Origin of the sequence: Aeromicrobium panaciterrae, from assembly GCF_039537165.1 — a bacterium.
In the GTDB taxonomy this organism is placed as follows: domain Bacteria; phylum Actinomycetota; class Actinomycetes; order Propionibacteriales; family Nocardioidaceae; genus Aeromicrobium; species Aeromicrobium panaciterrae.
The window spans coordinates 3434632-3545217 of sequence record NZ_BAAAZZ010000002.1; the positions used below are offsets into that span (position 1 = coordinate 3434632).

Consider the following 110586-nt stretch of genomic DNA (forward strand, 5'->3'; position numbering starts at 1 on the left):
CCGAGCTCCCGGCCTCGTTGGCCGAGATCTGGTCGAGCTGGCTCTGGAAGTAGTTCTTGAGCCGTGCGCGATATTCGCGCTCGTAGGCGCGGAGGTGCTCGACCTCGCGCTGGATCTCGTAACGCTCACGCTCGATCGTGGCGACAGCCTGCGAACGACGCTCGTTGGTCTCTTCGTCGAGCTTCTGCGCGCGGATGCGGGCATCGGTCTCGAGGCGATCAGCCTTGCCACGAGCCTCGTTGGTGAGACGCTCAGCCTTGGTGCGAGCCTCACCCACGATGCGGTCAGCCTCATCCTTGGCAGCCTCCATGAGCTGGTCGGCGTTGGCCGACGCGATCTCGAGGAGACGGGCGGCCGCAGACGAAGCGTCGCCCATCGACGGCACCGGCGTCGCAGCAGCGACGGGGGCCGGAGCAGGCGCAGGCTCGGGAGCACGCTCGACCGGCGCAGGCGGCGGCGTGTAGTACGTCTCCTGCGGGGCGGGCGCGGGCTCCTGCACGGCCGGAGCCGACTGCGAGATCGCGGGGATGAGACCGGTCGGTTCGCCGGTCGATGCGGCAGCTACCTTGGCGCGAAGTTCCTCGTTCTCGACGGTCAGTCGTTCGAGCTCAGCCTCGACTTCGTCGAGGAACTGGTCAACTTCGCCCATGTCATAGCCTTCGCGAAGACGGACAGGCGTAAAACGCTTGTTACGCACGTCCTCTGGCGTCAACGGCATGAGTTCACCTAAGGGTTCGGGGTAGTCCTGGGGACTCGGAGCCTCAAGGGTACTCCGTCAAAGTTCACTCCTGCCACAAGACTCCCCAACCGTCCCGTCATGCCAAGCCGGATTGGGCGTGTCAGGCATGCCCTCGACGTGTCAGAAGAAGACGGCCGTGACGATCCGCTGCAGGATGAAGATCCCAATCAGCAGGATCATCGGCGACAGGTCGAGCATCACGGCGCCGAGGCGCAGTGGCGGGATCACCCCGCGTACGGCCCGCAACGGCGGGTCGGTGATCGAATAGATGCCCTCGCACAGCACGGCCACCAGGCCGCGCGGGCGCCACTGGCGCGCGAGCATCTGCACCCAGTCGAGCACAAACCGTGCGATGAGCACGACGATCGCGACCCACAGGACGAACAGGATGATGTTGCCGGCTGCGGCCATGGATCAGCTCTGGTTGTAGAAGCCGCCGGCAGCGATGCGCTGCTTGTCCTCGTCCGTCACCACGATGTTTTCGGGCGACAGCAGGAAGACCTTGGCGGTGACGCGGTTGATCGAGCCGTGCGCGGCGAACACCAGGCCGGCCGAGAAGTCGACCAGACGCTTGGCATCGTCCTCGTCGATCTCGGAGAGGTTCATGATCACGGGCACGCCGGAACGGTAGTGCTCGCCGACCGTCCGGGCGTCGTTGTAGGTGCGAGGTGTCACGGTCTCGATGCGCTGCAGGTCCGAGGACTTGGACGGACGGCGCTCGGGGCGACGTTCGGTGTGTCGGTGCTCGTCGATGCTGGCCACGGGCGCGGCGGAGCGTACGACGGCAGGCTGCCGGCTGACCGGCACCGAAGGCTCGATGTCGTCGTCGAATTCGTCGTCGAACTCAGCCTGTTCGACGAGGCCGAGGTATTCGCCGACCTTCCGCATTGCGCCAGCCATGAGAACTCCGTCGCTCCGAGTAGTTGTGACGTATGTGAGATTACCGGGTGGAGGCACGCTCACCGAGCACTGAACGCCCGATTCGCAGGTGTGTCGCGCCAGCCCTCACGGCGTCTTCGAAGTCGCCGCTCATTCCCGCGGAGACAACCGTGGCTTGCGGGTGGTCTCCACGCAGGTCGGCGGAGATGCGTACGAGGTGGTCGAAGTGCGGCGCAGGGTCGACGCCGAGGGGTGCAACCGTCATGACACCAGCCAGCTCGAGGTGATCGGCGGCGGCGACGGCGGCGGCGAGCTCGGGCACGCCAGACGGGGCCACTCCCGATCGTCCGTCGGCGTCACCGAAGTCGACCTGCACGAGGCAGCGCAGCGTACGTCCGGCGGCCTCCGCACCGCGCGAGAGCGAGTTGACCAGCTTGGCCCGGTCGACGCTGTGCACCATGTCGGCGTACTGGGCGACGGCCCCTGCCTTGTTGGTCTGCAGCCCTCCCAGGAAGTGCCAGCGCAGCTGCGCGCCGACTTCGCCGGCCTTGTCACCGGCCTCGGGGTGACGGTTCTCCCCCACGTCCATCACACCGAGCTCGGCGAGGATCTCGACGTCGCTCGCTGGATAGGTCTTGGTGACGACGATCAGGGTGATCTCGGACCGCTCCCGGCCCGCGTCGGCGCAGGCAGCGGCAATCCGGCCCTCGACCTCGGCGAGTCCCGCGGCAATCTCGTCGTACCGGCTCGTGGGGTGGTTCACCGGATCACCGCGATGGCGCCGAATCGTCCGGAGTCCTGACCTTGGCGCCGGTAGGAGAAGAAACGCTCGTCCTCGATCGTGCAGCTGTGATCGCCGAGGTCGTTGACCTGGACGCCGAGCTCCCGGAGCTGTGCGACCACACCGGCGCCGATGTCGAGCGCCGGGGTCCGCCACGACGTCGTCGAGCGGGCTTCCGGTACGGCTGCTGCGACCGCGTCGGCCATCTCCTCGGGAACCTCGTAGCACCGTCCGCACGCACGCGGACCGATCCACGCCTCGATCGACTCGGCGCCCCGGTCGCGTACGGCGCCGATCGCCGCCGGAATGACGCCCTGCACCAGCCCTTCGCGCCCGCAGTGGATGACGCCGGCGACTGCCTCATCGAGGCCCGCCAGCACGATCGGCGTGCAGTCGGCGACGCGTACGAGGACGCCGACGCCGACCTGGTCGGTGAGCAGTGCGTCCACGACCGGGATCTCGCCGGGAGCGACGCCATCGGTCCACGCCACGTCGGCACCGTGCACCTGCGTCATCCGTACGAGTCGGTCGACGCCGAGATGCTCGGCGACCAGCTCGAGGTTGCCCTGGACGAGGTTGGGGTCGTCGCCGTTGGACGTGCCGAGGTTGAGCGAGGCCCAGGGTCCAGCGCTCAGGCCGCCCTCACGGTCGCTGAATGCGAACTCGACCCGGCCGACCGTCTCGCGGTGGAAGAACAACTCAGCGCAGGAAGTCGGGCACGTCGAGGTCGTCGCCGTACTCGGTCGGCATCGGCTCGGGCGGCACCGTGACGTTGCCGGCACCGTCACGCGGCTCGTCGAGGAACGGGTCGGGGTCGAGGAAGCTCTCGGCGGTCGCCGGCTTGGGGATCGTCGCCGCGGGCGGGCGCTCAACCTCCTTGAGCAGCGCGGGCTGGGACGAATCGCGGAGCTTGGGCTCGCCCCCGTCGAAGCCTGCTGCGATGACCGTGACCCTGACCTCGTCACCCAGTGCGTCGTCGATCACCGCGCCGAAGATGATGTTGGCATCGGGGTGCACCGCATCGGCGACCAGGCCGGCCGCCTCGTTGATCTCGAACAGGCCGAGATCGGATCCACCGGCGATCGAGAGCAGCACGCCGCGGGCACCTTCGATGGAGGCCTCGAGCAGTGGGCTCGACACGGCACTCTCGGCGGCGATCGCCGCGCGATGCTCCCCGCGCGCCGATCCGATGCCCATGAGCGCCGAGCCGGCGTCGGACATCACGGACTTCACGTCGGCGAAGTCGAGGTTGATCAGGCCCGGAGTCGTGATGAGGTCGGTGATGCCGGAGACGCCCTGGTGCAGAACCTGGTCGGCCTGGCGGAACGAGTCGAGCAGGCTGACGTTGGGGTCGCTGATCGACAGGAGCCGGTCGTTGGGGATCACGATGAGCGTGTCGACCTCGTCACGCAGCGCCTGGATGCCGGCATCGGCCTGGCTGGAGCGGCTGCGGCCCTCGAACTTGAAGGGGCGCGTCACGACGCCGATCGTCAGGGCACCGAGCGAACGCGCGATGCGGGCGACGACGGGAGCGCCACCCGTACCGGTGCCACCACCTTCGCCGGCTGTCACGAAGACCATGTCGGCGCCCTTGATGGCGGCCTCGATCTCCTCGGCGTGGTCCTCGGCGGCGCGCTTGCCGATCTCGGGGTTGGCTCCGGCGCCGAGGCCCCGGGTGGAGTCACGTCCGACGTCAAGCTTGACGTCGGCGTCGCTCATGAGGAGCGCCTGAGCATCGGTGTTGATGGCGATGAATTCGACACCCTTGAGGCCGATCTCGATCATGCGGTTGACGGCGTTGACGCCGCCTCCGCCGATGCCGACGACCTTGATCACGGCGAGATAGTTCTGGACCGCCATCGTGGTTCCTTCCGGGAGCTCGAAACTCTAACCTTGAGGTGGAGGTTTATAGTTATGTCAACCTGCCTCTTCCCAGAACGGTACGTCGCCCGGGTGTGCTGTTCGACCTCGACACGCCGAAGCCGTCGCACCTCGTACCTCAAGATTCCCAGCAGGTCCACGAAAGCTGTCACCTCTCCCCTGTTGCAACAAGGGAGGGGTGACAGCTTTCTGTCCGGAGCGGCAGATTCAGGGGTCCTCCTGGGAATCTTGAAACCCCAGGAGGACTACTTGCGGGTGGTCGGCTGATCAGGTGCGCTGACGTCGTACTGCTTGGCACTGATCTGCAGCAGCGAGCCCAGCACGGCGATCTTGCGCTGGGCGCTGCCCGCACTCCCCCAGGTGATCTCGCGTCCCTTGGTCAGGTTGAGGACGATCGAGTCCTTGGTCGATGCCGTGACGAGCTGGACGTCCTTGCGGAACGGGGCGTCCTTGATCGCCTTGACGACCGAGGCGACGGCGGCGAGGGTCTGCTGACGCCGACGCGGGTCCGACACGATCACGCTCGCCTCGAGGAGCCCCTTGGGCGGTGAGTCGAACGTGCGATAGGCGATGCCGTACTGGTCGATCCCGCGGATCTGACCACCCAGGCGGGCGTACGCCACCGGGATCCGCTCGGCGATCGTGATCTTGATCGTGTGGGGCAGCGAGCGACTCACTGACACGGCCTGGACACGTTCCATCGAGGCCACCCGCGCCTCGATGGCCACCGTGTCGACTCGTGCGAGGGGCCTGCCGATCGGCACGTCGGCTGCGTCACGGATCTGCGCCTCCGTGAGGGTCGTCTCTCCCTGGACCACGACCTTGCTGACAGCAAGGAGTCCGGAGAACCAGACACCCCACACGATCATGCCGATCAGCAGGACGCTGCCGACCAGGATCAGTGGGCGCCGCCATCGCTGGATCAGCCCGTCGCGCCGGCGCGCGGCGAACCGCGGGTCACTCACGCCGGAGCCTCCGTGGAAAAGGGCACGATACGGAGTCTCCGGCGTGACTGCAGCCCGATGGCGAGCTCGCTTCGCTCGCTCACGATCTGGCTTCCAACGCCTCCATCACGGCGGGGCCAACCGTCGTGATGTCCCCCGCGCCGAGTGTCAACAACATGTCACCGGGCCGGAGGTCGGGCAGGAGCATTTCTGCGAGTCCGGAGACCGGGCCACCAGCCGACGCCACGGGCCCCTCGACGGCGTCGATGATGAGAGCGGGCGTCACAGCAGGGTCAGGATCCTCGCGTGCGAGGTAGATGTCGGCAACGACCACACGGTCTGCAGCCGAGAGCGCCTGTCCCATCTCGGCACCGTACAGCCGGGTGCGGCTCACCAGGTGTGGCTGATAGGCCACGACGAGACGATCGCCGGCGGCGATGGCGCGTGCGGCGGCCAGGTCCGCGGCGATCTCGGTCGGGTGGTGCGCGTACGAGTCGTAGACGCGCACTCCCCCGGCCGCGCCGAGCAGCTGCATGCGGCGAGCAGCGCCGGTGTAGGCGGCGAGGCCGGCGGCCAGCGCCGCGAAGTCGTGTCCCAGCAGGAGCCCGGCGCCGAGTGCGAGCAGCGCATCCTGCGCGTAGTGCGCACCGGGTACGGCGAGGCGGACGGCGCCGAGCTCGACTCCGTCCCGAGTGACCGTGAACATCGAGGACGACGCATCGATGACGAGGTCGCGCGCCTGCAGGTCGGCGTCACCGGCGAACCCGGCCAGCATCACGGTCAGTCCCCGCTCGCCGGCAGCGGCAGTCAGGGCACGAGCTCCTGCGTCGTCGGCGTTGAGCACGATGAACGAGCCGACCCGCGTCACGAACTCGTCGAACGCCTCGGCGTAGGCCTCGATCGTGCCGTAGTTGTCGAGGTGGTCGGCATCGACGTTCGTGATGACCGCGCCCTCCGGCGCATAGACCAGGAACGCGCCGTCGCTCTCGTCGGCCTCGGCGACCAGCAGGTCGCCGGCACCCAGTCGCGCATTGGCGCCAAGACTCGCGACCTCGGCACCGATCGCGAAGGACGGATCGGCCCCGGCCTCGATCAGCGCGCAGGTCAGCATCGCGGTCGTGGTGGTCTTGCCGTGGGTGCCGGCGACGGCGATCGTACGGCGGCCTTCCATCACCGAGCGCAGCCCCGCCGAACGCGGCCACAGCCGGAGGCCGCGGCGCTGGGCCTCGACGACCTCCGGGTTGGACTCGCGGACGGCAGTGGAGGCGATGACGGTGTCGACGCCATCGAGGTGCGCGGCGTCGTGGCCGACATGACACGTGATGCCCTCCGCGCGGAGGGCGCCGAGCACGGCCGACTCCGCCGCGTCACTGCCGCTCACGGCGATGCCCTGCTGCGACATCAGGCGGGCGATCGCCGACAGTCCGGCACCGCCGATGCCGATGAAGAAGACGTGACCCAGCTGGTCGGCCGCGGGGATGTCGGCCGGGATGTCGATTTTCAACGGACGGCCTGACGGATCATCGCGGCAAGTCGCTCGTCAGCGTCACGCGGCACGATGCCCCAGGCTGCCTCCGACATCGCCGTGAGCCGCCCTTCGTGCGAGATCAGCGGGATCACCACGTTGTCGATCCAGGCAGGGGTGAGCGCGCCGTCGTCGATCATCAGGGCACCACCCGCTCGTACGACCGGGTGGGCGTTGTGGGCCTGCTCGCCGTTGCCGTGCGGCAGCGGGACGAATGCCGCGGGGAGGCCGACCGCCGCCACCTCGGTCACCGTGTTGGCGCCGGCACGACACACGATGAGGTCGGCGGCGGCGTAGGCGAGATCCATGCGGTCGATGAACGTCGTCACGACGTACGGTGGGTCGCCTTCGCGCGGGCTGAGGTTGACCTCCTGCGGACGACCGGCCGCGTGGAGCACTTGCACACCGGAGTCGGCGAGGTCGCGCGACGCGGCTGACACCGCCTGGTTGATGCGGCGGGCTCCTTGCGAACCCCCGGTGACCAACAGCGTCGGGCGATCGGCGTCGAGCCCGAAGTGTGCCCGCGCCTCGGCGCGTTTGGCGACGCGGTCGAGCCCCGAGATCTCGCGGCGGATCGGGAGCCCGATGCAGGTGGCGTGCGGCAGGTCGGTGTCGGGGAAGCTCGTCGCGACGTTCTCGGTGAAGCGGGCACCCAGCTTGTTGGCGACACCGGGGATGGCATTGCCCTCGTGCACGACCAGCGGGATGCCGCGACGCTTCGCGACGAAGTAGGCCGGCACGGACACGTAGCCGCCGAAGCCGACGATGACGTCGGGCTTCACCCGGTCGATCACCTCGCCGGTGGCCTTGATCGTCTTGCGCAGCTTCGCCGGGACGAGCACCAGGTCCTTGCCGGGCCTGCGCGGCAGCGGAACGGGCGGAACCAGCTCGAGCTCGTAGCCCGCCTGCGGGATCAGCGTCACCTCGAGGCCGCGGGGGGTGCCGAGGCAGACGATCTCGTCACCCTCATCGCGCAGGACGGCAGCCGTGGCGAGCAGCGGTGACGTGTGGCCGGCCGTCCCACCGCCAGCTAGCAGCACACGCACTTGCTATCTCCTCTGCAGAACTCGGGCCCGTCCGCGGTTGGCACGGCCGGCGGCAAGGGCCCGTTTGGCTCCCGGCTCGGTCTTGGCACAGTTAATCAGAATGCCCATGGCCACCAGGGTCACCAGGAGGCTTGAACCACCGTAGGAGATCAGTGGTAGCGGGATGCCGATGACCGGAAGGAGTCCGAGGACCATGCCGATGTTGATGACGGCCTGGATGACGATCCACATCGTGATGCCTGCAGCGGCGTAGTGCACGAAGGGATCGCGGGTACGAGTCGCGATGCGCATCCCGCCGATCGCCAGGAACACGAACAGCGCGAGCACGACCAGGGTGCCGAGCAGTCCGAGCTCCTCACCGATGACCGCGAGGATGAAGTCGGTATGGGCCTCGGGCAGTGATCCCCACTTCTGCCGGCTGCCGCCGAGGCCGACGCCCCAGAAGCCGCCACGGGCGAGGGCCATCATGCCGTGGATCGCCTGGAATCCCTTGAAGTCGGGGTCGGCTTCGGGATTGGTGAAGTTGAGCAGTCGGGAGACGCGTTCTGGCGAGGTGGCGACGGCAAACACGAGCAGGACGAACAGTCCGGCCAGCATCGCGCCCATCTGCCTGCCCGGCAGGCCGGCGACCCACAGCATGCCGACGATGAGTGCGAACAGCACGAGCGCCGTGCCGAGGTCGTGCTGGAAGACGACCAGCATCGCGACGGCGCCGGCGACCGGCACCATCGGCGTCAGGATGAGCCGCGGTGTGTCGAGCTGCTTGCGGCGGCGCGCATACAGGTCGGCCATCCACAGCACCAGGGCGAGCTTGGCGAACTCCGACGGCTGCAGGCGGAACCCGCCGACCAGCGGAAGCCAGTTGCGGTTGCCGTGGACCTCGATGCCGACACCGGGGATGAACGTCGCCAGGATCAGCAGGATCGAGATGATCAGGAACGGCAGGATCATCTTGCGCAGCACGTGCAGGGGAACATGTGCGGCGACATAGGCGCCGAACAGGCCGATCACCGCGAAGATCAGCTGCCGCTCGACGATGGCGAACGAGTTGCCGTAGTTGAGGCGGGCGAAGATCGAGCTGGCGCTGAGCACCATGATCAGGCCGAGTCCCAGCAGCAGGGCCGAAGAGCCGAGCACCAGCTGGTAGGACGCCAACGGGCGTTCCCATGGCGAGGTACGCCGGGATGTCGTCGTCGTGCTCATGGGAAGTCCATATCTGTCGCGGGGGAAGACGCGTCAGGATCGGTCGCGCAACCTCGTCACCGCAGCAGCGAAGGCATCGCCGCGAGCGCCGTAGTTGCGAAACTGGTCCCAGGACGCGCAACCGGGAGCCAACAGCACCGTGTCACCCTCACGGGCAAGCGATGCGGCGGCCTCGACGACGCGATCCATGAGATCAGTGTCACCGGTTTCGACCTCGACCACGGGGACATCCGGCGCGTGTCGCTCCAGCGCGTCGGCAATGATTCGGCGGTCCTCACCGATCAGCACCACGGCACGGAGCTGGTCCCTCGCCTCGATGACGAGCTCGTCGAAGCTTGCACCCTTGGCCTGTCCACCGGCGATCCAGACACTGTGCTCGAAGCTGCGCAGCGATGCGGAGGCCGCATGGGGGTTGGTCGCCTTGGAGTCGTCGATGTAGCGGACCCCGTCGACCTCCCCCAGGTCGGCGACCCGGTGGGCGTCGGGCACGAACGCACGGAGGCCGTCGCGTACGGCGCGCGGGGCGACCCCGTGGGCCCTGGCGAGCGCGGCGGCCGCGAGTGCGTTGGCGATCGTGTGGGGGGCCGCCGGAACGCCGGATGGTGAGGCGAGATCGGCCAGCGTGCCGATCTCGACGGCGCTCGAGATACGGCCGATCACGAACGCGCGGTCGGCGAGCACGTCGTCGACCAGTCCGAGCATGCCGGGCCCGGGCAGCCCCAGCGTGAACCCGATCGCGCGGCAGCCCTCGACGACCTCGGCCTCCTCGACGAGGCGTTCGGTGGCGGGGTCCTCGACGTTGTAGACGCAGGCCAGCTGGGCGTTGTGATAGATCCGGCCCTTGTCGGCGGTGTACGAGTCGAGGTCGCCGTGCCAGTCGAGGTGGTCGGGCGCCACGTTGAGAACGACGCTGGCCTCGGCGGAGATCGACGAGCTCCAGTGCAGCTGATAGCTGGAGAGCTCGACCGCGAGGACGTCGAACGGCTCGGGATTCATGACGGCCTCGAGCACGGGAGTGCCGACGTTGCCCACCGCGATCGCGTTGAGGCCGTCGGCGCGCAGGATCTCGGCGAGCATCTGCACGGTCGTCGTCTTGCCGTTGGTGCCGGTGACGCACAGCCACGGTGCCGGGTTGTCCCCCCGCAACCGCCACGCGAGCTCGACCTCACCCCACACCGGGATCCCACGGCCGGCGGCGTCGACCAGCACGGGGTTGGACGGCGGCCAGCCCGGCGAGGTCACGACCAGGTCGAAGCCTTCCGCCGTGAGCCCGGTCGAGCCGGCACCCAGTCGTACGTCGGCACCGAGGATGCCGAGGAGCTTGGCCTTCTCCTGCAGCGACTCGTCGTCGGACTCGTCGATGGCAACGACGGTGGCGCCGAGATGGGTCAGCGTGTCAGCGGCGGCGAATCCGCTGACGCCGAAGCCGGTGACGAGCACTCGTACGCCGTCCCACGACGAATCCCGACCCAGTGCGTCGAGGCGCTCACTCATACGCCGCCGCTGACCCATTCGGCGTAGAAGATGCCCAGGCCCGCGGCAACGCACAGGCCACTGATGATCCAGAAACGCACCACGATCGTGATCTCGTTCCAGCCCAGCAGCTCGAAGTGGTGCTGCAGCGGTGCCATGCGGAAGATGCGTTTGCCGCCGGAGAGCTTGAAGTAGCCGACCTGCAGGATCACCGACGCCGTGATCGCGACGAACAGTCCGCCGATGATGACGAGCAACAGCTCGGTACGGGTCATCAGCGCGAAGCCGGCCATCGCGCCGCCCAGCGACAGCGAGCCGGTGTCACCCATGAAGATCTTGGCGGGCGACGCGTTCCACCACAGGAAGCCGAAGCAGGCACCCGTCAGCGCCGCGGCGACCACGGCCAAGTCAAGCGGGTCGCGTACCTCGTAGCACTTGATGCCGGGGTTGTTGGAGCAGTTCTGGTTGCTCTGCCAGATGTTGATGATGACGAACGCGCCGAAGATCATCACGGCCGCACCGGTGGCGAGGCCGTCGAGCCCGTCGGTGAGATTGACCCCGTTGCTCGCGCCGGCGATCATCAGCAGCACCCAGATGATCAGCAGGACGGTCGGAAGCTCCCAGCCGCGCAGGTCGCGGGTGAACGAGATCGCGTGGGTGATGGGGGTACGGCCCGTGTCGTCCTCCCAGCCGATCGCGAGGCTGGCGAAGACCAGGCCGATCACGATCTGGCCGATGAACTTCGCCTTGCTGCGCAGCCCGAGGTTGCGCTGCTTGGAGACCTTGATGAAGTCGTCGATGAAGCCGATGAAGCCCAGCCCGCAGAACAGGAACAGCAGCAGCAGGGCGGAAGCACTGGGCTCGGTGCCGGTCGCGAGCTTGGCGATGAAGTAGCCGACGACCGACGCCACGATGATGACAAGGCCACCCATCGTCGGGGTGCCGCGCTTGGTGTGGTGCGACGTGGGACCGTCATCACGGATGAGCTGTCCGTAGCCCTTGCGAACGAGGACTCTGATCGCGACGCGGGTGCCGAGCAGCGTCAGGAGCAGCGAGACCGCCCCCGCGATCAGGATTGCCTTCATCCGTACGTGATCCTTTCGGCGGCCTGCGCTGGTGCCGTGCTGACGACCCTCAGCGGGCCAGAAGAGCTTGTGCGACGCGCTCGAGACGGGCGCCCCTCGATGCTTTCACAACGACGAGGTCGTCGGCGCGCAGGCTCGCTGACAGGAGGTCAACTGCTGTGTCGACGTCGGCGACGGCTTCACCGACCTGGCCTGCACCTTCGGCGATCGCTGCTGCTCCCGGGCCCACTGCCACCACCCGCGCATACCCGAGCTCGGCCGCGAGTCGCCCGACCTGCAGATGGGCGTCGTACGCGGCGTCCCCGAGCTCGAGCATCTCGCCGAGGACCGCCACCGGCCCGCGACCGAGCCCGGCGACGGCACGGAGAGCGGCGGCCATGGACTCGGGATTGGCGTTGTAGGCGTCGTTGATCACCACGAGACCGTCGGCGCGTACGTGGTGCTCCATGCGCATCGGCGACGTTGCGGTGGCCGACGTGAGACGTACGGCGATCGTCTCCAGGTCGAGCCCCGCCGCCATTGCGGCTGCGGCGGCTGCGGCGGCGTTGATGGCGTGGTGCGCGCCGATCTGCGGCACGTGCACCTCAACCGTGGTTGCGTCGTGGCTGAGGGTGAAGTGCGGTTGACCGAGCTCGTCGAGCGACACGTCGCCCAGCCCGAGCTCCCCCGCGTGACCGAACGTGAAGACACGCGCACGCGTACGTGATGCCATCGCGCTGACCAGCGGATCGTCGGCGTTGAGCACTGCCGTGCCATCGGCGGGCAATGCTTCGACCAGCTCGCCCTTGGCCTCGGCGATCGCCTCGGCCGAGCCGAACTCGCCAATGTGGGCACTGCCGACATTGAGGACCACGCCGATGCTCGGCGAGGCGATGTCGCAGAGCTCGGCGATGTGCCCGATGCCCCGGGCGCCCATCTCGACGACGAGGAAGCGCGTCGCCGCATCGGCGCGGAGCACCGTGAGCGGCACGCCGAGCTCGTTGTTGAACGAGCCGGTGGGGGCAATCGTCGGGCCGGAAGCGCCGAGCACGTGGGCAAGCAGATCCTTGACGCTGGTCTTGCCCTGCGATCCGGTGACACCGACGACGGCGGCCGTCGTTCGCGTGAGGTTGTCGCGAGCCAGGGCCGCCAAGGCGTCCGTGACGTTGTCCACCACGACACACGGGACGTCGAGTGGACGCGATGCAAGGATCGCCGTGGCACCCGCATCGATGGCAGCTGCGGCGAACTCGTGGCCGTCGACGTGCTCGCCGGCCAGAGCGGCGAACAGCGCGCCTGCGGCGGCCTTGCGGGAGTCGATCACGACCGAGTTGACGAGCCGGCTCCCGTCGCCGTGGACGGCACCTCCGGCCACCTCCGCCACGTGGTCGAGGTCGACAGGGATCACGCGCTGCCCTCGATCAGCTCGACGAGCACTTCGCGGTCGTCGAACGGGTGCACCTTGCCCTTGATCTCCTGACCGCGTTCGTGGCCCTTGCCGGCGATCACGACGGTGTCGCCGAGGTGCGCCATCGCCACGGCGTGCGCGATCGCCTCACGGCGGCCCGCCACCTCGATCGCCAGGCCGGGGCCGTCGGCTGCGCCCTGCATGACATCGGCGCGAATCGCTGCGGGCTTCTCACGACGAGGGTTGTCGTCGGTGACGATCACGACATCGGCATGCTCAGCAGCCGCCGCGCCCATCAACGGGCGCTTGCCGTGGTCACGGTCTCCCCCGGCGCCGATCACGATGATGAGCCGCCCGGCGGTGACGGGACGGAGTGCCTCGAGCACCGCGGTCACGGCGTCGGGCTTGTGGGCGTAGTCGACGATCGCCGTGAACGGCTGGCCTGCGTCGACGCGTTCCATACGACCGGGTACGCCCGTGCTCGTCGCGATGCCCGCTGCCAGCTCGGCTGGCTCGTAGCCGGCCTGCGCCAACGCGGCGATCACGGCGAGTGCGTTGGAGACGTTGAAGACCCCCGGCAGCGGCACGGTCAGCGGGATCTCGACGCCGTTGGGGCCGAGCACCTCGAGATCGGTGCCGAGCCGGTTGGGGCGGATGTTGACGGCTCGCCAGTCGGCGGCGTTGCCGTCCGTGGAGAAGGTCGTGACGGGCAGCGGCGTGAGCTCGGCGAGACGCCTGCCGTGCAGGTCGTCGATGTTGATCACGGCGTGCTTGGCGTGCTCGGGGGTGAACAGCGAGGCCTTGGCGAGGAAGTAGTCCTCGAGGTCCTTGTGGAAGTCGAGGTGGTCGCGGCCGAGGTTGAGGAACACGGCGACGTCGAACACGAAGCCGTCGACGCGTCCCTGGACGAGCGCGTGGCTCGACACCTCCATCGCGCAGACCTCGATGGCCTCCTCGCGCATCACCGCGAACAGCGCCTGGAGCTGTGGCGCCTCCGGCGTCGTCAGGCTCGACGGTGCCGGGATCTTGCCGATGCGGGTGCCGATGGTCCCCACGACGGCCGACTTGTGGTCGCCCAGAGCCGCCTCGGCGAGGTAGGTCGTGGTCGTCTTGCCCTGTGTGCCCGTGATGCCGATCGTCGTGAACGCCGATGAGGGATCTCCGTAGATGAAGCTGCTGAGCCTGGCGATCGCGCCACGGGCATCATCGATGATGATCTCGGGCAGCTCGGTCACGATCGCAGCACCCTCGGGATCGGTGAGTACGCCGACGGCTCCGCGGGCCTTGGCAACGCCGGCGAAGGCCGCTCCGTGGGACGATGCACCGGGCAGCGCCGCGTACAGGTCACCCTGGACGACGTGGCCCGAGTGGAGCGCGATACCGGTGACGATGCCCTCGGCTGAGGTCGTCGCGTCGAGCTCGTTGGCGAGCTCGGTGAGCGTCCACTGCGGCGGCTCATCCGGCCGCACCCGCATCTCGTCAGTCACGCCCAGAGCCTATCGGGACTCGGGAAGCGCTCGATGGTGCGCAACCTTCACCAGGTCTGGGGAACCCTGGGGCTCTTGGAGCCCGTCGGCGCGACACCGAAACGCTCCAGCGCCATCGACATGACGTCGTGGAAGACCGGCGCCGCGGTCGAGCCGCCGCCGGCGTTGCTGTAGGGGCGGTCGAGCACGATGTAGGTCAGGAAGCGCGGGTTGTCGGCCGGCGCGAACCCCATGAACGAGACGACGTTCTGGCCGCGTACGTAGCGCCCCGTGACCGGGTCGACGGCCCATGCCGTACCCGTCTTGCCGGCCACCCGGTAGCCCTTGATCGCCGCAGCAGGCGCTGTGCCGTCCTTGGCCGTGACGGCCTCCATCATGCGGGTCACGGTGGCTGCGGCCTTCTTGGAGACGACGCGGTGAGCCGCCGGCGACTCGACGGCCTTCTTCTTGCCGTTGTCGTCGACGTAGCTGCTGACGACCGACGGGTTGCACATCATGCCGTCGTTGGCGATCGCGCCGTCGGCACGCATCATCTGCATGGCGGTCACCGCGATGCCCTGTCCGAACGAGATCGTGGCGTGGTTGGCCTTGGTCCACTTCGACGCCGGCGCGAGGATGCCCTTGGACTCACCGGGCAGGCCGACACCCGACTGCTGGCCGAAGCCGAACTTGGCGAGGTACTTGTGCATCGTCTCGTCGCTCATCTTCTGCGCCGCCACGAGGGTGCCGAGGTTGGAGGACTTGGCGATGACGCCGGCAGCCGTGAGGTGCAGGGTGCCGTGCTTCCAGTAGTCGCCGATCTTGAACTTGTCGATCGTGACGCCCGACGGCACCACGATCGGGGTGTCGGCGGCGATCTTGCCCTGGTCGGCGAGCGCAGCCATCGTGATGGTCTTCATGACGGAGCCGGGCTCGTACACGTTGGACACGGCACGCGACACCGTGTTGAAGTCCTTCATGCCCGTCTGGTCGTCGGCGTTGAACGTCGGCGCCTGCGACATCTGGACGATCTGGCAGGTCTTGACGTCCATCGTGATCGCCAGACCCCAGTCGGCACTCGATGCCTTGACGGCGTCGGCGAGCCGCTGGTCGGCGTACCACTGCAGGTCACGGTCGATCGTCGTCGTGACGTCGCGGCCCGGCACCATCTCGGTCACGGCGCTGTCGGCCATCGGGATGCGCTGGCCCGTCGGCGACACCTCGTACGTGCTTGAGCCGTCGATACCGGTGAGGACGTCGTCGTACTGCTGCTCGATGCCGGCGACACCCTTGCCGGCCGCGTTGGTGTAGCCGAGCAGGTTGGCGGCGAGCTTGCCTCCCGGGTATGTGCGCAGCGACTCCTTCTCGCTGAACACTCCCGTGAATCCCGCGTCGCTGATCGCCTTGAGCGTCTTGGTAGCGGTCCACGCGGGAATGTCACGGACCAGGTAGACGAAGTGCGACTTGGCCGTGCGGAGCTTGTCGATCGTCTCGAAGTAGTCGATCTGGTCGCCGAGCTCCTCGACCAGCAGGCGAGCGATACGAGGCGCGTTGGCCGACGTCATGGTCGGATCGGCGGTGAGCGTCATACCGTCGACGCTGGCCGCCAGTGAGACACCGTTGCGGTCGAGGATCTCTCCGCGAGGTGCGGGCACGGTGCTCTTCTTGGTGCCGGCGGTGACGGCCTGCGCCGCGTACGCACTGGCGTCGAGGCCCTGGATCTGGAACAGCCGCGCGGCGAACAGGCCGAACACGCCGACGACGACCGCCAGGCAGAACCGCAGCCTGCGTCGTGATGCCCTCTCGCGCGCCGTCACGGTGACACCGACCTGATGTTGGAGCCACGGGCCGCGGGCTCGGGCTTGCCGAGGACCTTGCCGTCCGACAGCCGCAGGAATGCCGGGTTGGTGTTTGGCACCATGCCGAACACGAGTGCGCGGCGTGCCACGTTGGCCGGGCTCATCAGCTGATCGACCTCACGGGCCAACGACTGCTGCTGGATCTCGAGGGCTGCGGCCTCACGGTCGAGCTTCGCGGCCTCGAAGGACTGGGACTGCAGGACCGTGCTCATGACGATCAGGCCCACCAGGCCGATCGACAACATGATCATGACGACCACGACGAACGGGGCCTTGCGGGCGCGACTGCGGACGGGCCGGACGAGCTTGAGCCGGCGCGCCGCCGCCTCGCTGCGCGGCGACGGCTGCACCTCGCGACGTACCGGAGCAAAGGCTGGCTGCGCGCTCATGCGGCAACCCTTTCGACGACGCGCAGGCGTACTGACCGTGCGCGCGAGTTGTCCTCGATCTCGGCCTCCGTGGCGACCTCGGCCCCACGCGTGACGAGTTTGAACTTCGCCTCGTGCCCCTCCGGCACGAACGGCAGGTCACGCGGGACATCGGTCGTGGTGACGCGGGCGAACTCGTGCTTGGTGATGCGGTCCTCGAGCGAGTGGTAGGCCAGCACCACGATGCGACCACCGGGTGCGAGCACCTCGAGGGCAGCTGGAAGCGCCCGGCGGTAGACGCCGAGCTCGTCGTTGACCTCGATGCGGAGAGCCTGGAACGTGCGCTTCGCGGGGTTGCCGCCCGTACGCCGCGCCGCCTGCGGAATCGAGTCGCGGACCAGGTCGACCAGCCGCGCGCTGTTGGTGAACGGCTCCTTGGCGCGCTCGGCGACGACAGCGTCGGCGATGCGCTTGGCGAACTTCTCCTCGCCGTAGTAACGCAGGACCTTGGCGAGGTCGACCGCGTCGTACGTGTTGAGCACGTCCGCGGCGCTGAGCTCGTCCTCGGGATTCATGCGCATGTCGAGCGGCGCGTCCTGCGCGTACGCGAACCCGCGCTCGGCGAGGTCGAGCTGCATCGAGGAGACGCCGAGGTCGAACAGGACTCCGCTCACGGTCTCGAAGCCGGCACCGCGCACCACGTCGGCGATCTCGTCATACACCGCATGGGCGTACGTGACACGGTCGCCGAATCCGGCGAGCCGGCTCTTCGCACGTGACAGCGCCTCGGGGTCGCGGTCGATGCCGATGACGTGGAGGTCGGGAAACCTGGTGAGCATGGCTTCGGTGTGACCGCCGAGTCCCAGGGTCGCGTCGACGACGACCGGCCGGTCCCCCGCCACGGAAGGCGCGAGGAGGTCCAGGACGCGGTCGAGCAGGACTGGTACGTGCTTCGCGTCGCTCATTCCGCCGCCTCCGTGGAAGAAGAGGCACGGTACGGAGGCAGCGGAATGACTGCTGCATCGTGATTCGCTCGCTTCGCGTCGCTCATGCGAGCCCCAGCAGCGCAGCAACGAGTCCGGCGATCCCGACGGAGACCACGAGGGAGAAGCCCATCAGCGCGAATCCGTCGGCGACATCGTGCCGGACGCGCCGGGTGCTCGGGTCCATCGCGGCCCCTCCCTTCATTCCGTACTGCCTCATCGGTGTCGTGCTGCCTGCCGCCGTGGGGCCAGATCCTCGACCGGCGGTTCTGACATCGGGGAAGTGAAGTCAGATCCGCTCGGGCGAAGATCTCGCCTCGCGGTGATCGCTAGAAGATTCCGGGCATGACCTCTTCGGACATGTCCGCGAACGGGCCTTCCTGTGAGTTGGAGAATTCGGTCCAGCGTCCGGAGTCCCAGATCTCGATGCGATCCATCGCGCCGACCACCGTGCACTCGCGGTCGAGGCTGGCCCAGGTGCGCAGCACCGGCGGGACCGAGATCCGTCCCTGCTTGTCCGGCACCTCGGATGAGGCGCCGGAGAAGAACATGCGAGTGAAGTTGCGCGCCGCCTGGTTGGTGAACGGGGTGTCCCGTACGCGATCGGTGAACGCGTTGAAGCTCTCCACCGTCCAGCCGTAGATGCAGTTCTCCTGGCCGCGGGTGAGCACGATCCCGTGCTCCAGCCGGGGCCGGAACTTCGCCGGCAGGAACAGCCGGCCCTTCTCGTCGAGGCGCGGCGTGTAGGTGCCGAAGAAGTTGGACACGTCCGGGTTCATCGAGCACCTCCTCTGCCACGGCCTGTTCCTCCATTTCCCCCCACCATACTCCACAATCCACCACTCCCACGCCCATTTGCCTCGATTTCGCGACTTTTTGGGCAGGGACTTCCACCCGCGCAGAAGGGCAGATTTCTGTGTGAGGGCAACAAAAAACCGCCCCCGAAGGGGCGGTCTCAGTGAAAGTGGAGCGAAGTGGGGGCTTTTGCGCCCCGGACTTCGGCTGGTGGGCCTAGAGGTCGTCTCCGTCGCGGCGGCGCTGCCAGCGCTCCTCCATGCGATCGACGAACGTGCCGGACGGCTTGCCCGATGCCTTGCTGGTCGGACGGTCCTCGACCTGACCACCGATGCCGCGCTTCCAGGCATTCAGGAACAGGTAGGACGTGGACAACATCGCGATGAACCCGATGACGCCAAGCCAGGTCTGGGCCGTGACGGCGCCTGCGAAGAGCAGGACCAGGCCGGCGATGAACCCAAGGACGGCACCCACCGCCACACGACGGTTGTGCGCCATGAACTTCGAGCCCCGGAGGGTCGACGCAAAGTCGGGGTCTTCTGCTGCCAGCGACTGCTCGAGCTGATGGAGCAGCCGGGCCTCTTCGTCAGAGAGCGGCACTTTTGCCTCCTGGATCGGATGGTGCTGAATTCAAGTCTAGGCGCGCTATTGACTGCAGACCAGCGGAAACCGCCGTGAAGTCCTGTGAAGTGCGTACGAGACGCTCCAGGGCGAACAGCGCATCCCGCCCTCCTGGCTCCCCGTCGACGATCGCACTGGGCACCAGATCGGCGAAAACGCGCAGCCCGTGTGTCGCGACGGGAGCGAATCCGTGGCTCGTGAGGAGCGCCTGGAGCTCATCGAGCCCGAAGCGGCGTGGGCCCAGCGCACGGATGTCCCACGAGGCAGCCGTTGTCGCGAGCAGGGTCTGGGCGGTGGTGAAGTCGCCGGCGAGAGCGCGCGCCGTGATGGCGGCAAGACGTCCGGCGACGACGACACTCACGTGTCCCCCGGCGCGGAGCACGGTCGCGACCGCAGTCAGCGCCTCGGCCGGATCGTCGACGTGCTCGAGGACCCCGTGGCAGATCACCAGGTCGAACGACTGCGGGTCCACGTGGTCGAGCAGGTCGGCGGTGTCACCCTGCACCCCGCGTACGGCATCAGCGAGGTCGGCATCAGCCGCGCGACGCTGCAGCGAGGCGAGGGCATCCGGGCTGGGATCGACCACGGTCACCCGATGGTTGCGCTGTGCCAGACGTACGGCGTCTCCGCCGGTTCCACCGCCCAGGTCGAGGACGTCGAGCCCCTTGCCTGCGGGGCCCGCGATCTCGGTCGCGTCGACCACCGACTGCCACATCAACTCGGCACGGACCGGACCCATGACGGACACTGTGCCACAGGGTCGGAGCACGAATTCAGATAGCGTCGGGCCATGGACCTGACAGCGTTGGTGTTCTCCAGCGGTTGGGCCAGTGGGGTCAATGCCTACGCGACCGTCGCAGTGCTCGGGGTGATCGCGCGTTTCACCGACACATCGATCGTTCCCCACGCCTTGGGTCGCACCGACGTGCTGGTCATCGCCGTCGCGATGTTCATGGTGGAGTTCGTGGTCGACAAGATCCCGTGGCTCGACTCGATCTGGGACGGCATCTCGACGGTTGTCCGGCCGACCGTCGGCGCGTGGGTCGCCTGGCAGCTCGCGGGCGACTCGTCCGGCGTCGACCAGGCGATGCTCACGGCGCTCGGTGGCGGCACGGCGCTGGCGTCGCACGGCGTGAAGTCGGGCGTACGACTCGCCGTCAACACATCGCCCGAGCCGTTCAGCAACGCGATCGTCAGCACCACGGAGGACGTCGGCGTCATCACGGTCGTCTCCCTCGCGGTCGCCCACCCGTGGTGGGCACTCAGCATCACCGCGTCGTTGCTGGTCGCCGGTGCGGCAACCGTGGTCCTGCTGTGGCGGACGATCAGCCGCGCTCGTCGCCGACGACGCGCGCGGACCCCGTAGTCTGCGCGCATGGCGCAGGTCGTGGTGGTGGGTGGCGGATTCGCCGGGATGTCGGCCGCAGCCCGCCTGGCGAAGCTGCGCCACGACGTCACCCTCATCGAGGCGACCGACCAGCTCGGTGGGCGCATGCGCGGGGTCACCGTCGACGGCGCAACATGGTCCCTCGAGCAGGACACCGTCACGCTGCCTGCGGTGTTCCGCGACCTGTTCCGCAAGTCCGGCCGGCCGCTCGAGAGCGTGCTCGAGCTGACGATGACCGCGGGTCGCCGCCACGTCTTCAAGGACAGGTCGGTGCTCGACCTGCCGCTCGGCAATCGCGGTGACCAGGTCGCCGCGATCACCAAGGCATTCGGCGAGGACGAGTGGTCGCCGTGGATCGACGACCTGGCAGAGATCTGGGACGCGATACGTCGTACCGCTCTCGATCAGACATTCGCCGGCAAGCCGGCCGTCGACAAGGCACTTCGCAAGGTGCTCCGTCCGCGCAGGACGGTCGCGTACGTTGCCGACCGGCTGCCGGACGAACGGCTTGCGAAGCTGCTTCTCGACCCGGTGCGACTCGCGGGCCAGGATCGCCACGCCACTCCCGGCTTCGTCGCGGTCGGGCACTACGTCGAGCGCAGCTTCGGACGCTGGCGCTTCACCGGCGGCCTCCCCGCGCTCGCCGATGCCCTCGAGACGCGACTGACCGAGCGTAAGGTCACCGTGGCGCTCGGCGAGTCGGCGCACGAGCTCACGTACGACGGCGATCGCGTCACGGGCGTCATCACGGATCGCCGCACCGTCGCGGCAGACGTCGTCGTGTGGTGCGCGGCCACCTGGCCCGCTCCCCTGCCCGCGCCCAGGACCATGCCCGTCATTCCGGCCGCACGGACGTTCGTGACCCTGTCAAGCGATGCACCCGAGCTGCCCGACGAGGTGCTGGTGCACGCCAACCCGCCGATCCGGCTGTGGTCGAGCAGCACCGGATCGTGGACGATCGAGCACCGCAGCGGCGAGGACGTGCTCGACGCCCTCGTACGGTTCGGCATCGACCTGCGCGACCACGTGGTGTCGCGGGCCGACCTCAGCCCGACCGAGCTCGTGCGGATGGGTCATTGGGGCTGGGCATGGCAGGGCTGGACGACCGCACTCGACCTGCCCGGGGTCGCACCTTCCGGTGGTCTCTACCTTGCCGGCGCGCACGCCCATCCGGGCGGATCGCTCGAGGCGATCGGCATGGCGACCGCCGCGATCGCCGACGCCGTCGGCCCGGCTGCCCGTTAGACGAGGCCGTCGGCGCGGAGCGCCTCGAAGATCTCGCGGGTCGCGTTGGAGCGGTTGAGCGTGATGAAGTGCAGACCCGGAGCGCCACCAGCCAGCAGGTCGCGGCACAGCTGCGTCGCAAGCTCGATGCCCTTGGCGCGCACGGCGTCCTTGTCGTCCTGGATCGGCTCGATCTGGTCGAGCACCTCCCGCGGCAGCTCGGCGCCGGACAGCTCGGCCATGCGGGCGACCTGCGAGAAGTTGAGGATCGGCATGATGCCCGGGACGATCGGGATGTCGCAGCCCAGGGCGCGCACTCGCTCGACCAGGGCGAAGTAGTCGGAGGCGCGGAAGAACAGCTGGGTGATCGCGTACTCGGCGCCCGCATTGGCCTTGGCGACCAGCACCTCGGCGTCGTGGTCGAGGCTCTTGGCATCGGGGTGCCCCTCGGGGAAGGCTGCGACGCCGATGCAGAATCCTCCCAGCTCGGCCGCAAGCTCGACCAGGTCGATCGCGTGCTCCATGCCGTCGGGGTGCGGCTCCCACGGAGCGCGGGGCCCACCCTTGGGGTCGCCACGGAGCACGAGCACGTCGTCGACCCCTGCAGCGGCGTACTGCTTGAGGACCGACTCGATCTCGCCCTTGGTCTGGGCGACGAGGGTCAGGTGGCCCACGGGACGCATCGAGGTCTGCTCGGCGATGCGCGCCGTGATGCGTACCGTGCGCTCCTGGCTGGTGCCGCCCGCGCCGTACGTGACGGACACGAACGTCGGATCGAGCGGCTCGAGATCGGAGATGGTGCGCCAGAGCACGGCCTCGCCCTCGTCGTCCTTGGGCGGGAAGAACTCGAACGAGGTGCTCGGGTTGGGGCCGCGGAGGACGTCGACGAAGGAGCGGTGATCAGTCGGCATGCCCCAACGGTATCGTCCGAGCTGTGACCTCACGCGCAGATGATCCCGAATTCCGGACACGCGTGGACGTGGCACTTGCCACATTCGTCGACGGCCAGCGGCCGCTCCTCGCCGGCTTGGGGCCCGACCTGGGCGAGCTCGCCGACTCGGCACTCGCCTTCGTCGTGGGGGGCAAGCGCCTGCGGCCGCAGTTCTGCCTTGCCGGCTGGCTGATCGCTGGCGGTGAGCCCACTGATGCCGGCTTCGTCACGGCAGCGGCGTCACTGGAGTGGTTGCAGGCCAGTGCCCTGGTGCATGACGACCTGATGGACGGCTCGGACACGCGACGGGGCCGGCCGAGCATCCACCGCGAGTACGAGGCTCGGCACCGCCACGACGGACGATCCGGTGACGCGGCCGGCTTCGGCCTGTCAACCGCCGTGCTGCTCGGCGACCTGATGCTGTCCTGGTGCGACGAGATGTTCACCGGCGCCGTCCTGGCATCCGCACGGTTGGCGCCCCACATACGGCCTGCTCGCGCGTTCCTCGACCTCTGCAAGTCCGAGGTCGTCGCGGGCCAGTTCCTCGACGTCGTCGGTCAGACCCGCGCATCCCTCACGGTCGACGAGGCGATGAAGGTCGTCCGCTACAAGTCGGCGAAGTACACCGTCGAACGCCCCCTTCACATCGGGGCTGCACTGGCCGGCGCGTCCCCGGAGCTGATCGCCGGACTCAGCGACATCGCGCTTCCTCTGGGTGAGGCGTTCCAGCTGCGCGATGACGTGCTCGGCGTCTTCGGCGACCCGTCCGTGACCGGCAAGCCCGCCGGCGACGACCTGCGCGAGGGCAAGCGCACGGTGCTCGTGGCACGTACGTCCGAGATCACCGACGATGCCGGCCGCACCCTGCTTCGCGACCAGCTCGGAACCGCCGATGGCGTCGACGCCGTACGCAGCCTCATCGAGTCGTCCGGAGCGCTGGCCGCGGTCGAGGCCGACATCGCGCTTCTCGAGGGTCAGGCCGACGCGGCCATCGAGGCCCTGGGGGCACGCGAGATCCTCGGCCCGCTCGCGCTCACAGCAACCCGTCGAACTCGCTGACGCCGAGGTCGTCGCGGACGATCACCGCGAAGGCCGGGGCTTGGCCGACCGCATCGCGCAGCACCTCGAGCACGGCGGCGGCGTGCATCGGATCGACGTCCGCCAGCTCACGGAGGCCGTCCCACACGAGCACGGTCGGCGTCATCGTCAGGTCGCCCAGGACGTCGAACAACGCGTCGAGGTTGCGGCCGAACCACGACGGCAGGTCCCAGGACTCGGCGACCGCGTCATAGAACGCCGGGACCGAGTCGACCTCGGTGGTGTCGAGACCCAGCGCCCGCCACCCCGCGCCGAGGGCCTCGCCGGCCAGGTCGCGGTCCGGGTCACCGCGCCAGCTGAACAGTCCGGGCGACGTGGCTCCCTGAAGGAGCGATGCGTACGACGCCGTCATCGCGACACCAGCGCCGCGACGTCGAGCAGCGTGAACGACTCGTAGTGGTCATCGGTGTAGTAGTACTCGTCGCCCCTGCCATGGATGATGCGCCGGGCTCCCCGGTCGGACTCCCCCGGTGTGGGCACGGTGTATTCACGCCAGTAGCCGCGCTCGTGGTTGGGGAGCCGGTGCTCACGGTTCTGGAACACGACACCATCCTGCCGATACGGGAACGGCCCGTCGCTCTGGATCAGCTCGATCGTGTCGAGCGCCTCGGGCGGCAGGTCGCCCGTGGCCGCTGTCGCCGAGGGATTGCGGGCCGGTGACTCGTCGCCACCGTCGTACTGCTTGAACATGATCACGGCCAGCACGATGATCAGCGCGACAGCGATCAGGCGGCTCTTCATGGCTCCATGGTTGCCTATCCCGCCGCGGACGGAACGTGATGCTGCCCACCAGACACGGGCGGGATGGCCCTCAGCGTGTGGACAACCATCTAGAATCAACCCCTACGGATCCGTCTGGATCCGGAGTCGAGGAGGGCTGGCGTGGTGTTGACGGGCGACGAGGCCCTGATCGGTCGCGTCCTCAATGATCGCTACCTGATCGGCCGGCGCATCGCGCGTGGCGGAATGGCCAGCGTGTTCTGGGCGACCGACCAGCGACTCGACCGACCCGTCGCGATCAAGGTCATGCACCACGGCCTAGGCGACGACCGCCAGTTCACCGAGCGGTTCCACCGCGAGGCCAAGTCGGCGGCCAAGCTCAACCACCCCAACGTCGTGTCGGTCTTCGACCAGGGCGTCGACGGCGAGGTGACCTATCTCGTCATGGAGTACGTTCCCGGGCGCACCCTGCGCGACATCATGCGCGAGGAAGCGCCCATGCCGCCCTACCGCGCGCTCGAGCTTCTCGAGCAGATCCTCATCGCGCTCTCCGCGGCACACGGGGCGCACATCATCCACCGCGACGTGAAGCCCGAAAACGTGCTGATCACGCCGAGCGGCGAGGTCAAGGTGGCCGATTTCGGCCTCGCCCGCGCCGTCAGCGCCGCGACGACCGCCACCGGCGGCACGCTGATCGGTACGGTCTCCTACCTCGCGCCCGAGATCGTCGTCAACGAGGGCGCCGACGCCCGTTCCGACGTCTACGCGTGTGGCGCGATGCTCTACGAGATGCTCACGGGGGTCAAGCCGCACTCGGGAGAGTCACCGATCCAGGTGGCCTACAAGCACGTGCACGAAGACATCGGCAAGCCCTCCGACCTGCAGCACGAGATCCCGCCCTACGTCGATGCGCTCGTCGCCCGGGCCACGGTCCGTGACCGTGACCAGCGCTCCACCGACGCCCGCGTCATGCTGCAGCAGCTCCGCTCGGTCCAGCGATCGCTCAACGCCGGCATGACCGACGACCCCGAGCTGGTCGCCGACCTGCTGCCGGGTGCGCGCATCACCGACGCCGATGGAGAGCCGACCGAGTTCGTCAAGCGCGGTGCCGTCAGCCGCACGGCCGGCGACGACGAGGCGACCCAGGCCGTACGCACTCCGTCCGAGCCGACCGTGCAGTGGGATCGCAAGTCCGACGAGCCGGTCCAGCCGCTGAAGTCCGGCCTGCTGCCTCCGGTCTCGTCCGACGACTACAAGCAGATGCGCATGGAGGAGCCGCGCTCCAACCGCGGCCGCAACCTCCTCGTCCTGGCCATCGTGCTGACCCTGCTCGCGGCCCTGCTCGGCTGGTACATCGGCGTCGGCCGCTACGACAAGACGCCCCAGCTCGTCGGCAGCGCCGAGGCGGCAGCCAAGCAGGCAGCCGAGCGCAACGGCTTTGAGTTCAAGGTCGCCGGCGTGAAGTTCTCCGAGAAGTACGCCAGCGGCGTCGTCATGTCGACCGATCCCGGTCCCGGCAAGAAGATCCTGCCGGGCGCGACGATCACGGCCATCGTGTCGAAGGGGCCTGACCGTGTCAGGCTGCCCGCCAACCTCCAGGGCATGACCCTGGCAGAGGCCACCAGCGCGCTCAGCGCAATCGACCTCAAGGTCGGCAACACGGTGCCGAACTTTGACGAGAAGGTGCCCAAGGATCGGGTCATCGGCGCGGTCGGAGTCGCCGCCTCCGAAGATCTCAGGCGCGGCACCACGATCGACCTGAGCATCAGCAAGGGCAAGAAGCCGATCGATGTCGTCGACTACACCGGCAAGCCCGCTGTTGATGCCGAGAAGGCGCTCGAGAAGGCCGGCTTCAAGGTCAAGACCGTCGGAGTCTTCAGCGACACGGTTGCCAAGGGCATCGTGATGGAGCAGACACCCCACGACGGCACCAAGTTCAAGGGAGACACCATCACGCTCACGGTCTCCAAGGGCGTCGATCTCGTGGTCGTGCCCAACATGGTCGGCAAGCCGCGAGCATTCGCCGGACACGAGCTGCGGGCCCTCGGCTTCAAGGTCCAGGCGTTCGGTGGTAGCAACAAGGTCGTCACCCAGACTCCGTCCGGCGGGACGCTCCCGCGCGGCGCCACGATCACCCTCATCTGCAACTGACGCATGCGACCTCGCCTTGCAGCGGCAGCGCTGCTGTCCGTCACCGCCATGTGGGGGTCGACGTTCTTCCTGATCAAGGACCTGCTGGATCGCGTACCTGCGGCTGACTTCCTCGCCGTGCGGTTCCTGATCGCGTTCGTCGCGCTTCTCCTCATCGCTCCGCGTGCGATCGGCCGACTCCAGCCCGGCATGCTGCGGCGCAGCATCTGTGCCGGTGGCATCTACGGCGTCGCACAGATCATGCAGACGACTGGGCTCGGCCACACCGATGCCAGCATCTCGGGGTTCATCACGGGCCTGTACGTCGTGGCGACCCCGGTCCTGGCGTCCCTGGTGTTCGGCATCCGCGTCAGCCGCACCGTGTGGATCGCCGTGACGATGGCGACGATCGGGCTCGGCATCCTCTCGCTGCGCGGGTTCTCGGTCGGCTACGGCGAGGCGATCACGTTCGTCAGCGCGATCCTCTACGCCGTCCACATCGTGGTGCTGTCTCGCTGGTCGACGTCCAAGGACGCGTTCGCGATGGCGACGATCCAGATGGGCGTCATCTCGGCGATCTGCTTCGTCGCCGCGATCCCCGGCGGCCTCACCCTCCCCGGCACGGCGGGCGACTGGGGCGCGGTCGTCTACATGGCGTTGGCCGCGGGAGCCCTCGCGATGCTGGCGCAGACCTGGGCCCAGAGCCAGCTCGAGGCGGCACGGGCCGCGCTGCTCATGACGATGGAGCCGGTGTTCGCCGCCGCGTTCGCGGTGTTGTTCGGCAGCGAGACGTTGCGGGTACGCGTCGCGATCGGCGGTGCGATCGTGCTGGTCGCGATGATCCTCGCGGAGTCGTCAAGCCGTACGAAACCGCCCGTGCACCAAGTGCTTTAGGCTCCCGACAGCATCTCCGCGACCAGGAACGCCAGCTCGAGGCTCTGGGCCCGGTTGAGGCGCGGATCGCACAGCGTCTCGTAGCGGTGAGCCAAGCCCTCGGCCGACAGCTTGGCGCCGCCGCCCAGGCACTCCGTGACGTCGTCTCCCGTGAGCTCGACGTGCACGCCGCCGGGCCACGTGTCGAGACTGCGGTGCACCTCGAAGAAGCCGCGTACCTCGTCGATGACGTCGTCGAACTCACGCGTCTTGTAGCCGTTGCTCGTCTCGAACGTGTTGCCGTGCATCGGGTCGCACACCCAGGCGACCTCGAGGCCGGCCGCGGTGACCTTCTCGACGAGGTTGGGCAGGCCGTCACGGATCTTGCCGGCACCGAATCGGGTGATGAACGTGATCTTGCCCGGGATGCGCTCGGGGTTGAGCTTCTCGTACAGCGCGATCGCGTCGTCGGCGGTCGACGTCGGGCCGAGCTTCACGCCGATCGGGTTGGCGATCTTGCTGAGCAGCTCGACGTGCGCGCCGTCCAGCTGGCGGGTGCGCTCACCGACCCACACGAAGTGACTCGACACGTCGTACGACAGCGAGGTGCGCGAGTCGATGCGCGTCAGCGAGTGCTCGTACTCGAGGATCAGGGCTTCGTGCGAGGAGAAGAAGTCGACCGTGTGGAACTCGTCGGGGTCGACGCCGATCGCATCCATGAAGGCGAGGGCGCGATCGATCTCGCGGCCGATCTTCTCGTAGCGCTCGCCCACGGGGCTGTTCTTGACGAAGTCGGTGTTCCACGCGTGCATCTGACGCAGGTCGGCGTAGCCGCCGGTGGTGAAGGCGCGCGCGAGGTTCAGCGTCGACGCAGACGCGTGGTAGACGTCGACGAGCCGCTGCGGGTCGTGAGCACGTGATGCGGCGTCGAAGTCGAAGCCGTTGACTGCGTCACCGCGGTAGGCGGGGAGCGTCACTCCGTCACGGGTCTCGGTGTCGGACGAGCGCGGCTTGGCGTACTGGCCGGCGAGGCGCCCCACCTTGACCACGGGAACGCTGGCGGCGTACGTCAGCACGACCGCCATCGACAGCAGGACACGGAGCTTGTTGCGAACGTTCTCGGCGGTGACACCCTCGAACGTCTCGGCGCAGTCGCCACCCTGGAGCAGGAACGCCTCGCCCCGGGCCACCTCGGCCAGCTTGTCGCGGAGTGCATCGCACTCGCCGGCAAACACCAGCGGCGGCATGGTGCGAAGCTTCTGCACGGCAGCATCGCGTGCCGCAACGTCGACGTACGTCGGCTGCTGGGCGGCGCCGAGTGCGCGCAACTCGTCAAGGGTGGGAATGCTCACGGATCAAGGATACGTGGGTCGCGCGGAGTCCTCGCGCAGACGCCGGGAACGTGGGACGAACCGCGTTGGGTGCTGATCTCACCTGGCCTCGCAACGTGGCGGCTGCGCCGCAGGACGCTCACACATCGTTGGCCCGGCTTCACGCTCGCTCGCTGCGCTCGCTCGGTTCAGCCAAACAGGACTTCTGCTTCCTCGTAGAGCTCGGGGCGGACGACCTTGAGGACCTTGGTGCCCTCGGCCAGCGGTACGCGGTGGATGTCGGTGCCACGCAGGGCGACCATCGTGCCGAAGTCACCCTCGTGCACCGCCTGGATCGCGTTGAGCCCGAAGCGCGTTGCGAGCCAGCGGTCGAACGCTGACGGGGTGCCGCCGCGCTGGATGTGGCCGAGGACGACGGCGCGGGCCTCCTTGCCCGTACGCTGCTCGATCTCCGACGCCAGCCGGTCACCGATACCACCCAGCCGTACGTGGCCGAACGCGTCCTTCTCGCCGCTGACGAGCGACATCGCCCCGCCTTCGGCCGGCACGGCACCCTCCGACACCACGATGATCGGCGAGTAGTGCGTCGCGAAACGGCTCTCCACCTGGGCGCACACGGCCTCGATGTCGAACGGGCGCTCGGGGATCAGGATGATGTTGGCGCCACCGGCAAGGCCCGAGTGAAGGGCGATCCAGCCGGCGTGACGGCCCATGACCTCGACCACCAGCACGCGGTGGTGCGATTCGGCGGTCGTGTGCAAGCGGTCGATCGCCTCCATCGCGATGTTGACGGCCGTGTCGAACCCGAACGTGAAGTCGGTGCCCGACAGGTCGTTGTCGATCGTCTTGGGGACGCCGACGACGTTGACACCGAGCTCGGCGAGCTTGGTGGCGACTCCCAGCGTGTCCTCGCCACCGATCGCGATCAGTGCGTCGCAGCCGTGGGAAGCGAGGTTGTCCTTGATGCGCTCCACTCCCCCCTCGACCGCGAACGGGTTGGTGCGAGACGAGCCGAGGATCGTGCCGCCCCGCGGGAGAATGCCCCGCACCTCGGGGATGCCGAGCGTCATGGTGTCGTTCTCCAGCGGACCACGCCAGCCGTCGCGGAACCCGACGAAGTCGTGGCCGTACGTGGACACTCCCTTGCGGACGGCTCCCCGGATGACCGCGTTGAGCCCGGGACAGTCGCCTCCGCCGGTCAGCATGCCGATACGCATTGAATCTCCCTGTTCGTAAGAGTTGGGTTCGATTTATTCGAGGGGCTTGATGTCGTCCCAGACTTCGTCGGCGGCCGCCTTGTCGACGGCCTTGGCGGCGGCGCGCTCGACTTCCTTGTCGCGCTTCTTGGAGTCCTGGGCGTACAGGTCGACGTACTCCTGGTCGGACAGCCGCATGATCTCGTACATGATCTCGTCGGTGATGGCGCGCAGGATGTAGCGATCGTCCTGCATGCCCTCGTAGCGGCTGAAGTCGAGCGGCTTGCCAAAACGGACACCGGGACGCGCGAACTTGCCGAAGACCTTGCCGGGAGGTGCGACGACATCGGTGTTGATCACCGCGAGCGGGATCACCGGCACGCCGGCCTCGAGCGCGAGCCGGGCGACGCCGGTTCGTCCGCGGTAGAGCTTGCCGTCGTGCGAGCGGGTGCCCTCGGGGTAGATGCCGCAGACCTGTCCGTCCTTGAGCAGTCGCAGCTGGGTCTTGATCGCGCCGGCGGCCGCCGATCCGCTCGTACGGTCGATCGGCACCTGGCCGGCACCGGAGAAGAAGGTCTTCTGCAACCAGCCCTTGATGCCCGAGCCCTCGAAGTACTCCGCCTTGGCGACGAACGTCACGCGTCGCGGGATGACCAACGGCATGAACAGCCAGTCGCTGTAGGAAAGGTGGTTGCTGGCCAGGATGGCCGGTCCGTCCTTGGGGACGTTCTCGGTTCCCTCGGCCCACGGCCGGAAGATCAGCTTGAGCAACGGACCGAGCGCAAGGAACTTCAAGAACCAATAGAACACGAGACCAGACACTACTCCGTGTGACATGGCTCTCGCAGGTCACTGGCCGACGACCTTGGGCATGAGGGAGGATTGCGGCATGAGCCCCACTTCGCCTGTCACCGTCGTGCCGGGAGCACAACCGTTTTCCGCCGATGGTGGCCGTATCGGCGTGCTGCTGAGCCACGGATTCACCGGCTCGCCCGCATCGATGATCCCGTGGGGCAAGCACCTCGCCGACGAGGGCTTCTCGGTGCGCGTGCCCCGTCTGCCGGGCCACGGCACGACGTGGAAGGACATGAACCGCACCCGCTGGGAAGACTGGTACGCCGAGCTCGACACCGCGCTCACCGACCTGCAGTCGCACTGCGACAAGGTTGTGGTGGCCGGCCTGTCGATGGGCGGCTGCCTGGCCCTGCGTCTCGCGCAGCAACGTCCCGGCGACGTCGATGCCCTGTCACTCGTCAACCCGGCGATCAACCTCGCCCGGTTCGACGTCAAGCTCGTCCCGGCGCTGCAGTGGCTCGTGCCCGCCATGCCAGGCATCGGCAACGACATCAAGAAGGCCGGCGGTGACGAGGTCGGCTACGACAAGACACCCCTCAAGGCCCTCGCGTCGCAGCTGAAGATGTGGAAGGACGTCCGGGCCAACCTCAACAAGGTCACCCAGCCGCTGATCTTGTTCCGCTCCGACGACGACCACGTCGTCGACATCACCTCCAAGGACCTGATCCTGGCGGGGGTGTCGTCGGACGTGAAGGAGTTCGTCGAGCTCAAGGACAGCTACCACGTCGCGACGCTCGACAACGATGCGCCGAAGATCTTCGAGCGCACCTCTGCCTTCATCGCCGAGCACGTCGGGAAGATCAGTGACTGACAAGGACGACTTCGACAGGATCGTCGAAGGGCTCGACCTCAACCTTGAGTTCCCGGACGAGGTCCCCGAACCCGAGCCCGTCACGCCTGCACCCACGTGGTCCGACGACGCCGAGCCGGTCGACGAAGAGCCGTTCTACCGCAAGGTCGAGCCGACTCCGTTGCGGCCGCGTCGCCGCGGCGTGGCCCTGGCCTGGGTCGCGTTGGCCGGCGCTCCCCTGCTGCTCGTCATCGCGACTGTGATGGGTGAGATCCTCCCCCGGCCGATGCTGGTCGGCGCCGTGCTCATTTTCGTCGCCGCGGCGATCTACCTGGTCTCGCAGCTGCCCGAGCACGGACCCGGGCGCTCGGATTGGCCGGACGACGGCGCCGTGCTGTGAGCCTGGCCATGTCCGCAGCACCGATAAGACCTGCCTCGGGCCCGAGGTGCGCCCGTACGATCCTCGCCTCGGCGCGATAGCCCCGACCCGTCAGGGTCCGGCTGTAGGCCGCCCTCGCCGGGTCGATCAGCAGCGCCCCTGCGTCGCTGACTCCTCCGCCGATCACGAACATCCCGGGATCGAGTGCGGCGGCGAGATTGGCGAGGCCGACCCCGAGCCAGTCACCCACCTCGGCGATCCACTCGGCCGCCTCGGCGTTGCCCTCGTCGGCGTGGCGGCTGACCAGCGATCCTTCGATGCGTTCGACGTCGCCGACCTCGGCCAGCATGGCCTTGCCGAGGTCTGTCCCCTCGGTGGCCGCTGCGCGTGCGCGCCGCGTCAGCACGCGGCCGCTGGCGTACTGCTCCCAGCAACCGTGGTTGCCGCACTCGCACGGCCGCCCGCCTGGCACCACCTGCATGTGGCCGAACTCGCCGGCGATGCCGAACTTGCCGCGATAGGGCTGTCCGTCGATCACGAGAGCGCCGCCGATCCCGGTGCCGAGCGTGATCAGGACCAGGTCCGCCTCCCCCTGGGCGGCACCGAAGCGCCACTCGGCCCAACCGCTGGCGTTGGCGTCGTTGTCGACCATCACGGGAAGGCCGGTACGCCGTGCGACCGAGTCGCGCAGTGGCTCGTTGCGCCAGGCCAGGTGCGGCGCGAACAGCACGGTCGACTGCGTTGCATCGACGAATCCCGCGGCCCCGATGCCGACCGCCGTGATGTGGTGCTCGCGGCGGAACTCCTCGGTGATCTCGGCGATCGCGTCGATCACGGCGGGCGCCTCAGTCGTGGGCGTCTCGCGCTTGACCCGCGAGACGATCCGCCCGTCCTCGTCGACGACGCCTGCTGCGATCTTGGTGCCGCCGATGTCGATGCCGATCGCCAGCTTGTCCGACATCAGATGGTCCATTCCGGGGGGTGCCGGTCAAGCGAGCGCCGCATCCGCGCCCGATCCGGCGCCAAGGCGTGGGGGTCCCCCCACGAGCTCTGCGAGTAGGGGGAGGACTGAGGCGCACCGGGGTGGTGCGACGAAGGACGACAACGCCGCCGGGCGGGATGCGGGGTGGCGCGAGTCAGGCAACGTCCCTCGGAATGGCCCATCTAGACGGGCTCGGTCCTCGCGAGATCTGCGGCGCCGATGATGCCTGCGGCGTTGCCGAGCGCGGCGAGTCTGACCTCTGCCTGTGGACGGTGCGAACGCGCCGGTAGGTGGGTCTCGAATGCGTCGACGGCCGGACCCAGCAACAGGTCGCCCGCTGCGGCGACCCCGCCACCGATCGCGATGACTCGCGGGTCGAGGATCGACGCGAGGATCGCGAGGCCTTCGCCGATCCACCGTCCGAGCTCGGCCAACAGCTCGATCGACAACGCGTCCCCGCCGTGGGCCAGATCGGTCAGGGCAGGGCCGGTGATCCTGGTCGGGTCTCCGTCGGCGAGTGCTGCGAGGGCTTCCGTCCCACGGTCGCCGTTGGCAACCCGCTCGCGGGCCACTCGGACGAGCGCGCTGCCGCTGGCGTACTGCTCGAAGCAGCCATGCTCCCCGCAGCCGCAGGCGATGCCGTCGGGGACGATGCGCATGTGACCGATCTCGGCCGCGACACCGAAGCCGCCGCGATAGAGCTGCCCGTGGTGCACGATGCCACCACCGACACCCGTGCCGATCGTGACCAGCAGGAGGTCATCGGTGTCCTCGCCGGCGCCGAACGAGAACTCCCCCCACGCCGCGGCATTGGCGTCGTTCTCGACGATGACCGGAAGATCGGTCAACGCCGAGACGTGCTCGGCCAGCGGCTCGTCGACCCAGCTGATGTTGGGTGCGAACCGCACGGTCGTACGGTCGGTGCTCGTGAAGCCGGCAGCTCCGATGCCGATGCCGACGATCTTGTCGTCGCCCGCGAGACGCTCCGAGAGGTCGGCGACGATCGCCGGGATCTTGGTCGCGTCGTCGGGTGTCGGCTCGCTCTCTCGCTTGAGCAGCTCCCCTGCCTCGGAGACGAGCCCGGCGGCGATCTTGGTCCCGCCGATGTCCACGCCGATCGCGTGCGTCATGATTCATCGTCCTTCGAGGGAACTGCGGAGTCGACCAGGTCACGCAACGACTTGGCGAACGCGGCAGCGGCCGCGGACACCTGGGCAACGGCGTCCGGGTTGTCACGGACCAGGCCGACGACCTGGCACACGGGGCACCAGGTCGCGGTGCACACGTGGGGCTGGTCGGTCTTGGGTTCGGCGCTCGACGAGCTCAGGGCCCGGAACAGCTTGAACGCCTCCTCCGACACCGATCCGACCGGTTCTGCCTCACGCTCGCTCACAGGGCCTCGACCTGCTTCTTCAGTCCCTTGAGTGCGGTGTCGATGATGACCTTCTCCGCCTTGCGCTTGAGCATGCCGAGCAACGGCACCGAGATGTCGACGGTCAGCTGGTAGGTGACCTTGGTCTGCTCCGGCTGGACCGGCTCGAGGATGTAGGTCCCGTCCATCGAGGTCAGCATGGATCCGGGCTCCGCCAGGCTCCACGAGACGGCCCGGTCGCCATCCCAGGTGTAGGCCAGCTCGTACTCGTCACGAATCGGCGCGGCGTCGAGGACGAAGTGCACGCGTTGGGCGCGTTCGCCGTCCACGCCCGCCACGATCTCGGCCGTCTTCATGCCCGTCGCCCAGTCGGGATAGGCGCCGAAATCGGCGATCACGTCCATGATGTGTCCCGCCGGAGCGTCGATGATGATGTCGCTCGTGGTCCGCGCCATCACCCCTCCTCGTCCGGCTCGTCGTGTGGGTCCCATGCTAGTGGTTGCGGCGGCGGCCACCCCTGCGGGTCAGCGCCCGTGAGAGTAGCCTGCCGTACGTGACTCAGCAGCACACCAGCGATCCCGGCAACCTCTCCCTCGACATCCTCGACCGCCTCCCGGAGCACCAGGACGACATCGCGTTCGCGCGGCAGGTCGACGGCCACTGGCAGGACGTCACGCTCGGGGCATTCCACGGGCAGGTCACCAGTCTGGCCAAGGGCCTCATGGCTGCCGGGGTCAGCGCCGGCGACCGCGTCGTGATCCTGTCCAAGACACGCTACGAGTGGACCGTCGCCGACTACGCCATCTGGTGGATCGGCGCCACGACCGTACCTGTCTACGAGACCTCCTCCATCGCGCAGATCGCCTGGATCCTCGAGGACTCCGGAGCCGTGGCGGCGATCGTCGAGACCGAGACCCATCTCGCCAGTGTCAAGGAAGCGGGGTCCCCGCACCTCGAGCGCACGTGGTGCATCGAGTCCGGGGCGTTGGACGAGATCACGGCCGGCGGCCACGGCATCTCCGACGAGGATCTCGAGGCCCGACGCGCCGCGCTGGCCAGCTCGACGCTTGCCACGCTGATCTACACGTCCGGGACGACCGGCCGCCCCAAGGGATGCATGCTCACGCACGGCAACTTCCGTTCCGAGCTGGAGGCAGCGACGTCGGTCCTGCCCGAGCTGTTCACCGCCAAGGACGCGTCGACGCTGCTCTTCCTTCCCCTGGCCCACGTCTTTGCCCGCATCATCCCGATCGGCTCGATCCGCAACGGTGTCAAGGTCGGCCACACCGCCGACATCAAGGACCTCCCCCGCCACCTGGGCGACTTCCAGCCGACGTTCGTCCTGGCCGTGCCCCGCGTGTTCGAGAAGGTCTTCAACTCGGCCAGCACCAAGGCGTACGCCAACGGTCGCGGCAAGGTCTTCGACCGGGCCGCGACAACGGCGATCGCCTACAGCAAGTCGCTCGACAACGGCGGACCCGGACTCGTGCTGCGCGGCCAGCACAAGCTGTTCGACACACTGGTCTACGGCAAGATCCGCGATGCCCTGGGCGGCAAGGCCCAGTGGGCGATCTCGGGTGGCGCCCCGCTCGGCGACCGGCTCGCGCACTTCTACCGCGGAATCGGCGTGACGGTGCTCGAGGGCTACGGCCTGACCGAGACCACGGCGGCCCTCTGCGTCAACACCCCCGAGGACCAGCGCATCGGCACGGTCGGCCGGCCCGTTCCGGGGACCGAGGTGCGCGTCAGCAGCGACGGCGAGCTGAGCTTCCGCGGGCCCCAGGTGTTCACGGGCTACTGGAACAACGACGATGCGACCGCGGAGGCCCTCGACCCGGAGGGTTGGTTCGCCACCGGAGATCTCGGTGAGGTCGACGACGACGGATTCGTACGCATCACCGGTCGCCGCAAGGAGATCATCGTCACTGCCGGGGGCAAGAACGTTGCACCGGCAGTGCTCGAGGACCGCGTACGCGCCCATCCCTACGTGAGCCAGTGCCTCGTGGTCGGCGACGGCAAGCCGTTCGTCGCCGCGCTGGTCACGATCGACACCGAGTCGTGGACCGGCAGCCTCAAGGATCCCGAGCTCAGGGACGAGGTGCAGAAGGCGATCGACGACGCCAACTCACAGGTCTCGCAGGCCGAGTCGATCCGCAAGTTCAAGATCATGGCCGAGGACTGGACCGAGGAGAACGGCTACTTGACCCCGTCCTTCAAGGTGAAGCGCAACGCCGTCCTTCGCGACTTTCACGACACGGTCGAAGCGCTCTTCGCGAGGTAGTCCTTCCAGTCGGCCGTGAGGCGGCCCACGGTCAACCCGAACGAGTCCGCCAGGGCCTTGTCGAGCGAGGTGCCGCCGATGACCTCGTCGTAGAACGACACGATGTCGGCGTCGCTGTGCGTCTCGGCCAGCATCCGGAAGATCATCCAGGCCGATTCGTACACCTCGCCCAGCCCGTGGCTGGACGACCCGAAGTCGGCCGCGGTCGGGAGTCGGGTCGGACCCTTGCCCGCCTTCACGTCGCGCAGGACCTGGCCGGCGCTGAGCGACAGTGGAGCGTTGTCGTCGTGCAGGGCGACGAAGTCGGCGAAGCCCTCGACGACCCAGGTCTCCGCCTTCGTGCCGACCGCGGACGTGAGCAGGTGAGTCGCCTCATGGCTGAGCACCACCTGGGCGGCGCGCTGGTCCATCGTGGCGAAGACCGCCGGATTGAGCAGGACCACGGTGCCGCTCGCGGTGCCGTGGCTCCCGTCCAGGTTGGTGGTCACTGCGGCGATCTGGCGGACGTCGGCAACCTTGCGGCCCACGAGGCTCGCCATCTGCTCCTGACTATGCGGCGCGATCACGACGACGGGTCGGTCGACTCCGGGCACGACCCGGGCGACGGCGGCGTGGGCCTTGGCGGTCATGGCCTCGACCGGCGTGGCCTCGAGGCCCCCGTCCACGGTGATGACGATCGAGTCGGCCTGCGTGCTGACCTTGACGTCACCCGCCAGCCAGAGCGGCAGCGACCCCGCGTCAGCCGTGACACCGCGTACCGCGAACGTGCCGTCCGCCTGTGGGTCGAGGCGGACCTTCACCGTCGACGTACGCGTCTCACCGGCGAGACCCGACCCGCCTCCGGCGGTCCAGCTGACCTCGACCGACGCCTGGGTGGACCCGTCGGCTCGATCTGGTATGTCTCCGCCCGCGATGTAGCGCAGCCCGACGTCGCGGGCGCCGAGCGCTTCCCGTGCGGACCACGCTTCGCGGGCGAACGTACGGGCCGCATCGCTCGACCCGGCGGCGTCGGCGAACTCCGACTCCGATCCGGCATCGGAGAGCGCCCGGAACTGCTGGGTCAGCAGTGCGCTGGCGTTCTCGGGGATCTCGACAGCCACGTCAGGCGAGGACTGCCACGGTCGCTGCCAGAGCAGAAGTCCCAGACCCAGCAGGGCCAGGACGAGCAGAGATGCGACGTTGGGCGACAGGCGTCGCTGGTCAGCCAACCCGGCCGTACTTGCTGAAGCTTCCGAGTCCGGTGATCTCGACGTTGCGACCCGGTCGCGGCGCGTGGATGACGCGCCCCTTGCCGAGATACATGCCGACGTGCGACATGCTGCTGTAGAACACCAGGTCGCCCGGCTGGAGCTGGCTCGCCGAGATGTGCCGGATGGCGGCGTACTGCGGTCCCACGACACGCGGGATCGAGATGCCGGCGGCAGCCCAGGCCTTCATGACGAGACCGGAGCAGTCCCAGCTTCCGGGACCGGTGCCGCCCCACGAGTAGGGCTCGCCGAGCTGCGCCAGCGCGAAGTTGATCGCCTTCTGGGCACGGCCACTGGCGACCGGTTCGAAGTCGAGGTCGATCGTGCCGTCGAGGGCCATCTGGTCCTCGGGGCTGAGCTGCGCGATCTGCGCCTTGATCTTGTCGTACTTGGCGCGGATCTCCTGACGCGTCTTGTCGGAGGCCTTCTTGTCCTTCTTGAGGTCAGCCAGACGATCCTCGAGCTGGGCGCGGCGGTTCTTGAGCGCCCTGCTCGACTCGCCGAACTGCTCGAGGGCATCGGCACGCGTGCTGTTGAGCGCCTGGACGGCGCCGAGCCCGGCGAGGAACCGGTCGGGATCCCCGCTGCCGAACAGGCTCACGGTCGGGCCGAGCGGCGCGTCCATCTGCTGCTGCGCGATGGCAGAGCCGAGCTCCTCGCGCTGGACGTTGTAGGTGGCGAGGCTGGCGGTGATGTCGTCGCTCAGGTCGTCGATCTCGTTCTGCGTCTGCTTGGTGCGGACACCGATCTGGTTGACCTGCTCGCTCATCGCCTCGAGCTTGTGCAGCGAGGCACGGATGCTCTTGACGGTCGGCGCCGGATCAGCCTGGGCTGACGGGAACGCGAACAGGGCACCGATGACGGCCAGTGATGACACCGCGACAAGACTGCGGCTTCGTACTCGACTACGTGACACTCGCACGCACGAACTCCTACCCTCGACGCCTACCGGGTGAGCTGACGGGTTCGGGCCAAGGTCTTGCCCTACGGTCCGCGCAAGCGCGATCCGATTCACCCCACTTACATGGGTCCCCGGTTCGTCTCAGAGGTCTTCCCCACCGCTGTGACGATTAGGCGATGCGTCCGACGCCGACCTGGAGGGCCGCCGTTCACCGGACGCACAGTGGCCCACTCTAGGTGGAGGGCGGGGTCAGATCAACCTGACAGGCGCTGGCGCGTGTCTGGCGCCAGGCCATGTCTCCCAATTCGATGGTCGGCTCGCGCGGCCCCGCGCCCCCTGATCGACCATCAACTGAGAGACACGGCCTAGACGGCTTGCGTCTCCGGGCCCTGGACGGGGGTGACGAGGCGGAGCGGGGGTACGCAACCCGCGTCGGCGAGCACCTCGAGTGCAGCCATCTCCTGGGCATCGATCTCGATGCCGGCGGGAGGTGCACCGAGAAGGACTGTGACGATGCAGTCGCCGCATGCGCCGGGGCTTCGTACGAGGCACCGGTCGCAGTCGACGACGACGGAGTCGGTGGATGGATGATCATGCATGTCGGCACCTCCTGTGCTGCTGTGGAACCCGCCGGACGACGAGTACGGACATGACGTTAGAGACGGGTTCGGACAAAAACGCCGACATACCGCCGTTGCCGGGCTTTGTCGGACGGGACGCCTAGCGTGTGCCGCGTGGAGGCCGTACAGGGATCGTTCGACGAGCTGGGGCGTCCGCTGTCCTCCACCACGTTCTGCGTCGTCGACCTCGAGACGACCGGCGGATCGGCGGCGGCCGGTTCCAAGATCACCGAGTTCGGCGCGGTCAAGGTGTGCGGCGGAGAGGTGCTCGGCGAGTTCCAGACCCTCGTCAACCCCGACGAGCTGATCCCGGCATTCATCACGGTGCTCACGGGCATCACCAACCAGATGGTGGTCCGCGCACCGCGCATCGCCGAAGTGCTCCCCAGCTTCCTCGAGTTCGCCCACGGAAGCGTCCTCGTCGCGCACAACGCCCCGTTCGACATCGGCTTCCTCAAGCACAACGCCCGCGAGCTGGGCATCCCGTGGCCCGGGTTCGAGGTGCTCGACACCGCCGTGCTGGCCCGTCGCGCTCTGATGCGCGACGAGGTGCCCAACTGCAAGCTCTCGACGCTGGCGGTCAAGTTCCACGCCACGACGACGCCCAACCACCGGGCGCTGTCCGACGCCCGTGCGACGGTCGACGTCCTGCACGGGCTGTTCGAGCGGCTCGGCAACCTCGGCGTCACGACGCTCGAGGAGGTCGCGACCTACACCTCCAAGGTCACCCCGGAGCAGCGCAAGAAGCGCCACCTCGCCGACCACATGCCGGTCGCTCCCGGCGTCTACGTCTTCCGCGACAGCAAGGACGAGGTCCTCTACATCGGCACCTCGCGCAACCTGCGGGCCCGCACCCGTTCCTACTTCACCAAGGCCGAGACCCGCACCCGCATGGGCCAGATGGTGATGCTGGCGCAGCGCATCGAGGGCATCGTCTGCGCCACGCCTCTGGAGGCACAGGTACGCGAGCTGCGGCTCATCGGCCGACACCGGCCGCCGTTCAACAAGCGTTCCAAGTACCCCGACAAACTCACCTGGCTCAAGCTGACCCGCGAGCACTGGCCACGCCTGTCGATCGTCCGCGCCGTGCTCGATGACGACGCCGACTACATCGGTCCCTTCCGTGGCCGTCAGGCCGCCGAGGGCGCCTTGACCGCACTGCACGACTCGTTCAGGATCCGGCAGTGCACGCCCCGGCTCGCCCTGGTCTCGCGCAGCTCGCCGTGTGCTCTCAAGGAAATGGGTCACTGCCTCTCGCCGTGCGACGGCTCGGCAGACGTCGAGGTCTACGCCGCCGAGGTCGATCGCGTACGTCGCGCCATGATCGGTGATCCCGAGGAGCTCGTCACCGCCGTACGCGGGCACATGGTCCACCTGGCCCGCAACGAGCGGTTCGAGGACGCCGCGGTCTGGCGCGACCGGCTGACCTCGTTCCTGCGTGCCGCGGTTCGCACCCAACGACTCCGCGAGCTCACGGGCCAGGCCGAGCTGGTCGCAGCCGCCCCGCATCCGGAGGGGTGGGAGGTCCACGTCATCCGCTACGGACGCCTCGCCGCCGCCGGTGTCCTGCCGCGAGGCATGCACTCCGCCGGCTGGGTCGACGCGCTCCTTGCGACCGCCGAGACCGTCTCGCCGGGGTTCGGGCCCATACCTGCGGCGACGGTCGAGGAGACCGAGTGCCTGCTGCGGTGGCTCGACTCCCCCGGCATCCGCATGGTCCGTGGCACCTGGCACACGTCGCTCGAAGGCGGTGCACGTCACCTGGTGCCGTTCGAGGTCGCCGACTCCCGCTGGCACGACCTCCAGCGACCGGGCTAGACGGTTAGGCTGGCGGCGTGATCACAGCCATCGTCTTCATCCAGGCCGACGTCTCGCACATCTCGCAGGTTGCCGAGCAGATCGCCGCGATCGACGGCGTCAGCGAGGTCTACTCCGTCACCGGTGAGCTCGACCTCATCGCGATGGTCCGCGTACGCGAGGTCGACGACGTTGCCAAGGTCGTGGCCGACCAGCTCAACAAGGTCGAAGGCGTGCTGTCGACGCAGACGCAGATCGCGTTCCAGACGTTCAGCCAGCACGACCTCGAGGCCGCCTTCTCGATCGGCCTCGACACGCCCTAGACGAGCGTCTGGGTCGTCCGGGCCCAGGTGTCGAGCACCCGCGCCGCCGAGCCGGAGTCGATCGACTCGCTCGCCCGGTCGATGCCGGCCTGGAGTCGCGACTGCACGTCGCCGCCTGTCGCCTCGTGCGCGGCAATGCCGGCACCGGCGTTCAGGAGCACCGCCGTACGTACGGAGGACTGCTCACCGCCGAGCACACGCTCGAACACCTTGGCGTTGAACGACGCGTCACCGCCGGTCAGCTCAGAACCCGGCGTGTAGTCGAAGCCGAACGACCGGGGATCGATCGACGCCTCGCTCACCTGTCCCGTCGAGCCGTCGGCGATCCATGCCGTGGTCGTCGTGGTCGTGGTGATCTCGTCGAGACCGTCGTCGCCGCGGAACACAAACGCATCGGCACCGCGGTCGGCGAACACGCCCGCCATCAGCGGCGCCATCCGCGCATCGGCGACACCCACGGCCATCGCGGCGGGACGCGCCGGGTTGGTGAGCGGTCCGAGGAAGTTGAACACCGTGGGGATGCCGAGCTCACGACGCGGCACCGCCGTGAAGCGGAAGGACGAGTGGAACACCGGCGCGAAGCAGAACGTGATGCCGGTGGCCTGCAGGACGTCGACGATCTTGGTTGCGGGTACGTCCAGGCGTACGCCGAGCTCCTCGAGCACGTCGGCGGAGCCACTGGCGCTCGACGCGGCACGGTTGCCGTGCTTGACGACCGGGATGCCCGCGCCCGCGATCACCACAGCCGACATCGTCGAGATGTTGACCGTCTTGGCGCGGTCGCCACCCGTACCGACGATGTCGACGACGCGGCCCTCGACGTTCAACGGCGTCGCGTGGTTGTACATCGACTCCACGAGCCCCTGTACTTCGCTGAGGGTCTCCCCCTTGCTCCGCAGGCCCACCGCGAAGCCGGCGATCTGCGTCGGCGTGGCGTTGCCGGAGAGGATCTCCTCCATCGCCCACGTCGTCGAGGCGGCGTCGAGGTCCTGCCCGGCGACGAGCGACGACAGGACGTCTGGCCACGAGGTCGTGGCTGGCTTGCTCATGACGTCAGCCGGGTTGGAGCACACCTCGCGCAAGGTCGATGACGACCTCGGCGAGGTGGATCGGGTCGAGCGGCTGCGAGACGACAGCCTCGGCGCGTGACCAGGTGGCGAGCCACGCGTCCTGGGGGCGGCCGGTGATGACGAGCACGGGAGGCGCGTTGAAGATCTCGTCCTTCATCTGGCGCGCGATGCCCATGCCACCGGCCGGAGTGGCCTCACCGTCGAGGATCACCAGGTCGGCCCTGGCGTCGTCGAGCTGCTGCCAGACGACCGGCTCGGTCGCGACCTCGGTGTACTCGAAGGCCGGAAGGTCGGGGTGAGGACGCACTCCGAGGGCTGTGATGACGGCGGCGCGGACGTCACGATCATCGCTGTAGACCAGGACACGTAGGGGCTTGTGCTCACTCACGGAACGATCGTACATATGATGTTCGCGTGGCGACTACATCGGTGATTCCAGCTTCACGACTCCACGGCCAGGAAGGCCGCCCGTCCATGGTGACGGTCGGCACGATTGTGTGGCTGTCAAGTGAGCTCATGTTCTTTGCGGGACTGTTCGCGGCCTACTTCACGATCCGCAACATCTCCCCCGAGTTGTGGTCCCAGGAGACCTCCAAGCTCGACCTCCCGTTCGCCAGCATCAACACCACGATCCTGGTGCTCTCGTCGGTGACCTGCCAGTTCGGTGTGTTCGCCGCCGAGCGTGGCAAGCCGGGCCGCGGCGGCAAGCTCTGGCAGATCAGCCAGTGGGGCATGCGTGAGTGGTTCGTCCTCACCTACTTCATGGGCGCGATCTTCATCGCCGGCCAGGCCACGGAGTACGCAACCCTGGTCACCGAGCACACCACGATCTCCAGCTCGCCCTACGGCAGCATGTTCTACCTCGCGACAGGCTTCCACGGACTCCACGTCCTCGGCGGTCTCATCGCCTTCCTCCTCGTGATCGGCCGTACGTTCGTCGCCCGCAAGTTCACGCACGAGCAGGCGATCTCGGCGATCGTCGTGTCCTACTACTGGCACTTCGTCGACATCGTCTGGGTCGGCTTGTTCGCGACGATCTACCTGCTCAAATGAAGGCTTGCCTCACTAACTCGTACGACGCCAACCGTCGGTACGCTGAAGTTGACTCCTAGGAATGAGGTTCTCGGTGCGGAAACTGTCGACCAGACGCCGGCATCCCCTCGCTGGTTTCGTCGTGCTCCTCATGGGGCTCGTCGTCGCGGGCGGCATGTATGCCGCGTTCGCGCCGAAGCCCGCCACAGCTGAGGAGGCGTCCTCTCAACAAGTTGAGGCCGGTCGCAAGCTCTTCCTCATCGGCTGCGCCAGCTGCCACGGCAAGAACGCCGAGGGCATCCAGACCAAGCGCGACGGCAACTACGGCCCGACCCTCGTCGGTGTTGGCGCTGCCGCCGTCGACTTCCAGGTCGGCACCGGCCGGATGCCGATGGCTGCCTCCGGACCCCAGGCCCCGCGCAAGACGCCGGAATACACCGAGGAGGAGACCGCAGAGCTCGCGGCCTTCATCGCCTCACTGGCTCCCGGTCCGGCGATCCCCGAAGACGAATACCTCGACTACAAGAGCGTCACGGCCGACGGACTGCGCGAGGGCGGCGAATTCTTCCGCACCAACTGCACGGCGTGCCACAACTCGGTCGGTGCCGGAGGCGCCCTCCCGAGTGGCCGCTACGCCCCTTCGCTCAAGGGCGTCGACGCCAAGCACATCTACGAGGCCATGACGACCGGCCCCCAGCAGATGCCCGTGTTCGCCGACACGACCATCACGCCTGAGGAGAAGAAGAACGTCATCGCCTACATCAAGAAGCTGCAGACGCAGCCTGAGTACGGCGGACTCGCCGGCGGCGGCCACGGGCCGGTGGTCGATGGTCTGTTCACGTGGGTCATCGGCATCGGCGGCCTCGTCGGTTTCGCCATCTGGATCGGCGCGCACGGCGCTCGGGTGAGGAAGAAGGCATGAGCGACAGCGAGATCGAAGTTTCTGAGCCGATCGAGAACCCCGGCCTCCAGGAGCACCAGGAGCGCCCGCAGGACGTCGATCCTGCAATGGCGCGTCGCACCGAGCGTCAGATCTCGGCCATGTTCGGCGTCGCCACGCTGCTGCTGCTCGGCTTCTGCGTCGCCTACGTCGTGATCGACAAGGACCAGACATTCCTGGGTTGGTCCGCCATGAACTTCACGCTCGGCGCGACGCTCGGCGGCGCGCTGCTGCTCATGGGCGTCGGGATCATCCAGTGGGCCAAGAAGCTCATGGGCGACCACGAGATCGTCGAGCTGCGTCACCCGGTAGCCTCGACTGACGAGGATCGCCAGTTCGCACTCGAGGAGATCAACAAGGGACTCGACGAGTCGGGCATCGGTCGTCGCCCGCTGATCCGCAACAGCCTGCTCGGCGCCGTGGGCGCCCTCGGACTGCCCGCCGTGATCATGCTCGGCGACCTCGGTCCGCTGCCGCACGGACAGCGCAACACCGTGTGGAAGAAGGGCATGCGAGTCGTCAACGACGTCTCCGGCACCCCGATCAAGCCGTCCGACCTCGAAGTCGGTTCGCTGGTCAACGGCGAGCCCGCGATCATGTACGAGACCGACGCCGAGGGCGAGCGCGTCCTGCACGGCAAGGAGCTCCTGCAGGCCAAGTCCAAGGCAGCCGTCATCGTGGTGCGCATGCGCCCCGAGGACATCACCCCGGAGAAGGGTCGCGAGAACTGGGGCGTCGACGGCATCCTCTGCTACTCCAAGATCTGCACCCACGTCGGTTGCCCGATCAGCCTCTACGAGCAGCAGACGCACCACGTGCTCTGCCCGTGCCACCAGTCGACGTTCGACCTCGCCGACAACGGCAAGGTCATCTTCGGCCCGGCGCACCGTGCTCTGCCCCAGTTGCCGCTGGCGGTCGACAGCGAGGGCTACCTCATCGCCGTCAGCGACTTCCCCCACATCGTCGGCCCGAGCTATCCCGAGCTCGCGCGTGATCAGAAGAAGTTGGACAAGAAGTCATGACGACAACTGACGAATACACCAACATCGAAGACACCGGCCTGGGCAAGAAGGCCGGCGGACCCGTCGCCTGGCTCGACGACCGACTCGGCCTGGCCACCTCGCAGAAGAAGATGATCCGCAAGGTCTTCCCCGAGCACTGGTCGTTCATGCTCGGCGAGATCGCCCTGTGGAGCTTCATCGTCCTGCTCCTGACCGGCGTGTTCCTCACGTTCTGGTTCCAGCCCAGCATGAGCGAGGTCGTCTACGACGGCTCCTACGCCCCGCTGAAGGGACTCGAGATGTCGCAGGCCTACGCCTCGACCCTAGACATCTCGTTCGACATCCGCGGCGGCCTGCTGATCCGGCAGATCCACCACTGGGCGGCAGCGCTGTTCGTTGCCGCGATGATCCTGCACATGCTGCGCGTGTTCTTCACCGGCGCCTACCGCAAGCCGCGTGAGATCAACTGGCTCATCGGGGTCGGCCTCCTGTCGATGGGACTCGTCGAGGGCTTCGCGGGCTACTCGCTGCCCGACGATCTGCTGTCCGGCACCGGCCTTCGCTTCGTCGACGGTCTCCTTCGCTCGATCCCGCTGGTCGGCTCCTACCTCGAGTACTTCATGTTCGGCGGCGAGTTCCCCGGCGACGAGATCATCCCCCGCCTCTACATGGCTCACATCCTGCTGATCCCGGCTCTCCTGCTGGGCTTGATCGGCGCCCACATGCTGCTGCTCGTCTACCACAAGCACACGCAGTGGCCTGGCCCCGGACGTACCGAGAAGAACGTCGTCGGTTACCCGATGCTCCCCGTGTATGCCGCCAAGGCCGGCGGATTCTTCTTCGTCGTGTTCGGCTTCACCGCGCTGATGGGCGCCCTGCTCCAGATCAACCCGATCTGGGCGTAAGGCCCCTACAACCCGTCCGAGGTCACCGCCGGTTCGCAGCCTGACTGGTACATGGGCTTCTCCGAGGGCGCGGTCCGTCTGATGCCCGACCTTGAGTTCAACCTGTTCAACTACACGTGGAGCATGAACGTCTTCATCCCCGCAGTCGGTGCGATGACTCTCCTGTTCACGGTGCTCGGCATCTGGCCGTTCGTCGAGCAGTGGATGACGGGCGACAAGAAGGAGCATCACCTGCTCGACCGTCCTCGCAACGCTCCCACGCGCACGGCGCTGGGTGTCGCGGGCATGACAGCCTACGCGGTGCTCTGGATGGCAGGCGGCAACGACATCATCGCCACGCGTCTGCACCTCGACATCTTTGCGATCACATGGACACTCCGATTCGGATTCTTCATCCTGCCGGTCGTTGCGTTCATCGTGACCAAGCGGATCTGCATCGGCCTGCAACGTCAGGACGCCAACAAGATCCTGCACGGCTACGAGACAGGTGTCATCGAGCGCACGCCCGACGGCGCCTACTCCGAGCGCCACGCACCGCTCGACCCCGTTCGACAGTTCGCGCTCACGACGCACGAGCGCCTGCCGGAGCTCACCGCACCGGTTGAGACGGACAAGAACGGTGTGGCCGCTCCTCACAGCCGCAAGGCGAAGGTCCAAGCCTGGGTACGCAAGCGCTACTTCCACGGTGTCCTGGACAAGCCGACCGTCGATGACGTGCAGCACGCCGAGGAGCATCTCGCTCACATCGACGGCCACCCCGTCGAGCTCGGTGACGAGTTCGTGGGTGTGTCCGAGACGGGCGTCCCCCGCGTCCACTGATCCATCCAAGAAGGGGCCGCACCCGGTGGGGGTGCGGCCCCTTTTGGTGCCTGGAGCTGCTGCGCCGGTATGCCCGGGAGTAGGGACGCGACCGGGTGGCCGCCACACCGTCGTGGGGGCCAGCCACGTCGCTCAGACGGCGAAGGCTGAGCCCTGCTGCCACTTGGCCCAGTCGACGTTCCAGTCGGTCCAACCATTGCGGTCCTCGAGGGCACGCGAGCTGTTGACGTACTTCACGACGTCTCCGCGACGCGACTGCTTGAACAGCCAGGCGGCGTTTGCCGTGCTCATGCCGGTGCAGCCGTGGCTGACGTTGGCGTTGCCCTGGGAGCGCACCGACCACGGCGCCGCGTGGAGGAACTCACCGGAGTTGGTCACCCGCATGGCCCATTTGACGTCGCTGATGTTGTAGTAGTCGGGATCCTCGGAGTCGACTCCCGTTGTCGCGGCATCCATGTCGACCTTGGAGAACTTCTCCATGATGACCTTGGTGCCCTCGCGCGACTTGTGGCCGGCGTCGCCGGTGGTCACCGGGATCGTGCGCACGACCTTGTCATCGACCGTGTAGGTCAGCGTGTGCGCCGCGACGTCGACGGTGCTGACGGCCTTGCGGCCGATCGTGAAGTCGATGACCTGGTCCTGCTGTCCGTAGATGCCCTCCGAAGCAGGGAGCGAGTTGAGCCGCAGGACGACCTTGACCTTGGCGCCCGCGGGCCAGAACTCCTCGGGCCTGAAGTGCACCTCGCGGTCGCTGAACCAGCGCCACGAGCCCTCGACGGCCGGAGTCGACTGCACTGACATGTTGCGCTCGAACAGCTCGCGGTTCTTGACGGGTACATCGAACGTGACGATGACCGGCATACCGACACCGACCGTCTCACCCTTCAGCGGTGCCACTGACGGATAGGTCTGCTGCGCCAGCGTCAGCTTCTGTGTCGAGAACGTGCGCGTGATGGTGGCGTCCTTGCCGTCCTCACCCTTGCCGGTGACGCTGAACGCGTAGGCGGTGCCGGGCTCGAGACGTTGTGTCGCGATCCAGTCGCCGCCGGCGACCCGTCCCTTGATCGTGGACTTGCCGTCAGTGCTGGCGAGCGACACCTTCGTGATCTCTCCATCGGAGGCTGAGGCACTCACGATGGTGTCGACGTGGACATCGGCAGCCTTGTCCGCGACGTTGGCCTTCAGCACGACCGGGTCCTTCGGGACCACGACGTCCTTGACACCCGAGCACGCCGACAGCAGCAGCGCGGAGACGCACGCGACAACGGCGACTTTGCGGAATTCCCTCACCCGGCCAGTCTACGGTTACGGGGCGACAGGCTTGGAATCGGTCAGCGCGCTCAGTGAGCGTGGATGCCGCGGTAGTACTCGAAGATCCAGCCACACACCATGACCGCACCGAAGCCGGCACCGATGATGAACAGCCACCAGCCGAACACGATGCCCAACGCGCACACGGCCAAGGCCATGGCGGCGAACAGCGGCCACCAGCTGTAGGGCGGGAAGAAGCCCTGCTCCCCCGCACCTTCGGCGATCTCGCCGTCGCTGCGGTCCTCCGGACGATCGGGGATCTGCTTGGCGACCACCGCGAGGTAGAAGCCCAGCAGGGCGCAGAGCAGGAACGTCATCACGAGGGCTGACGTGCCGGTCGGGTCCTCAGTCAGCACCCAGTAGACGGGGGCGATCAGGGCGAAGAAGATTCCACACCCGAGGATTGTCCAAGTTTCGGCCTTCATGGATCAGTGGCCCTTCTTCTTCGCGTCGGAGATGGCTTGACCCTTGCCGTTCACGTCGGGTGCATCCGCGAGCCCGCTGGACTCACCCGGGTTGTGGGCGAGCTCGAGGGCTGCGATCTCCGGGTGGTGCAGGTCGAAGGCCGGGCTGTCAGAACGGATGCGCGGCAGCGACACGAAGTTGTGGCGCGGCGGCGGCGATGAGGTGGCCCACTCCAGCGAGCGGCCCCAACCCCACGGATCGTCGAGGTTGACCTTGGCGCTCTTGCGCGACTTCCAGACGTTGAAGAAGAACGGCAGGGTCGATGCGCCGAGCAGGAAGGCGCCGATCGAGGAGATCTCGTTGAGCGTGGTGAATCCGTCGGTCGGCGAATAGTCGGCGTAGCGACGCGGCATGCCCTCGACGCCCAGCCAGTGCTGCACCAGGAACGTCATGTGGAAGCCCAGGAACAGCAGCCAGAAGTGGATCTTGCCGAGCTTCTCGTCGAGCATCCGGCCGGTGAGCTTGGGCCACCAGTAGTAGAACCCGGCGAACATCGCGAACACCACGGTTCCGAACACCACGTAGTGGAAGTGAGCCACGACGAAGTAGCTGTCGGAGATCGGGAAGTCGAGCGTCGGCGCGGCCAGGATGATGCCGGTCAGACCACCGAAGAGGAAGGTCACGAGGAAGCCGAGCGCGAAGATCAGCGGGGTGTCGAAGGACAGAGATCCCCCCCACAACGTGCCGATCCAGTTGAAGAACTTCACGCCGGTGGGCACCGCGATCAGGAACGTCATGAAGGAGAAGAACGCCAGGTCGACGGCGCCGGTGACGAACATGTGGTGCGCCCACACCGCCACGGACAGGGCCGCGATCATCAGGGTCGCGCCCACCAGACCGATGTAGCCGAAGATCGGCTTGCGGCTGAAGACCGGCAGGATCTCGGTGATGATGCCGAAGAACGGCAGGGCAATGATGTAGACCTCGGGGTGACCGAAGAACCAGAACAGGTGCTGCCACAGGATCGGGCCACCGTTGGCGGCGTCGAAGACGTGGGCGCCGAGTCGACGATCAGCCTCGAGCGACAGCAGCGCGGCCGCGAAGATCGGGAACGCGATCAGCACGAGCATGCTGGTGACGAGCGTGTTCCAGACGAAGATCGGCATGCGGAACATGGTCATGCCGGGCGCACGCATCGTGAAGATCGTGGTGACGAAGTTGACGGCACCGAGGATCGTGCCGAGGCCGGCCATCCACAGGCCCATGATCCAGAGGTCACCACCGACCCCGGGCGAGTTCACCGCGTCCGACAGCGGCGCGTAGGCGAACCAGCCGAAGCTTGCGGCGCCGCCCGGGGCGATGAAGCCCGAGACGACGATCAGGCCACCGAACAGGTAGAGCCAGTAGCTGAACATGTTGAGGCGCGGGAACGCGACGTCGGGCGCACCGATCTGCAGGGGCATGATCGCATTGCCGAAGCCGAAGAACAGCGGTGTCGCGAACAGCAGCAGCATGATCGTGCCGTGCATCGTGAAGAACTGGTTGTAGACCTCGTCATCGACGAGCTGCGTGCCCGGCTGGGCCAGCTCAGCGCGGATCAGCAGCGCGAGAATGCCGCCGAAGATGAAGAACGCGAACGAGGTGACGAGGTACATGTTGCCGATCACCTTGTGATCGGTCGTGGTCAGCACCATGACGACCTTTTGGCCCAGGGTGCGCTCCCGAACGCCTGCGCGATCGGAGGCGTCGTCGAATGCGGCAGTCGCCGTTGCGTCGGCCATCAGCCCTCTTCTCCGTCTGTGTTCAGGCCGGCGATCGTGTCGGCCTCTTTGGCGCCCGTGGGACGGCCCGTGTCGCCGGCTGCCTCGAGCTCCTTGAGGTGCGCGTCGTAGTCGGCGCGCGAGACCACGTGGACCTTGAAGATCATGCGTGAGTGGTAGAGGCCGCAGAGCTCGGCGCAGCGGCCCGTGAACACGCCCTCGCGGGTCGGTGTCATGTCGAACGAGTTGACGCGTCCGGGGACGACGTCGAGCTTGAAGTAGAACTCCGGCACCCAGAACGAGTGGATGACGTCGGGAGACTTGAGGTTGAACCGCACCGACTCGTCGACCGGGAGCCACAGCTCGGTCGGGTCCTCGGGTGTGCCGACCTCGAAGACGTCCTCGCTGACGGCGGACTCGTCGAGGTAGTTGAAGCCCCACTGCCATTTGCTGCCGATGACCTCGATCGTGTGGTCGGGGTTGTCGACCTTCTCGAGCATCTCGTTCTGCGAGGTGACGGTGTGGAAGAAGAACACCGCGACGATGATGACGGGCGCGAACGTGTAGAGCGCCTCGATCGGGAGGTTGTAGCGGATCTGGACCGGAACCTCGTCGTCGCTGCGCCGACGGTAGCGGACCATCGCGTAGACGATGAGGCCGAACACGAGGACGAAGACCACGAGGACGGCAATCCACCCGCCGAGCCACAGCTCCCACATCGACTGCGACCGGTCACTGCCGGCAACCGGCAGACCAAGGCGCTCGAGATCGTGGTCACCCTTGGGGGAACACGCACTCAACGCCAAGACCGCAAAGGCGAGAATCGCCAGCTTCATACGACCCACGGGGGCGCCTTTCTGAACCATGACTGTCTCCGACATCAAGAACCTTAGCCCAGCGCAAGCGTGCCTGGACGGTGAGGTCAACCTACGTTGGGGGCGCGTGTCGGCCCTGCTCGTCACGCGAGGGTGAGGGCGGCGTCAACCTCGGCCTGCGCCTGCTCGCCGTACGCCGATCCAAGGCGCTTCAGGAAGCCTTCGCGCTCGAGGACGTACTCCTGTGTGCCGGTCGTCTCGACGACGCTGGCAGCGATCGTGCAGCCTATCTGCGCGGAACGTTCGAAGCCGAGACCTGCTGCGATTCCGGCGAGGAACCCCGCCCGGAAGCTGTCGCCGACGCCGGTCGGGTCGACCGCGACGACACCCTCGATGGCCTTGACGTTGATCGGCTCGCCGTCGGCGGGATAGACGGTGACGCCGTCCTTGCCGCGGGTCACGATGCGGGTGCCGACGTGCGCCTGGACGTCGGCCGTCGACCAACCGGTCTTCTGCTCGATGAGCGCAGCCTCGTAGTCGTTGCTGAAGAGATAGGTCGCGCCGTCGATCAGCTGCCGGATGACATCACCGTCAGCCCACGCGAGCTGCTGGGAGACGTCGGCTGCGAAGGCGACGCCGCGGTCGCGACAGGCCTGGGTGTGACGCAGCATTCCCTCGGGGTCGTCGGGTCCGACCAGGACCAGGTCGAAGTCGCTGCCGAGCGAGAACAGGTCGATGTCGCGGGACTCCGACATGGCGCCGGCGTAGAACGTCGCGAACTGCGCGAGATCTGTGTCGGTGGTGCACACGAAGCGCGCCGTGTGGCGTGTGTCGGAGACGAGGACACCGCTGGTGTCGACACCCGCGTCGTCGAGCCAGCCGCGGTACTCGGTCTCGAAGTCACGCCCGACTGCCCCGACGAGGAGCGAGCGGTGGCCGAGCTTGGCGAGGGCGAAGGCGATGTTGGCTCCGCAACCACCTCGGCGTACGTCGAGGTCCGTGACGAGGAACGACAACGAGATCTTGTCGAGCTCCTCCGGCACGAGCGAGTCAGCGAACTTGCCGGGAAAGGTCATGAGGTGATCTGTGGCGATCGAACCTGTGATGGCGAGGTGCACCCGTCAAGGATAGACAACGGCCTCCCGCGATGCGGAAGGCCGTCGTATGAGGTAACTCTCAGTGACTAGTGGAACGAGTCACCGCAGGCGCACGAACCCGTGGCCATGGGATTGTCGATCGTGAAGCCCTGCTTCTCGATCGTGTCGACGAAGTCGATCGTGGCACCGCCGAGGTAGGGCAGGCTCATGCGGTCGACCACGACGTTGACGCCGCCGAACTCGAAGATCTGGTCACCGTCGAGCGAACGCTCGTCGAAGAAGAGCTGGTAGCGCAGGCCCGAGCAACCGCCGGGCTGAACCGCGATGCGCAGGGCGAGGTCGTCGCGACCTTCTTGTGCCAGCAGGCTGCTCACCTTGTCGGCAGCACCCGCGCTGAGGGTGACCCCAGTGTCCGGCGTGGCCTCGACGGTGGACTGCTCAGTCTCGATCGTCATGCGTACTCCCAAGTTCTGGTTTGGACTCGTCACGATGTGCAACCCGTGGCGCGTCGATTCCATTCCATCGTACGCGTTCATTCAATACGGCGTGGCGACCACGTACGGGCGACACGCTCGGCGAGTGCCGCCAGCGAGTTGAAGGGCGCACGCATCGCGTCGTCGATGCCGACCAGGTCGGCCACCGAGTAGGCGCTCTCGACGCCCATCGCCCGCATCTCGCGTGACGCGACGCTGACCTGTCCGGCGAGCACGATGCAGGGACGCGCCGCCGCAGCAGCGACCGTCGCGACCCCGTAGACCGCCTTGCCCGAGCGCGACGAGAAGTCGTACGTGCCCTCACCCGTCACCACCAGGTCGTGCGTCCTGGCCAGTGCCGTGAGACCGACCGCGTCGGTCACGAGGTCGATGCCCGAGACGACTGTGCCCCCGAGCAGCATCAGGGCGAATCCGAGACCGCCCGCCGCACCGGCCCCCTTGGCATCGGCGGGGCGGCGCTCGGCCGGCGTCGTGCCACACGTCGCCACGACCCACTGGTCAAGGATGCCGTCGACGCGGATGATGTCGGGCTCCGACAACCCCTTCTGCGGACCGAACGTCTTGGTCGCGCCGAACATGCCGAGCAGCGTGACGTCGACGTCGGCGGCGATCACGATCTCGACGCCCTTGAGCGCTCTGCGCACGGGCGACAGATCAGCCGATGCGATGCCCTCGAGGCCCGCAGGTCCCGCATCGAGCGGCCGGTCACCCGTGGCGCCGAGGGCGGCGAGCAATCCGGCTCCCCCGTCGTTCGTGGCGCTCCCACCGAGGCCGACGACGACCCGCTGCGCTCCGCGATCGAGGGCTGCGGCGATCAGCTGGCCCACACCGTACGTCGACGCGCGCAACGCGTCGGGCGGCACGGCCAGGTGGAGCCCGCACGCCTGGGCACTCTCGATGTATGCCGTGTCGCCGACGAGCAGCAGCGAGACGGGTACGTCATCGCCGAGCGGACCGCGAACGAGCACGGAGACGAGCTCCCCGGCGAGCGCCTCGTGCAGGACGGCGACGAAGCCGGGGCCACCGTCGGCCACCGGAGCCACCGTCACGGTGTCGTCAGTGGCGTACCGCTTCCATCCCTCGGCGATCGCACGGGCCGCCTCGGGCGCCGAGAGAGTGCCCGCGAACGCGTCGGGTGCGATCAGGACACGCATTGGCGTCAGCTGGCCAGCGCTTGCTCCGCGGCGGCGACCAGCACGCAGGTCGCCAGGCCGTCGATCGCCTGCTCGAGCTCGGGCAGGCCCGGGAACGACGGTGCAATCCGGATGTTGCGGTCGCGAGGGTCGTTGCCGTACGGGAAGGCCGCTCCGGCCGGCGTCATCGCGATGCCGGCATCCTTGGCGAGCTGCACGACGCGAGACGCCAGGCCGTCGACCGTGTCGAGGCTCACGAAGTAGCCGCCCTTGGGATCGGTCCAGGTCGCGACCTCATGACCGCCGAGACGCGCCTCGAGGATCTCCACGACCTTGCTGAACTTGGGCGCAAGGATCACCCGGTGCTGGTCCATGAGGGCGTGCAGTCCGTCGACGTCCTTGATGAAACGCAGGTGGCGCAGCTGGTTGACCTTGTCGGGACCGATCGTGCGCTTGGCGACGTGCGTGAGGTACCACGCGATGTTGGCCTCGGAGCCGCCCATGAACGGGATGCCCGAGCCGGCGAACGTGATCTTGGACGTCGAGGCATAGATCATCGGTCGGTTCGGATGACCTGAGGCGGCGCACAACCCGAGGATGTCGGCCGTCTTGGTCTGCTGCTCAGTCAGGTGGTGCACGGCGTAGGCGTTGTCCCACATGATGCGGAAGTCCGGCGCGGCGGTCTCCATGGCGGCCAGCTCGGCCGCGACCGCCTCGCTGACGACGGATCCGCTCGGGTTGCCATAGGTCGGCACGAGCCACATGCCCTTGACGGCAGGGTCCTTGACGAGCTCGCGTACGGCTTCCATGTCAGGGCCGTCGTCGTTGAGCGGCACCGGGACCATCTCGATGCCGTAGGTCTCACAGATCGAGAAGTGGCGGTCGTAGCCGGGCACGGGACAGATGAACTTGATCGCGTCTTCCTTGGCCCACGGCCTGGGTGAGTCGACCGTGCCGTGCAGCAACGAGAAGACGAGGGTGTCGTGCATCAGGGCGAGGCTCGCGTTGTCGCCGCAGACGACCTGGTCGACCGGAACCTGCATGACCTCGGAGAAGATCTCGCGGAGTCCCTTGGACCCGGCCAGCCCGCCGTAGTTGCGGGTGTCGGTGCCGTCGTCCTTGAAGTCGTCGCCCGGGAGCGAGAGCAGCGCGTTGGACAGGTCGAGCTGCTCAGGGGACGGCTTGCCCCGGGTCAGGTCGAGCTTGAGCTGGGCTTCCTGGAGGTCGGCGTACTTGGCCGACTGCTCGACGAGAAGCTCCTGGATCTGGTCACGGGAAAGGGTCGGGAAAGCCACGTCCCCAACCTATCGCGAGCGGCTGGCGGCTAAAGCCCGGGAGCGCCCCAGATCGCGAGCCAGCGGGACAGGTCGGCCTCGACCGTGACGTCGTTGGCGATCAGACCGCGGACCTGCAGCTCGAGCGCGTTGTCGCGCCGCTCGTCGGTCTCGGGAGCGAAGGGATAGAACGTCCCGCGCTTGTAGAGATAGACGAGCGCCATAGGCTTCTTGGCCGGTGTCGTGAACACCACCGTGGAGCACAGCAGCGCCGATCCGAACCCTGCGTCCGCGAGCGAGGCGTTGGCGGCGTGCAGATCGGTCACGAGCCCCGACACGTCGGAGTCCGTACGTGTGACGGTCAGCCAGCGGAAGCCGAACCGATCGGTCGTGCCCTCGATCGTCGGGCCTCCACCCGTCGCAACCAGCTGCTTGATCTGTGTCTCGGTCTCGGCGAATGCGCCACCCTCGGCAGCCCGGTAGCAGACCCCGCCGACGCCGGTCGCGGTGAAGCCCTCACCCGCCAGCGACAGGGCGGCCTGCGGCACCGCGAACAGTGCGTCGAGGTTGGCCGCCGGAGGCTTGCTGCGCCCGAGGATCGAGTCGAGGATGCCCATCCTCAGCCCTTCTCGGACAGCTCGGCGCCGATCTTGGCGAGGTTGTCGAGTCGTTGCTGCAGCGGCGGGTGCGTCGACATCAGGGCACCGATCGACTCGCGGTTGATGGCCGGTGCGAAGAAGAACGCGCTGATCGCCGAGGCCTCGCGGAGATCACGGTTGGGGATGCGTGCCATCTCACCGGAGATCTTGACGAGTGCGGAGGACAGAGTCGACGGCCTGCCCGTCAGGTAGGCGCCGCTGCGGTCGGCGCTGAGCTCGCGGTAGCGAGACAGCGCCCGGGTGAGCAGGAAGCTGACGAAGTAGACGACCAGGCTGACCGCGAACACCGCGAGGAACGGCACGCCTCCCCCGTTGTTGTCGCGGTTGCGGCCACCTCCGAAGTACATGCCCCAGCGGGTGATGAAGCCCGCCAGCAGCCCGAGAGACGATGCGACCGTCATCACCGACACGTCACGGTTGGCAATGTGTGAGAGCTCGTGCGCCAACACACCTTCGAGCTCATCCGCGTCGAGCCGCTGCATGATCCCAGTGGTGACGCAGACGGCCGAGTGCTTGGGGGTGCGACCCGTGGCGAACGCGTTGGGCATGTCGGTCACCGAGACCGCGACCCTCGGCTTGGGCATGTCGGCGAGCGAGCAGAGCCGGTCGATCATGGCGTGCAGCTCGGGCGCCTGCTCGGGCGTGACTTCCTTGGCGCCCATCGACTTGAGCGCGAGCGTGTCGGAGAAGTACCACTGTCCCCAGGCCATGCCCAGCGTGATGATCAAGCCCAACGCGAAGTTGGTCTGGGTGATGAGCAGCGCGCCGAACGCGACGTAGAGCGCTCCAAGTCCGAGCCCGACGCCACCCATGCGGAACGTCAGCCCACGGTCGCTGCGGAACCGAGTACGCGCCATGGCCGGCTACTTCGACTCGTTGCCGTCAGTCAACGCATCCATCTGACGGCTGACCTCCGGACTGTCGAGCGCCGCGTCGAAACGTCGTGCGGCGGCTTCGTTGGCACTCTCGCCGGGCTTGCTGATGAGGCCCTCGCGTACGAGCTCGTCGACCGCGTCGGCAGAGGCCTCGAGCTCTCGGGTGCGGCGCTCGGCGGCCTCCATGGCCTGGCTGACGTCGCTCGCGGCCGACGTGATGCCCTTGCTCGCGTCGTTCATGCCGGCCTGTGCGCTGGCGGCCGTGTGGCGGGCCGCGAGGGTGTCCTTGCGGGCACGGAAGCTCTCGACGTCCTGCTCCATCTTCATCGCCGAGTCGTGGAGCTTGTCCTCCTCCGCCTTCAGGTCCGCGTGCCGCTGCGACAGCTCGGTCGCGGCCTTCTCGAGCGAGACCTTGCGGGCGAGGATCGCACGAGCCTCGTCGTCGTTGCCCTGGCCGACGGCCTGACGAGCCTGGTCGTCGAGCTGGGAGATCTGCTGGTTGAGCGCGGCAAGCTGCAGCTCGACCCGCTTGCGACTGGTCGCGACGTCGGCGACGGAGCGGCGAACCTGCTGCAGGAGCGTCGTCTGGGTGCGGTAGGTCTCGTCGAGCTTTTCCTTCAGGTCGTCGATGTCCTGGCCGCCCTCACGCCACGCTCTAAACATCCTGGACAACCGCGAACCGATGCTCATGCGCTCCAGCCTACGGGGTAGCGTGTCGCGGGTGGTAGACGAGACTGAGACCGGAAAAGGGCGCGCAACGCCGAGCCGCAAAGAGGCCGAAGCGGCTCGCAAGGCGCGCCTGAAGGCCCCGGTCTCACGCAAGGACCAGGTCAAGCGCGACCGTGCCGCCCGCGAGGAGATCCGGGCCAAGCAGCGCGAGGCGCTCAAGACCGGCGACGAGCGCTACCTGCCGGCACGCGAGCGGGGACCAGTCCGCGGCTTCGCCCGTGACTTCGTCGACCGTCGCCGCAATGTTGGTGAGCTGCTGATCCCGTTCCTCTTCGTCATCCTGGTGTTCCTCTTCGTCGCCGGCGCGACCGGACACCCGGAGTGGACCAACTACGCCACGGCGCTGGTCTACCCCGTCGTGATCCTTGGCGTCGTGATCGACGTGATCATCCTGACGCGCTCGCTGCGCAAGGAGCTCAAGGCACGCTTCAAGCCCGAGGAGACCAAGGGCACCATCGCCTACGCGATCCTGCGCAGCATGCAGCTGCGTCGCATGCGCCTGCCCAAGCCGCAGCTCAAGCACGGCGCACCCATGAAGGCGAAGTACTAGAAGCTCAGCTGTCAGCGTGCAGCGACATCGGGCCGTAGACCTCGTTCTCGCCGTCGAACAGACGCACCTGGTCGACTCCGTCAGCCACCAGGTCTCCGAACGCCTCACCGATCCACGACTCGGCGTCACCACGGCTCTCGAACTCCTCCGACGAGCGGATGACATCTCCTGCAGCGGTCTCCAGCGTCCACGTCCAGCTCATCAGCTCTCCTTGGTCGACGGTTCGACGAATGGCGGCTTGGTCACCGTGAACAGTTCCGACCGCCCCCGCACGTCGATCACGACAGTTGCACCGTCCGCGACCAACGGCTCCAGCAGAGCCAAACCGATGCCCTGGCGCAGCGTCGGCGAGAACGTGCCGGACGTGATCTCGCCGAGCTCGGCGCCCGACTCGTCGGCCACCGTCATCCCGGGACGCGGGATGCCGCGACCCTGCGCCACGAGGCCGCGCAGCGTACGCACCGACTTCTCGTCGCGCTGACGCTGCAGGGCGTCCTTGCCCCAGAACGTGTCCTTGTTCCAGCCGACGGCCCAGCCGGCTCGCGCCATCACGGGGCTGATCTCGGCGGACAGCTCGTGGCCGTGCAGCGGGTAGCCCATCTCGGTGCGCAGGGTGTCGCGGGCACCGAGGCCACAGGCACGGATGCCGTACGCCTCCCCCGCTGCCATGACGGCGTCCCAGACGTCGACGGCGTCATCCGCGGGCACGACCAGCTCGTAGCCACGTTCACCCGTGTAGCCGGTACGGCACACCGTGATGTCCTTGCCGGCGATCTGCGCATCGGCGAACGACATGTATTCGTGGTCGACCGGGAGGTCGAGCGACTGGAGAACCTCATCGCTCAGCGGTCCCTGGATCGCGAGGATCGCGTAGTCGCGGTGCAGGTCGGTGACCTCGATGCCGTCCGGCGCCTCGGCCTGGAGCTTCGCCACGACGGCTGCCGTGTTGGCCGCATTGGGGATGAGGAAGACCTCGAAGTCGCTGCGGAGATAGGCGATGAGGTCGTCGACGGTGCCGCCGTCCTCCTCGCAGCACAGCGTGTATTGCGCCTTGCCGGGCACGATCCGCTCGAGGTCGTTGGTGAAGCAGGCGTTGACGAAGGCCGCCGCACCGGTGCCACGCACGAGCGCCTTGCCGAGGTGGCTGACGTCGAACAGGCCGACGGCCTCGCGTACGGCCTTGTGCTCAGCGAGCACGCCACCGCCGGCGTACTCCAGCGGCATGTCCCAGCCGCCGAACTCCGCGAGCTTGGCGCCGAGGGCGAGGTGGCGGTCGTGCAGGGGCGAGTGCAGCAGATCCATGCCGCAAACCCTAGACGGGCCGCCGTATATACAGTGAGGCACATGCCTACCGTCAGCCTCAGCACGACCAAGCCAGCCACTGCCCGCGCCGACGCACTGATCATCGGGATCCGCAACGACGAGGACCGTGAGGGGTTCTCGTCAGCACTGGAGCTGCTCGGGTTCACCGGCGAGAAGGACCAGGTCGTGGCGTTCCCGTCCGACGGCGCCGTCAAGGCAGACCTTGTGGTCGCCGTCGCGCTGCCGGACGAGCCGGACGCCGAGGACCTCCGCCGCGCCGTGGCCCGCGGCGTACGCGCTGCCAAGAACGCGACCAACATCGCCGTGGCCCTACACCCGACCGGGGTCGACGAGGTCGAGGCGATCGCGGAGGGCATCGCGCTGGGCGCCTACCGCTACGAGGTCTACAAGTCCAAGAAGAAGGGCAAGGGCGCCAAGAAGGCTCCCGAGCTCAAGACCGCCACGATCCTGAGCCCCTTCGCCCGTCAGACGCTCGCGACCAAGGCCGTCGAGCGCGCTGCAACCGTCAGCGAGGCGGTCAACATCACTCGCGACTGGGTCAACACCCCTCCCGGCGACCTCCGCCCGACGGCGTTCGCGGACGCCATCTCGGCGCACGCCGGCACCACGGTCAAGGTCTCCGTCTGGGACGAGAAGCGACTCGCCAAGGAACGCTGTGGCGGCATCCTCGGCGTCGGGCAGGGCTCGGTCAGCCCGCCGCGCCTCGTGTCGCTGACGTACGAACCCGCCAACGCCGTCGCACACCTCGCACTCGTCGGCAAGGGCATCACGTTCGACTCGGGCGGACTCTCGATCAAGTCGGGCACCGGCATGGCGACGATGAAGATCGACATGGCCGGGGCTGCTGCCGTCGCCGCCGCGACCGTCGCGATCGCCAAGCTCGGCCTGCCGATCAAGGTGACGACGTACGCCTGTCTCGCCGAAAACATGCCCAGCGGCTCGGCGACGCGTCCGGGTGACGTCCTGGCCATGCGCAACGGCAGCACGGTCGAGGTGCTCAACACCGACGCCGAGGGACGTCTCGTGCTCGCGGACGGCCTCGCACTCGCCGCCGAGGGCAAGCCCGACCGCATCGTCGACGTCGCCACCCTGACCGGTGCGTGCGTCGTGGCGCTCGGCGAGCGTACGAGTGGCGTGCTGGGCAACGACTACGACTTCGGCGAGCGGGTCCTGGCCTCGGCCAAGGAGGCCGGCGAGTCGATGTGGCCGCTGCCGATCGCCGAGGAGATGAAGGCACTGGTCACCTCGTCCAAGATCGCCGACCTGCGCCAGCACAACCCCAAGCCGTACGGCGGCACGCTGTACGCCGCGGCGTTCCTGCGCGAGTTCGTCAACGACGTCCCGTGGGCACATCTCGACATCGCCGGACCGTCGTTCAACGAAGGTTCTGCATACGACTACACGCCGGCGGGTGGCACCGGCACGGGTGTGCGCACCCTGGTCAAGCTCGCGCTGGAGATGTCGAGCAAGTAGCTCAGAGCACCCGCTCGCGGTGGTCGAAGTTGTGGCCGTGCAGCGGGCAGGGCTGGCGGGGATCACGGGGACACAGGACCCAGACCTCCGTCGCGCGGGCCCGGTACAACCGGTAGGGCGACTCGCCCGTGACGTCGGCGAGGGTCAGCTGGCTCCCGCCGCGCGCCTCGGGCCCCGGATAGACCTCCAGTCCGTGAGCGAGCTCGTCGCCCTCGACGACCTCTGCAACGGCGGATCCGTACAACGCGCGACCGTGGTAGGCCGGGACCCTCGAGTCGAACACCACGAGGCTCACCTCCGGGCGCGCCTCGACGTTGCGTGAGTGCTGCGACGTCTGGCTGGAGGTCCAGTAGAAGTCACGGAGCCCATCGGCCGTGAAGTAGACCGGGCTCGTCCACGGGGTGCCGTCGTCGTTGATCGAACCGATCGTCACGTACGCGATCGAGTCGACGAGTGAGTGCGCGTGCCCCGACAGGTCGTCCATGACCTAGTCGGGGAGCCCCAAGGCTCGTGCGGCGTCCTCGACCTGGTCCCACTTGGCGCGCGCACCGCCGAGCCGGTCGGGATGTGCCTGCTTGCGTGCCTTGCGATAGACGACCATCAGCTCGTCGAACGACGGGTTGGTCGGCAACGGGTCGACGCCGGCGACGGACTCCAGCGTCATGATCGCGGCGAGCTCCTTGGGAGTCTGCTTCACGGGCGCCGGGGTCGAGGAGCGCGGCGGCGTGGCACCCTTGGCCTTGCGGAGGTCGTACTCGCGCTTGCGAGACGGAATGCCGACCAGGTTGGCGTCGTAGACCGGGATGTTGAGCTTCTTGCGGGCGAACTCCGCAGCGGCCTGGGCCGATGCCACGCGGCGCCGGAGCGACTCGCCGTCAGCGGCGACGAGCAGCAAGGTCGTCTGCGTCACCGACGTCTTGGGCTCGATGTAGCCCTCGACGCCCTTGCGCGACTCCGCGAACGCGCGCAGCGCGTCCAGGTCGCCCTTGCTGGCGTTGCGATCGGACACGACGGCGCCGCCGTCAGTCCGTGCCTTGCGCCCGCGGAAGATTCCCATGGCCGCAATTGTGCCCGATGAGTCCTCACCCCGGTGGCACCTTGCTCGGGTCGAGTGACAAGATGAGGATGAACGAGATTTCCCTTGGGAGGACACCGTGGCGGACACCGCCGGCAACAACTTCGACATCGTGATTCTCGGCGGCGGAAGTGGCGGCTATGCGTGCGCACTCCGCGCCGTACAGCTCGGCAAGTCAGTCGCTCTGATCGAGAAGGGCAAGCTGGGCGGCACGTGTCTCCATACGGGATGCATCCCGACCAAGGCGTTGCTTCACGCGGCTGAGATCGCCGATGGCGCCCGCGATGGCTCGCACTACGGGGTGAAGTCGACGTTTGACGGCATCGACATGCCGGCCGTCAACGCCTACAAGGACGGCGTGATCGATCGCCTCTACAAGGGCCTGCAGGGCCTCATCAAGTCCGGCGGCATCACGGTCGTCGAGGGTGACGGCAAGCTCGTCGGGCCCAAGACCGTCGAGGTCAACGGTCAGCAGTACACCGGCACCAACGTCGTGCTCGCCACGGGCTCGGTGTCGCGCACGCTCGGAGTGGAGATCGGTGGCCGCGTCATCACGAGCTCTGAAGCCCTGACGATGACGGAGGTGCCTGAGAAGGTCGTCATCATCGGCGGCAGCGTCATCGGCGTCGAGTTCGCCTCGGTCTGGAAGTCGTTCGGCGCCGACGTCACGATCATCGAAGGGCTGCCGACGCTGATCCCGCTCGAGGACCCGTCGCTGTCCAAGCAGCTCGAGCGGGCATTCCGCAAGCGCAAGATCAACTTCAAGACCGGTGTGAAGTTCACGGGTGTCGTGCAGACCGAAGCGGGGGTCACCGTGAGCCTCGAGGACGGCACCACGATCGAGACCGACTTGGTGCTCGTCGCGGTCGGACGTGGACCCAACTCGGCTGGGATGGGCTATGAAGAGGCCGGGATCACGGTCGACCGTGGCTGGGTCCCCACCAACGAGCGCCTTGCCACCAATGTCGACGGTGTCTTCGCCGTCGGCGACCTCGTACCCGGACTCCAGCTCGCACATCGCGGCTTCGCCCACGGCATCTTCGTCGCCGAGGAGATCGCCGGACTCAAGCCGCAGCCCGTCATCGACTCGGGTATCCCTCGAGTCACCTACTGCGATCCCGAGATCGCCTCCGTTGGCCTCACCGAGCCGCAGGCCCGTGAGAAGTACGGCGATGACAAGGTCGAGATCCAGGACTACAACCTGGGCGGCAACGGCAAGTCACAGATTCTCGGTACGGCGGGCAGCGTCAAGCTCGTCCGCGAGAAGGACGGACCCATCGTGGGCGTCCACATGATCGGCGCCCGATACGGCGAGCAGGTCGGCGAGGCCTCGCTCATGGTCAACTGGGAGGCCTACCCCGAGGACGTCGCGCAGTTCATCCACGCACACCCCACCCAGAACGAAGCACTCGGCGAGGCCGCACTGGCCCTGGCCGGCAAGCCCCTACACTCACACGCCTGACCCGGAGAACCAGAGGACCCCATGGCTACGTCTGTCACCCTTCCTGCCCTTGGTGAAAGTGTCACCGAGGGAACAGTCACGCAATGGTTGAAGCAGGTCGGTGACACCGTCGCCGTCGACGAGCCGCTGCTGGAGATCTCGACCGACAAGGTCGACACCGAGATCCCGTCGCCGGTCGCCGGAGTCCTGCTCGAGATCAAGGCAGCCGAGGACGAAACCGTCGAGGTCGGCGCCGTGCTCGCCATCATCGGTGACGCGGGCGAGTCCGCCGGCGGAGACACCACGCCCGCAGCCGAGGCGCCAGCCGCCGAGCCCGCACCTGCCACTGAGCCCGAGCCGGCACCTGCCGCAGAGCCAGCACCCGCAGCCGAGCCGGCGCCTGTCGCTGAGGAGCGCTCCGCCGCTCCTGTCGACAGCGCACAGGCCCAGCAGGACGCCGCAGAGTCGGCACCCGCTCCGCAGGCCGAAGCCGCTCCGGCATCCTCCGGTGGCGGTACCGCGGTGACGCTCCCCGCACTGGGCGAGAGCGTCACCGAGGGCACTGTGACCCAGTGGCTCAAGCAGGTCGGTGACGACGTCGCCGTCGACGAGCCGCTGCTCGAGATCTCGACCGACAAGGTCGACACCGAGATCCCGTCACCTGTCGCTGGCAAGCTGCTGGAGATCAAGGTCGCCGAGGACGAGACCGTCGAGGTCGGCGCCGAGCTCGCGATCATCGGCTCCGCCGACGCAGCTGCTGCTCCGGCACCTGCCGATCCGGCTCCTGCTCCGACCCCCGCGCCGGATCCCGAGCCCGCCCCGTATCCCGAACCGGTCGAGGCACCCAACGCGCCGACAGTTCCGGAGCCGGCACCCGCGCCCGAGCCGGCACCCGCCCCGACGCCTGAGCCCGCCCAGCCTGAGACGCAGGCCGCACCCGAGGCCGCACCGGCTCCGGCCGCCGCACCCGAGGCCGCACCGGCTCCGGCCGCCGCACCTGCCGCTCCCGCGCCGGCACCCGCCGCCTCGGGTCAGACCGATTCCTACGTCACACCGATCGTGCGCAAGCTCGCCAAACAGCACGGCGTCGACCTTGCCGCGATCACCGGTACGGGCGTGGGCGGACGCATCCGCAAGCAGGACGTCATCGATGCGGCCGAGGCCAAGCCGGCAGCCGCGCCCGCCGCGGGCACGCCCGCTGCGCCTACGCCGTCCGCCGAGCCGTCGCCCCTGCGCGGCAAGACCGAGAAGGTGTCGCGTCTGCGCAAGACCATCGCGACGCGCATGGTCGAGTCCCTCGAGACGTCAGCCCAGTTGACGCAGGTCCATGAGGTCGACGTCACCGAGGTCGCTCGCCTGCGTGCCAAGCACAAGGACGCGTTCCTCGAACGCGAGGGCGTCAAGCTGACCTATCTGCCGTTCTTCGCGAAGGCCGCGATCGAGGCGCTCAAGCTCTACCCCGTGCTCAACGCGGCCCTCAACCTCGAGGAGGGTGTCATTACCTACCCGTCGGGTGAGCACCTTTCGATCGCCGTCGACACCGAGCGCGGCCTGCTCGCGCCCACGATCAAGGACGCCGGCGACCTCTCGATCGCGGGTCTGGCACGCAAGATCGCCGACGTCGCCGATCGGACGCGCAACAACAAGATCCTCCCGGACGAGCTGTCCGGCGGCACGTTCTCGATCACCAACCTCGGCAGCAACGGCGCACTGTTCGACACGCCGATCATCAACCAGCCGCAGGTTGCCATCCTGGGTGTCGGCGCGGTCGTCAAGCGCCCGGTCGTCATCACCGACCCGCAGGTCGGCGAGAGCATCGCGGTCCGCAGCATGGCCTACCTCGCGCTCACGTACGACCACCGACTGGTCGACGGCGCAGATGCCGGACGTTTCCTCACCGCCGTCAAGCAGCGACTGCAGGCCGGAGCGTTCGAGGTCGAGCTCGGATCCTGACTCGGATGCAGGTCGTCATCGGTGGGGCGTCGGGGTTTCTCGGCACCGCACTGACTGACCACCTGCGTTCTGAGGGGCACACTGTCACCCGCCTGGTGCGATCTGGGACCGGTGACGATGCCTCACGGTGGGATCCTGCCGCAGGGGTCATCGACCAGCACGTGATCGACTCCGCGGACGTCGTGGTCAACCTGTCCGGCGCGTCGATCTCACGATGGCCCCGCACGCGCGCCTACAAGCAGGAGCTGCTCGACTCGCGTACGTCTCCGACCGGCACATTGGCTCAGGCCATCGCGAAGTCGCCCACACCACCGGCGCTGCTGTCGGGTTCGGCGATGGGCTTCTACGGCGGGGATCGCGGCGACGAAGTCCTCACCGAGTCGAGCCGCGGCGGTACCGGATTCCTCGCCGACATCGTCCAGGCGTGGGAGGCCGCCGCCGCTCCAGCCGTCGAGACGACCCGCGTGGCGTTCCTCCGTACGTCGCTGGTCCTCGACAAGAGCGGCGGAATCCTCAAGCTGATGCAGGTGCCGTTCAAGCTCGGCGGGGGTGCGAAGCTCGGACCCGGCACGCAATACATGTCGGTCATCTCGTTGCAGGACTGGCTGCGTGCGGTCACCTACATCGCCGCCTCCCCGACCGCCAGCGGACCGTTCAACCTCACGACGCCCAGCTCGCAGACCAACGCCGACCTGACCGACGAGCTCGGCAGGGCGCTGCATCGTCCGACGTTCCTCACGGCGCCGTCGTTCGCGCTCAAGGCCGCCCTCGGCACGAGCATCGCGAGCGACCTGCTCGGTTCGCTGCGGCTCTCCCCCGCCGCCCTGACCCGGGCCGGGTTCACGTTCGAGCACCCCGACCTGCGGTCGACCCTCGAGGCCGGCCTGTGACCGGAGTCCCCGAGCCCTCCATTCCCCGCACCGATCCACGAGCCGGCTTCATCGAATACCTCGACTTCTTCCGAGCCGAGGTACGCCGCACGTGCTCAGGTCTCGGCGAGGCCGAGCTGGCGACGAGCATCGTGCCATCGGGCTGGACCCTGCCGACCATGGTCGAGCATCTCGTGCACATGGAGCGCCGATGGCTCGTCTGGGGATTCGTCGGCGAGGACGTACCCCGTCCACGAGCCGACCGGGCCGCGGACGGCAGCTTCGTCACCGACCGGCCGATCGGCGTTCTGCTCGACGCCCTCGACGAGGGCGGCCGACGCACGCGGTCGATCGTCGAGAACCACGACCTCGCCGACCGGGCGACTGTCGGCGGCATGTTCGCATCGGGTGACTCCCTGCCGACGCTGCTGTCGATCCTGCTGCACGTCAGCCAGGAGTACGCCCGCCACCTCGGGCACATCGACATCGCCCGCGAGCTGATCGACGGGCTCGTCGGCGACGACTAGTCGATCCGCCATCCGTCGCGGGTGCGGATGAGGGTCACGACACGACGGGTCGGCTGATCCGTGGGGAGAGCCCGCGAGGTGCCGTCGTCCCAGACGATGCGCGATGACTCGAGCTGGTCGACGACGTCGAGCCGAACCTGCTCTGCAGACGAGCTCCTGACCGTGCACGACAACAGGACGAGGTCGGCGCCGGTCACCCGTGCACCGCGGCTCGCATAGGCGCTGATGATCGACGCGTCCTGGGTGCGTCCCGAGCTCCCGGGCGCGTAGACCTTGTCGAGCAGTGCCGCGTCACGGTGGGCGAACGCCTCGGCCCGTACGTCGTCCAGCTCACCGAGCACGCCGGCCCAGTGGAGGTCGTTGGAGCCGAGCACGGATGTCACCGCTGCAACCAGCACGGAGATCCAGTCCATCGCGGCACCATGCACCAATCGCGCCGATGACGCCGATCGGCATCCACAGGCGGGACTGGTCAGCGACGTCAATGCCTTGGTGCTGGTGCGCGGGGATACGCTGGACAGGTGAGCAAGCTCCAGATCCTCGACGACTGGTATGGCGACAGGGCGATCGACTACCTCGATGCCTGGGAGATGCAGCGCGAGCTGCACCAACAGCGCGCCGACGACCAGATCGACGACACGGCGATGTTCCTCGAGCACCCCGCCGTCTACACCGCCGGCCGGCGCACCGAGCCACACGAGCGTCCGTTCGACGGCACCCCCGTGATCGACGTCGACCGCGGCGGCAAGATCACGTTCCACGGTCCCGGCCAGCTCGTCGGCTACCCCATCACCAAGCTCCCGTCGCACGTCCTGGTCGTCGACTACGTACGCCGCGTCGAGGAAGCGCTCATCCGTGCCGTCGCCGACCTCGGCGTCGCCACCGGCCGCGTCCAGGGTCGCTCCGGGGTCTGGCTCCCGGCGGGCAACGGCAGGATCGAGCGCAAGATCGCCGCGATCGGCATCCGCGTCTCACGCGGTGTCACGATGCACGGCTTCTCGCTCAACGCCAACGTCGATCTCGGCTACTACGACCGCTTCGTCCCGTGTGGCATCGCCGACGCGGGCGTGACCACGTTGAGCTCCGAGCTGGGCCGCGATGTCACGGTTCCGGAGGCCGCTGCAGCTGTCACACCGCACCTTGTGGAACTGCTGCAGTGGGAGTCGTACGTACCGTCGCCCGACCTCACGGCAGACGCTCCACTGCTGGATCTGTCCATTGGTGCGCAGGCGTAGGCTGATCCTGTGACTATCGCTCCTGAAGGCCGCAAGATGTTGCGGCTCGAAGTCCGCAATGCGGAGACGCCGATCGAGAAGAAGCCTGAGTGGATCAAGACTCGCGCCAAGATGGGTCCTGAATACACCGAGTTGATGAACCTGGTGAAGGGCGAAGGCCTGCACACGGTGTGTCAGGAGGCTGGTTGTCCCAACATCTTTGAGTGCTGGGAGGACCGTGAGGCGACGTTCTTGATCGGTGGTGAGCAGTGCACCCGGCGGTGTGACTTCTGCCAGATCGACACCGGCAAGCCCGACCCGATTGACCGTGATGAGCCTCGCCGGGTCGCCGAGAGCGTGCAGAAGATGCAGCTGCGTTACGCCACGATCACCGGTGTCGCCCGTGATGACGTACCCGACGGGGGTGCGTGGTTGTATGCCGAGACGGTCCGCAAGATCCACGAGCTCAACCCTGGTATCGGTGTGGAGAACTTGATCCCTGACTTCAACGGCATCCCCGAGCTGCTCGAGCAGGTCTTCGATTCTCGTCCTGAGGTGTTGGCGCACAATGTCGAGACGGTGCCGCGTATCTTCAAGCGCATCCGCCCGGCGTTCCGTTACGAGCGTTCGCTGGACGTGATTACCCAGGCCCGTGACTACGGTCTGGTGACCAAGTCCAACCTGATCCTGGGCATGGGTGAGACCCGCGAAGAGGTCTCCCAGGCGCTGGTCGACCTGCACGAGGCTGGCTGCGACCTGATCACGATCACCCAGTACCTGCGCCCGTCCAAGCGTCACCATCCCGTGGAGCGCTGGGTCAAGCCCGAGGAGTTCGTCGAGCTCAAGCACGAGGCTGACGAGATCGGCTTCGCCGGCGTCATGTCCGGTCCCCTCGTACGTTCGTCCTACCGCGCCGGCCGGCTCTACCAGCAGGCCATCGAGTCCGGACGCGGCAACGCCGCGATCCGCACCGCCAACTAGACTGGCCGCCATGTCCAACGCCACACCCGAACCCGCCAAGGGCCGCATCCGCCAGATGCGACAGGCCTACACGATCACCAAGCGCAGCGATCGCAACATCGGCCTGATCCTGCTGCTGACGTTCCTCGTGTTCGGCGGTGCGGCGGGAGCGCTCGGCTACTTCGTGTTCGGCACCGGCACGTTCGGCCTGGTCGTCACGATCCTGTTCGCCGTGCTGATCGGCATCCTCGCCGCGCTGATCGTCTTCGGCCGACGCGCCGAGAAGGCTGCCTACGCGCAGGTCGAGGGGCAGATGGGCGCCGCTGCCGGCGCCCTGCAGATGCTGCGCCGCGGGTGGGACGTCAAGCCGGCTGTCGCGTTCACCAAGAACCAGGACGTCGTTCACCGCGTCGTGGGTCGTCCCGGCATCATCCTGGTCGGTGAGGGCAACCCGTCCCGGGTCAAGAACCTCCTCGCAGCCGAGAAGAAGAAGCACGCCCGCATCGGCGGCGACGAGGTGCCTGTCACCGACATCGTCGTCGGCCGCGGTGAGGGTGAGATCCCGCTGACCAAGCTCATGAAGCACGTCCGGAAGCTGCCCAAGAACATCAAGCCCGCGCAGATGACGGCCCTTCTCTACAAGCTCAAGGCCCTCGACGCGATGCGTCCGGCTGCCCCCATGCCCCGCGGCCCCGTGCCGACCAGCATGAAGGGCTCCCGCAAGGCGATGCGCGGCTAGTCGAGGCCGCCCGCGGCCGAGCACAAACCGCGCGCCAGCGCAGCGTGAGCGTAACGCGGCGAAGCCGCCACACTGCGAGGCGCGGTGAGTCGAGGCCGCCCGCGGCCGAGCACCAACCGCGCGCCAGCGCAGCGTGAGCGTAACGCGGCGAAGCCGCCACACTGCGAGGCGCGGTGAGTCGAGGCCGCCCGCGGCCGAGCACCAACCGCGCGCCAGCGCAGCGTGAGTGTAACGCGGCGAAGCCGCCACACTGCGAGGCGCGGTGAGGACATGGGCACGCTCGAGTCCGTCGTCTCACGCCGCCTCGCTTCGCTCACGGTCGGCCGTGGACGGCCCCCTGGCGGCCGAAGTCCTTCCTCGGTCTATGAGCCGGACCGCGGTGGTACGTCGACGACTGCTGCCAGCGCTGTCGGCCAGCTGGCATCGTCCCAGAAGTCGCTGTGACCCCGCAGACGCGTCACGGGCCCGGTCTGCAGCGCCGCGTCGTACGGCGTCGGGTCGATGATCCGCCAGTCTGCGCCGCTGATGCGACGTCGGGTCAGCGGATCGTACGCGTCGGGCTGACGACCGGCGCCAAGGTCCGGGAAGTGCTGCGATGAAGGCTCAGCACCGTCGGCGGAGTGGTCCCACGAGAGCACCGGTCCCGCCAACGGGTCGGTGGCCCGGTAGAGGTTGATCCACGCGCCGTTGAGCCCGTCGTACAGTCCGGCGATCGACTCGAGGTTGACGAAGCCGGGGAACGCCCGCGGGAAGATCATGCGCAGCTGCGAGCCGAACGTCAGCAACGCCACCCGATCGCGCTCCTCCTGCCGGAGCAGCATCAGCGCTCCGAACGAGATCAGGCTCCCCTGGCTGTGGCCGCACACGACGACCGGGCGGTTGACGTCGGATTCGGCGATCGTGCTGAGGTGCCAGCGAATCCGGTCACGCAGGTCGACGACGGTCCGCTGCGAGTAGGGACGAGGCACGAACGGGTGGACCGCGTGGGGCCAGAACGACACGATGTCCCAGATGATGCTCACGCCGCGGCGTGACGACTGCGTCTTGATGGCTCCGCGAGCCAGGGCGACCATCCCGCCGGCGAGGGCGAGGAGCGTCCACGCACCGAAGATGGTCAGGAAGTCGCCGTTGCCGGTACGCCGTGGCTGGCTGAGGTAGTCGAGGAACCCGGGGGCCTCCTTGCACTGCGTCGGATCGTTGCCGCCGACACAGAAACCGATCTCCCACGCGGTGACCAGCGAGAGGATCACGCCCACCACCACGAACGTCCAGAAGAGAGCCGGCAGCTTGGTCTTGAGCCGACCGATCCAGATGCCTCGCGCGATCTTCGACGTCCAGCCGTCCGGCAGCCTGGTGGTGGCCTCGGGCGGTACCGCATGCATCGCCTCGCTCGCAGCGACGAAGTGCTTGTGACGGATGAAGTAGAACGTGACCGCGAAGATCGCGATGCCGATCATCAGGAAGGCGTTGAGTCCCCAGGCGTACGCGACGCGGTCCAGGATCGGTGTCACGCCGACCCGGGTGCGCAGTGTCTGGCCGCGCTCGGTGATGGTCTCGGCTATGTCGAGGTTGAGCGACGTCGACACGGCGGTGGCGACGGCAGCGGAGAGCCCGACACCGATGAACATCGAGATCGTGGAGACGAGATAGCTCGTCATCCCCCACGCGTACCGGGCGAAGAATCGCGACGGTGCAACGGCGCTGGTGGTCGTGGAACGCGTGGTCACCGCGAGTGCGAGGTTGGCGATCGACATCAGCACCAGCGCGGCCACGCCGAACACCAGGAGCGTGTTGGAGACGCCGTCGAAGGCATCGATGCGACCAACCGGCTTCGGACGCTCCGTCCCGTTCATCCGAATCGCCGCGGCGATGACGACGATCCCCGAGATCACGACGAGGAGGGGCGACAGGACCTTCGTCACGGCGTGCCATCTCTCTCGCAGCCGCGCCATGCGCGACGGCATCGCCACGCTGACGGAGCCCTCGGGATCGCCGAGGAACGTGACGACCACGGCCGCGACGACGAGCAGCGCGAACGCCGCCACTGCGAGGAATGGCCGGTCGTCCCACGCCGACTCGTTGCGCGCGACCGTCGCCATGAGGGCGATGAGCGCGAACGCCGCCACGAGGTGGAGCCCTCGCAGCGTCGAGGCGTCGGCGTCGCCGCGATAGAACGACTTCTTCGACAGCGGGGTTGTGGTGTTCTCGTCCATCTCGGTCGAGTCGGACGGTCCCGTACGACCAAAACCCTTGCCGAGCGCATACATCACGACCATGGCCAGCGCACTCAGGATGACGGCGACCATGAGCACCGTGTCCGGGTCATAGCTGCGCAGCAGACGCGTCCTGGCCGCCCAGCGCCAGCCGAGCAGGTCCATCAGCACGAATCCGGCGGTGAAGGCGAACAGGCAGGTCAGCAGGAGGGCCGCGAGGCGCAGCAGCGCACCGCAGACGCCGTGCCAGAACTTCGACGTACGGCTCACGAACGGCGGCAGCATGAACTGCGCCGCATTGATCAGGCCGAACGGTACGAGGGCCAGCCACAGCCCGGCCCGCCACGATCCCGAAGTGAACTGGCCCCAGTGATAGCCCTCGACGGTGTGACCGTCCTCGGCCTTGAGCTCCTTGCCGTCACCGCCGACCGGCCGGAAGTAGCGGGAGTAGCCGTCACCGGCGACCTGCTTGACGTGCGGATGAGCGAGCAGGGACTCCGGCGGCGTGCCGCTCACGCCGTGAACCCGGAGCTCGACCCATCGACTCCCAGCCATGGAGCGACTCAACCACTCGCGGAGGCGCGGCGTCTAGACGCGGATGACGCGCGACCCCGCGGCGATGTCGTGCAGCCCGCGCTTGTCGTCGTTCATCACGATCGCCGGCAGCACGAGCGACAGGAGCACGGTACGTACGATGGCTCGCGGCACCCCGATTGGCACACCTTGGGGATTTTCGACCCGCAACCCGAGGATCCGTTTGCCGATCGTGAATCCGAGGAGTCCCGTCAGGAGCGCCACCTCGACCACGAAGAACCCGACGATCACCAGGTTCTCACCGGGATTCCTGGGCGGATAGGTGACATTCGTGAGCGCCACGGCACTGAGAGCCGCCACCGCCCAGTCGATGATCAGAGCAGCGATTCGGCGGCCGAGCGAGGGGGTCTCCACCCCGCGAGCCTATCGAGGCGCGAATGCGGGGGTTCTGGGGATCTGTAACATGCCGGAAACAAACCAGTGACGGTCGGGAAACTGCCGGAGCCTAACGTCAGGTTCAGTGCAGCGACGCACTTTCCTGCCATGTAGACAAGCTGACCGCGATGCGGTCGAGGAGGCCCAATGTTCGGCAATGCCGACGAGCTGTTCAAGTTCATCAAGGACGAGGGCGTCGAGTACCTCGATGTCCGATTCACCGACCTGCCCGGCATCCAGCAGCAGGTGACCCTGCCTGCGTCGACGTTCGATGCCGACATGGTCAAGAGCGGCGTCGCGTTCGACGGCTCGTCGATCCGCGGATTCCAGACGATCGACCAGTCCGACATGGTGCTCTACCCGGACATCAGCACGGCGTACGTCGACCCGTTCAAGGCCCGCAAGACCATCGCGATGGACTTCTTCGTCCACGACCCGATCACCGGCGAGGCCTACTCGCGCGATCCCCGCAACATCGCCCGCAAGGCCGAGGCCTACCTGGCCACGACCGGCATCGGCGACACGGCGTACTTCGCGCCCGAGGCGGAGTTCTACGTCTTCGACCGGGTCAACTACGGCACCAGCGCCAACAAGTCGTTCTACGAGATCCAGTCGAGCGAAGCCGCTTGGCAGACCGGCAACTCGATCGACGACAACCGTGGCTACCAGGTCCGCTACAAGGGCGGCTACTTCCCGGTCGCGCCGACCGACAAGACCGCTGACCTCCGCAACGACATGATGACCAACCTGACCAACGCGGGCCTCACGCTCGAGCGTGGCCACCACGAGGTCGGTACGTCGGGCCAGGCTGAGATCAATTACAAGTTCAACACGCTGCTGGCAGCTGCCGACGACGTCATGAAGTTCAAGTACATCGTCCGCAACACGGCCTGGGCCAACGACAAGACCGTGACATTCATGCCGAAGCCGATCTTCGGTGACAACGGCTCGGGCATGCACGTGCACCAGTCGATCTGGAACGACGGCAAGCCGCTGTTCTACGACGAGTCGGGTTACGGCGGTCTGTCGGACCTCGCTCGCCACTACATCGGCGGCATCCTGAAGCACGCCCCGTCGCTGCTGGCGTTCACCAACCCGTCGGTGAACTCCTACCACCGTCTGGTGCCGGGCTTCGAGGCTCCGATCGCGCTCGTCTACTCGGCTCGCAACCGCTCGGCCTGTGTCCGCATCCCCATCACGGGGTCGAACGCCAAGGCCAAGCGCATCGAGTTCCGCTGCCCCGACCCGTCGGCCAACCCGTACCTCGCCTTTTCGGCGCTGCTGCTGGCCGGCCTCGACGGCATCAAGAACAAGATCGAGCCGCCTGCCCCGATCGACAAGAACATCTACGAGCTGCCGCCGGAGGAGTACGACGCCATCGACATGGTGCCGACGTCGCTCAACTCGGTGCTCGACTCCCTCGAGGCAGATCACGAGTTCCTGACCGCTGGTGATGTGTTCACGCCCGACCTGATCGAGACGTGGATCGACTACAAGCGCACCCAGGAGATCCTGCCCGTGCAGCTGCGCCCGCACCCGCACGAGTTCGAGCTCTACTACGACATCTAAGTCGTAAGGACTGGGATTCCAGCGAATTCATCACGAAACCTCGCCTGTAGTCCGCAAATAGTCCGCAAGAACTGGCACTTGGGCCGTGATCACACCATCGATCGCGGCCCTTGTGCTGTCGTCAGCGTCCGGCCACAGGTGCCCGTAGGTGTCGAGAGTCGTCTTCGCCGACTTGTGACGGAGTCGCACCTGGACGACCTTCACGTCAGCACCCGAGCTGATCAGCAACGACGCGCAGTAGTGCCGGCCGTCGTGGAACCGATACTCCGGCGTCAGGCCATGAGACTCAACTACCTTGGCGCGTGCGTTGCGAAAGGCCCGCTCGAGCGTCCGTGGCGACAGCTGGTCCAACCACTCGTTGCGGAACAAGTCCTCGCCGTCGACGACGTGAGCTTGTACGTGAGCCGCCAGCAGCTGCGCAAACGACTGTGGGATCGGCACTGGGGTCTTGGACGCCTCAGTTTTGAGCGGCTCGGCTGGATACGCACTGTCGGCGACACGATCCCGCGCATGAAGTCGACATCGATGACTCGCAGTCCGCATACCTCGGCGGTTCTCAGGCCAGCGAACGCGCCTAACAGGATTGTGGCCCGGAGATGTTCGGGCATCGCGTCGTGGAGCGCCCAAATCTGTTCTGTGGTCGCCACGTAGGGCTTCTGCTCCCCCGCCTTCGGCGAAGTGCGTCGGGAGCATGGGTTCTTGGCAACGAGGTCGTCGTGGATCGCGTCGGTGTATATCGGCGAGAGACGGGCATGGAGCGCGTAAACGTACGAGTCGCTGAGACCTGCGTTCTGCAGATTGACCACCCAGGCGCGGACGTCGGACGACTTCACGGCCGAGAGGCGCCGGGATCCGAATTCCGCCTCGATGTGAGCGATGTGCGTCTTGGCCTGCCGGACCGTCGAAGTTCGATGAACGGCGTAGCCCTCGAGCCAGCGAGTGCACCATTCGCCTACGGTCGTCTTTGCCGCCTTCGGATCCACGTAGGTGCCGGCACCGATGCTTGATGTGATCTCGTCGAGCCACTGACTCGCATCGACCTTCCTGTCGAAATGGCGAGCGTGCTCCCTGCCGGAGTCACCAACGACCAGGCCGCGCAGACCGCAACGCTCAACTCGATCGACAACATCCTTGGAGGAAACAAATGACAATCCGACGTCAACGCATCGCGACCGCCCTCGCCATAGTCGCCGCTCAAGTCCAGCGACACCCGAAACCTGCCAATGACGACGCGGCGATGCTGGTCGGGGAGCTCGTGGCCCGATGTGGTGGGAGCCCCACAACTGCGGCTATCGAAATCGCCCAAGTAGCCGCGTCAACGCTCGTGACTGTCGCCGGCAAGGCAGGCGTTCCGCGGGCTGCGCTCACGGAGGCACTCCGAGCACAGATCGCAACGTTTGAATCAGCCACTCCCGACTAGGGCTTTGACCTGCGAGTGTCGATTATCCAAGAATGCTGAGCACGGTTCCCACGAGGGTTAGCATCAGACCCCGAACTTCCCACCTCATCGCTGCCGTCGCTACCTGACGGCCTTCGAGTTGTTGCTCGATCATCCTTGTTTCTAGGTCGCTGGCTCGTTCCGTCAGTCGCTGCTCCAATTGCAGGACTAGAGACTCTTGTTCGGAACGGTTCTCCTCGACTTGATCGCGGAGGCGGTCGAGGTTCTGAGCCAACTTTTCTGCGCGTACGTCTATGTCGTCGTCAGGCTGAATTGGACTCCACACCGAGCCCCTTGCCGACGCAGTTACAACGATCGAAGCCGCTCCCTCGACGTTGACTGTGACGCTCGTTGAGCGCCGTAGCTTTCGGCGCACCCACCCGCGGGCACTGCTCCACTGACTCATGAGCCTTGGTTCCAGCTCATACAGTGACACCCCGCTGTGCCGCCCGAAGTAGGCCACGAGAGTCACGATTACCCCAATGACGGTGATCACATTGCCGATTTCCTGCATTGCAGAAGTGTCCCCCGCGCTGCTCGCTTGGGCTAGCGGGCCACGCTGTGAGTCGAACCAGACAGATCATGGAAGTAGATGGGCCGCAAGCCAAGCCCGCCTGAGGTTCAAAACCCCCGGTGCACCACCCCTCCCCCCACCCCCAAACCCGTCACCGTCCCGTTCGGGTGATCGCTGTGCGCGCAGGTTTCAGGGTTTTTGCGGGTGGGTCAGCACACGGCTCAAATTGCAAGGAAATTGGACTACTAGCACCTACGAGATGCGTCACAGGAGGCGACCGAAATGCCGTACGCGAACCGCTCGAGTGCGCTCACCAAGGTCGTGCATGCAATGGGTCTGCCGACGTGTCACGGCTGTGGATGTGGACTGCCGCCGGCGTCCGGAAACGGTGGCTCAGCTCGCAAATGGTGCGGTCCCGCGTGTAGGACCTTCGCTCGTCGACGTCGGCTCCCGAACATGATGCGGCCCCGACCTGTTGAGGAACTCGAGGCGGAGACGGTTGCCGCCCTGGAGGCACACACGGCTGACCGTGCCAGTTGGTCTCACAACATGCGGGCTATGAGCCTTCTGACCCTGTTGGGTCATCACCGGGGGTGAGTTCGATCGGTGGGACGTACCCGTCTAGTGGCCACTCATAGTCAGCGATCAGGGTGGCTCGGTCGTTGTAGTCGTGGCTTTCGATCTGCGCGAGAACCTCATCTAGCGGTCGGTCGCGGTTGATCATGTCGGGACCGGTTGCGCTGACCGTGTTGCGAGGGGGCCGTGGCATCGGGAGTTCTGGGAGCGAATCGTCGTCGGGGTGAGAGTAGACAAATCGATCAGCGTTGAGCATGACCGTGCTGTTGTGAGTTCTTGCCAACCGTGTGGACGGGGGCAGGTCGAAATCCTGGTCGCCGATAGCCGTCATGAGCAACATGGTCTGCCTGTCGAGCGCCACCGTGATGTATCCGGCATTCGCCAAGCCGACGCCCATAAAGTCGGGGTGGTCATCGGCGGGCATCAACGCGATTGGAGTGTCGTTGATTGCAAGACTGAGCCTTGTGAACTGAACTCGATGCCAACCCCGATCGTGCACAAGTCGGGTTGCAGACTCGATCGTATGACCAAGAGCGGTGACGTGCTCAAGAGCACTGACAGTCCACTTCGCGTTCGAACCGGTCACGTCCGCCCAGATCGTCTCGACTTCGTCGTCGGTTACACGCCGACGAAGGCCCTTCTCCATCGTGTGCCGCAAATAGGCGATCCCGCCCATGCCAACTTGCATCGCGACGATGAGGGACTTGTGCTGCGCCTGAGATCGTCGGTGTGCTGTGCTGCGAAGGTATTGCGCTGCAATCCACGTGGAAATGTCGTGGCGCTCTTGCGCAGTCGGCCACCAGATCAATGACCCGATCGCACGTCGCACGGCTGGCGCAGCCGCGCCCTCAACCGCTGACAACCACCGCTCCCACTCGTCAGAGTGCGAGCCATCATCGAGAAGGACGTTGTAATAGTCGTTGACGACGGATGCGTTGTTGATCGACACGATTGCCCGTCGCCCGGTAGTGACATCAAGCTGGGCGAGTTGATTATTCTCGTTCGCGAATCCTTGAAGGTGAAACCGCGGCACTGTGTGGTGTCGTCGGCTCCGAGGTTGAGGCACGAATTGAACCTACGATGCGCGAACGACATTCCTGCGGATGTCACCATGACACGGTGAGCAACCCATACAGCGATGACGAGTTGATCGAAGCGGCATCGCGAAATCTGCGCTACCTCGACATGCTCGAATCACAGACCGTTGGCGCTGAGCAAGACGACATGCGCGGGTGGGTCGGGGCGGCTCTTTTCTGGCTGATTGCCGCAGACGGACTTCTCGAGCAAACCCGGGAGATGCCCTTCGGAGACTCGAACTATTCGACTCTTCGAAACGCCAGCGCCGGTGGCCAGACACTCGAGGCACTTCGAGGAGTGCGAAACGAAGTCGCACACGGAGTCGCTCTCGCCCTGAGCAATCAGGGCCTCGTTTACCCGTTGTTCGAAGATGGTGTGATGGATTTCGGTGGCGGATGGGTGCAGCTGGACGTGATTCTTGAGTCCCATGTTCGTCGGGAACGAAGCATGACCCAGCGGAAACAGGATCTCTATTCACAGTTCGTCGCGGGACAACCGCCGTGGACCCCAATATCCGCCGCGACGCTTTGGCTGCGAGAACTCCTCCAACAGCCTGGAGCTGTGCCAGGATCGCGAGATGGAGTCTGACGGCGAGCTCGACGAGCCGCGGAGACTCATACGGCCGAAGCTTCCGCCCAGACAAGACCTCTCAGACGATGTTGTCCTGACGCAATACGGCACCCAATTGCCTGACGGGAAGACGGAGTTTCGGGGTGGTCCGCGAGCAAGCGAACACGGGCTATCACTCTTGGTTGGACGAGTAGACGCCGACGCCGCGACGCTGTGCGTCCGGCAACATCTGGCTGAGCCGTACGACATCGTTCGCCACACACGCGTCGGCCTTCTCCGGGACGCGGGGTTTATCGTGAGCCACGCCCCTGTGGAGTGGTTCATCAACCACGCTCTTGTACACGTCCCCGGCCCTGACCCCAAGTGGGACAATCAGTCGAAGAACGCGTTCAAGCGGACGTTCGTCGATTTCGCAGAGGAGGACTCACATGGTCGTAGTTGACGATCGCCTTGGCCTCTCTTGGTGGAATGGGCGACCCACCGTGATGATCGAAGTGATTGACGGACGTCCGCGTTTGGCTTGGCTGATCGTTGGGCATAACGAGCCCTTCGACGTCTGGCTGTTCTCGTACCTGACTTGGGACGAAGCCGACGCCCTGACCGCGATGCGACCGGCCGGCTTGGATCTCGATGCGTGGCTCGGAGAGCGCGAGGGCGAGTTTGAGGGTTGGTACTCGCTGTATGCCGGGGGCGGTCTACTTGCACAGATGACAGTGCGGTATCCGAATAGGCGAGGTCTTGCGCGAGAGGCGATGCGGGTCATGCACGAGGCGGTTGTCGCTCTGTTGGATGACAAGCCCGAGCTGCGGCCTATTGCTGACGACCTTGCGTATAGGCTCGCTGCCTAGTCGGGCGGGGGCACTCTTCCGGTGCTAGGAATTGCGGGCGCGACTGCGAGCGGTCTGCCCAGAGATTCCAGCGCGTGGTGCTTCGCCGGCGACTGCGTATCGACCGATGATCGCCTCCACGTCTTCCGGCCGGTAGCGAATCGTGTGAGTTGAGAGCTTGACGCACGGCCACTCGTCGGCCTTGGTGCGGCGTTTCACCTGGTCCTCACTGATGGCGAGGATCTCAGCGACCTGCAGTGCTGTCATGAGCGGTGATGTCATGTGCCAATCCTCTACAGAAAGCCGAGCGCCCCGCGCACTCTTCGGGGGAAGTGCCGCGGGGCGCTCGCGCTTGACGACGACGCTAACCCGAGACGGCCCGTGACGTCGAGATGATGTGCTGTCCGATCGTGGCAGTGACCACCCGTACCCATCCGGGTGACGGCATAGCGAGGCCACGCTCCACACGCGAGAGATAGGAGACGCTCACGCCGGCGGAGGTCGCAACCTCATCCAGCGTCATCCCGCCGCCTGTCCGCAGCGTGTGCAATGCGACACCCACCGCTGTCGACATCATGCCTCTGCTTCCGCGTTGATCCGGTAGAGCTCGTCCGCCAGCTTGATTAGGGCTTCGCCGTACTCGCGGGCGTGCACAGCGGTGAACGTCTGCCCGCCGAGGTGCGCGTCACTGAGGTAGATATGGATCGGCTCGCCTGGACACTCGGATATCTGACCGTATCCGTGTGGTGTGTCGACCAGCGGGCGCGAGAAGTGCATAACCTCGCCGAGCTGGTCGACACAGTCGCCGGCACACCATGGCGGGCATTCGGTGGTCATCGTGGCGTTCATGCCTGCACCGCCGAGGCGATGTGGTCCAGTTCGTTCCCTGCGGCGACAAGTGCCGACGCCAGCGAGCGAGCCTCAGCCGACGTCATCTCGCCCTGGTTGGGGTCTTCGGGAACGTAGATCACCGGTTCATCTGCAATCGGCTGACCGTCCGAGACTGTCATTTGCTCGATCAGGATCTTGCCCAAGGGCGAGTTCCTGATCGCTCTGCGGTGCACGACGTCGCCGCAGCGATTGGCGCCGCGGTCAGTTGCATGGTCGGTCTCACACCAAGACGGGCAAGCGATTTCGATACTCTGATTCATGATTGATCTTCCTTTTCTGTAGATCGATCCACGCCTCCGGGGACTCCACTCCCGCGGGGGCACCTTGCTTTGATGGGTTGGAAGAGTCGCACGATTCATCGGCGACACAAAGAGAAGTGACTTCGTAAAGTGGCGTGGCGGGCCTCGGTTTAGTCCGCAAATAGTCCGCAAGAGGTCCGCAAACAGCCATCCGCAACCAACGCCACAGATGGCTAACACATTGGAATTGCAGTCTTTTTCAACGTGGTCGACGGTAGCTATCGCTCGGTCGAAAGTTCGAGCTCTACTACGACATCTGACCGGTGGAGCAGGGAGGGCGTGCCGCAAGCGGAAGGTGAGCCTCCGCCCCGCAGCCACACCTGCTGACGTACCGATCACGCTGACGTGACCAGGACGCCCCTGACCCCGACGGGTCAGGGGCGTCATACGTACGATGGCGAGGATCCCATGCCTCCCTCAGACGAACGTCCCCGCAAGCTTCTGCTCGTCGTCGACGCCCCTTCGCTTCTGCACCGAAACCACCACGCCCGCGCGCATACCAGGATCACGGATCGAGCGGGACGTCCTGCCTGGGCGCTCCACGGCATGCTGCTCCAGATCCTCGAGGCGATCGACGGATTCGCGCCCGACGCCGTGATCTTCGGACTCGACGATCGGACCGCGTCGATACGCGCAGACGTCTACCCCGCCTACAAGGCAGGCCGCGCCGAGAAGGACGCAACGCTCGTCGAGCAGCTCAATCGCGCCGGCGCGCTGCTTGATGCCCTCGGCCTCGCCACGCTGACTCCCCCGGGCCTCGAAGCAGACGACGTCAGCGCCTCGGGAGCCGCCTGGGCGCGCGACAACGGCTGGGACTGCGTCATCATCACATCCGACCGGGACGCGTTCGCGCACATCAGCGACCACACCCACGTGCTCCGACTGATCAATGGCGGCATCAGCGCCTCCCCTCTGCTCACCCCGGCGCGGCTCGTCGCGATGTACGGCGTCGCTGCCGAGCACTACCTGGATTTCGCTGCCCTGCGTGGAGATGCGAGTGACAATCTGCCAGGGGTTGCCGGTATCGGAGAGAAGACCGCGGCGGCTCTCCTGACGCAGGTCGGGCCCATGCAGACCGTCTGGGCAGACATCGACCAAAATGGCGGCAACGCCGTCGTCGCCACGATGGACTCCTGGGCCGCTGAGACGGGAGCGCGACGATTGGGGGCCACCGTCGTACGTCGACTCACCGCGCCTGACGCCCGCGAGCGCTACCACTTCAACGTCCGCATCATGTCGGGACGGGCCGACCTCGACCTCGGCATCACCCCCGATGTGCCTGGCACGCCGGGGCTGCTGCCGCTGGATACCCACCGTGTCCACACTGTCGTGGGCTATCTGGGCGTCGAGTCGACGACCTCGCTCGCGATCCGAGTGCTCAGCACCGATCCGGCGTCCGCGGCGCTGCACTGACGCCAGCAATCCACGCTGACCTCGCTCATGCTGCGCATCACGGCGGCTACATGACGCGGCGGACCTCCTGAGGCCAGCCGCATCCCACGGAAACCTTGGCGGCCCAGTACTTCGCAGTCTCCTCGTCCGGGACGTCGACCACCGCGAATCCACCGAGGAGCTCCTTGGTCTCGACGAACGGGCCGTCGGTGACGAGCACGTCACCGCTGGTGGGATCGGCGGAGAACACGGGGCCGTCCAGGTCGAGGCCACCCGCGAAGACGTACACGCCGGCCTCCTTCATCTCCTCGACCACCGCGGTCGACGGGGCGACACGACTCTGGAACCACTCCTCGGTGTGGTCGCCCACCCATTGCTGGTTGAAATAGATCAGGTACTGGGCCATGACTCCTCCTGTGCCCCGGCACGGTGCCGGTACTCACCATCTCCACGAACGGTGCCTGCCCTTTTCGACAGCGCACCCGGAAATTCTCGCTCAGCAGGCGGTGCCGCGGTCGACTGACAACACGGCGCCCGTGACGGACGCGGCAGCGTCGGATGCGAGGTAGGCGATTGCGTCGCTGACGTCGCTGGGCGGCATGAACCCGTAGCGGGCGCCGGCCGTTTCCATGAGCAGCTCCCAGTCCAGGACCGTGTCAGCGTGCTCGGCGGCTGCGTTGGTCGGCAGGTCCGTCTGGATCCCTCCCGGGCAGACCGTGTTGACGCGGATGCCGTCAGCAGCGAGCTCGAGCGCGAGCGACTTCATCAGCATGATCACCCCGGACTTCGAGGCGCAGTAGGCCGCTTGGTACGGCTGCGCGCGCAGGCCGGCGATCGACGCGACCGTGACGATGTTGCCCTTGCTCTCGCGCAGGTGCGGCAACGCCGCGTGGCTCACCAGCATCGGTCCGGTCAGATTCACGCCGAGATGACGCTGCCAGGTGCCGATGTCGAGATCCTCGAACCGGCGGAACTGGTCGATGCCGGCGACGTTCACGACGATGTCGATCCCATCGAGGCGCTCGGCGGCTGACGCGACTGCAGCGCGTACGGATGTCTCGTCGCTGACGTCGCAGGCCAGGACGTCACCCGCGGCGTTGAGGTCGACACCCACCACGGCGGCGCCTTCCCCTGCCAACAGCTCCACCGTCGCGGCGCCCACTCCCCCGGCCGCGCCGGTCACCACCGCCCGCTTGCCCTCAAAACGTCCACCCACGGCAACTCCTCCACTCGACACGGTCGAGGCAACGTAGCAGCCGGACGGACGCATGCATGCCCTGAACGCGGGTATGTCTTGGGGAGACCGACCCACGAAGGGGGCACCCCAGAGCCCGAGCTTGACGACGACACCATCGAAGTGCCCATGGACTGACCAGGCGGACCGTCAGCGACCGACGGCCTTCTCGAGCTCGGCCTTGCTCATCTTCGACCGACCCTCGATGCCTCGGTCCCTGGCCTCGTTGTAGAGCTGGTCACGCGTGCGTCCACCCGATCCACGGTGCGACCGTAGTCCGCCTCGGCGGCCTGATGAGATGTCGTCCGTCGAGGTCTTGCTGGACTCCTTGGCCTCGCCCGCTCGGGCACGCTCCTTGTTGACGGTTCGCGCCGCGATCTCCTCGGCCGTGTCCTCGGACCTGCCTCTGCCCTCAAGGCCTTCCTTGATGTGCTCGTACTGACGTTCGCGCGTGTCACTCCAGGCTCTTGGCATCGTGTGCTCCTCTCTCGAATGCCCATCACGTACCCGAAGGCGTCGAGCGTACGCATGAGTGCACCGTCATCGGGTACCCCACCGTCATGAGACTTGCTGCAGGACTGATTGTCGGCCTCGTGGCCGGTGCCGTGATGTACGCCGTGACCGAGCAGTTGCTCTGGCTTCCCGCCGGGGCGTTCATGGGGGTGTTCATCGGGGAGCTGCGCGTACGGCGACGCGAGCGATGAGAAACACGCTGCCGAATTGCCTGAACGCGAAACACCTTGAAATGTGACGCGTATTCTTGATGCATCCGCAAGTCCAACTCCCCTCGAGGTCTCGCGCATGGCAGCACACAAGCAACAGAGCCCGGGTTCGCGCGCCCTCGGCGTCTGGGACGAGGAGCTCGATCCGGAGAGCCCCGAGTTCCTTGACGAGTGTCTGGCCCTGATCAAGAAGTCCACCGCACGTCAGGCGTCCGCCGCAGTCGAGGCCGGGCGAACCCCAGCCGAGACCGCCGACGCGCGCCGTGAGGCAGATGACGCCCGGCGCGTCGTGGGCCAGCTCGAGGCGCACATCAGCGAGCTGCGCACCGCCCTCGCCGACGCGCAGGCCCAGATACGCGACAGCGCGGCGACGCTGCGTGACCAGGAGTCGCTCCAGCAGACGATCGCTGGGGTGATGACCGAACGCGACGCCGACCTGGCCGAGCTGCGCGAAGCCCGACGCCGCGAGGCACAGGCACACACCGAGCTGCTGACCGTACGGACCGAGCTCACCAACATCAAGGCCCACTACAACGACACGACGGCTGCACTCGCCGCCGCATCTGACCGGGCCACGCAGGCGCGAGCCGAGTTCGATCGTGCCCGCGAGGTGATCTCCCAGCACGACGAGGAGGTCAGCGAGCTCCGGCAGGTCATCGGTCGTCAGGAACGCGAGATCGAGCAGCTGCAGCAGCAGCTGCGCCAGTCCGATGACGCGCGAACGGCGGATGCCCACCTGCGCGACGTCATCGAGCGTCAGGAACGTGAGATCGCCGAGCTGCAGCTGCTGTTGCTGCAGTCCGAGGAGGCGCGGGCGGCCGATGCCGCGTCGTTCGTCCAGTCTCTCGACGCGCTCAAGTCCTGATCTGAGACAGAATTGCAACCTTTCGGGCCCCCGAAAGCCGCGTCGTCCCGCAAGACTTGTCACATGCCCGATGCCACCGTGCTCACCGAGCGATGGGTTGCTGCGTGGGCACACGTACGCGGGATCGAGGTGACCGAGCTCGACGGCTGGCCGCTGGTGCACACTCGGTCACGGACCCGCGAGAGCGAGCTGATCTGCACCGATCCCGGGCCCGAGGCCTTCAGCGCCTTGATGCGCCACGTCGCGGATGACCCGCGGGCGATGCTGACGGTCATCGCGGAGGACGTGAAGCCGTACGCCGTCCTGGAGCTGCCGCCAGGTGTACGCGTCGACCGCGACGACGAGACGCTGATGACGACGACACTCACCGCGACATCGGTCGCTCACGACACGGAGTTCGCCGCCCGGTGGGACATCACCGGCAGCAGCGTGACGCTGCGCCTCGAGACCTCCGACCACGTGGCCGCCGAGGGCACCGTCGGCGTGCTCGACGAGACTGCGGTGTTCGACGCGATCGAGACGTCACCGGCGTTCCAGCGTCGTGGTCTCGGCTCCTGCGTCATGGCGATGCTGACCTCGTACGCACTGGATCGCGGCGCGACCGACGGCGTCCTGGCGGCGACAGCCCAAGGTCGCGCGCTCTATGAGGCGCTCGGCTGGGATGTCGCCCTCGAGATGCGCTCGCTGATGGGCGCCTGATCAGACCACTGCGCTCCGGCGGCACACCTCGTCCCACGGAGTCGGCTCCATGCCGAAGTGCGCGCGAGCCGCGGAGTCGTCGAGGAGATAGGGCGCGGTCCACTGGTACGACAGCTGACGCAGCTCGCGCAGCATCGGAACAGCGAGCCCGGCCGCCGCGAGCAGAGCCTTCGGGATCGAGCTGACCTGGACCGGCGGCTTGCCGACACTCGCCAGCACGTCGTTGAGCGCCTGCTCCTGGGTGCGCGGCGGGTTGCTGGGCACGTGCCACGTACGTCCGTGAGCGGTCTCGTCAGCGGCGGCCGCCACCAGCAGGCGCGCCGTGTCGAGGACGTCGGTGAAGGTGTGCGGCACGTCCTTGCGGCCGATGACCCACGCACGCTTGCCCCTCAGCGCGCCCGGCACCTGGCGGGTGACGTGGCCGTTGTCGCCCACGCCGGTGCCGACGTAGTCCGAGCCACGCACCTCGACCGTCCTGATGCGGCCCTCGTCATGCAATGCCTTGGCGTCAGCCCACACCTTCGCGCGGAGGATGCCCTTGTGATCGGTGGCAGCGTCAGGCATGCCCTCGTGCATCGGCTCGCCCACCGGGCCGTACGGGTAGAGGTTGCCGGTGATGGCGTAGACCGCGCCCGATCGCTCGGCCGCCGTGAGGAACGCTGCCGCGAGAGGAGGCCAGAACTTCTCCCACGTCGTGTAGTCAGCGGGGTTGGCGCAGTTGTAGATCACCGTGACACCCTCGGCGGCAGTGCTCAGAGCCTCTGCGTCGGAGGCATCGAGGGCGATGTGCTCAACGCCTGGGATGCCGGTGTCGGTGCCGGATCGCGTCGCGACGACGACCTCCGAACCCTCGGCGGCGAGCAGCTGCGCGACATTGCGGCCCACGGGTCCGGCGCCGACGACCAGATGACGATCAGTCATGGGTGATTCCCTTCGAATATGGAGAGCACCGCTCTCGGTTTCAGCATCGCACGATCTGGACGACATTTCAAGAGCAGTGCTCTTGTTTGTTGCGCATGCTCTCCCTCTAGGTCAGGATGAGGCCATGGAGCAGAAGGCCAAGACCGCCCGACAGCGAGCTCGCGAGGAGATCACCGAGGAGATCCTGGCCGCCGCCCGCGCCCGGCTCACCAGCCACGGACCAGGCGAGCTGTCACTGCGCGCCGTCGCCCGCGACGTCGGCATGGTCTCGTCCGCGGTCTACCGCTACTTCTCCAGCCGCGATGATCTCCTCACCGCCCTGCTGATCGAGGGCTACGACGCACTCGGCGAAGCGGTCGAACTGGCCGATCGCTCCGTCGAGGATCGGACGGACATCCATCAGCGCTGGCTTGCCGCCTGTCGCGCGATCCGTACGTGGTCGATCGAGCATCCCGGTGACTATGCACTCCTGTACGGCTCCCCCGTGCCGGGCTACGCGGCACCACAGGACACCGTCGGACCTGCCACACGCGTCGTCATCGTGCTGATCTCGATCGCGGGCGATGCGCACAGGGCCGGTGCCGCGAGCCCCCTCCCTCCGTCCGCGGCCCCCGCTGAGGCCGGGTCGACCGTCGCCGCGGCGATGGAGTTCGTCGAGGCGCACGACGATCTCAAGGGTCCGCTCGACCCGGAGATCGCGGTGCGGACCCTGATGGCCTGGACGACGATCTTCGGCACGGTCTCGTTCGAGCTGTTCGGCCATCTCGTCGGATCGGTGAGCGACTACGACGCATACTTCGACCAGGTCGCCACTCGGCTCGGCAGCGACCTGGGGATCATCTAGGCGCGGTGGGACGGCGGGACGCGTCGCGCACGGCGGCTGATCGCCGTACCGGCCATCAGGCTCAGGCCACCGGCGATGGCCAGCAGCGGTGTCAGGCGCGATGCACCGGTGTCGGGGAGCGTCTCCTCATCGCCGGGATCGACTCCCCCGCCGTTGGTGTCGTCTGCGGCATCGTCTGCCTGAGTGTCTGTTCCGAGGTCTGCATCGTCCGCGGGCTGATCGGTGTCGACATCGCTCTCGGTATCCGTCCCGAAGTCCGCCACATCGGCCGGCTGATCGGTGTCGACATCACTCTCGGTATCCGTCCCGAAGTCCGCCACATCGGCCGGCTGATCGATGTCGACATCGTCCGCGGGGTCGTCGCAGGGCGGGAGGGTGCCGTTGAAGGGGTAGGCGTGCAGCTCCTCACCGCCACCGCCCCCACCATGCACCAGGTTGCCGGCCAGCAGCACCCGGCCGTTGGTGCCCGGAGTCGTGATGGTCGTCGTGCTCGCGATCGGTCCGACCAGGATCGAGCCCGGCACCTGCGCCGTACCTCGGATCCCAGCCGTGGAAGCGTTGGGGAAGTTCCAGACCAGACGGGAGTACTCGGGAGTCACCGAGAACGTGACGAGCGCCGAGTTGAGGTAGATGGTGGGCTCGGTGCCGACCATGTTGATCACGGTTGTCGCACCGGCGGGGACGTCGACCAGGTCGATCGCGACGGTCTCACCGCTCGTACCGAGATCGGCTGGCACTGAGAACACCTGGAGCATCGACGTGCCGTCGCCGGTGAATGTCGCAGTACCGAACTGCACGTTGACCGTGCCAGTCGTCTCGTAGGTCTCCGCGCAGTCGGAGAGATCGGTGATCGTGCCGCGCAGCGATGCGTAGGGATCGGTGACCGTCGGCCCACCGTCGATCAGCTGCCCGTCGGGCACCAGGTCGAGGCGGTCACCCTGCGAGATCGTCGTGGTGCCGCCGTACGAGAGGTTGCCCCACCGTGTCTCATTGCTGTCGGTGCCACCCAGATGGACCGTGTTCAACGGGGAAGCGGTCACCGTGATGTCGCCGCCGATCACGGCATGATCCACGCCGGTCGGCGGGGTGATGCGCGACCCGGACCCCACGATGCCGATGTTGTAGGAGCCGACGCTTGACTTGTTGACGTTGAGGTCGCCCAGGACGACGAGCTTGCCCTCGGACTCGGCTGCGTTCTGCACGACGTTCATCGAACCGCCGACAAACACGTTGATCGCCGCGTCCGTACCGATGAAGTCACCGTTGCCGGGGGCCGGGTAGGGCTCGCCTGGACAGTCGCCCGGCAGGCAGTCGCCGATCGGATCAGGGAACGCCGAGGCCGACATCGACCAGGCCGCCGCGACGAGCAGGGTGAATCCGGCCACAAAGAGTCCCCGACGCATGCGCCAATCGTTGCCTACCGGCCGAGCGTGAGCAATGCCTCACCCTCGGAGTGCGGGCTAAACGTGGTCCAGCGGGTTCAATGGATGAGCACATCGAACTGAGGACCCGCATGCCCCGCATCTCCCGCAAGACCTTCGTCGCAGCACCCGCCGAGACCGTGTGGAAGCTCGCCGGCGACTTCGCCGAGTGGCACCCCAAGCTGCGCATCTACGCCGACGGCCCCGAGGCGTCGCCCGAGCTCGTGGTGACCGTCGTGTCACGCGACGACGCAGAGATGACGCTGTCCTACCACATGCCTGATCCGCCGTTCCCGATCGCCAACCACCGCGCCACGATCCTCGTCGAGGCTGACGGCGACACCACGTCGTACGTCACGTGGGAAGCCGACTTCACGGCTGACCCCGCGATCCTGCAGCAGCTCGAGGACGACCTCGGCGACGATGTGTTCAAGCAGGCGCTCGACCGCCTCGCGACCGCCGCACAAGACGCGCACGGCAAGGCTCAGCTCAGCGCCTGACCAGCTCGACGGCCACGGGCGGTGGATTGGCAACTCAATAGGCGCTCATTCGGTTGAGTCCGCACCGTTGAGGGGCGAGCGCGCCCATTAGGTTGAATATCCACCGCTCCCAGGGTGGTCAGCTGCGCCAGTCGCGGAAGCCCACGACGATCAGGCGCATCTGACGTCGTGCGCCTTCCTTGATCTTCTCCTCCAGATCAGGACGGCCGTCAGGCATCTCCACGACCTCCTCGGCGTTCGACACCATGTTGCGGACGAACAGCCGCGACACCATCTGCACGTCGTCGGACGACCAGTTCTCGATGTTGGGCAGGCGAGCCAGCACGACCGCCAGCTCGCTGACGAACAGGTCGAGCTCGTGGCGGATCGCCGTGCGTACGACGTCCGGACCGCCGACGCGTTCACGGGCGACGAAGCCGAAGTGCGCCTTGCTCTCCTTGACCGCCTCGACCAGCACGTCTGCCGCAGCATCGATGATGTTGTCGAACACCTCGGGATCGCGCTGCGCGTCACGGATCATCCGGCGCAGCGTCGAGAACGACTGCTCCACCAGGGCGAGACCGAGCTGGTCCATCGACTCGAAGTGGCGATAGAACGCCGTCGGCACGATGCCGGCCTGCCGGGCCACCTGACGCAGGCTGATCTGCGCAAATCCCTGCGTCTGGCTGAGCTCCAGCGCCGCGGCGAGGATCGCCTCCCGGGTGCGTTCCTTCTGTGCCTGGCGAGTCTCCACGGGCACAGCATCTGACATGGCCACAGCCTAATCCTGCCCCTTTCAGTGAACACCTGTGCGCTTAGTGCCTCAGGTCACGCGATTCACGCTTGCGCATGGCACTCCGACCGTGCAGTATTTGAGTGTACGCACGTTCACTCAATTTGAGGAGGGTCACGAGATGGGCATCATCCGCAAGGCTCTCGCCTCACGGCCCGTCGCATCGCTGACCTCCCCCTACACGATCGATCACTACCTCGACCAGATCCACCCCATGCTTGCAGCGGAAAACGTACGCGCCAGGGTCGTCGAGGTCATCCACGAGACCGGCGACGCCAGCACCGTGGTGCTGCGCCCCAACGGCGCCTGGAACGGCTTCGTTCCCGGACAGCACGTGCAGTTCGGTGTCGAGGTCGATGGCAAGCGACGCGTACGCGTGTTCTCGGTGTCGAGCTCGAGCGCCAGCAGGAGTCGTGCCGCCAACAACAAGACGTTCAGCGTCTCGGTCAAGGCACACCCTGACGGCTATGTGTCGCAGTTCCTGCACAACGACCTGAAGCCGGGCACCATCGTGTTCCTCTCGCAGGCCGAGGGCGAGTTCGTCCTTCCCCGTGAGACCCCCGACGACGTGCTCCTGATGAGCGGCGGCTCGGGCATCACCCCGGTGATGTCGATGATCCGTACGCTCCGCGACTCCGGTCACGCAGGCCGCGTCACGTTCCTGCACTACGCCCGTTCGCTCGACGACGAGATGTTCAGCGACGAGCTCGACGAGATCGCCGCTTCGCTCCCCCAGGCGCAGGTCGTCCGCATCTACACCCGCAAGCCTGCCAAGGACGCCGAGCTCAAGGGTCGCTTCACGATCGACCACCTCAAGCACCTCGGCATCGATCCCTCCGAGACGCTGACGTACGTCTGCGGTCCCGCCGGGCTCATCGCCAGCGTCCGCGACACCTACGAGGAGCTCGGCGCGTCCGCGCAGCTCCGCATGGAGTACTTCAAGGTGCCCAGCGTCGACCTCGACGCGCCTGACGCCACCGGCACGCTGACCTTCGACAACGCGTCGATCGAGGCCGACAACTCCGGTGCCACGATCCTCGAGCAGGCCGAGGCCGCTGGACTCAAGCCGGAGTTCGGCTGCCGTATGGGCGTCTGCAACACCTGCGTCGTCAAGAAGAACCACGGCGCCGTGCGCCACGTCATCAGCAACGAGATCAGTGCCAGCACTGACGAGACCATCAAGATCTGTGTTCACGTCCCCGTCGGCGACGTCAACGTCGCCCTTTAGGAGATCACCGTGTCAAAGACCAAGAACGCTCCCATCAAGCCGCACAGCGCGCGCAACCACAACGCCGCTCCCCTGTCGCTGATCGACCCCACGAGCGACAAGAAGGCCACGATCGGCCTCGACTACATGACTTACGAGCAGCTCGAGGAGTTCGGCGAGGAGCTCAACGCCGTACGCCAGCGCGTGCTCGACGACCTCGGTCAGAAGGACGCCGACTACATCCGTCGCGTCATCAAGGTGCAGCGCGCGTCGGAGGTTCTGGGCCGTATCGGCATCTTCATGCCGTTCTTCCCGCCCGCGTTCATCGCCGGCATCCTGTTCCTCGGCCTGGCCAAGATCCTCGACAACATGGAGATCGGCCACAACATCATGCACGGCCAGTACGACTGGATGAACGACCCCATGATCGACGCCAGCCGCTTCGAGTGGGACAACATCGCCCCGTCGCAGGACTGGAAGCACGGCCACAACTACATCCACCACACCTACACCAACATCCACGGCATGGACCGCGACATCGGCTACAACATGTTCCGGATCGACGAGGACCAGCCGTGGTACGCCAGCCACCGCTTCAACCTGCCGCTCGCGTTCATCCTGATGCTCGTCTTCGAGTGGGGAATCATGTACCACGGTGTCGAGCTCGACCAATACCTCCAGGGCAAGATCTCCAAGGAGGACTTCCAGGGTCGCCGCAAGCGCGCCATGAAGAAGATCCGCAAGCAGGTCTTCAAGGACTACATCGCCTGGCCCGTCCTGGGTATCGCCCTCGTACCGTTCACCGGCTGGTGGGCGCCCGTCGCGATCCTCGTGGCCAACCTGGTCGCCAACGTGATCCGCAACGTCTGGTCGTTCATCATCATCTTCTGCGGTCACTTCCCGGCCGAGGTGCAGACGTTCGCCGAGGAGGACGCCCAGAACGAGACCCGCGGCCAGTGGTACCTCCGCCAGCTGCTCGGCTCGGCCAACATCACCGGCAGCAAGCCGTTCCACATCATGACCGGCAACCTCAGCCATCAGATCGAGCATCACCTGTTTCCCGACATCCCGGCTCGCCGCTACCCCGAGGTGGCCAAGGACGTGCACCTGCTGGTCGAGAAGTACGGCCTGCAGTACAACACCGGCCGGCTGTCCAAGCAGATGTTCTCGGTCATCCGCCAGCTTGCCAAGCTCGGCAAGAAGCCGAGCGATCCCTACAAGATCGGCAACAGCCCCGAGTCGAAGGCCCTTCGCCGCGCCAAGCGCGAAGAAGCCGCCCGTCGCGCCGAGCAGCTGAGTGCGCCACAATTGACCTCGTAGTCGTCCACCGACCGAGAGGCCTCCCATGGCGTTGAGCAGGCGCGAGATCGCCAAGGACGTGCTGCAACAGTCCGTCGAGGCCGCCATCGCCACGGGCGGACACGTGGCGGCAATCCTGTTCGAGGGCGCCCGCAAGATCACGACCGAGCTGGGCGCGTTCGGCACGGAGATCTTCGAGATCGCCGAGTCGAGCCGCCGGGCGGGCGAGGACGCCGAGACGACCAATCCGGGCAACGGCTAGCCACGAACCACTGGCATGAGCCACTCGACGCCCCGACGCCGCATTGCCGTCATCGGATCGGGGGTGTCAGGTCTCACCGCTGCGTACGTCCTCCGCAAGGACAACGACGTCACGGTGTTCGAGGCCGATGACCACATCGGCGGGCATGCGCACACGCACACCGTCACCGACATCGACGCCACACATCGCGTCGACAGCGGTTTCATCGTGCACAACGACCGCACCTATCCGCTGCTGCGCCGGCTGTTCGCCGAGCTCGACGTCGAGGTCCACCCGACCGAGATGAGCATGAGCATCCACTGCGACGGCTGTGGCCTCGAGTACGCCGGTGGCCGCGGCGGCAAGGGTGTCTTCGCGCAACGGCGCCGCGTCGCCGATCCGCGCTACCTCGCGATGTTGGTCGGCGTCAAGAAGTTCGGCCGCCTGGCCCAGAAGCTGCTGGAGAGCGAGGAGTGCGCCAGCGACCCGCAGACGTACGGAGACTTCCTGCGCAGGCACGGGTTCTCGGAATACTTCATCTCCCACTACGCGATCCCGGTGGTGTCCTGCGTGTGGTCGTCGGGCCACGACGACGCGCTCGCCTACCCCGCGCGCTACCTGTTCACGTTCCTCAGGCACCACGGCTTCCTGTCGGTCAAGGGTTCGCCGCAGTGGTACACCGTGTCCGGCGGCTCGGGGACGTACATCGACAAGGTCACCGCAGCGGTCGGCGACGTACGCAAGGCGAACGCCATCCGCCAGATCACCCGCAAGCCCGACAGCATCGAGCTGATCGACGCTGCCGGCAACCTGCACCAGGCCGATGCCGTGGTCATTGCGACGCACGCCGACGACGCCCTGGCCCTGCTCACCGATGCGACCGACGACGAGCGCCGAGTGCTCGGGGCTTTCGAGTACTCCCGCAACGAGACCCTCCTGCATCGCGACGCCTCGCAGCTGCCAACCGCGCCGGCCGCGCGTTCTTCGTGGAACTATCGGATGGACGGCTGCGCCCAACGAAGCGACCGGACGGCGGTGACCTACTGGATGAACAAGCTTCAGGGCATCGAGAGCTCCGAGCCGTTCCTCGTCACGCTCAACGCGTCCGAGCGCATCGACTCGTCGAAGGTCGTCGCGCGGATGGACTACACGCACCCGATCTACACCCCTGAGTCCGTGGCCGCCCAAGGTGAGCTGAAGGACCTCTTCACCGACCGCACGGTGTTCGCCGGTGCCTACCACGGCTGGGGATTCCACGAGGACGGCTGCCGTTCGGGCGTGGATGCAGCTCACGCGTTGGGCACTGCATGGTGACGCCTGCACTGCCTGCGCTGCCGGCCCTCGTCGAGGGGACGGTCGGGCACACACGTCGTGGACCGATCCGCCATCGCTTCACCAACCGCGTGTATCAATGGCTCGTCGATGTCGACCAGCTGCCGCGCATGAATCGCATGCTGCGACCGTTCTCGTCGTTCAAGGCTGCCGACCACATCGGCGATCCCAACGACACGATCCGCGCCAACATCGAGCGGTTCTGCAAGGCGAACGACGTCGACATCAGCGGCCATCGCGTGCTGATGCTCGCCAATGCCCGCGTACTGGGTCACACGTTCGACCCGCTCAGCGTGTTCTGGGCGATCGCCCCCGACGGGTCACTGCGGTGCATCGTCGCCGAGGTGCACAACACGTACGGCGAGCGCCACGCCTACCTCCTGGAGACCGATGACGCCGGCAAGGCGACGGTCGACAAGGAGTTCTACGTGTCGCCGTTCTTCACCGTCGACGGTCGCTACGACCTGCAATTCGCCCTCACACCGGAGACCGTCTCGTCGACCGTGATCCTGCGCCAGGGCGGCGATGCGGTGTTCAGCGCAACGTTCCGCGGCACGCCTCGGCCCGCGACGTCTCGCCGCCTCACAAAGCTTCTCGTCAAAATGCCGCTGATGACCCATCGCACCAGCCTGCTGATCCGAATACACGGTGTATGGCTCTGGATCCGCCGACTGCCGGTCGTCACGCGTCCGGCTCACACTCCGCAGGAAGGCACGCAATGACTGACTTCGCCACAGCCCGCTGGCCCGGCATCGCGCACACCCCTCGTACTCCCGCCAAGGCACGTATCGCCAAGGCAATCCTCAAGCCCACGATCAATCGCGTCCCCGTACGGCTGACGATGGCCAACGGCACCCGCTGGGGTGCCGGCGACGACAGCTCACCGGAGATGCGGGTCGTACGCCCTCGCGCGTTCTTCGCCCGACTAGGCGCCGACACCAAGATCGGCTTCGGCGAGGCCTACATGGCCGGAGACTGGACCACGGGCGAAGGCACCGACCTTGCCGACCTGCTGACACCGTTCGCCGAGCGTATGGCCACGATCGTGCCCGTGCCGCTGCAGAAGTTCAGGGTCTTCGTCGACAAGAAGCTCCCCCGTCACCAGCGCAACTCCGTCGACGGTTCACGCAAGAACATCGAAGCGCACTACGACCTCTCCAACGAGCTGTTCATGCAGTTCCTCGACCCGTCGATGAACTATTCATCGGCCTGGTTCGAGGGCGACGAGACGCTCGAGCAGGCGCAGATACGCAAGATCGACGCGATCCTCAATGACGCCGAGGTCGGCCAGGGCACCCGGATGCTGGAGATCGGCAGCGGCTGGGGATCCCTTGCGATCCGTGCCGCTCAGCGTGGCGCCGAGGTCACCACGATCACGATCTCCAAGGAGCAGGCCGCACTCGCCAAGGAGCGCTTCGCCGAGGCCGGTGTCGACGTCGACCTCCAACTGGTCGACTACCGCGAGGTCACCGGCGAGTACGACGCCGTCGTCAGCGTCGAGATGATCGAAGCCGTCGGCGAGGAGTTCTGGCCGACGTACTTCCAGACCATCGACAGGCTGCTCGCCCCCGGCGGCCGCGTCGCGATCCAGGCGATCACGATGGAGCACCACCGCTATCTGGCGACCCGCAACTCGTACGGGTGGATCCAGAAGTACATCTTCCCCGGCGGCCTCCTCCCCTCGCTCGACGCGATCGATGACGTGCTCGCCGACCACACGACGCTTGCCGTCACCAACCAGCGCGCACTGGGCTCGCACTACGCCCGCACCTTGCGCCAGTGGCGCGACAACTTCAACGCCAGCTGGGCCACGATCAACGCCCAGGGCTTCGACGAGACCTTCCGCCGTATGTGGGAGTTCTATCTCGCGTACTGCGAGGCCGGGTTCGGCACCGGCTACATCAACGTGCACCAGATCTCGATGTCGCGCCCGTCGGAGGTCTGAGCCATGGCCAGCATCACGCGACTCCCCATGCCGATCCAGGACGCGTGGGAGTGGCAGTACGAAGGTGCGTGCCGCGAGACCGATCCCGCGACGTTCTTCTCCCCTGACGCCGAGCGCGGACCTCGTCGACGTCGACGCGAAGCCGCCGCCAAGGCGCTCTGCGCGGTGTGCCCGGTACGCCAGGCCTGCCTCGATCACGCCCTCGCCGTGCGTGAGCCGTACGGCGTGTGGGGCGGCCTCAACATCAACGAGCGAGAGATGATCCTCGCCAACCGCCAAGCCGGCTAGCTAGACCTGCTCCGGAAGCTCGTGTTCGATGAGGCGGACCAGATTTGATCTGAATTTGCCCGTTTGAGATCCGCATTCGGGCCGAAAGCGATCAAATCTCGCTCATTCGTAGAAGATGCGCTCCACGATCTTGCGGGCCTGGCGGGTGGTGCGGAGATAGTCGTCGACCATGCGCTCGCTCTGGTCCATCCCGTAGCCGAGCAGGTGGGCCACGCCGGCGCGATCCGCACCCTGCTCGACCATCGACTCGGCAGGCTTGCCGCGCATCAGCACGACGGCGTTGCGGATACGACTGACCAGACGCCATGCCGCTTCGAGCGCACCGGCATCGTGATCGCTGATCAGCTCGGCCTTGGCGGCGGCGTGCAGGCCCGCGAGCGTACGTGTGGTCCGCATCTCCGGGACCGCGTACGCATGCTGCATCTGCAGCAGCTGCACGGTCCACTCGACATCGGCCAGGCCACCGCGGCCAAGCTTGAGATGCGTGTTGGGGTTGGCGCCGCGAGGCAGGCGCTCGGAGTCGATGCGTGCCTTGATGCGCCGGACCTCGCGCACCTCGTCCGGCGTGGCGCCACCGTCGGGCCAGCGCAGCGGGTCGATCAACGCCGTGAAGCGCGCGGACAGCTCCTCGTCACCGATCACGGCACTGGCACGCAGCAGGGCCTGCGCCTCCCACACCGCTGACCACTTCTCGTAGTACGCCTCGTACGCGGCGAACGTACGCACCAGCGGACCGTTCTTGCCCTCGGGACGCAGCTCGGCATCGACCTCGAGTGGCGGATCGTCCGACGGCGCCGCGAGCATCTTGCGGAGACCCACCGCGACCGCAAGGGCCCGGTCGGCAGCCTCGTCGTCGGCGCCGGGCAACGGATCGTGCACGAACATCACGTCGGCATCCGAGCCGTAACCCGCCTCACCTCCGCCAAGTCGGCCCATCAGCACGATCGCCATGCGCGTCTGCAGCGGGCCACGCTCGGCCTCGACCGCCGAGATCGCCACCTTGAGCGCCCCCGACAGTGTGGCGGTGGAGATGTCGGTCAGCGCCTCGCCGACCTCGAGGATGTCGAGGCGACCGAGCACGTCGGCGATGCCGACGCGGGACAGCTCACGACGGCGTACCCGGCGTACGGCACGAATCGCGTCACCGGGATCGGAGTAGCGTTCGGCCGCCAGGTCCATCTCGCCGCGAAGGCGTTCGAGCGATCGCGGCTCGAGCTCGGCATCGTCACCCAGCAGCGCCACCGAGTCGGGAGCACGAAGGATCAGGTCGGTGACATAGCGGCTGGACCCGAGCACCTGGGCCAGCTGCTCGGCGCCCTCGCCTTCGTCGCGGAGCTTGCGGAGGTACCAGTGCGTCTCGCCGAGTCCCTCGGAGATCTTGCGGAACGCCAGCAGGCCGGCCTCCGGATCGGGTGTCTCGGCCAGCCACGCCAGCATCGCCGGGAGGAGCGCCTTCTGGATCGCGGCACGTCGGGACACACCCGAGGTCAGCGCCTCGATGTGCTTCAACGCACCCTTGGGGTCGACGAAGCCGAGCGCAGTCATGCGCTGCTCGGCAGCGAGCGGCGTGAGGCGCAGACCGTCAGTGGGCAACGAGGCGACGGCCTCCAGCAGCGGCTGGTAGAACAGCTTCTCGTGGAGCCGGCGTACGAGGCGGCGATGCGCCTGCCACTCCTTGGTGAGGTTGTCGGCAGGGTTCGTACGGAACCCCATGCTGCGGCCGATGCGTCGCAGGTCCTCGACGTCGTCTGGCACCTGGTGGGTCCGGCGCAGCCTGAACAGCTGGATGCGGTGCTCCAGCGTGCGGAGGAACTCGTACGCCTCCTCCATCGCGGCACCGTCTCGGCGTCCGACATAGCCGCCCTTGGTCAGCGCTCGCAGCGCTTCGAGCGTCGTGGGACTGCGCAACGACGGATCGGCACGACCGTGCACCAGCTGGAGCAGCTGTACGGCAAACTCGACGTCACGCAACCCACCGGGGCCGAGCTTGAGCTCGCGATCACGCTTGGGCGTCGGGATGTTCTCGATGACCCGGCTGCGCATGGCGCGCACGTCGGTCACGAAGTTCTCACGGGTGCTGGCGTGCCAGATCATCGGCGACAGCGCGTCGAGGTAGGACTGCCCCAGCGCCTTGTCGCCGGCAGCGAACCGGGCCTTGAGCAGCGCCTGGAACTCCCACGTCTTGGCCCAGCGTTGGTAGTAGGCGATGTGGCTGTCGAGGGAACGAACGAGCGGCCCGTCCTTGCCCTCGGGCCGGAGGTTGGCGTCGACCTCCCAGATGGTGCCCTCGGCGGTGTGCTCACGGCAGATCTTCATCGTCGCTGCTGCCAGTCGCGTCGCAGCCTCGGCCGCGACGTGGTCGTCGGCCCCCTCGCACGCCTCGTACACGAAGATCACGTCGACGTCGCTGAGATAGTTGAGCTCACGCCCGCCGGTCTTGCCCATGGCCATGATCGCGAACCGGCACAGCTCGTCGTCCGGCTCGTCGATGCGGGCGATCTGCAGCGCTGCACTGAGGGTCGCCACGGCGAGGTCGGCCAGCTCGGCTGATGACTCCTCGAACGTGGTCAGCGCCGTGAGATCGCGGGCAGCCACGTGGAGCAGCTTGCGGTAGTAGTTGACCCGCAGCTCTTCGGGTGTCGTCGCGGTCGACATCTGTGAGCGGCGCAGGTCGAGCGAGATGGGTGTGTGCGACAGCTCGTCCTGGCCGAGATCGGCGATGAACTCCGGGTGCCGGGCGACGAACTCGCCCAATGCCTCGCTGGTGCCGAGCACGACCAGGAGTCGTTGCCGGAGCTCGCGGTCACTGTCGAGCAGCGTCAGCAGCTTGGACGCGCCCATCCGCTCCGCGATCGTGCTGAGCGAGGCGAGTGCCGTATCAGGCCCGGCGACGCCGGCGATCTGATCGATCAGCGCATCAGGTACGTCGCCGAGCCGCTCGAGGTTGGCGACGGCGAGCTCCCCATTGCGGAACCCCTTGCGCGCCAGCGCCTGGGCATCTTCCGCGACTCTGACCACCTCAGCAGGCTACCCGGAGAACTTTTCCACGAAAGTTCGAGATCTGTGTCGATCTCGCCTTCTCCCGTTCGAAGCGTCAATGAGAGGGTCGAGATGCGGCCCCGCAAGCAGAGGAGAACACCATGCGGTACATGCTCATCATGCGCACCCCGGTCGAGTACGACATGCCTGAAGACTTCGACTTCACCGAGGTCATCAACGCCATGGGCGCCTACAACGACTCGCTCATCAAGGCGGGCGTCCTGCTGGGCGGCGACGGGCTCGCTCCGGCCGAGGAGGGATTCGTCGTCGACTTCGACTCCACCCCTCCTGTTGTCACCGACGGACCGTACGCCGAGGCGAAGGAGCTTTTCACGGGCTTCTGGACCATCCAGACCTCCACGAAGGAGGAGGCCGCCGAATGGGCCAAGCGCTGCCCTCTGGGTCCCGGAACCCGCCTGGAGGTGCGCCTGCTGACGGAGGTCGAGGACTTCGACCAGTCCAACGAATACGTCCAGAAGGAGTACGAGCGTCGCGAGCAGCTCGGCACCCACAAGCCGGTGAAGGGCTGATCGATCGACCAGCCAGACGCACCGACCGACGCGGCGGAAGCTGAGGATGACTCCTCGGCCTCCGCTCGTCGTCGTGTCGAGGCGGTGTGGCGTATCGAGTCGGCCCGCATCGTCGCCACGCTCACCCGCGTGGTCGGCGACTTCGGCCTCGCCGAGGACCTCGCGCAGGAGGCCCTGCTCGAAGCGCTTGCGAAATGGCCGAGCGAAGGAGTCCCACCCAACCCCGGAGCCTGGCTGACGACCGTCGCCAAGCGCAGGGCGATCGACGGCTGGCGTCGCAACGAACGACTCGACGATCGCTACGCGGCACTTGCGCACGACCTCGCCGAACGACAACGACTCGAGACTGCGACCGACGAGATTCCGTGGGATCCCGACTCCATCGATGACGACGTCCTTCGGCTGGTGTTCACCGCCTGCCACCCGATTCTCCCGCGCGAGTCACAGATCGCGCTGACGCTGCGTGTCGTCGGCGGTCTGACGACGGAGGAGATTGCCCGCGCGTTCATGGTCCCGGTCAGCACGGTGCAGCAGCGGGTCGTACGGGCCAAGAAGACGATCGCCGCCGCCGACCTACCGTTCGAGGTGCCTGCGCCGGAGGAGTTCGACGCCCGTCTGGGATCGGTGCTGAGCGTTGCCTACCTGATCTTCAACGAGGGGTACGCCGCAACGTCGGGCGAGAGCTGGATGCGTACCGACCTCGCCCACGAGGCGATTCGACTCACCCGCATCCTGAGCGCGCTCGTCCCCGACGAGCCCGAGGTGCACGGGCTGCTGGCGCTGATGGAGCTGCAGGCGTCCCGATTCGCCGCTCGCGTCGACGCCGACGGTGAGCCCATCCTGCTCGCCGACCAGGACCGCAGCCGCTGGGACCAAGGGGCGATCCGGCGAGGTCGTACGGCGTTGGCGCGCGCCGATGAGTCCGACCGCGGGCGCGGCGCGTACGCGCTCCAGGCGGGCATCGCCGAGTGCCACTCCATCGCCGCCTCGACCGACGACACGGACTGGGACAAGATCGTCGCCCTGTACGAAGCGCTCGGCCAACTCGCGCCGTCGCCGTTCGTCGACCTCAACCTTGCGGTTGCCGTGTCGATGGCGCAGGGATGGGACGCCGGCCTGGCACTCGTCGACGCGCTCGCGGCGAAAGGCACCCTGAAGGGCTATGGGCTGCTGCCGGGCGTACGTGGTGAGCTGCTCGCCAGGCTTGGACGCAACGATGAAGCACGAGCGGAATACCTCGCGGCGGCGGAGCTGACCCAGAACGAGCGCGAACGGTCCGTGCTGATCGAGAAGGCTCGCGAGCTCTGATCGATCAGAGCATCGGCATCATGCGGTCGATCTCGAACTGCGTCACCTGGGAGCGATAGTCCTGCCACTCCGCCCGCTTGTTGCGCAGGAAGAAGTCGAAGACGTGCTCGCCGAGTGTCTCGGCGACCAGCTCGCTGGTCTCCATGGTGCGGATCGCCTCGTCGAGGTTGCGCGGCAGCGGGGCGATGCCCATGGCCTTGCGCTCGTTCTCGCTCAACGCCCAGACGTCGTCCTCGGCTTCGGCCGGGAGCTCGTACTTCTCCTCGATGCCCTTGAGCCCGGCAGCCAGCACCAGCGCGAAGGCGAGGTAGGGGTTGCACGCCGAGTCGATCGCACGGTGCTCGATGCGCGCCGAGTTGCCCTTGTGCGGCTTGTACATCGGGATGCGGATCAGCGCCGAGCGGTTGTTGTGGCCCCAGCACACGTAGTTGGGCGCTTCTCCCCCGCCGGCGAGGCGCTTGTAGGAGTTGACCCACTGGTTGGTCACCGCGGTGATCTCGGGGGTGTGGTGCAGGACACCGGCGACGAACGCACGACCGGTCTTGGAGAGCTGGTACTCCGCGCCCGCCTCGAAGAACGCGTTCTCGTCGCCCTCGAACAGCGAGACGTGAGTATGCATGCCGGATCCCGGATGATCCGTGAACGGCTTGGGCATGAACGACGCCCACTTGTCCTGCGTCAGCGCCACCTCACGGACGACCGTGCGGAACGTCATGATGTTGTCGGCCGTCGAGAGCGCGTCGGCATAGCGCAGGTCGATCTCCTGCTGGCCGGGCCCGCCCTCGTGGTGGCTGAACTCGACCGAGATGCCCATGTTCTCGAGCATCGTGATGACCTCGCGGCGGAAGTCCTGGCCGCCACCCTGCGCGGTGTGGTCGAAGTAGCCGCTGTCGTCGACCGGCACGGGCCGGTCGCCGACGTCCGGCTTGCCCTTGAACAGAAAGAACTCGATCTCGGGGTGCGTGTAGAACGTGAAGCCCGCCTCGGCGGCCTTCTGCAGCGTGCGCTTGAGGACGTGCCGTGGATCGGCGTACGACGGCGTGCCGTCGGGCATGAGGATGTCGCAGAACATGCGACCCGTCGCGGGTGTCTCGCCGCGCCACGGGAGGATCTGGAACGTCGACGGGTCAGGGCGGGCCAGCATGTCGGCCTCGTGGACGCGGGCGAAGCCCTCGATCGCGGAGCCGTCGAAGCCGATTCCCTCGGCGAATGCACCCTCCAGCTCTGCCGGGGCGATCGCCACGGACTTCAGCGAACCGAGCACGTCGGTGAACCACAGCCGGACGAACTTGACGTCCCGCTCATCGAGTGCGCGCAGCACGAAGTCTTCCTGTTTTCCCATACGGCCAGTGTGACGACCACGTGTTACGAGCATGTTTCGCGACTGAGGAGCTCTGCGACGAACGGCGCGAAAAGCTCGCGAAGCTGGAGGTCCCCCCACGCGGGCGAGACGCGAGTCGTCCTACTGACCGGAGCGCGTAGGGGGCGAGCGTCCCGCGGCGGAGCCGCCCTACTGCGAAGCTTTGGTGAGCGGACATCCCAGCGCTGGAAGCTCACATCACTCCGCCTCGCTTCGTTCACATTCGGCCGCGGACGGCCTCACTGGCGGACGAACACCGCTCGCCAGGGAGCGAAGCGACCGTGAGGCCGAAGGCCGAGCCGCCGTGAGACGAACGGCTCGAGCGAGCCATTCGTCGTACGCCCCTTCGCTTCGCTCCCGCCCTCGTCCTCGGGCTAGGGGCCGGAGGGCCGATAGGCTCCTTCTGTGCCCCAGATGCGCCTTGCTCTTGCCCAGGTCAACGCCACCGTCGGCGATCTCGCCGGCAATGCCGATCTCGTCGTCGACAGCTGCAAGGCAGCCGTCGACCAAGGGGCTCACCTCGTGGTGTTTCCCGAGATGATGCTGACTGGCTACCCACTCGAGGACCTCGCGATGCGGTTGTCGTTGATCGAGGCGTCGAAGGCCGCCATCGAGGCGCTCGCCGTACGGCTCAAGGACGAGGGCTGCGGCGACCTGGTCGCGATGGTCGGCTACCTCGACCAGGAACCCGACGTCATCGACGCGCCCGGCATACCCAAGAACGCCCCGCTCAACAACGTCGCCGTGATCCACGACGGCGCGATCGTCGCCCGCCAGGCCAAGCATCACCTCTGGAACTACGGCGTCGGCGACGAGATCCGCAACTTCGTCGCCGGCGACACGATCAACATCGTGCAGATCGGTGGCATCGACGTCGCCCTCGCCATCTGCGAAGACCTCTGGCGCGACGGCCCGTCCGCGGCCGCCAAGGCTGCCGACGCGGCGCTGCTCGTCGTGCCGAACGGTTCTCCTTACGAAGCCGACAAGGACGACATCCGCCTCGAGCTCTGCGCTCGCCGGGCCGCCGAGGGCGAGTGTGTCCTGGCGTACGTCAACCTCGTCGGCGGCCAGGACGAGCTGGTCTTCGACGGCGACTCGATCGTGGTCGACGCGAGCGGCACCGTGCTGGGCCGGTCGGGACAGTTCGATCCCGAGCTGCTGGTGGTGGACCTCGACCTCCCCGCCGCAACCCCGACGATGCCGAGCGAGGACGAGAGGTTCGGCGGCCTCGCCATCAAGCGCACCATCATCACGTCGGAGCCGTTCCCCACGTACGAGCCGCTGCCTGTCGTGCAGGCCGAACGGATGAGCCGCAACGAGGAGATCTACACCGCGCTCGTCACCGGGCTCCGCGACTACGTGCACAAGAACGGCTTCCAGTCGGTCCTGTTCGGCATGTCCGGCGGCATCGACTCCACGCTCGTCGCCGCGATCGCGGTCGACGCGCTCGGCCCCGACAACGTCAACGGCATCTCCAACCCCAGCGCGTGGTCGTCGGAGCACTCGAAGTCGGATGCGGCCGACATGGCCGAACGTACGGGGCTCTCGCTCGACACGATCCCGATCGCGCCGATCTTCGACAGCTACCAGGAAGCGCTGCACCTCGACGGCCTCGCGGAGGAGAACCTCCAGGCCCGCATCCGCGCCGTCATCTGGATGGGACTCTCCAACCAGCACGGCCACCTCGTGCTGGCGTGCGGCAACAAGTCGGAGCTGGCGACCGGCTACTCGACGATCTACGGAGATGCCGTCGGTGCCTATGCACCCATCAAGGACGTGCCCAAGACCCTCGTGTGGGAGCTCGCGCGCTGGCGCAACGAGATCGCCGAGGAGCGCGGTGAGACGCCGCCGATCCCGCCCAGCACGATCAGCAAGCCGCCCTCGGCCGAGCTCCGCCCCGGCCAGCTCGACTCCGACTCGCTGCCGCCGTACGACCTGCTCGACGCGGTGCTGGACGCGTACGTGGAGCGCGACCTCGGATCCGCAGCCGTGATCGCCGAGGGCCACGATCCCGAGCTGGTGCACCGCGTCGTGACGCTGGTCGACAGGGCCGAGTACAAGCGTCGCCAGTACCCTCCGGGACCCAAGGTCTCCCGCCGCAACTTCGGCCGCGATCGCCGCGTACCGATCACACATCGCTGGCGCGAGGAGTAACCAGCATCACGTACGCGTACCGTGCTCCGTCTGGCAGTCTGGAGGGGTCCGTGGACTCCGCGAGGAGCTGCGAGAAGGAGAGATCATGACCACCCCTGAAGAGACTGCGCCCTACGGCACCGGACCTGCAGCTGCAGCGCCGTCAGCCCGCAAGCGCATCCGCACCCACCACCTGCACCAGATGAAGGAGCAGGGCGAGAAGTGGACCATGCTGACGGCGTACGACCAATACACCGCGGCGATCTTCGACGATGCCGGGGTCGAGGTGCTGCTCGTCGGCGACTCGGCGTCCAACAACGTCTATGGCAACGAGACCTCGCTGCCGGTCACGGTCGACGAGCTGATCCCGCTCGTACGTGCCGTGTCCCGTGCCGCCAAGCACTCCCTGGTGCTGGCCGACCTCCCGTTCGGCTCCTACCAGGGCTCTCCGGAGCAGGCGTTCCACACCGCCGTGCGGTTCATGAAGGAAGCGGGCGCCCACGCCGTGAAGCTCGAGGGCGGCCTCGCGATGGTGCCGCAGGTCAAGCTGCTCACCGATGCGGGCATCCCGGTGTGCGCGCACATCGGCTTCACCCCGCAGGCCGAGCACAACCTCGGCGGCTACCGCGTGCAGGGTCGTGGCGACGGAGCCGCCCGCATGGTCGAGGAGGCCAAGGCGCTCGAGGCGGCCGGTGCTTTTGCGATCGTCATGGAGATGGTGCCGTCACCCGTCGCCGCCGAGGTGACCAAGGCGCTGCGCATCCCCACCGTCGGCATCGGCGCCGGGATCGACTGCGACGCCCAGGTGCTCGTGTGGCAGGACATGCTCGGCCTCAACTCCGGCAAGACAGCCCGCTTCGTCAAGAAGTACGCCGACCTGCACGGCGTGATGCTCGACGCCACCAAGCAGTACGTCGCCGACGTCAAGGACGGCGCGTTCCCGGCGGCCGAGCACTCCTTCGAGAGCTGACGCTGCTGAGCGGTGACCCGCGCACCTGTCGAGCGACGTGAAGGGTGCGTGGGCCACCGCTCCCCACCGGGAACGCCGGTCTCAGGCGCTCCAGCCCCACCACGCGGCGCCGACGAACGACAGCAGGGCCCAGGCCGCGATGCCGACGACCGGCACGGCCATGGTGAGCCTGGGCTTGACCGTCGCCCACTTCCGGACCAGCAAGACCTGCGGGATCATCAGGGCGAGGGCCAGCAGCACACCCCACCACGGCGCGTAGATGAACGTGGCGATGCTGCACCACAGCACCATCAGCAGCCCGACGATCGCGATCCACGGACCCGATCGGTCGAGCTTGAGACCTCTGCGCCGGCGTCGGCGCCTCACGTGTCGTCGAGGTTGTCGTTCCAGAGCGGGTCTTCGTCCCACGCCTTCGTACGCTCTGCGGCGATCTCCAGGGCCCGTGCCGCCTTCTCGGCGGAGTCGTACGGACCGAGGCGGTCAGCGGGGCGGCAGCCCTCCTGGGGCTCGACCTCACGGTGCACCATGCAGAAGTACCACTTCTCGTCGTCAGCCATGTCTCCATCCTGCCCCACGCGGTGCTGGGACGCCCCCACTAAACTCGCCGGGTGAGTGTGCTGACTGCCGGTCGACTGTCCCCCGAGCGCGCCGTACCCGGCTCGATCGAGCGTCCCGAGTACGTCGGCCAGATCGCGCCGCTCCCCTATCGCGGCTCACACGTACGCGACGCGGCGACGATCGAGGCGATGCGCGTCGCCGGACGCATCGCGGCCCAGGCACTCGATGCCGTCGAGGCGGCCATCGCGCCCGGCGTCACGACCGACGAGCTCGACCGGGTCGGTCACGAGTTCCTCGTCGCCAACCGTGCCTACCCGTCGACGCTCGGCTACCGCGGCTACCCGAAGTCGCTGTGCAGCAGCGTCAACGAGGTCATCTGCCACGGCATCCCCGACGACCGCCCGCTCGAGGACGGCGACATCGTCAACATCGACATCACCGCCTTCATCGGTGGGGTGCACGGCGACACCAACAAGACCTACCTCGTCGGCGACGTCGGGCAGGAGTCACGCCTGCTGGTCGAACGCACCGAGGAAGCTCTCACGCGGGCAATCAAGGCGGTCAAGCCCGGACGCCAGGTCAACGTCATCGGCAGGGTCATCGAGACGTACGCGGCCCGCTTCGGCTACGGCGTCGTGCGCGACTTCACCGGGCACGGTGTGGGTCCGGCATTCCACGACGGCCTGGTGATCCCCCATTACGACGACCCTGCCGCGGACACCGTCATCGTGCCGGGCATGACGTTCACGATCGAGCCGATGCTGACCCTCGGCACCACCGAGTGGGACATGTGGGACGACGGCTGGACCGCGACGACGCAGGACAGGTCGCGCACCGCACAGTTCGAGCACACCCTGCTCGTGACCAACGACGGCGCCGAGATCCTGACTAGGGCTTGAGCGTCCTCACGATGTAGGCGACGACCAGGCCGATCGCCACGCCGAACACGGCGTCGAGCAGGAAGTTCTCCATGAACAGACCGATCGCACCGCCGACCAACAGGCCGAGACCGGCACCAACTGCGTAGCTGAACTTCGCCGGCGGCTCATGATTCTCGTGTTCTTCGCTCATGACCGGCAGCGTAGCCGGATCTGACGGCGTTTCAGGGGATCCAGTTGAACTCGTCCGGGTTGGGTCCGGTGCGCTGGCCGCTGTCGAGTGCCGTGATGACACCCATGTCGGCGTCGGTGAGCTCGAAGTCGAACACCTCGAAGTTCTCCTTGATCCGCTCGGCGGTGACCGACTTCGGGAAGACGATGTCGCCACGCTGCAGCGTCCAGCGCAGCGCGACCTGAGCAGGCGACTTGTCGTACGTCTTGGCGATCCCAGCGATGACCGGGTTGTCGACGACGAGGCCCTGCGCCAGCGGCGACCACGCCTCGGTGGCGATGCCGTTGTCGGCGTTCGCGGCGCGCGCCTCCTCCTGCGTCAGGAAGGGGTGCACCTCGATCTGGTTGACGGCCGGCACGACGGTGCCCTCCTGGACGACGCGTCGCAGGTGGTTGGGCTGGAAGTTGGAGACGCCGATCGCCTTGGCGCGACCGGAGGAGTAGATCTCCTCCAAGGCGCCCCAGGTCTCGACGAAGTCGATGTCGATGCCGGGCAGCGGCCAGTGGATGAGGAAGAGGTCGAGGTAGTCGAAGCCGAGCGTCTCGAGAGAGGTGTCGAAGGCCTTGAGCGCATCGTCGTGCGCGTGGAACCCGTTGTTGAGCTTGCTGGTGATGAACACGTCGCCGCGGTCGAGGCCCGACTCGCGTACGGCTTCACCGACGCCCTGCTCGTTCTTGTACATCTGCGCCGTGTCGATGTGGCGGTAGCCCGTCTCGAACGCCGTCAGCGTCGCCGCCTTGGTGTCCTGGGGTCGCACCTGCCAGACGCCGAAGCCGAGCTGCGGGATCTCGATGCCGTTGTTGAGTGTGATGGTGGGTACGGAGCTCATGGCCGCCACGTTACTGACCCCATTCAACGCTCAGCCGAGGCGTGTGGCTGCGAACACCGTCGGGATGAGCGACACGAGCATCCACACGGGTGACCACAGGCTGCGCTGCAGGATCGTGCGCACGACGCCGTACGTGATGAGCGCGAACACCCCCGACATGATCGTCAGCATGACGGCGTCACCGTGGCGACCCTGGCCGTCGACGATGTGGCCGACCACTGCGAGCCCGATGACTCCGTGGACCGCGACGGCGAAGAACCCGATCGCGGCTACCCGACGTTGGACCTTGCGCAACGCCGCCAGCTCCGTGGCGCGGTCGCGTACCTCGGCTGTCACGAGGCAATTGTGACATTCCTCGCCTAACTTCTGACCGGCGCACTCGTTCATCACTACGGGAGACCAGAACTGAACGAGGGAGCATCAACGTGCATCGAGTGACACTCATGCTGGAGCTGAGCAGCGACGACGCCTACATCTCCGTCGAGCCGGCCCTGAGCGTCCTGCGCGAAGTCACCCTCGAACGCCTCCCCGGTCACCAGCTGAGCGTGACGATCGAGACCGACGACCCCGATCTCGTCGACATCGTGCGAGAGCTCGCATGGGAGTACGACCCGACGGCCGTGCAGCACTCGTTGCAGCTCGCCGACGTCTCCTGACGCCTCGACTCAGATCTGCTGGAGCGTGAACAGGTTGTCGGCAGGGTCCACGATCGCCGCGAAGTGCGCACCCACGCGATACAGCTCCTTGTTGTGGTCCACGCGATAGACGGCCTCGAACTCGGGCACATCGTCGCCGCGGATCCTCAGCGTCATCCGGGCGACGTCATGTGACCCATCGCCGGGGTCGATGACCTCCAGCTCGAGGACCTCCGCGACCGCCGGGCGCCCCACCCTCTGCAGCCGCTCGGTGTCGGCGCGCTGCGCGGACGCCTCGGACCACATCAGGGCTCCGAGAGCCAGCGCAACGAGCGTGATGCCGACCTGGGCGAGCGCGACCTGCCACCACCGCCAGCCGAGCTCGCCGAAGATGACGTACGCCGGCAGGAAGAGGATGAACCCCCAGCACAGGACTGCTGTGAAGCGCGCGTAGAACCGCGAGAAGCGGCCGCCGATCGACGCCTGCCGGGGAGTCATGACCTCGTCCGTGGACATGCCACCAGCGTATCCACGGCGGTCTTTCACGGTGCGAATGAGCCGGCCTGTAAGCCGGATCCTGTCGTGGGCGACCATCCATCTGGGACGTCCATTGCTGAACGCCTCGTGCGACCTACCCGCTGACATTGGACGAGCAGCCCGTCAGCGCAGACCCCGAAGGGTCCTCTTGGTCTTGCTCCCGGTGGGGTTTACCTAGCCGCCCCGGTCACCCGGAGCGCTGGTGAGCTCTTACCTCACCGTTTCACCCTTACCCGTTCCCCGAAGGGCCGTTGGCGGTTTGATTTCTGTGGCACTGTCCCGCACGTCGCCGTGGGTGGCTGTTGGCCACCACCGTCGCTCTGCGGAGTCCGGACTTTCCTCGACACCCTTGCGGGTGCCGCGGCCGCCCGGCCGACTCATTCGCAAGCCACATCCTACCGTCGCGACGCGTGCGCTAGGCTCGTCCTACGAAAGGGAGTAGTCCCCAACGGTTGCATCGACATACTGACCCCACGAAGCTGTGGGATCCGGTGCTTCAGGCCACAGTGTCCTGATTTCAGGGCAAGGATGGCGGACGAGACTTTCGACCAGAACGTGTCGATGACAATGCCTGGTCGAAGGCTTGTCATCCCAGGCTCTTCGTCCAGGCGGACGAAGGGCCTTGTGCATGTATGCGGTACTCCTGAGCGCCGGGTTGGTGTTCCTCGCCGAGCTCGGCGACAAGAGCCAGCTGATGTCGATGACCTTCGCGACCCGCTATCGGTCGCGCACCGTCATCCTCGGCGCCGGCATCGCGTGCGCCCTGACCAACCTGGTGTCGGCGCTGGTGGGCAACGTCATCGGAGACCACCTGCCGGAGCGCGGCGTACGTATCGCTGCCGGCGTGCTGTTCCTCGTGTTCGCCGCCTTGACACTGCGCAACCTCAACGACGACGAGGCGCCCAGGGAGCGTGCCTCGGGCGGTGCCGCGGTGGTCGTGGTGGGGCTGGCCTTCATCCTCGCCGAGCTCGGCGACAAGACGATGCTGGCGACGATGACGCTGTCGACGCAGTACCGCTGGTGGGAGATCTGGATCG

121 protein-coding genes, 1 other RNA gene, 1 pseudogene and 1 riboswitch (1 of these 124 only partly in view) are annotated in these 110586 nt (G+C 67.1%); of the genes and pseudogenes, 47 read left to right on the plus strand and 76 right to left on the minus strand.

Annotated elements, in window-relative coordinates; genetic code table 11:
- The 21 genes from ABD683_RS17790 to ABD683_RS17890 all read right to left on the minus strand — a co-directional run.
- Positions 1-718 (minus strand): DivIVA domain-containing protein (locus ABD683_RS17790; RefSeq protein ID WP_344771410.1); only part of this gene is annotated, 718 nt, incomplete at its 3' end.
- Between the two features lie 141 nt (positions 719-859).
- Entirely contained in the window at positions 860-1150 is a 291-nt protein-coding gene (locus ABD683_RS17795) for a YggT family protein (RefSeq protein WP_344771411.1), read from the minus strand.
- Between the two features lie 3 nt (positions 1151-1153).
- The gene (locus ABD683_RS17800) at positions 1154-1639 is read right to left on the minus strand and encodes a cell division protein SepF (RefSeq protein WP_344771412.1); all 486 of its coding nucleotides are present in this window, start codon (positions 1637-1639) and stop codon (positions 1154-1156) included.
- A gap of 40 nt (positions 1640-1679) precedes the next feature.
- Positions 1680-2381: a YggS family pyridoxal phosphate-dependent enzyme gene (locus ABD683_RS17805; RefSeq protein WP_344771413.1), complete on the minus strand. Its 702-nt coding sequence runs from the start codon at positions 2379-2381 to the stop codon at positions 1680-1682.
- The gene (locus ABD683_RS17810) at positions 2378-3097 is read right to left on the minus strand and encodes a purine nucleoside phosphorylase YfiH/LACC1 family protein (protein WP_344771414.1); all 720 of its coding nucleotides are present in this window, start codon (positions 3095-3097) and stop codon (positions 2378-2380) included. The genes ABD683_RS17805 and ABD683_RS17810 overlap by 4 nt, the downstream gene beginning before the upstream one ends.
- Before the next feature lies 1 nt (position 3098).
- Positions 3099-4259, minus strand: coding sequence for a cell division protein FtsZ (ftsZ, locus tag ABD683_RS17815; RefSeq protein ID WP_344771415.1), 1161 nt, complete (start codon positions 4257-4259; stop codon positions 3099-3101).
- Between the two features lie 266 nt (positions 4260-4525).
- Positions 4526-5245: a cell division protein FtsQ/DivIB gene (locus ABD683_RS17820; RefSeq protein ID WP_344771416.1), complete on the minus strand. Its 720-nt coding sequence runs from the start codon at positions 5243-5245 to the stop codon at positions 4526-4528.
- A gap of 79 nt (positions 5246-5324) precedes the next feature.
- On the minus strand, positions 5325-6728 hold the full coding sequence (gene murC, locus ABD683_RS17825) for a UDP-N-acetylmuramate--L-alanine ligase (protein ID WP_344771417.1): 1404 nt from the start codon (positions 6726-6728) through the stop codon (positions 5325-5327).
- On the minus strand, positions 6725-7795 hold the full coding sequence (gene murG, locus ABD683_RS17830; RefSeq protein WP_344771418.1) for an undecaprenyldiphospho-muramoylpentapeptide beta-N-acetylglucosaminyltransferase: 1071 nt from the start codon (positions 7793-7795) through the stop codon (positions 6725-6727). The genes murC and murG overlap by 4 nt, the downstream gene beginning before the upstream one ends.
- Before the next feature lie 3 nt (positions 7796-7798).
- Positions 7799-8998: a putative lipid II flippase FtsW gene (ftsW, locus tag ABD683_RS17835; protein WP_344771419.1), complete on the minus strand. Its 1200-nt coding sequence runs from the start codon at positions 8996-8998 to the stop codon at positions 7799-7801.
- 33 nt (positions 8999-9031) lie between these two features.
- Positions 9032-10492: a UDP-N-acetylmuramoyl-L-alanine--D-glutamate ligase gene (gene murD / locus ABD683_RS17840; RefSeq protein ID WP_344771420.1), complete on the minus strand. Its 1461-nt coding sequence runs from the start codon at positions 10490-10492 to the stop codon at positions 9032-9034.
- Positions 10489-11556: a phospho-N-acetylmuramoyl-pentapeptide-transferase gene (mraY, locus tag ABD683_RS17845; protein WP_344771421.1), complete on the minus strand. Its 1068-nt coding sequence runs from the start codon at positions 11554-11556 to the stop codon at positions 10489-10491. The genes murD and mraY overlap by 4 nt, the downstream gene beginning before the upstream one ends.
- Positions 11557-11605: 49 nt before the next feature.
- On the minus strand, positions 11606-12943 hold the full coding sequence (locus ABD683_RS17850; RefSeq protein WP_344771422.1) for a UDP-N-acetylmuramoyl-tripeptide--D-alanyl-D-alanine ligase: 1338 nt from the start codon (positions 12941-12943) through the stop codon (positions 11606-11608).
- On the minus strand, positions 12940-14430 hold the full coding sequence (locus ABD683_RS17855) for a UDP-N-acetylmuramoyl-L-alanyl-D-glutamate--2,6-diaminopimelate ligase (protein WP_344771423.1): 1491 nt from the start codon (positions 14428-14430) through the stop codon (positions 12940-12942). Before ABD683_RS17855 ends, ABD683_RS17850 begins: the two co-directional genes overlap by 4 nt.
- Positions 14431-14477: 47 nt before the next feature.
- Entirely contained in the window at positions 14478-16226 is a 1749-nt protein-coding gene (locus tag ABD683_RS17860) for a peptidoglycan D,D-transpeptidase FtsI family protein (RefSeq protein WP_344771424.1), read from the minus strand.
- Complete coding sequence (gene ftsL / locus ABD683_RS17865) at positions 16223-16657, minus strand: cell division protein FtsL (RefSeq protein ID WP_344771425.1); 435 nt, start codon at positions 16655-16657, stop codon at positions 16223-16225. Before ftsL ends, ABD683_RS17860 begins: the two co-directional genes overlap by 4 nt.
- Positions 16654-17601, minus strand: a complete 948-nt coding sequence (rsmH, locus tag ABD683_RS17870) for a 16S rRNA (cytosine(1402)-N(4))-methyltransferase RsmH (RefSeq protein WP_344771426.1) — start codon at positions 17599-17601, stop codon at positions 16654-16656. Before rsmH ends, ftsL begins: the two co-directional genes overlap by 4 nt.
- 82 nt (positions 17602-17683) lie before the next feature.
- Positions 17684-17806: a hypothetical protein gene (locus ABD683_RS17875; RefSeq protein WP_344771427.1), complete on the minus strand. Its 123-nt coding sequence runs from the start codon at positions 17804-17806 to the stop codon at positions 17684-17686.
- A 142-nt stretch (positions 17807-17948) separates the two neighbouring features.
- A complete protein-coding gene (mraZ, locus tag ABD683_RS17880) occupies positions 17949-18398 on the minus strand; it encodes a division/cell wall cluster transcriptional repressor MraZ (RefSeq protein WP_344771429.1) in 450 nt (149 codons plus the stop codon).
- Positions 18399-18630: 232 nt separating this feature from the next.
- Positions 18631-19014 carry a DUF3040 domain-containing protein gene (locus tag ABD683_RS17885; RefSeq protein ID WP_344771430.1) on the minus strand — a complete coding sequence of 128 codons (384 nt, stop codon included), beginning with the start codon at positions 19012-19014 and terminating at the stop codon, positions 18631-18633.
- Positions 19001-19774, minus strand: coding sequence for a class I SAM-dependent methyltransferase (locus ABD683_RS17890; protein WP_344771431.1), 774 nt, complete (start codon positions 19772-19774; stop codon positions 19001-19003). Before ABD683_RS17890 ends, ABD683_RS17885 begins: the two co-directional genes overlap by 14 nt.
- Before the next feature lie 51 nt (positions 19775-19825).
- Here ABD683_RS17890 and ABD683_RS17895 point away from each other — a divergent pair, with 51 nt between their 5' ends.
- Positions 19826-20401: a DUF4126 domain-containing protein gene (locus tag ABD683_RS17895; RefSeq protein WP_344771432.1), complete on the plus strand. Its 576-nt coding sequence runs from the start codon at positions 19826-19828 to the stop codon at positions 20399-20401.
- Positions 20402-20410: 9 nt separating this feature from the next.
- Entirely contained in the window at positions 20411-21667 is a 1257-nt protein-coding gene (locus ABD683_RS17900; RefSeq protein WP_344771433.1) for a phytoene desaturase family protein, read from the plus strand.
- Here ABD683_RS17900 and metF read toward each other — a convergent pair.
- Positions 21664-22557: a methylenetetrahydrofolate reductase [NAD(P)H] gene (gene metF, locus ABD683_RS17905; RefSeq protein WP_344771434.1), complete on the minus strand. Its 894-nt coding sequence runs from the start codon at positions 22555-22557 to the stop codon at positions 21664-21666. The two genes, ABD683_RS17900 and metF, sit on opposite strands and share 4 nt — an antisense overlap.
- A 68-nt stretch (positions 22558-22625) precedes the next feature.
- Here metF and ABD683_RS17910 point away from each other — a divergent pair, with 68 nt between their 5' ends.
- Positions 22626-23636 carry a polyprenyl synthetase family protein gene (locus ABD683_RS17910; protein ID WP_344771435.1) on the plus strand — a complete coding sequence of 337 codons (1011 nt, stop codon included), beginning with the start codon at positions 22626-22628 and terminating at the stop codon, positions 23634-23636.
- Here the strand turns inward: ABD683_RS17910 and ABD683_RS17915 are convergent.
- Together ABD683_RS17915 and ABD683_RS17920 are read right to left on the minus strand one after the other, a co-directional pair.
- Positions 23611-24027 carry a barstar family protein gene (locus ABD683_RS17915; protein ID WP_344771436.1) on the minus strand — a complete coding sequence of 139 codons (417 nt, stop codon included), beginning with the start codon at positions 24025-24027 and terminating at the stop codon, positions 23611-23613. The two genes, ABD683_RS17910 and ABD683_RS17915, sit on opposite strands and share 26 nt — an antisense overlap.
- Positions 24024-24416, minus strand: coding sequence for a guanyl-specific ribonuclease (locus ABD683_RS17920; protein ID WP_344771437.1), 393 nt, complete (start codon positions 24414-24416; stop codon positions 24024-24026). The genes ABD683_RS17915 and ABD683_RS17920 overlap by 4 nt, the downstream gene beginning before the upstream one ends.
- 141 nt (positions 24417-24557) lie before the next feature.
- Here ABD683_RS17920 and pknB point away from each other — a divergent pair, with 141 nt between their 5' ends.
- Positions 24558-26546 carry a Stk1 family PASTA domain-containing Ser/Thr kinase gene (gene pknB, locus ABD683_RS17925; RefSeq protein WP_344771438.1) on the plus strand — a complete coding sequence of 663 codons (1989 nt, stop codon included), beginning with the start codon at positions 24558-24560 and terminating at the stop codon, positions 26544-26546.
- Between the two features lie 3 nt (positions 26547-26549).
- A complete protein-coding gene (locus tag ABD683_RS17930; RefSeq protein ID WP_344771439.1) occupies positions 26550-27419 on the plus strand; it encodes a DMT family transporter in 870 nt (289 codons plus the stop codon).
- Here the strand turns inward: ABD683_RS17930 and ABD683_RS17935 are convergent.
- The 3 genes from ABD683_RS17935 to ABD683_RS17945 all read right to left on the minus strand — a co-directional run bounded on the left by ABD683_RS17935 (position 27416) and on the right by ABD683_RS17945 (position 30735).
- Positions 27416-28750, minus strand: a complete 1335-nt coding sequence (locus ABD683_RS17935) for a class II 3-deoxy-7-phosphoheptulonate synthase (RefSeq protein ID WP_344771440.1) — start codon at positions 28748-28750, stop codon at positions 27416-27418. The two genes, ABD683_RS17930 and ABD683_RS17935, sit on opposite strands and share 4 nt — an antisense overlap.
- A 167-nt stretch (positions 28751-28917) precedes the next feature.
- Positions 28918-29946, minus strand: a complete 1029-nt coding sequence (locus tag ABD683_RS17940) for a 6-phosphofructokinase (protein ID WP_344771441.1) — start codon at positions 29944-29946, stop codon at positions 28918-28920.
- A 33-nt stretch (positions 29947-29979) separates the two neighbouring features.
- Entirely contained in the window at positions 29980-30735 is a 756-nt protein-coding gene (locus ABD683_RS17945; protein ID WP_425548522.1) for a lysophospholipid acyltransferase family protein, read from the minus strand.
- A 79-nt stretch (positions 30736-30814) separates the two neighbouring features.
- On the opposite strand from ABD683_RS17945, the gene ABD683_RS17950 reads away from it, so the two are divergent.
- Positions 30815-31591: an alpha/beta hydrolase gene (locus ABD683_RS17950; protein WP_344771443.1), complete on the plus strand. Its 777-nt coding sequence runs from the start codon at positions 30815-30817 to the stop codon at positions 31589-31591.
- Positions 31584-31970 (plus strand): hypothetical protein, encoded by a 387-nt coding sequence (locus ABD683_RS17955; RefSeq protein WP_344771444.1) that lies wholly within the window; start codon positions 31584-31586, stop codon positions 31968-31970. The genes ABD683_RS17950 and ABD683_RS17955 overlap by 8 nt, the downstream gene beginning before the upstream one ends.
- Here the strand turns inward: ABD683_RS17955 and ABD683_RS17960 are convergent.
- From ABD683_RS17960 to ABD683_RS17975, 4 genes are all read right to left on the minus strand, one after another.
- The gene (locus ABD683_RS17960; RefSeq protein WP_344771445.1) at positions 31876-32910 is read right to left on the minus strand and encodes an ROK family glucokinase; all 1035 of its coding nucleotides are present in this window, start codon (positions 32908-32910) and stop codon (positions 31876-31878) included. The two genes, ABD683_RS17955 and ABD683_RS17960, sit on opposite strands and share 95 nt — an antisense overlap.
- A gap of 203 nt (positions 32911-33113) precedes the next feature.
- Entirely contained in the window at positions 33114-34061 is a 948-nt protein-coding gene (locus ABD683_RS17965) for an ROK family glucokinase (RefSeq protein ID WP_344771446.1), read from the minus strand.
- Positions 34058-34324, minus strand: coding sequence for a hypothetical protein (locus tag ABD683_RS17970; RefSeq protein ID WP_344771447.1), 267 nt, complete (start codon positions 34322-34324; stop codon positions 34058-34060). Before ABD683_RS17970 ends, ABD683_RS17965 begins: the two co-directional genes overlap by 4 nt.
- Positions 34321-34758: an SRPBCC family protein gene (locus ABD683_RS17975; RefSeq protein WP_344771448.1), complete on the minus strand. Its 438-nt coding sequence runs from the start codon at positions 34756-34758 to the stop codon at positions 34321-34323. The genes ABD683_RS17970 and ABD683_RS17975 overlap by 4 nt, the downstream gene beginning before the upstream one ends.
- 98 nt (positions 34759-34856) lie before the next feature.
- On the opposite strand from ABD683_RS17975, the gene ABD683_RS17980 reads away from it, so the two are divergent.
- Positions 34857-36584, plus strand: a complete 1728-nt coding sequence (locus tag ABD683_RS17980; protein ID WP_344771449.1) for an AMP-dependent synthetase/ligase — start codon at positions 34857-34859, stop codon at positions 36582-36584.
- On the opposite strand, the gene ABD683_RS17985 is transcribed toward ABD683_RS17980, so the two are convergent.
- From ABD683_RS17985 to ABD683_RS17995, 3 genes are all read right to left on the minus strand, one after another.
- Positions 36551-37792, minus strand: a complete 1242-nt coding sequence (locus ABD683_RS17985) for a hypothetical protein (RefSeq protein ID WP_344771450.1) — start codon at positions 37790-37792, stop codon at positions 36551-36553. The two genes, ABD683_RS17980 and ABD683_RS17985, sit on opposite strands and share 34 nt — an antisense overlap.
- A complete protein-coding gene (locus ABD683_RS17990; RefSeq protein ID WP_344771451.1) occupies positions 37785-38708 on the minus strand; it encodes a C40 family peptidase in 924 nt (307 codons plus the stop codon). Before ABD683_RS17990 ends, ABD683_RS17985 begins: the two co-directional genes overlap by 8 nt.
- 50 nt (positions 38709-38758) lie before the next feature.
- Positions 38759-38918, minus strand: a riboswitch (cyclic di-AMP (ydaO/yuaA leader).
- A gap of 179 nt (positions 38919-39097) precedes the next feature.
- Complete coding sequence (locus ABD683_RS17995) at positions 39098-39331, minus strand: hypothetical protein (protein ID WP_344771452.1); 234 nt, start codon at positions 39329-39331, stop codon at positions 39098-39100.
- Positions 39332-39466: 135 nt separating this feature from the next.
- Between ABD683_RS17995 and ABD683_RS18000 the strand changes: the two genes are divergently transcribed.
- Both ABD683_RS18000 and ABD683_RS18005 read left to right on the plus strand, forming a co-directional pair.
- A complete protein-coding gene (locus ABD683_RS18000) occupies positions 39467-41170 on the plus strand; it encodes a DEDD exonuclease domain-containing protein (protein ID WP_344771453.1) in 1704 nt (567 codons plus the stop codon).
- A gap of 17 nt (positions 41171-41187) precedes the next feature.
- Positions 41188-41472 carry an Lrp/AsnC family transcriptional regulator gene (locus ABD683_RS18005; RefSeq protein WP_344771454.1) on the plus strand — a complete coding sequence of 95 codons (285 nt, stop codon included), beginning with the start codon at positions 41188-41190 and terminating at the stop codon, positions 41470-41472.
- On the opposite strand, the gene trpD is transcribed toward ABD683_RS18005, so the two are convergent.
- Together trpD and ABD683_RS18015 are read right to left on the minus strand one after the other, a co-directional pair.
- The gene (gene trpD, locus ABD683_RS18010; RefSeq protein WP_344771455.1) at positions 41469-42521 is read right to left on the minus strand and encodes an anthranilate phosphoribosyltransferase; all 1053 of its coding nucleotides are present in this window, start codon (positions 42519-42521) and stop codon (positions 41469-41471) included. The two genes, ABD683_RS18005 and trpD, sit on opposite strands and share 4 nt — an antisense overlap.
- A gap of 4 nt (positions 42522-42525) precedes the next feature.
- On the minus strand, positions 42526-42930 hold the full coding sequence (locus ABD683_RS18015) for a response regulator (RefSeq protein ID WP_344771456.1): 405 nt from the start codon (positions 42928-42930) through the stop codon (positions 42526-42528).
- A gap of 26 nt (positions 42931-42956) precedes the next feature.
- Between ABD683_RS18015 and ctaE the strand changes: the two genes are divergently transcribed.
- The 4 genes and pseudogenes from ctaE (at position 42957) to qcrB (ending at position 47239) form a co-directional block, all read left to right on the plus strand.
- Positions 42957-43595: an aa3-type cytochrome oxidase subunit III gene (ctaE, locus tag ABD683_RS18020; RefSeq protein ID WP_486303578.1), complete on the plus strand. Its 639-nt coding sequence runs from the start codon at positions 42957-42959 to the stop codon at positions 43593-43595.
- A gap of 73 nt (positions 43596-43668) precedes the next feature.
- Complete coding sequence (gene qcrC / locus ABD683_RS18025) at positions 43669-44496, plus strand: cytochrome bc1 complex diheme cytochrome c subunit (protein WP_344771630.1); 828 nt, start codon at positions 43669-43671, stop codon at positions 44494-44496.
- Positions 44493-45536 carry a cytochrome bc1 complex Rieske iron-sulfur subunit gene (gene qcrA / locus ABD683_RS18030; protein ID WP_344771457.1) on the plus strand — a complete coding sequence of 348 codons (1044 nt, stop codon included), beginning with the start codon at positions 44493-44495 and terminating at the stop codon, positions 45534-45536. Before qcrC ends, qcrA begins: the two co-directional genes overlap by 4 nt.
- Positions 45533-47239 (plus strand): annotated as a pseudogene (gene qcrB / locus ABD683_RS18035) (cytochrome bc1 complex cytochrome b subunit). Before qcrA ends, qcrB begins: the two are co-directional and overlap by 4 nt.
- A 132-nt stretch (positions 47240-47371) precedes the next feature.
- On the opposite strand, the gene ABD683_RS18040 reads toward qcrB, so the two are convergent.
- From ABD683_RS18040 to ABD683_RS18090, 11 genes are all read right to left on the minus strand, one after another.
- Positions 47372-48529, minus strand: a complete 1158-nt coding sequence (locus ABD683_RS18040; RefSeq protein ID WP_344771458.1) for a L,D-transpeptidase — start codon at positions 48527-48529, stop codon at positions 47372-47374.
- Positions 48530-48579: 50 nt separating this feature from the next.
- Positions 48580-48975, minus strand: coding sequence for a cytochrome c oxidase subunit 4 (locus tag ABD683_RS18045; protein WP_344771459.1), 396 nt, complete (start codon positions 48973-48975; stop codon positions 48580-48582).
- A 3-nt stretch (positions 48976-48978) separates the two neighbouring features.
- A complete protein-coding gene (ctaD, locus tag ABD683_RS18050; protein ID WP_486303579.1) occupies positions 48979-50736 on the minus strand; it encodes an aa3-type cytochrome oxidase subunit I in 1758 nt (585 codons plus the stop codon).
- Entirely contained in the window at positions 50736-51551 is an 816-nt protein-coding gene (gene ctaC, locus ABD683_RS18055) for an aa3-type cytochrome oxidase subunit II (protein ID WP_344771632.1), read from the minus strand. Before ctaC ends, ctaD begins: the two co-directional genes overlap by 1 nt.
- A gap of 122 nt (positions 51552-51673) precedes the next feature.
- Entirely contained in the window at positions 51674-52648 is a 975-nt protein-coding gene (locus ABD683_RS18060) for a carbohydrate kinase family protein (protein WP_344771460.1), read from the minus strand.
- A gap of 65 nt (positions 52649-52713) precedes the next feature.
- A complete protein-coding gene (locus ABD683_RS18065) occupies positions 52714-53082 on the minus strand; it encodes a HesB/IscA family protein (RefSeq protein WP_344771461.1) in 369 nt (122 codons plus the stop codon).
- A 77-nt stretch (positions 53083-53159) separates the two neighbouring features.
- Positions 53160-54275 carry a glycerate kinase family protein gene (locus ABD683_RS18070; protein WP_344771462.1) on the minus strand — a complete coding sequence of 372 codons (1116 nt, stop codon included), beginning with the start codon at positions 54273-54275 and terminating at the stop codon, positions 53160-53162.
- A gap of 5 nt (positions 54276-54280) precedes the next feature.
- Entirely contained in the window at positions 54281-55549 is a 1269-nt protein-coding gene (locus tag ABD683_RS18075) for an aspartate aminotransferase type Ic (protein WP_344771463.1), read from the minus strand.
- Positions 55550-55578: 29 nt separating this feature from the next.
- The gene (pspAB, locus tag ABD683_RS18080) at positions 55579-56145 is read right to left on the minus strand and encodes a PspA-associated protein PspAB (RefSeq protein WP_344771464.1); all 567 of its coding nucleotides are present in this window, start codon (positions 56143-56145) and stop codon (positions 55579-55581) included.
- A 2-nt stretch (positions 56146-56147) separates the two neighbouring features.
- Positions 56148-57044: a zinc metalloprotease HtpX gene (gene htpX / locus ABD683_RS18085; RefSeq protein WP_344771465.1), complete on the minus strand. Its 897-nt coding sequence runs from the start codon at positions 57042-57044 to the stop codon at positions 56148-56150.
- Between the two features lie 6 nt (positions 57045-57050).
- Positions 57051-57752, minus strand: a complete 702-nt coding sequence (locus tag ABD683_RS18090) for a PspA/IM30 family protein (RefSeq protein ID WP_344771466.1) — start codon at positions 57750-57752, stop codon at positions 57051-57053.
- A gap of 31 nt (positions 57753-57783) precedes the next feature.
- On the opposite strand from ABD683_RS18090, the gene ABD683_RS18095 reads away from it, so the two are divergent.
- Positions 57784-58341 carry a DUF3043 domain-containing protein gene (locus tag ABD683_RS18095; RefSeq protein ID WP_344771467.1) on the plus strand — a complete coding sequence of 186 codons (558 nt, stop codon included), beginning with the start codon at positions 57784-57786 and terminating at the stop codon, positions 58339-58341.
- A gap of 4 nt (positions 58342-58345) precedes the next feature.
- On the opposite strand, the gene ABD683_RS18100 is transcribed toward ABD683_RS18095, so the two are convergent.
- Together ABD683_RS18100 and gcvT are read right to left on the minus strand one after the other, a co-directional pair.
- Positions 58346-58543 (minus strand): hypothetical protein, encoded by a 198-nt coding sequence (locus ABD683_RS18100; protein ID WP_344771468.1) that lies wholly within the window; start codon positions 58541-58543, stop codon positions 58346-58348.
- Positions 58543-59643, minus strand: coding sequence for a glycine cleavage system aminomethyltransferase GcvT (gene gcvT / locus ABD683_RS18105; RefSeq protein WP_344771469.1), 1101 nt, complete (start codon positions 59641-59643; stop codon positions 58543-58545). The genes ABD683_RS18100 and gcvT overlap by 1 nt, the downstream gene beginning before the upstream one ends.
- Positions 59644-59685: 42 nt before the next feature.
- Here gcvT and ABD683_RS18110 point away from each other — a divergent pair, with 42 nt between their 5' ends.
- Entirely contained in the window at positions 59686-61137 is a 1452-nt protein-coding gene (locus ABD683_RS18110) for a leucyl aminopeptidase (RefSeq protein ID WP_344771470.1), read from the plus strand.
- A gap of 1 nt (position 61138) precedes the next feature.
- Here ABD683_RS18110 and ABD683_RS18115 read toward each other — a convergent pair whose 3' ends face one another.
- Together ABD683_RS18115 and ABD683_RS18120 are read right to left on the minus strand one after the other, a co-directional pair.
- Positions 61139-61621, minus strand: coding sequence for a pyridoxamine 5'-phosphate oxidase family protein (locus ABD683_RS18115; RefSeq protein WP_344771471.1), 483 nt, complete (start codon positions 61619-61621; stop codon positions 61139-61141).
- 3 nt (positions 61622-61624) lie between these two features.
- Complete coding sequence (locus ABD683_RS18120; RefSeq protein ID WP_344771472.1) at positions 61625-62194, minus strand: hypothetical protein; 570 nt, start codon at positions 62192-62194, stop codon at positions 61625-61627.
- A gap of 97 nt (positions 62195-62291) precedes the next feature.
- Here ABD683_RS18120 and lpdA point away from each other — a divergent pair, with 97 nt between their 5' ends.
- The 4 genes from lpdA to ABD683_RS18140 are packed head-to-tail and all read left to right on the plus strand — an operon-like array spanning position 62292 to position 67002.
- Positions 62292-63674: a dihydrolipoyl dehydrogenase gene (gene lpdA, locus ABD683_RS18125; RefSeq protein WP_344771473.1), complete on the plus strand. Its 1383-nt coding sequence runs from the start codon at positions 62292-62294 to the stop codon at positions 63672-63674.
- A gap of 21 nt (positions 63675-63695) precedes the next feature.
- Positions 63696-65606 (plus strand): 2-oxoglutarate dehydrogenase, E2 component, dihydrolipoamide succinyltransferase, encoded by a 1911-nt coding sequence (sucB, locus tag ABD683_RS18130; RefSeq protein WP_344771474.1) that lies wholly within the window; start codon positions 63696-63698, stop codon positions 65604-65606.
- Positions 65607-65611: 5 nt separating this feature from the next.
- Positions 65612-66496, plus strand: coding sequence for a TIGR01777 family oxidoreductase (locus ABD683_RS18135; protein ID WP_344771475.1), 885 nt, complete (start codon positions 65612-65614; stop codon positions 66494-66496).
- Positions 66493-67002: a mycothiol transferase gene (locus ABD683_RS18140; protein ID WP_344771476.1), complete on the plus strand. Its 510-nt coding sequence runs from the start codon at positions 66493-66495 to the stop codon at positions 67000-67002. The genes ABD683_RS18135 and ABD683_RS18140 overlap by 4 nt, the downstream gene beginning before the upstream one ends.
- Here ABD683_RS18140 and ABD683_RS18145 read toward each other — a convergent pair.
- Positions 66999-67415 (minus strand): nuclear transport factor 2 family protein, encoded by a 417-nt coding sequence (locus tag ABD683_RS18145; protein ID WP_344771477.1) that lies wholly within the window; start codon positions 67413-67415, stop codon positions 66999-67001. The two genes, ABD683_RS18140 and ABD683_RS18145, sit on opposite strands and share 4 nt — an antisense overlap.
- 108 nt (positions 67416-67523) lie before the next feature.
- Here ABD683_RS18145 and lipB point away from each other — a divergent pair, with 108 nt between their 5' ends.
- Genes lipB through ABD683_RS18160 form a run of 3 tightly spaced genes read left to right on the plus strand, consistent with a single transcriptional unit; the run spans position 67524 to position 69915 of the window.
- Entirely contained in the window at positions 67524-68237 is a 714-nt protein-coding gene (gene lipB, locus ABD683_RS18150) for a lipoyl(octanoyl) transferase LipB (RefSeq protein ID WP_344771478.1), read from the plus strand.
- A 36-nt stretch (positions 68238-68273) separates the two neighbouring features.
- On the plus strand, positions 68274-69197 hold the full coding sequence (gene lipA, locus ABD683_RS18155) for a lipoyl synthase (protein WP_344771633.1): 924 nt from the start codon (positions 68274-68276) through the stop codon (positions 69195-69197).
- Between the two features lie 10 nt (positions 69198-69207).
- On the plus strand, positions 69208-69915 hold the full coding sequence (locus ABD683_RS18160; RefSeq protein ID WP_344771479.1) for a DUF4191 domain-containing protein: 708 nt from the start codon (positions 69208-69210) through the stop codon (positions 69913-69915).
- Between the two features lie 362 nt (positions 69916-70277).
- Here the strand turns inward: ABD683_RS18160 and ABD683_RS18165 are convergent, their stop codons facing one another.
- The gene (locus tag ABD683_RS18165) at positions 70278-72683 is read right to left on the minus strand and encodes a hypothetical protein (RefSeq protein WP_344771480.1); all 2406 of its coding nucleotides are present in this window, start codon (positions 72681-72683) and stop codon (positions 70278-70280) included.
- Positions 72684-72716: 33 nt separating this feature from the next.
- Positions 72717-73076, minus strand: coding sequence for an RDD family protein (locus ABD683_RS18170; protein WP_344771481.1), 360 nt, complete (start codon positions 73074-73076; stop codon positions 72717-72719).
- A gap of 168 nt (positions 73077-73244) precedes the next feature.
- Here ABD683_RS18170 and glnA point away from each other — a divergent pair, with 168 nt between their 5' ends.
- Entirely contained in the window at positions 73245-74666 is a 1422-nt protein-coding gene (glnA, locus tag ABD683_RS18175; protein ID WP_344771482.1) for a type I glutamate--ammonia ligase, read from the plus strand.
- A gap of 30 nt (positions 74667-74696) precedes the next feature.
- Here glnA and ABD683_RS18180 read toward each other — a convergent pair whose 3' ends face one another.
- The 3 genes from ABD683_RS18180 to ABD683_RS18190 all read right to left on the minus strand — a co-directional run bounded on the left by ABD683_RS18180 (position 74697) and on the right by ABD683_RS18190 (position 78260).
- On the minus strand, positions 74697-75614 hold the full coding sequence (locus tag ABD683_RS18180; protein ID WP_344771483.1) for a tyrosine-type recombinase/integrase: 918 nt from the start codon (positions 75612-75614) through the stop codon (positions 74697-74699).
- 494 nt (positions 75615-76108) lie between these two features.
- A complete protein-coding gene (locus ABD683_RS18185) occupies positions 76109-76618 on the minus strand; it encodes a hypothetical protein (protein ID WP_344771484.1) in 510 nt (169 codons plus the stop codon).
- A gap of 556 nt (positions 76619-77174) precedes the next feature.
- A complete protein-coding gene (locus ABD683_RS18190) occupies positions 77175-78260 on the minus strand; it encodes a DUF4238 domain-containing protein (RefSeq protein ID WP_344771485.1) in 1086 nt (361 codons plus the stop codon).
- A 53-nt stretch (positions 78261-78313) separates the two neighbouring features.
- On the opposite strand from ABD683_RS18190, the gene ABD683_RS18195 reads away from it, so the two are divergent.
- From ABD683_RS18195 to ABD683_RS18205, 3 genes are read left to right on the plus strand one after another with little or no spacing between them, the layout of a single operon-like run.
- Entirely contained in the window at positions 78314-78859 is a 546-nt protein-coding gene (locus tag ABD683_RS18195) for a hypothetical protein (protein ID WP_344771486.1), read from the plus strand.
- Entirely contained in the window at positions 78849-79283 is a 435-nt protein-coding gene (locus ABD683_RS18200) for a PDZ domain-containing protein (RefSeq protein ID WP_344771487.1), read from the plus strand. The genes ABD683_RS18195 and ABD683_RS18200 overlap by 11 nt, the downstream gene beginning before the upstream one ends.
- A complete protein-coding gene (locus ABD683_RS18205) occupies positions 79270-79689 on the plus strand; it encodes a hypothetical protein (protein WP_344771488.1) in 420 nt (139 codons plus the stop codon). Before ABD683_RS18200 ends, ABD683_RS18205 begins: the two co-directional genes overlap by 14 nt.
- Before the next feature lie 24 nt (positions 79690-79713).
- Here the strand turns inward: ABD683_RS18205 and ABD683_RS18210 are convergent, their stop codons facing one another.
- The 4 genes from ABD683_RS18210 to ABD683_RS18220 form a co-directional block, all read right to left on the minus strand.
- Positions 79714-79950: a helix-turn-helix transcriptional regulator gene (locus ABD683_RS18210; protein WP_344771489.1), complete on the minus strand. Its 237-nt coding sequence runs from the start codon at positions 79948-79950 to the stop codon at positions 79714-79716.
- A gap of 82 nt (positions 79951-80032) precedes the next feature.
- The gene (locus ABD683_RS18575) at positions 80033-80245 is read right to left on the minus strand and encodes a helix-turn-helix domain-containing protein (protein WP_425548523.1); all 213 of its coding nucleotides are present in this window, start codon (positions 80243-80245) and stop codon (positions 80033-80035) included.
- Positions 80242-80517, minus strand: a complete 276-nt coding sequence (locus ABD683_RS18215) for a hypothetical protein (RefSeq protein WP_344771490.1) — start codon at positions 80515-80517, stop codon at positions 80242-80244. Before ABD683_RS18215 ends, ABD683_RS18575 begins: the two co-directional genes overlap by 4 nt.
- Entirely contained in the window at positions 80514-80819 is a 306-nt protein-coding gene (locus ABD683_RS18220; protein ID WP_344771491.1) for a DUF6907 domain-containing protein, read from the minus strand. Before ABD683_RS18220 ends, ABD683_RS18215 begins: the two co-directional genes overlap by 4 nt.
- A gap of 447 nt (positions 80820-81266) precedes the next feature.
- Between ABD683_RS18220 and ABD683_RS18225 the strand changes: the two genes are divergently transcribed.
- A complete protein-coding gene (locus ABD683_RS18225; protein WP_344771492.1) occupies positions 81267-82271 on the plus strand; it encodes a 5'-3' exonuclease in 1005 nt (334 codons plus the stop codon).
- 46 nt (positions 82272-82317) lie between these two features.
- Here ABD683_RS18225 and ABD683_RS18230 read toward each other — a convergent pair whose 3' ends face one another.
- From ABD683_RS18230 to ABD683_RS18240, 3 genes are all read right to left on the minus strand, one after another.
- Positions 82318-82656, minus strand: coding sequence for a YciI family protein (locus tag ABD683_RS18230; protein ID WP_344771493.1), 339 nt, complete (start codon positions 82654-82656; stop codon positions 82318-82320).
- A gap of 90 nt (positions 82657-82746) precedes the next feature.
- The gene (locus ABD683_RS18235; protein WP_344771494.1) at positions 82747-83466 is read right to left on the minus strand and encodes an SDR family NAD(P)-dependent oxidoreductase; all 720 of its coding nucleotides are present in this window, start codon (positions 83464-83466) and stop codon (positions 82747-82749) included.
- A gap of 168 nt (positions 83467-83634) precedes the next feature.
- Positions 83635-83958 (minus strand): plasmid stabilization protein, encoded by a 324-nt coding sequence (locus ABD683_RS18240; RefSeq protein ID WP_344771495.1) that lies wholly within the window; start codon positions 83956-83958, stop codon positions 83635-83637.
- Positions 83959-84044: 86 nt separating this feature from the next.
- Between ABD683_RS18240 and ABD683_RS18245 the strand changes: the two genes are divergently transcribed.
- From ABD683_RS18245 to ABD683_RS18255, 3 genes are all read left to right on the plus strand, one after another.
- Positions 84045-84188: a hypothetical protein gene (locus ABD683_RS18245; protein ID WP_344771496.1), complete on the plus strand. Its 144-nt coding sequence runs from the start codon at positions 84045-84047 to the stop codon at positions 84186-84188.
- A 97-nt stretch (positions 84189-84285) separates the two neighbouring features.
- Positions 84286-85071, plus strand: a complete 786-nt coding sequence (locus ABD683_RS18250) for a coiled-coil domain-containing protein (protein WP_344771497.1) — start codon at positions 84286-84288, stop codon at positions 85069-85071.
- A 63-nt stretch (positions 85072-85134) separates the two neighbouring features.
- Complete coding sequence (locus ABD683_RS18255) at positions 85135-85770, plus strand: GNAT family N-acetyltransferase (protein ID WP_344771498.1); 636 nt, start codon at positions 85135-85137, stop codon at positions 85768-85770.
- Here the strand turns inward: ABD683_RS18255 and ABD683_RS18260 are convergent, their stop codons facing one another.
- Positions 85771-86691 carry an NAD-dependent epimerase/dehydratase family protein gene (locus tag ABD683_RS18260; RefSeq protein WP_344771499.1) on the minus strand — a complete coding sequence of 307 codons (921 nt, stop codon included), beginning with the start codon at positions 86689-86691 and terminating at the stop codon, positions 85771-85773. It lies immediately after the preceding gene.
- 124 nt (positions 86692-86815) lie between these two features.
- On the opposite strand from ABD683_RS18260, the gene ABD683_RS18265 reads away from it, so the two are divergent.
- Positions 86816-87535 carry a TetR/AcrR family transcriptional regulator gene (locus ABD683_RS18265; RefSeq protein ID WP_344771500.1) on the plus strand — a complete coding sequence of 240 codons (720 nt, stop codon included), beginning with the start codon at positions 86816-86818 and terminating at the stop codon, positions 87533-87535.
- On the opposite strand, the gene ABD683_RS18270 is transcribed toward ABD683_RS18265, so the two are convergent.
- Positions 87532-88938, minus strand: a complete 1407-nt coding sequence (locus tag ABD683_RS18270; RefSeq protein WP_344771501.1) for a choice-of-anchor A family protein — start codon at positions 88936-88938, stop codon at positions 87532-87534. The two genes, ABD683_RS18265 and ABD683_RS18270, sit on opposite strands and share 4 nt — an antisense overlap.
- A 110-nt stretch (positions 88939-89048) precedes the next feature.
- Here ABD683_RS18270 and ABD683_RS18275 point away from each other — a divergent pair, with 110 nt between their 5' ends.
- The gene (locus tag ABD683_RS18275) at positions 89049-89456 is read left to right on the plus strand and encodes an SRPBCC family protein (RefSeq protein WP_344771502.1); all 408 of its coding nucleotides are present in this window, start codon (positions 89049-89051) and stop codon (positions 89454-89456) included.
- A gap of 118 nt (positions 89457-89574) precedes the next feature.
- Here ABD683_RS18275 and ABD683_RS18280 read toward each other — a convergent pair whose 3' ends face one another.
- Positions 89575-90207 (minus strand): TetR family transcriptional regulator, encoded by a 633-nt coding sequence (locus tag ABD683_RS18280; RefSeq protein WP_344771503.1) that lies wholly within the window; start codon positions 90205-90207, stop codon positions 89575-89577.
- A 142-nt stretch (positions 90208-90349) separates the two neighbouring features.
- Between ABD683_RS18280 and ABD683_RS18285 the strand changes: the two genes are divergently transcribed.
- The 7 genes from ABD683_RS18285 to ABD683_RS18315 are packed head-to-tail and all read left to right on the plus strand — an operon-like array spanning position 90350 to position 96540.
- Positions 90350-91456 carry a ferredoxin reductase gene (locus ABD683_RS18285; RefSeq protein WP_344771505.1) on the plus strand — a complete coding sequence of 369 codons (1107 nt, stop codon included), beginning with the start codon at positions 90350-90352 and terminating at the stop codon, positions 91454-91456.
- Positions 91457-91465: 9 nt separating this feature from the next.
- Positions 91466-92755 carry a fatty acid desaturase family protein gene (locus tag ABD683_RS18290; RefSeq protein ID WP_344771506.1) on the plus strand — a complete coding sequence of 430 codons (1290 nt, stop codon included), beginning with the start codon at positions 91466-91468 and terminating at the stop codon, positions 92753-92755.
- 25 nt (positions 92756-92780) lie between these two features.
- Positions 92781-92996, plus strand: coding sequence for a hypothetical protein (locus tag ABD683_RS18295; RefSeq protein WP_344771507.1), 216 nt, complete (start codon positions 92781-92783; stop codon positions 92994-92996).
- A gap of 15 nt (positions 92997-93011) precedes the next feature.
- The gene (locus tag ABD683_RS18300) at positions 93012-94289 is read left to right on the plus strand and encodes an NAD(P)/FAD-dependent oxidoreductase (RefSeq protein WP_344771508.1); all 1278 of its coding nucleotides are present in this window, start codon (positions 93012-93014) and stop codon (positions 94287-94289) included.
- Positions 94283-95029, plus strand: coding sequence for a DUF1365 domain-containing protein (locus ABD683_RS18305; RefSeq protein ID WP_344771509.1), 747 nt, complete (start codon positions 94283-94285; stop codon positions 95027-95029). Before ABD683_RS18300 ends, ABD683_RS18305 begins: the two co-directional genes overlap by 7 nt.
- Positions 95026-96252: a class I SAM-dependent methyltransferase gene (locus ABD683_RS18310; RefSeq protein ID WP_344771510.1), complete on the plus strand. Its 1227-nt coding sequence runs from the start codon at positions 95026-95028 to the stop codon at positions 96250-96252. Before ABD683_RS18305 ends, ABD683_RS18310 begins: the two co-directional genes overlap by 4 nt.
- A 3-nt stretch (positions 96253-96255) precedes the next feature.
- Entirely contained in the window at positions 96256-96540 is a 285-nt protein-coding gene (locus ABD683_RS18315; RefSeq protein ID WP_344771511.1) for a WhiB family transcriptional regulator, read from the plus strand.
- A 102-nt stretch (positions 96541-96642) separates the two neighbouring features.
- On the opposite strand, the gene ABD683_RS18320 is transcribed toward ABD683_RS18315, so the two are convergent.
- Complete coding sequence (locus ABD683_RS18320; protein WP_344771512.1) at positions 96643-99558, minus strand: bifunctional [glutamine synthetase] adenylyltransferase/[glutamine synthetase]-adenylyl-L-tyrosine phosphorylase; 2916 nt, start codon at positions 99556-99558, stop codon at positions 96643-96645.
- Between the two features lie 122 nt (positions 99559-99680).
- Between ABD683_RS18320 and ABD683_RS18325 the strand changes: the two genes are divergently transcribed.
- Entirely contained in the window at positions 99681-100109 is a 429-nt protein-coding gene (locus ABD683_RS18325; RefSeq protein WP_344771513.1) for a YciI family protein, read from the plus strand.
- A gap of 84 nt (positions 100110-100193) precedes the next feature.
- Entirely contained in the window at positions 100194-101417 is a 1224-nt protein-coding gene (locus tag ABD683_RS18330) for an RNA polymerase sigma factor (protein ID WP_344771514.1), read from the plus strand.
- Between the two features lie 4 nt (positions 101418-101421).
- Here the strand turns inward: ABD683_RS18330 and ABD683_RS18335 are convergent, their stop codons facing one another.
- Entirely contained in the window at positions 101422-102759 is a 1338-nt protein-coding gene (locus ABD683_RS18335) for a glutamine synthetase family protein (protein ID WP_344771515.1), read from the minus strand.
- Positions 102760-103191: 432 nt separating this feature from the next.
- Between ABD683_RS18335 and ABD683_RS18340 the strand changes: the two genes are divergently transcribed.
- Both ABD683_RS18340 and panB read left to right on the plus strand, forming a co-directional pair.
- Positions 103192-104931: an NAD+ synthase gene (locus ABD683_RS18340; RefSeq protein WP_344771634.1), complete on the plus strand. Its 1740-nt coding sequence runs from the start codon at positions 103192-103194 to the stop codon at positions 104929-104931.
- Between the two features lie 85 nt (positions 104932-105016).
- A complete protein-coding gene (gene panB, locus ABD683_RS18345; protein ID WP_344771516.1) occupies positions 105017-105880 on the plus strand; it encodes a 3-methyl-2-oxobutanoate hydroxymethyltransferase in 864 nt (287 codons plus the stop codon).
- Between the two features lie 81 nt (positions 105881-105961).
- Here the strand turns inward: panB and ABD683_RS18350 are convergent, their stop codons facing one another.
- Both ABD683_RS18350 and ABD683_RS18355 read right to left on the minus strand, forming a co-directional pair.
- Positions 105962-106246 carry a hypothetical protein gene (locus ABD683_RS18350; protein WP_344771517.1) on the minus strand — a complete coding sequence of 95 codons (285 nt, stop codon included), beginning with the start codon at positions 106244-106246 and terminating at the stop codon, positions 105962-105964.
- On the minus strand, positions 106243-106437 hold the full coding sequence (locus tag ABD683_RS18355) for a hypothetical protein (protein ID WP_344771518.1): 195 nt from the start codon (positions 106435-106437) through the stop codon (positions 106243-106245). Before ABD683_RS18355 ends, ABD683_RS18350 begins: the two co-directional genes overlap by 4 nt.
- Positions 106438-106488: 51 nt before the next feature.
- Here ABD683_RS18355 and map point away from each other — a divergent pair, with 51 nt between their 5' ends.
- Complete coding sequence (gene map / locus ABD683_RS18360) at positions 106489-107337, plus strand: type I methionyl aminopeptidase (RefSeq protein WP_344771519.1); 849 nt, start codon at positions 106489-106491, stop codon at positions 107335-107337.
- Here map and ABD683_RS18365 read toward each other — a convergent pair.
- From ABD683_RS18365 to ABD683_RS18375, 3 genes are read right to left on the minus strand one after another with little or no spacing between them, the layout of a single operon-like run.
- A complete protein-coding gene (locus ABD683_RS18365) occupies positions 107327-107509 on the minus strand; it encodes a hypothetical protein (protein ID WP_344771520.1) in 183 nt (60 codons plus the stop codon). The genes map and ABD683_RS18365 overlap by 11 nt on opposite strands.
- Before the next feature lie 31 nt (positions 107510-107540).
- The gene (locus ABD683_RS18370; protein ID WP_344771521.1) at positions 107541-108377 is read right to left on the minus strand and encodes an aldo/keto reductase; all 837 of its coding nucleotides are present in this window, start codon (positions 108375-108377) and stop codon (positions 107541-107543) included.
- A 30-nt stretch (positions 108378-108407) separates the two neighbouring features.
- Positions 108408-108713: a hypothetical protein gene (locus ABD683_RS18375; protein WP_344771522.1), complete on the minus strand. Its 306-nt coding sequence runs from the start codon at positions 108711-108713 to the stop codon at positions 108408-108410.
- A gap of 98 nt (positions 108714-108811) precedes the next feature.
- Here ABD683_RS18375 and ABD683_RS18380 point away from each other — a divergent pair, with 98 nt between their 5' ends.
- A complete protein-coding gene (locus ABD683_RS18380; RefSeq protein WP_344771523.1) occupies positions 108812-109033 on the plus strand; it encodes a hypothetical protein in 222 nt (73 codons plus the stop codon).
- Between the two features lie 9 nt (positions 109034-109042).
- Here ABD683_RS18380 and ABD683_RS18385 read toward each other — a convergent pair whose 3' ends face one another.
- Together ABD683_RS18385 and rnpB are read right to left on the minus strand one after the other, a co-directional pair.
- Positions 109043-109528 carry a hypothetical protein gene (locus tag ABD683_RS18385; protein WP_344771524.1) on the minus strand — a complete coding sequence of 162 codons (486 nt, stop codon included), beginning with the start codon at positions 109526-109528 and terminating at the stop codon, positions 109043-109045.
- A gap of 34 nt (positions 109529-109562) precedes the next feature.
- Positions 109563-109929, minus strand: an RNA gene (gene rnpB, locus ABD683_RS18390) — RNase P RNA component class A.
- A gap of 248 nt (positions 109930-110177) precedes the next feature.
- Between rnpB and ABD683_RS18395 the strand changes: the two genes are divergently transcribed.
- Positions 110178-110586, plus strand: partial view of a TMEM165/GDT1 family protein gene (locus ABD683_RS18395; protein ID WP_344771525.1) — the 5' portion only. It continues 143 nt past the right edge of the window; the window shows 409 of its 552 coding nt (coding positions 1-409); its start codon is at positions 110178-110180; the stop codon falls past the right edge of the window.

Excerpts from the sequence above, each read along its gene's own strand:
- ABD683_RS17795 (WP_344771411.1), bottom strand. The coding sequence starts at position 1,150 with ATGGCCGCAGCCGGCAACATCATCCTGTTCGTCCTGTGGGTCGCGATC.
- ABD683_RS17800 (WP_344771412.1), bottom strand. The coding sequence starts at position 1,639 with ATGGCTGGCGCAATGCGGAAGGTCGGCGAATACCTCGGCCTCGTCGAA.
- ftsZ (WP_344771415.1), bottom strand. The coding sequence starts at position 4,259 with ATGGCGGTCCAGAACTATCTCGCCGTGATCAAGGTCGTCGGCATCGGC.
- ftsW (WP_344771419.1), bottom strand. The coding sequence starts at position 8,998 with ATGAGCACGACGACGACATCCCGGCGTACCTCGCCATGGGAACGCCCG.
- murD (WP_344771420.1), bottom strand. The coding sequence starts at position 10,492 with ATGAGTGAGCGCCTCGACGCACTGGGTCGGGATTCGTCGTGGGACGGC.
- mraY (WP_344771421.1), bottom strand. The coding sequence starts at position 11,556 with ATGAAGGCAATCCTGATCGCGGGGGCGGTCTCGCTGCTCCTGACGCTG.
- ftsL (WP_344771425.1), bottom strand. The coding sequence starts at position 16,657 with ATGAGCGCGCAGCCAGCCTTTGCTCCGGTACGTCGCGAGGTGCAGCCG.
- rsmH (WP_344771426.1), bottom strand. The coding sequence starts at position 17,601 with ATGAGCGACGCGAAGCACGTACCAGTCCTGCTCGACCGCGTCCTGGAC.
- ABD683_RS17875 (WP_344771427.1), bottom strand. The coding sequence starts at position 17,806 with ATGGACCCGAGCACCCGGCGCGTCCGGCACGATGTCGCCGACGGATTC.
- mraZ (WP_344771429.1), bottom strand. The coding sequence starts at position 18,398 with ATGAACCCGGACGTGTCCAACTTCTTCGGCACCTACACGCCGCGCCTC.
- ABD683_RS17890 (WP_344771431.1), bottom strand. The coding sequence starts at position 19,774 with ATGGGTCCGGTCCGTGCCGAGTTGATGTGGCAGTCGGTGGTCGACGCG.
- ABD683_RS17895 (WP_344771432.1), top strand. The coding sequence starts at position 19,826 with ATGGACCTGACAGCGTTGGTGTTCTCCAGCGGTTGGGCCAGTGGGGTC.
- ABD683_RS17900 (WP_344771433.1), top strand. The coding sequence starts at position 20,411 with ATGGCGCAGGTCGTGGTGGTGGGTGGCGGATTCGCCGGGATGTCGGCC.
- metF (WP_344771434.1), bottom strand. The coding sequence starts at position 22,557 with ATGCCGACTGATCACCGCTCCTTCGTCGACGTCCTCCGCGGCCCCAAC.
- ABD683_RS17915 (WP_344771436.1), bottom strand. The coding sequence starts at position 24,027 with ATGACGGCGTCGTACGCATCGCTCCTTCAGGGAGCCACGTCGCCCGGA.
- ABD683_RS17920 (WP_344771437.1), bottom strand. The coding sequence starts at position 24,416 with ATGAAGAGCCGCCTGATCGCTGTCGCGCTGATCATCGTGCTGGCCGTG.
- ABD683_RS17930 (WP_344771439.1), top strand. The coding sequence starts at position 26,550 with ATGCGACCTCGCCTTGCAGCGGCAGCGCTGCTGTCCGTCACCGCCATG.
- ABD683_RS17940 (WP_344771441.1), bottom strand. The coding sequence starts at position 29,946 with ATGCGTATCGGCATGCTGACCGGCGGAGGCGACTGTCCCGGGCTCAAC.
- ABD683_RS17950 (WP_344771443.1), top strand. The coding sequence starts at position 30,815 with ATGAGCCCCACTTCGCCTGTCACCGTCGTGCCGGGAGCACAACCGTTT.
- ABD683_RS17960 (WP_344771445.1), bottom strand. The coding sequence starts at position 32,910 with ATGTCGGACAAGCTGGCGATCGGCATCGACATCGGCGGCACCAAGATC.
- ABD683_RS17965 (WP_344771446.1), bottom strand. The coding sequence starts at position 34,061 with ATGACGCACGCGATCGGCGTGGACATCGGCGGGACCAAGATCGCCGCC.
- ABD683_RS17975 (WP_344771448.1), bottom strand. The coding sequence starts at position 34,758 with ATGGCGCGGACCACGAGCGACATCATCATCGACGCTCCGGCGGGACAC.
- ABD683_RS17995 (WP_344771452.1), bottom strand. The coding sequence starts at position 39,331 with ATGCATGATCATCCATCCACCGACTCCGTCGTCGTCGACTGCGACCGG.
- trpD (WP_344771455.1), bottom strand. The coding sequence starts at position 42,521 with ATGAGCAAGCCAGCCACGACCTCGTGGCCAGACGTCCTGTCGTCGCTC.
- qcrA (WP_344771457.1), top strand. The coding sequence starts at position 44,493 with ATGAGCGACAGCGAGATCGAAGTTTCTGAGCCGATCGAGAACCCCGGC.
- ABD683_RS18045 (WP_344771459.1), bottom strand. The coding sequence starts at position 48,975 with ATGAAGGCCGAAACTTGGACAATCCTCGGGTGTGGAATCTTCTTCGCC.
- ctaD (WP_486303579.1), bottom strand. The coding sequence starts at position 50,736 with ATGGCCGACGCAACGGCGACTGCCGCATTCGACGACGCCTCCGATCGC.
- ctaC (WP_344771632.1), bottom strand. The coding sequence starts at position 51,551 with ATGAAGCTGGCGATTCTCGCCTTTGCGGTCTTGGCGTTGAGTGCGTGT.
- ABD683_RS18065 (WP_344771461.1), bottom strand. The coding sequence starts at position 53,082 with ATGACGATCGAGACTGAGCAGTCCACCGTCGAGGCCACGCCGGACACT.
- ABD683_RS18070 (WP_344771462.1), bottom strand. The coding sequence starts at position 54,275 with ATGCGTGTCCTGATCGCACCCGACGCGTTCGCGGGCACTCTCTCGGCG.
- pspAB (WP_344771464.1), bottom strand. The coding sequence starts at position 56,145 with ATGGGCATCCTCGACTCGATCCTCGGGCGCAGCAAGCCTCCGGCGGCC.
- htpX (WP_344771465.1), bottom strand. The coding sequence starts at position 57,044 with ATGGCGCGTACTCGGTTCCGCAGCGACCGTGGGCTGACGTTCCGCATG.
- ABD683_RS18090 (WP_344771466.1), bottom strand. The coding sequence starts at position 57,752 with ATGAGCATCGGTTCGCGGTTGTCCAGGATGTTTAGAGCGTGGCGTGAG.
- ABD683_RS18100 (WP_344771468.1), bottom strand. The coding sequence starts at position 58,543 with ATGAGCTGGACGTGGACGCTGGAGACCGCTGCAGGAGATGTCATCCGC.
- gcvT (WP_344771469.1), bottom strand. The coding sequence starts at position 59,643 with ATGGATCTGCTGCACTCGCCCCTGCACGACCGCCACCTCGCCCTCGGC.
- ABD683_RS18110 (WP_344771470.1), top strand. The coding sequence starts at position 59,686 with ATGCCTACCGTCAGCCTCAGCACGACCAAGCCAGCCACTGCCCGCGCC.
- ABD683_RS18115 (WP_344771471.1), bottom strand. The coding sequence starts at position 61,621 with ATGGACGACCTGTCGGGGCACGCGCACTCACTCGTCGACTCGATCGCG.
- ABD683_RS18120 (WP_344771472.1), bottom strand. The coding sequence starts at position 62,194 with ATGGGAATCTTCCGCGGGCGCAAGGCACGGACTGACGGCGGCGCCGTC.
- sucB (WP_344771474.1), top strand. The coding sequence starts at position 63,696 with ATGGCTACGTCTGTCACCCTTCCTGCCCTTGGTGAAAGTGTCACCGAG.
- ABD683_RS18135 (WP_344771475.1), top strand. The coding sequence starts at position 65,612 with ATGCAGGTCGTCATCGGTGGGGCGTCGGGGTTTCTCGGCACCGCACTG.
- ABD683_RS18145 (WP_344771477.1), bottom strand. The coding sequence starts at position 67,415 with ATGGACTGGATCTCCGTGCTGGTTGCAGCGGTGACATCCGTGCTCGGC.
- lipA (WP_344771633.1), top strand. The coding sequence starts at position 68,274 with ATGTTGCGGCTCGAAGTCCGCAATGCGGAGACGCCGATCGAGAAGAAG.
- ABD683_RS18160 (WP_344771479.1), top strand. The coding sequence starts at position 69,208 with ATGTCCAACGCCACACCCGAACCCGCCAAGGGCCGCATCCGCCAGATG.
- ABD683_RS18165 (WP_344771480.1), bottom strand. The coding sequence starts at position 72,683 with ATGGCTGGGAGTCGATGGGTCGAGCTCCGGGTTCACGGCGTGAGCGGC.
- glnA (WP_344771482.1), top strand. The coding sequence starts at position 73,245 with ATGTTCGGCAATGCCGACGAGCTGTTCAAGTTCATCAAGGACGAGGGC.
- ABD683_RS18180 (WP_344771483.1), bottom strand. The coding sequence starts at position 75,614 with ATGGTGCACTCGCTGGCTCGAGGGCTACGCCGTTCATCGAACTTCGAC.
- ABD683_RS18185 (WP_344771484.1), bottom strand. The coding sequence starts at position 76,618 with ATGCAGGAAATCGGCAATGTGATCACCGTCATTGGGGTAATCGTGACT.
- ABD683_RS18200 (WP_344771487.1), top strand. The coding sequence starts at position 78,849 with ATGGAGTCTGACGGCGAGCTCGACGAGCCGCGGAGACTCATACGGCCG.
- ABD683_RS18205 (WP_344771488.1), top strand. The coding sequence starts at position 79,270 with ATGGTCGTAGTTGACGATCGCCTTGGCCTCTCTTGGTGGAATGGGCGA.
- ABD683_RS18210 (WP_344771489.1), bottom strand. The coding sequence starts at position 79,950 with ATGACATCACCGCTCATGACAGCACTGCAGGTCGCTGAGATCCTCGCC.
- ABD683_RS18575 (WP_425548523.1), bottom strand. The coding sequence starts at position 80,245 with ATGATGTCGACAGCGGTGGGTGTCGCATTGCACACGCTGCGGACAGGC.
- ABD683_RS18215 (WP_344771490.1), bottom strand. The coding sequence starts at position 80,517 with ATGAACGCCACGATGACCACCGAATGCCCGCCATGGTGTGCCGGCGAC.
- ABD683_RS18220 (WP_344771491.1), bottom strand. The coding sequence starts at position 80,819 with ATGAATCAGAGTATCGAAATCGCTTGCCCGTCTTGGTGTGAGACCGAC.
- ABD683_RS18225 (WP_344771492.1), top strand. The coding sequence starts at position 81,267 with ATGCCTCCCTCAGACGAACGTCCCCGCAAGCTTCTGCTCGTCGTCGAC.
- ABD683_RS18230 (WP_344771493.1), bottom strand. The coding sequence starts at position 82,656 with ATGGCCCAGTACCTGATCTATTTCAACCAGCAATGGGTGGGCGACCAC.
- ABD683_RS18240 (WP_344771495.1), bottom strand. The coding sequence starts at position 83,958 with ATGCCAAGAGCCTGGAGTGACACGCGCGAACGTCAGTACGAGCACATC.
- ABD683_RS18245 (WP_344771496.1), top strand. The coding sequence starts at position 84,045 with ATGAGACTTGCTGCAGGACTGATTGTCGGCCTCGTGGCCGGTGCCGTG.
- ABD683_RS18250 (WP_344771497.1), top strand. The coding sequence starts at position 84,286 with ATGGCAGCACACAAGCAACAGAGCCCGGGTTCGCGCGCCCTCGGCGTC.
- ABD683_RS18255 (WP_344771498.1), top strand. The coding sequence starts at position 85,135 with ATGCCCGATGCCACCGTGCTCACCGAGCGATGGGTTGCTGCGTGGGCA.
- ABD683_RS18260 (WP_344771499.1), bottom strand. The coding sequence starts at position 86,691 with ATGACTGATCGTCATCTGGTCGTCGGCGCCGGACCCGTGGGCCGCAAT.
- ABD683_RS18265 (WP_344771500.1), top strand. The coding sequence starts at position 86,816 with ATGGAGCAGAAGGCCAAGACCGCCCGACAGCGAGCTCGCGAGGAGATC.
- ABD683_RS18270 (WP_344771501.1), bottom strand. The coding sequence starts at position 88,938 with ATGCGTCGGGGACTCTTTGTGGCCGGATTCACCCTGCTCGTCGCGGCG.
- ABD683_RS18275 (WP_344771502.1), top strand. The coding sequence starts at position 89,049 with ATGCCCCGCATCTCCCGCAAGACCTTCGTCGCAGCACCCGCCGAGACC.
- ABD683_RS18280 (WP_344771503.1), bottom strand. The coding sequence starts at position 90,207 with ATGTCAGATGCTGTGCCCGTGGAGACTCGCCAGGCACAGAAGGAACGC.
- ABD683_RS18285 (WP_344771505.1), top strand. The coding sequence starts at position 90,350 with ATGGGCATCATCCGCAAGGCTCTCGCCTCACGGCCCGTCGCATCGCTG.
- ABD683_RS18295 (WP_344771507.1), top strand. The coding sequence starts at position 92,781 with ATGGCGTTGAGCAGGCGCGAGATCGCCAAGGACGTGCTGCAACAGTCC.
- ABD683_RS18300 (WP_344771508.1), top strand. The coding sequence starts at position 93,012 with ATGAGCCACTCGACGCCCCGACGCCGCATTGCCGTCATCGGATCGGGG.
- ABD683_RS18305 (WP_344771509.1), top strand. The coding sequence starts at position 94,283 with ATGGTGACGCCTGCACTGCCTGCGCTGCCGGCCCTCGTCGAGGGGACG.
- ABD683_RS18310 (WP_344771510.1), top strand. The coding sequence starts at position 95,026 with ATGACTGACTTCGCCACAGCCCGCTGGCCCGGCATCGCGCACACCCCT.
- ABD683_RS18315 (WP_344771511.1), top strand. The coding sequence starts at position 96,256 with ATGGCCAGCATCACGCGACTCCCCATGCCGATCCAGGACGCGTGGGAG.
- ABD683_RS18325 (WP_344771513.1), top strand. The coding sequence starts at position 99,681 with ATGCGGTACATGCTCATCATGCGCACCCCGGTCGAGTACGACATGCCT.
- ABD683_RS18335 (WP_344771515.1), bottom strand. The coding sequence starts at position 102,759 with ATGGGAAAACAGGAAGACTTCGTGCTGCGCGCACTCGATGAGCGGGAC.
- ABD683_RS18340 (WP_344771634.1), top strand. The coding sequence starts at position 103,192 with ATGCGCCTTGCTCTTGCCCAGGTCAACGCCACCGTCGGCGATCTCGCC.
- panB (WP_344771516.1), top strand. The coding sequence starts at position 105,017 with ATGACCACCCCTGAAGAGACTGCGCCCTACGGCACCGGACCTGCAGCT.
- ABD683_RS18355 (WP_344771518.1), bottom strand. The coding sequence starts at position 106,437 with ATGGCTGACGACGAGAAGTGGTACTTCTGCATGGTGCACCGTGAGGTC.
- ABD683_RS18365 (WP_344771520.1), bottom strand. The coding sequence starts at position 107,509 with ATGAGCGAAGAACACGAGAATCATGAGCCGCCGGCGAAGTTCAGCTAC.
- ABD683_RS18370 (WP_344771521.1), bottom strand. The coding sequence starts at position 108,377 with ATGAGCTCCGTACCCACCATCACACTCAACAACGGCATCGAGATCCCG.
- ABD683_RS18385 (WP_344771524.1), bottom strand. The coding sequence starts at position 109,528 with ATGTCCACGGACGAGGTCATGACTCCCCGGCAGGCGTCGATCGGCGGC.